This window comes from Nocardioides sp. 1609 (genome assembly GCF_004522105.1).
In the GTDB taxonomy this organism is placed as follows: domain Bacteria; phylum Actinomycetota; class Actinomycetes; order Propionibacteriales; family Nocardioidaceae; genus Nocardioides.
The window spans coordinates 512,847-625,371 of the sequence record NZ_SPUJ01000005.1 but is presented as its reverse complement, the minus strand read 5'-3'; the positions used below and the strand labels follow the sequence as shown (position 1 = coordinate 625,371).

Here is a 112,525-nt window from a genome sequence, read left to right as displayed (position 1 = left end):
TGCGCAGCGCGGACGTCGTGGTGAACCTCGCCGGGAGCCCGACGCTGGGCAACCCGCACTCGAAGCGGTGGGCACGCGAGCTGCGCGCGAGCCGGGTGACGACGACCCGGCTGCTCGCCGAGACGATCGGGCAGGCGGCCAGTCCCCCGGCGTACCTGGCCGGCAACGGGATCTCCTACTACGGCGACCACGGCGACCAGGTGCTGACCGAGGTCTCCGACACCCGCGGTCACGCGCTGCTCACCTCCGTGACGCGCGAGTGGCAGGCGGCGACCGAGCCCGCGGTGGCGGGAGGCTCGCGGGTCTGCGTGCTCCGGACGTCGCCGGTGATGGACCGCCGCGCCGCGCCGCTGCAGCCGCTGCGCCTGCTGACCATGGCCGGACTCGGCGGACGGCTGGGCAACGGCCGGCAGTACATGCCGATGTCGACGCTGCGTGACTGGGTCGGCGCCGTCGTCCACCTCGCCGAGCACCCGGACGCGTCCGGACCCTTCAACATCTGCCTGCCGCAGGCGCCGACGAACGCCGAGTTCACCAAGGCCCTGGGCCGGGCGCTGCACCGTCCGACCTTCGTGCCCGTGCCGGCCCCGGCCGTCAAGCTCGCCGGTCCGATGGCTCCCGAGCTCCTCGGCTCGCTGAACGTGCGGCCGGCCGCCCTCCTCGCCTCCGGGTTCGTCTTCGCCGACGCCGACGTCGAGGCCTGCCTCGCCACGGCGCTCACCGCGTCGGACGACTGACGACCGAGGCCACCCGCCACCCGGCGTCGCCGCCGGCGCGCAGGACGAGGCACCGCGTGCTGACCCGGTCGGCCGGGAGCTCGGTGCCGCCCGCCGCGACCCGGGCGAGCCGGTCGGTCACCTCGAGCACGAGGCGGCCCCGGTCCGAGGAGACCACCTCCAGCGCCAGCACCTGCGTGCTCATCTCGGTCACCCGGCGCCCGCGGTCGTTCCAAGCCTCGAGCATCGCGACGTCGCGCCGACCGGCCACCGACCGCGCCGTGTAGAGCCTGCCCAGCGCCGCGGTGTCGCCCGAGGTCCAGGCGACGGCCCGTGCCTCGTCCCAGGCGCGCAGCACCTCCCGGGGCGCGCTCCCCCCGGGCGGGCCGGTGGTTGCCGGCGGCGACTGGGCGACCGGCGGCGTCGGTGGCGGCTCTGACGGCCTCGGATCGTCGGCGAGGAGCGCGGCGCCGCACGCGACGCCCACGCCGCACAGCGCACCGAGCAGCACGGCGGTGAGCAGCGGCACCAGGACCCGGGTCGACATGCGCCCAGCCAACACCGAGGCGCCCTCGACCTGCCGAGGTTCTCCACAGCCTCGGGCCGAGACCGTGTCATCCTGTCGCGGTGCTGAGCCGTCGACGTCTGCTGACCGGAGGGGCCGCGGCCGGTCTGGCCGTCGCCGCCGGCGGTGCGCTCGGGGTCTACGAGGGCTGGCTCCCCGGCCGGGTCCTCGCCCAGGAGGCCCTCGGGCTCAACGGTGAGGACGGCGTCGTCCCCGACATCGACACCGGGCCGGTCGAGTCCGGGTCCTTCGTCTCGGACGCCCGGCTCGGGGCCACGGTCCGCTGGCACCTGCTGCGCCCACCGGGCAGCCAGACCTCCGACCTCCCCCTCGTCGTGGCCCTGCACGGCCTGGGCTGGAGCATCGACAGCTTCCTGCCCGGCGACCTCGGCGTCCCCGAGCTCCTGGCAGCCGCGGTCGCCGCCGGCGTGCCGCCGTTCGCGGTCGTCGTCCCCGACGGCGGCGACACCTACTGGCACGAGCGGCCCGACGGCGAGGACGCCGGTGCGATGGTCGTCGACGAGCTGCTGCCCCTGATGGCCGAGCGCGGGCTGCGCGCCACCGCGACGGACCGGATCGGTCTCCTGGGCTGGTCGATGGGCGGGTACGGCGCGCTGCGGCTCGGCGGGCTGCTGGGCGCCGAGCGGGTGGCGGCCGTCGCCGTCGCGGGGCCGGCGTTGTGGTCCGACGCCGACGAGGCGAGCACGTCCGGGTTCGAGGACGCCGCGGAGTACCGCGAGTTCACGGTCTTCGGCCGCCAGGGTGACCTGGACGGGATCAGGGTCAGCATCGACTGCGGGACCGGCGACCCGTTCTACCGCTCCGTCGAGGACTACGTCGACGGCTTCCCCGACGGCGCCGACGTGCGCAGCTCCTTCGAGCCCGGCGCGCACGACCGCGGGTACTGGCGCCGGGTGATGCCGGCCCAGCTGGAGCTCCTGGGCCGGGCGTAGGCTCGAGCGCGTGACCGACCTGACCTTCCGTGTCGCCGGGCTGGGCCCCGACGCTCTCGACTACCTCGCGGCGTGGGACCTCCAGCGCGAGGTGCACGCCGACGTCGTCGCCGGCGCGGCCGGCACGGTCCTGCTGCTCGAGCACCCGCCCGTCTACACCGCCGGCAAGCGCACCGAGCCGCACGAGCGGCCCGCCGATCCCGGCGGTGCCGCCGTCGTCGACGTCGACCGCGGCGGCAAGATCACCTTCCACGGCCCCGGGCAGCTCGTCGGCTACCCGATCGTCCGGCTGCCCGACCACGTGAAGGTCGTCGACTACGTCCGCCGCGTCGAGGAGGCCCTGATCGCGGTCTGCCGCGACCTGGGCGTCGAGACCGCCCGCGTGCCCGGTCGCAGCGGCGTCTGGCTGCGTGCCGGGCAGGGCCGTCCGGAGCGCAAGGTCGCCGCGATCGGGATCCGGGTCAGCCGCGGCGTCACGATGCACGGATTCTCGCTGAACTGCGACGTGGACCTCGGCTGGTACGACCGCTTCGTGCCGTGCGGCATCGCCGACGCCGGGGTCACCACGCTGTCGATCGAGACCGGCCGACGGGTCACCGTCGCCGACGTCCTCCCCGGTGTCGAGGCGCACCTGCGCCACTACCTCGCCTGGGAGCCGTACGCCGCGACGCCCGACTACGACCCGCGTCCCGAGCCGGGGCGGACGCCACGCATCGAGCTGGTCCGCCCGGGCGTCTGACGCCGCGGCCCCGGTCAGTCCTGGGGGAACCCGCGGAACGCGAGGTGCTCGCGCACCCGGTCGACGTCGGCGGCCGAGGGCAGCCCGTCGGTGACCTTGGAGATCGACACCGCGATGTCGGCGTGGTCGTGCGGCGCGAGGCCGGCCTCCTCGAGCTCACGGGCGATCTCGGCGACCTCCTCGTCGCTCAGCCGGCGCCGCAGCAGGGCGAGCAGCGGGACGTAGTCCTGGGCCGGCACCCCGGCCGGGTAGCCCTCGCGCAGCCAGGCCACGACCCTGCTCAGCGGGCCCGTCACTTGTCGACCAACGACGGGACGACGTGGTCGAAGCTGACTTCCTTGCCGAAGCCGGACGCCACGACGATCGTGATGCCGAGCGCGACGCCGGCGAGCACGACCGCGAAGCAGACCGCCGCCCCGAGGCGCCCGACGGGGTGGGGCGGCGCGTGACCGGCGTCGACGGTCTCGGCGGCTCCCCCGGCGCCGTACGCGAGCGAGCGGATGCCGAGGGCGAAGACGGCCGGCAGCCCGGCTCCGAGGAGGAGGCCGATCAGCAGGACCTGCCAGGCGCCCTCGAGGGCGAATCCGATGTTCTCCATGTCGGTGCTCCTTCTCAGACCTTCGCCTGGGTGGGCATGCCGTCCCAGTCGGCGTTGACGTTGTCGTGGTCGACCGGCTCGCGCCGTGACCGGACGTACATGGCGCCGGACGCGGCGACCAGGACCACGAAGACGACGACCGCCCCCGGGAGACCGCCCACGAGGTCGGCGGCGTACCAGGCGATCGCGCCGACGACGGCGGCCATCGGCAGCGTGACGAGCCAGGCCAGCGCCATCCGGCCCGCCACGCCCCACCGGACCTCGGCGCCCTTCTTGCCGACGCCGGTGCCGAGGATCGACCCGGTGGCGACGTGGGTGGTCGACAGGGCGAACCCCAGGTGGCTCGAGGTCAGGATGACGGCGGCCGAGGAGCTCTCGGCCGCCATGCCCTGGGGCGAGGAGATCTCGACCAGGCCCTTGCCCAGCGTCCGGATGATCCGCCAGCCGCCGAGGTAGGTGCCGAGCGCGATCGCGACCGCGCACGAGACCTTCACCCACAGCGGGATGCTGGTGGTGTCGCTCCACTCGCCGCTGGCGAGCAGGGCGAGGGTGATCACGCCCATCGTCTTCTGGGCGTCGTTCGTGCCGTGGGCCAGCGACACGAGGGACGCCGAGCCGATCTGGCCCCAGCGGAAACCGCTCTCCCGGTAGCGCTCGGCCACCCCCTCGGTGATCCGGTGGATCAGCCAGGTGCCGACGGCGGCGACCGCGATCGCGATGACGGGCGAGAGCAGCGCGGGCAGGATCACCTTGCCGACGACGCCGTCCAGCTTGGTGCCGTCGCCGGCCCAGTTCACGCCGTTGAACCCGAGCCCGGCGATCGTGGCGCCGACCAGACCGCCGAACAGCGCGTGCGAGGAGCTCGACGGCAGTCCGAGCAGCCACGTCGCGAGGTTCCACAGGATCCCGCCGACGAGCCCGGCCAGCACGATGACCAGCAGCGCCTCGCCGCCGTCGGCGAGGAACTCCGGGCGCGGGGCCCCGTCGCTGTCCTGGATCTTGATGACGGCGTTGGTGACGGTGAGGGCGACCTCGACCGACAGGAAGGCGCCGACGAGGTTGAGCGACGCCGACAGGGCGACGGCCACCTTCGGGCGCAGGGCACCGGTCGCGATGGAGGTCGCCATCGCGTTGCCGGTGTCGTGGAAGCCGTTGGTGAAGTCGAAGGCCAGGGCCGTGACGACGACCAGGCCGAGGATCACGAGTTCCGGGGTCACCTCGCCAATGTGCTCCTCCGCACGAGCAACCGGAAGACCACCGGCGCGGTGTTCAACCGTCGTTCACCTCGCGTGGTCTGATGGCGCGCCACGCCATGCCATGCCATGCCACGCCACGACCGGAGGAGGCACCGTGACCGACCTGGTCATCGAAGCAGCGGGACTGCGCAAGGAGTTTCGCGGACGACGCGGCCTCCGCGTCGCGGTGGAGAACCTGGACCTCGCGGTGCCCGGAGGCGGCGTCCACGGTTTCCTCGGACCCAACGGGTCCGGCAAGACCACGACGATCCGGATGCTGCTCGGGCTGGCCCGCGCCACGCGCGGGGAGATGCGGCTCTTCGGCCAGCCGGTCCCCGAGAGCCTGCCGGCCGTCATCGACCGGGTCGGCGCCGTGGTCGAGTCGCCCAAGTTCTCCCCCCACTTCACCGGCCGGCAGAACCTGCTGCTGCTCTCACGCAGCATCGGCGCTCCCGACACGCGCGTCGACGCCGCGATCGAGACCGTCGGCCTGACCGGGCGCGACGGCGACCGGTTCAAGTCCTACTCCCTCGGCATGAAGCAGCGCCTCGCGATCGCCGCGACCCTCCTGAAGGACCCGCAGCTGCTCATCCTCGACGAGCCGACGAACGGCCTCGACCCGGCGGGCATCCGCGAGATCCGCGACACCATCCGCGACCTCGGCGAGCGCGGCGTCACCGTGCTGCTGAGCTCCCACATCCTCGCCGAGGTCCAGCAGGTCTGCACGTCGGCCACGATCATCGGCAACGGCCGGCTCCTCGCCTCGGGGCGCGTCGAGGACCTCCTCGACACCGGCGCCGCGGCGTACGCCGTCGAGGTCGCCGACCCCGACGCCGCCACCCGGCTGCTCACCGGCGCCGGTCTCACCGTCGCCGCGACCACCACCGGCCTGCGCGTCGAGTCCGACGACCCCGCCGCGATCACCCGGACCCTCGGCGAGGCCGGCGTCTGGTTGTCCGCGCTGACCCCGCTGCGCCGCGACCTCGAGTCGGTGTTCCTCGAGCTCACCGCCGCCGACACGCTCGGCCACGAGCACCACGCCGGCGCCGACGACCTCGGCCGGAAGGGCGGTGCCGCATGACGGGCCTGCTGCGGGTCGAGCTGACCCGCCTGCGGTGGCGGCGCGCCGTCCTCGTGCTCGTCGGTGCCGCCGTCCTCATCCCGCTCGTGATCCTCGGCGTCCGCACCTACGACACCCGCCCCGTCGGCGACGACGACCGGGCTGCTGCGCAGCAGCAGGTCGACGCCGAGCTGGCCTACATCGAGCAGGGCATCGCCGACTGCGAGCAGGACCCGCGCGCGTACGGCGTCGACCCCGCCCGCGCCGAGCGGCAGTGCGCGCGCCAGTTCGGCTACGAGCCGCGGGTCGAGGACTTCCTGTACCGCGAGCAGCTCGTCGTCGCTCGCGAGCGGTCGAACAGCGCCCTGGCGGTGGTGGCGATCGTGGCCGCGCTGATGCTGCTCGCCGGGACGACGTACGTCGGGCACGACTGGAACTCCGGCTCCATGAGCAACCAGCTGCTGTTCGAGCCGCGGCGGCTGCGGGTGTGGCTGGCCAAGGCCGTCGCGGTCGCGCTGCTGGCGGCGTCGGTCGCGGTGGTGGGCCTCGTCGTCTTCTGGGGCGGGCTGATCCTGGTCGCGCAGAGCCGCGACCTCGATCCGTCCGGGCAGGTGGTCACCGACGTGGTGCAGCACGCCCTGCGGAGCACCCTGGTCATCACCGCGGCGTCGGTGTTCGGGTACGCGCTGACCACCCTGTCGCGCAGCACGGTGTTCACGATCGGCGTCCTGTTCGCGGTCTCGGTCGCCGGCGGCCTGGTCTTCGCCCTCCTGCCGGAGTCGGCGTTGAGGTACGAGCCGTCGACCAACGCCGTCGCCGTCGTCAACGGGCGCGCCGAGTACTGGGTCCAGCCGCCCGAGGCCTGCTACGGGCAGCGGGTGCCCGACGACCTCGACTGCGACGAGACCAAGGAGGTCAGCGTCCAGCACGGCACCGCGTACTACGCCGTCCTGATGCTGCTCGTCGGCGGCGCCTCCGCCGCGTCGTTCCGCCGCCGCGACATCACCTAGGGGGCTGCCCTCGCCGCCCGGGCCGGCCCCCGGGGGTGACCCACGGCGACGTAGGATCGACGGAGTGACGACCACTCCCACACCCCCCAGCACCGCCCCGAACGGCCGCAAGCTCCTGCGGCTCGAGGTCCGCAACGCCGAGACGCCGATCGAGCGCAAGCCGGAGTGGATCAAGACCCGGGCGAAGATGGGTCCGGAGTACAAGGCGCTGCAGTCGCTGGTCAAGGCCGAGGGCCTGCACACCGTGTGCCAGGAGGCCGGCTGCCCCAACATCTTCGAGTGCTGGGAGGACCGCGAGGCGACGTTCCTCATCGGCGGCGAGCAGTGCACCCGCCGCTGCGACTTCTGCCAGATCGACACCGGCAAGCCCGAGCCGCTCGACCGCGACGAGCCCCGTCGGGTCGCCGAGTCGGTGCAGAAGATGGAGCTGCGCTACGCCACCATCACCGGCGTCGCCCGTGACGACCTGCCCGACGGCGGCGCCTGGCTGTACGCCGAGACGGTGCGGATGATCCACGAGCTGAACCCCGGCATCGGTGTCGAGAACCTGATCCCCGACTTCAACGGCGACCCCGACCAGCTCCGCGAGGTGTTCGAGTCGCGCCCCGAGGTGCTGGCCCACAACGTCGAGACGGTCCCGCGCATCTTCAAGCGGATCCGCCCGGCGTTCCGCTACGAGCGCTCGCTCGACGTCATCACCGCCGCCCGCGACTTCGGCCTGGTCACCAAGTCCAACCTGATCCTCGGCATGGGCGAGACCCGCGACGAGGTCTCGCAGGCGCTGCGCGACCTGCACGCCGCCGGCTGCGAGATCATCACGATCACCCAGTACCTGCGCCCCTCGGTGCGGCACCACCCGGTCGAGCGGTGGGTCAAGCCCGAGGAGTTCGTCGAGCTCAAGGACGAGGCCGACGAGATCGGTTTCTCCGGCGCCCTGTCCGGCCCGCTCGTCCGTTCGTCCTACCGCGCCGGTCGCCTGTACCGTCAGGCGATGGACGCGCGGGCGTCCGTCTGACCACTGACCCTTCGGGACGAGCGAGGCACGGCAACACATGGCACGGACGAAGAAGCCCCGGGAGACCGACCCCACCAAGATGAGCCGCCGCGGGCAGCTCGTCGAGACCTACAAGATGACCCGTGAGGTCGACACCAGGATCGGCCTCTGGATGGCCGGGGCGTTCCTCCTCTTCGGCGCCGCCGGGTTCGGACTGTTCTGGATCCTCCCCCCGAGCAACGGCACCTTCAGCCTCGTCATGGCGATCATCGGCGGCCTGCTGTTCGGCCTGCTCGGCATGATGGTCGTCTTCAGCCGCCGTGCCCAGCGCGCGGCGTTCAACCGGCTCGAGGGTCAGCTCGGCGCCGCCGCCCGGGCGCTCACGCTGCTGCGCCGCGGCTGGAAGACCGACGAGATGGTCGGCTTCACCAAGCAGCAGGACATGGTCCACCGCGTCGTCGGCCCTCCCGGCATCGTCCTGGTCGGCGAGGGCAACCCCCACCGGCTCAAGACCCTGCTCGCCAGCGAGCGGCGCAAGCACGAGCGGGTCGCGTCGGAGACGCCGATCCACGAGGTCGTCGTCGGCAGCGGCGAAGGTCAGGTGCCGCTGTCCAAGCTGGTGCGCCACGTCCAGAAGCTCGGCCGCAAGGTGAAGCCCGCCGAGATCACCGACATCCTCAACCGGCTCAAGGCCCTCGACGCCCAGCGTCCCAAGATCCCGCTCCCCCGCGGTCCGATGCCGACGTCCATGAAGGGCATGCGCGGCAACATGCGCGGACGCTGAGCAACATCGCGAGCCTTCGAGCGCGCACCTCGCCCGAAGGTGGTCGAGCACGGCGCGTCGAGACCTCGGGGCCGACCTCGGGCAACCCGTCGGTCTAGCGGCGTGCGGCGGCGACGAGCGACCGGAACACGTCGGTCCGGACCGTCGCGGTGCCGGCGGCGAGGTCGTGCAGCCCGCGGCCGTCGGGCTTGAAGACCAGCGGCGGGACGACCAGCGCGACCAGCACCTGCCGCAGCAGCACGCGCAGCGGGTTGATCGGGCGCAGCCGGCCGTCGGCCGGGACCACGCGCAGGCCGGTCACGATCTTGCCGAAGGAGCCGGCGATCAGCCAGGTGAAGAGGGCCGACTGCACGACGTACACGGCGAGGGTGACGAACTGTGCGGGGCTGCCCGGCTCGAAGTAGGCGTCGCCGCCGATGAAGGCGATGACGACGAGCATGCAGACGAACCAGTCGACGAGCAGGGCGAGCGCCCGCCGCCCCCACGACGCGGTCTCGAACGTCGCGCCTGCGGTCCTCTCCACGGCGCCAGCGTAGGCGGCGCCCGGGCGACCGCGCGGACCACCCACCCCTCGGCCACCTGTTACACGGGCGAAATAGAACGGATACGGTCTGGAAACGACCGGTTCGGTACGGTCGGTCAGTGCCCGTGGCAACGTCGCGGCGGGGCTCTCCAACCAGAGATTCGCGCTGCGCCCGAGGGCTCGCAGCCAAGGAGGACGAATGTTCAGCAATGCCGAGGAGCTGCTCGCCTACGTCAGGAACGAGGGCGTCGCGATGGTCGACGTCCGGTTCTGTGACCTGCCGGGTGTCATGCAGCACTTCACCGTCCCGGTCTCGTCGTTCGACGAGAGCGTCTTCGAGGACGGCCTCAACTTCGACGGTTCCTCGATCCGTGGCTTCCAGGCCATCCACGAGTCCGACATGTCGCTGTTCCCGGACCCGACGACGGCCTACATCGACCCGTTCCGCACCGCCAAGACCCTGGTCGTGAACTTCTTCATCCACGACCCGCTGACCGGCGAGCCGTACTCGCGCGACCCGCGCAACATCGCCAAGAAGGCGATGGCCTACCTGTCGACCACCGGCGTCGGCGACACCGCGTACTTCGCCCCCGAGGCCGAGTTCTACGTGTTCGACAACGTGCGCTTCGAGACCAAGGCCAACGCCGGCTACTACGAGATCAACTCCTCGGCCGGCGCCTGGAACACCGGCGACGCGTTCGAGAACGACAACCGCGGCTACAAGGTCAAGTACAAGGGCGGCTACTTCCCCGTCGCCCCGACCGACCACTTCGGTGAGCTCCGCGACGAGATGACCATCGAGCTCGAGAACGCCGGCCTCCAGGTCGAGCGCGCCCACCACGAGGTCGGCACCGCCGGCCAGGCGGAGATCAACTACCGCTTCGACGAGCTGCTCAAGGCCGCCGACGACGTGATGAAGTTCAAGTACATCATCAAGAACGTCGCCTGGCGCAACGGCAAGACCGCGACCTTCATGCCCAAGCCGATCTTCGGCGACAACGGCTCCGGCATGCACGTGCACCAGTCGATCTGGAACAACGGCGACCCGCTGTTCTACGACGAGACCGGCTACGGCGGCCTGTCCGACATGGCCCGCTACTACATCGGCGGCATCCTCAAGCACGCCCCGTCGCTGCTGGCCTTCACCAACCCGACGGTGAACTCCTACCACCGCCTGGTGCCCGGCTTCGAGGCCCCGATCTCGCTGGTCTACTCGCAGCGCAACCGCTCGGCCTGCGTCCGGATCCCGATCACCGGGTCCAACCCCAAGGCCAAGCGCATCGAGTTCCGCTGCCCCGACCCGTCGGCGAACCCGTACCTCGCCTTCTCGGCGCTGCTGCTCGCCGGCCTCGACGGCATCAAGAACAAGATCGAGCCGGCCGCGCCGATCGATAAGGACATCTACGAGCTCCCGCCGGACGAGATGGCCGACATCGACCAGGTCCCGACCTCGCTGAACGCCGTCCTCGACTCGCTCGAGGCCGACCACGAGTTCCTGACGGCCGGCAACGTCTTCACGCCCGACCTGATCGAGACCTGGATCGACTTCAAGCGCACCCAGGAGATCCTCCCGGTCCAGATGCGCCCGCACCCGCACGAGTTCGAGCTGTACTACGACATCTGACCCGGCCCTCGGGCACGGTCGGTCAGCTGCTCGGACGAGCACCAAGATTCTCCGCTGACCTGCGCAGACGCCGCCGGGCGACCTTCGGGTCGCTCGGCGGCGTTTGCCGTTTGTCGTTGTGAGGGGTCGGCCCGTGCCGAGTCTGGTGCGACCAGCACGTCATCCTCCACGGCACCAGTCGGGTCCGTCGACCACGCTGTGTCGAGGGCGCCGCCCAACACGTCCCGGCCCGGTTCGTCGTGCTGACGCCGTGCCCAGGAGGCGATCGCCGGAGACGAGTCGCGTCGATGCAGGGCCGCCCGCCACATCCCTCCCAGCCGCGGCCTTCGCCTACCGCCATCCATCCCGCTGAGCCCGGCGGGACCGACCGGAGAGATCCGGCGTGTCTGGCCACCTTCAGTCGGTGGAGGTGGTGCGTGTCGCCGACCTCTTCCGCGCGGCGGTCTTGGCCGGCGCCCGCTTCGCCGCGGTGGCCGCCGCCTTCTTGGTGGTCCGGGTGGCAGAGGACGTCGAGCTCGCTGTGCCTGTCTTCGTGCGGCCCGAGCGCCGGGCCGTGGGCGTGCCCGATCCCGCCTTCGTCGCGGATCCCCGGGGAGACGGCGCGGAACGGGCAGCGACGTCGGCGCTGGCTCGCAGGGCGGCGAGGGAGGCCTCGGCCTTCGCGACCTTGCGCTCGCGCTTGCGCTGCTCGTCGACGTGCTCGCCGAGCTCGTGCTCGACCTCGGCCAGGTCGTGCCGAGCTGCCCGCGCCAGCTTCTCGGCCTTCCTCGCCTGCTTGCGCAGTCGCTGCGCACGCTCGTCGGCGCGTTCCAGCTGCGCGGCGAGGCGACGGTGCTCGCGACTGGCCTCGTCGTGAGCGCCTGAGGCGCTCTCGAGTCGCGCCCGGGTCATCTCGACCACCGTGGTGGTCTGCTGCAGCTTCTCCGAGCGGCGCTTCGCCCGGTGCTCGAGGAGTTCAAGGTCGTCGGACACGATGCGTACCTCCGGCTGGTGGTGGACCTCTGAGTCTCCCGTCACGCTCTGGCCCGTGCCACGCCCCTGGGTGTGACCCGGACTCGCCGCCGAGGTGGGTCAGTGTCGCGTCACGGCGGACGTCGACAGGTGGTTGCACCGAAGCCGCAACGGCTCACCAGAAGCGGCTGACCACCTCGGCAGGCTTGCGCTGTCCGGCCTTCTGGAAGTTGACGATGATCGCTCGACCGCCGGTGCACTTGGGGTAGCGGCGGGTCATGCTCTCGGAGGCGCTGGTGACGACGCGCCCCTTGGCGCCGACGACGCGCTGGACAGCGGCAGGCCGCAGACCCTTCGTGACCTTCTTGAGCTCCTTCTTCGTCACGCATGCCTTGCGTCCATCTGCCTGCGGTTCGACCGACACCCGGCGCGCTCGGGGCCGGTCGGTCCCGCACGACGCCAGTGACGTCACCGGGACGACGACCTCGCGGGTGATGCCGACCCCTGAGCCGACCAGGATGTAGACGTAGGCGGCCTCTGCCATGGTGAGTCGAGCTACCGGACCGACCCGGCCGGGCTTGCCGGTGCTGTAGGTGTAGTCGCTGAGCTCGAACGACCTGCTGACCCTGGCCAGCCCGGCGCTGCCCGTGTGCTTGAGCTCGCCGTCACGGTAGTTGCGACCGTTCCAGTAGACCCGCACCGAGGCCTGTCCCCCCGCGAGCGGCTCGCGACAGGCCATCGACACACCCCCCTCCCAGGCGACGACCGCGTCGTACCCCGCGCGCGTCGAGCCGGACGGGGCCGCGCCTGCGGGCGACGACGTAGCAAGAGGGGACGCACAGAGAGCGGCGCTGAGCAGGACGGGCAGCACGAGTCGGAACAGACGCATGCTCGATTCCTACCATGCGCGTTCGGTCGGGAACCGCTGCGGTAGAGAGGCCACACGGGAACTGGGACTCGGCCGTTGGAGGCCCGAGGGTCAGCCAGCACCGACCACGAACTCCGGAGCGGTCTGTGGAGGGTGCCGAGCTCGGGCACCTAGACCGCCCTCTGTACCCGTGCACCAGCACGAACCGCCCGAGGGATCTCGGCCACGACGTCGACCACGGACGCGAGGCGGGCGAGGTCCTCGGCCGGCGCCGGCGAGTCGAGGGTGACTGCGTACCTGATGCCGGTCGAACGCCACTCGGAGTCGAACTCGCCGTCGGCCTCGACCACGATCCCGTCCACCTCGACACCGAGGCGCTCGGCCTCGCGATAGGTGTCGTTGAGGACGCAGAGGGCCACGGACAGGTGGAGCAGCTGGGCGCCGGTGCTCGCGGGACCGGCGACGACACCCTCCGCGGTCCAGGCGTGGTGCAGCACGATCCCTTCGCCAGCCCGCAGGGAACCGGCGGTCGCACACACGCCCAGGGGTGACAGGTCCATCCGCCGATTGTGCCAACGACAGAGCCGGTCAGGCTCGATCGACGACGAGGGAGGCGAACCCGTCGTCGCCGAGCGCACCGCACGGTGGCGAAAGGGGGGATCGCCAGGCCCTGAATATCGCCGTGGATCTGCGCGACCGTTGACCACGCACCACCCGACGCAGGCGCCTCGCCCGACGCGCGGCCATCCTCGACACCCCAGACCACCAGGAGTCAGCCATGCCCCGCCCCAGCATCGACATCACCATTCCCAGTCTTGTAGGCAAGCGCGCTGTGCTGACCGGCGGCAGCGACGGGATCGGCCTCGAGATCGCCAAGCGCCTCGCCGTCGCGGGAGCCGAGCTGGTCCTTCCCGTGCGCAACCACGGCAAGGGCCAGGCGGCCGCCGCCCAGATCCGGGCCGTCGCCCCCGGCGCCACCGTCGTCCTGCAGTCCTTGGACCTCTCGTCGCTGGACTCCGTCGCGACGCTCGGCGAGGTACTGCGTGCCGAGGGCGCGCCGATCCACGTCCTGGTCAACAACGCCGGCGTGATGACACCGCCGAGCCGTCAGACCACCGCCGACGGGATCGAGCTGCAGCTGGGGACCAACCACGTCGGTCACGTCGCCCTCGTGGCTCACCTGCTGCCGTTGCTGCGAGCGGGGCGGGCCCGGGTGACCTCCCAGGTCAGCGTCGCCGCCGCCGGCGGCTCGATCAACTGGGACGACCTCAACTGGGAGCGCTCCTACGACGGCATGAAGGCCTACCGGCAGTCGAAGATCGCGTTCGGTCTCTTCGGTCTCGAGCTCGACCGCCGCAGCAGTGCTCTCTGCTGGGGCATCACCAGCAATCTCTCCCACCCCGGCGTCGCCCCCACCAGCCTCCTGTCCGCGCGACCCGAGCTCGGCCGCGGGCGCGACACGGGTGGGGTCCGGCTGATCCGCGCGCTCTCCAAGCGAGGCATCCTCGCTGGTACTGCTCGCACGGCCTCGCTCCCGGCGCTGCTCGCCGCCACCTCGACCGATGCCCGCGGCGGGGCGCTGTACGGTCCTCGGGGGTTCCAGCACCTGGGCGGAGCGCCCGCGGAGCAGCAGCTGTACAAGCCGTTGCGCGCAGAGGAGGAAGCCGCGCGAGCCTGGATCGCCTCGGCGCAGCTGGCCGGTGTCACCTTCCCCGCCGGGCCCGCCGACTCCGCAGCCGACCGGCCGCACGTCCGCCCGACGCGCCAGCACCCGGCCACCTGACAGCCGCACTCCCCAGTGCACCCTGGTTGCTCGAGCGACCGGCGCGCACACCGGAAAGGGAATGACCGTGATGATCGACCGGACCCAGCTGGCCGAGTTCCTGCGGCAGCGCCGCGAAGCCCTGCAACCCGAGGACGTCGGTCTGCCCCGCGGACAGCGACGCCGCACCCAGGGCCTGCGGCGAGAAGAGGTCGCCGTCCTGTGCCACATGTCCACCGACTACTACTCGCGCCTGGAGCAGGTGCGCGGTCCTCAGCCGTCGGAGCAGATGGTCGCCTCCATCGCCCAGGGACTGCACCTGACCGTCGCCGAGCGCGACCACCTCTTCCGCCTCGCCGGGCACCAGCCACCGGACCGAGGGCCCAGCAGCGAGCACGTCAGTCCCGGCATGCTGCGCATCTTCGACCGGCTGGCCGACACCCCGGCTGAGATCGTCACCGAGCTCGGCGAGACCCTGCGGCAGACCCCGCCCCGGATCGCGCTCGTCGGTGACTGGACCCAGTACACCGGCCCCGCACGCAGCAACGGCTACCGGTGGTTCACCGACGCCACCTCGCGGGAGATCTACGTCCGCGAGGACCACGCGTTCCTCTCCCGCATGTACGCCGCCGGGCTACGCGGCATCGCCGCCGTCCGCGGACCCAGGTCGCGGGCAGCCGAGCTGACCGAGCTGCTGCTCGAGAAGAGCGAGGAGTTCAGGACCCTGTGGGCCGACCACGAGATCGGCGTGGAGCCCGACGAGGTCAAGCGGTTCCAGCACCCCGAGGTCGGGCGACTCGACCTCAACTGCCAGGTCCTGCTGGACCCCCACCAGTCGCACCGCCTCCTCGTCTACACCGCAGACCCCGGCACCGAGAGCTACGAGAAGCTGCAGATGCTCACCGTCATCGGCGCTCAGCGCATGTCCCCCCTCTGACCTGCGCTTCTTCTGCGTCCACGACGAGTCAGGCTCAGGCCACGGCCGGTGAGGCTGCACGTCGCGACCGGGTGACGATCAGCCAGCACCCCGACAGCGACGCCGGCACCGACAGCACCGCGACCGCCGCGACGGCGCCGGTGCGCCGGCCGTCGCACGCCGCCTCGGCCTCGGCGTAGTCAGCCGTGCCGACGTCGTCGACGCCACGACTGACCGTGCTGCTGTCGCCACGGGGCCGACCCACCGAGACGACCGAGGAGCACACGGTGCCCGACACGGCGTCCTCGTCGCTGTCCTCGAAGTTGACGTGCGGCGGGTACAGGAGCAGGAAGCCCGTCACGCAGGCGATCAGGAACAGCCCGGTCCAGACGAGGGTGGGTGCCAGGCCACTCCAGATGCCAGGGCGGACGGGCTGATCGGCGTCGGTCACGGTCCGCACCCTGTCACGTCCGAACGACCACACCCCGGGGTCGTCCGGAACGCCGGCCGGGGGGCACAGCGACCTGGGCGCTCGTCGCAAAGCGGTCGCTGCGCGTCCGGCGGCGAGGTAGTTTCGCTCCGATGGACGAGAGGCGTGGACCCGAGCTGTCCGATGTCGGTCGAGTGAGCCGGATGCTGGTCGATCGGTGGGTGCGGCAGGCGCGTGCCATCGATCGTCCGAGCGTGCGCTCCCTCGTGGTCGAGCACCTCGACCGTCCACCGGACGGCCTGCCGGTGGTCGAGGACGCGTGGCCGGCGTACGAGCACGTGAACGTCCAGCGCGCCCTGGATGCCTGGTTGGCCGAGCCCGGGCGCGAGCACACGATGGTGGGGCTGACCGGGTACCGGCATCGGGGAGACTTCGGCCTGGCCGACCTGGTGGGCGACGACCCCGAGATGGCGATGCACGGTCCGCGTCCGGGCAACCTGACGAGGGTGAGCCGCGCGACCGGCCCCGGTGACGCGAGCATCGACTGCCTGCGCGCCGCGCTGGTGCTCGTGAGCGAGGGACCGCGCCGGCTCGCGGTGTTGTTCCGTGGCCCGGACCGCGACGGCGACAACGAGGGCGTCCGTGTCGAGGTCATCTCGGCGGACGCCCGCGATGGTCGTCTGCTGACCGAACAGCTCCGCGCCAAGGCGCTCGAGCTCAACGTCTACCGCGGACAGGTCCTCTCCTTCAGCCACTCGATGTTCGGCGAGCGATCCTCGCTCCTGAGCTTCCGAGAGCGTCCGAAGGTCTCAGCCGCGGACGTCGTCCTACCGGTCGACACCTTCGGCGACATCCGTCGCCAGGTAGTCGGCGTGGCCCGCAACCGCGAGCGGTTGCGTGCCTCTGGTCAGCACCTCAAGCGTGGTCTGCTCCTGTACGGGCCACCGGGTGCGGGCAAGACCCACACCGTCCGCTACCTCGTCAGCGAGCTGACCGACACGACCATCGTGGAGCTGACCGGTGAGTCGCTCGGGCTGCTGGGTGAAGCGTGCTCCATCGCCCGCGCCCTGCAGCCCGCGCTCATCGTGGTGGAGGACGTCGACCTCATCGCCGAGCAACGCGACCGCTACGGCGGTGAGACGCCGATGCTGTTCACGCTCCTGAACGAGATGGACGGACTGGCCGAGGACGCGGACGTGGTCTTCCTGCTCACCACCAACCGTGCCGATCTCCTCGAGCCCGCACTCGCCGCTCGGCCCGGTCGCGTCGACCAGGCTGTCGAGGTGCGCCTGCCGGACGCGGAGGGCCGGCGCCGGCTGCTCGAGCTCTACCGCGGTGGGCTCGACCTCGACACCAGCCGCACCGAGGAGGTGGTCGCCGCCACCGACGGCGTGACCGCCAGCTTCCTCAAGGAGCTGCTGCGCCGCGCCGCTGTCGTCGCAGCCGACCGCACCCCGGACGGAGACCCCGACGCCGCGCTGCACGTCACCGCCGACGACCTCGACCGCGCGCTCGCCGAGCTGTTGGACACCCGCAACGCCATGACCCGAGTAGTCCTGGGAGCAGGCAGGGACCAGACGACCTGATCGCGCTCCGCAGTGGAGCAGCCCGACATGCCGAGAGCCGGGTGCTCGCACCTAGCCGCTGATGAGAGCCACCTCGCTGGCTCCGAGCGCACCCATGCACTCCTCGATCGCATCTCCTGCGGTCGCGCTGTAGCTGGCGACGACCGACGTAGGCACCAGGCCGCCGCCCAGGGTCACAGTGGTACCCACAGACAGGCGACGTCCGTCCGGCAGCACCACCGCCCGTGCCTGCCCGTCCCACCGGGTCCCGGCGGGCCAGAGTGTCGGCGCACCGTCGAGGGCCAGGCATCCGTCCCGCACTGTCAATCGGCCGGGGAGCTGGGCCGATGGGTAGCCGACTTCCGCACGGGGGTCTGCGGTCAGGACCGGCCCTGTCGCGGACGGCTCGGGGCTGGGCGAACCGGCCGCCTCCGGTGACGGCTTCTCGCCGCACGCGACCAGGAGCAGGGCAACGAACAGCATGCTCGGTCGGAGGAAGATGCGAGCGGACGGCACCACCACACCGTCCCAGAGCGCTGCCCGCTCAGCCAGGGCACAGCCGAAGCCCGCCCAAGCCGCACAGCGGCTCGTCCGAGCTTGCGTGCCGCAGGTCGTCTCCGATGCAGAGGGCACCGACCCGGATGATGTCCCCATGTCAGTAGGCAAGCTTCCGGCACCGGTGGTTGCGGTGCTCCAGGCGGCACCGTTCACGTACGCGGAGGTGGGGGCGAGCGCCACCGGACCCCAGGCGGGCTACCACTGGTTGGAGCGCACTGCGTCGCTGGCGCGGCGAGACTTCGAGGAAGCATCAAGAGACCTCTTCGAGTGGAGACTCCACGAGCGGTCGGGGCTCCGAGTGCAGGCCTCGGACTCACCGTTGCGACAGGGCACCGTCGTGCTGATGCACCTCGGCCTCGGCCCTGCTTCCATCCGGATCCCGTGCCGAGTCGCATCCGTGATCGCCGAACCGACGAGACGCGGATTCGCCTACGGCACGCTGCCCGGCCACCCCGAGTCCGGCGAGGAGAGCTTCGTCCTGGACCAGGACGACAGCGGGACCATCACCCTCGCCATCACCGCGTTCTCGAAGCCTGCCTCGCGCCTCGCCAGGCTCGGCGGACCCCTGGGTCGTCGGGTGCAGCACACGATGACCACGCGCTACCTACGCGCCCTGGACCGGCGGTCCTGAGCCTCCGGGCTCCGGGCGGGTCTCTCGCGGCCAGGCGGGGCCAGCGCAGTCGGCGAACGAGAGCGCCCACGGACGCAGGCACTCCGTCCTTCACCGACAGGAGCCGCCAGACCGGTCAGAGGGGCCTGCGGACCTTACGCCACGGGGACGCAACTCGCGCCCCCGGCTGGCCGCCGAACCAGACCGCCCTGGCCCGCACCGTGGTGCCGGGCTTCGCGGCCACGACTGCAGTCGCCATCCCGCTCCGGTCCGTCCGGCGGCACCTGGAGAGCGCGCGGGGCACCCAGCGTCCGTCGACACGGCGCTGTACCTGCAGTCGCAGGCACTGGCCGGTCGCTCGGGGGCGCAGGCGCAGCTCGGCCACCGAGCGCACGCTCCCCCGGTGATCGGACGCGCCGTCCTTCTGCGCGCCGCGAATGGTCAGCGACACTGTGCGCGCGACCGGCGGTGCGCCCGGGTCGGCGTCCGGCACAGCGGGACCGTCGACGGCCACGATGAAGGGCTCGCTGGTCACGACGACACCGTCGCCGGTCGTCGCCTCCGCGACGAGTTTCGTATCCTCCTGCACAGAGGCCCGGAGACCGACCCTGCTGTCGTCGTGGGTCGGGGCCAAGTCCACCAGGACGCGGCCCTGCGGCGTCACGGCATACAGGCCGACCGCCGCGATGCCGTGGCCGATGGGGAAGGTCGCCGTGAGCTCGACGCCGCCGGGCCGGGTGAGCACTGGAGGCCCGCTCAGCTCGAGGAAGGGCGCGTAGGGTGTCGCGTCCTGGGTGGCTTGCCAGGCGACCGTGGTGGTGGTTCGCAACGGCCCCTCCACGCCGTTCAGGTGGGCTCGGACCCGAAGACGGGCGAGTGTGCCGTCGGGCCGGAGCTCGAACTCGTCCAGGATGAAGCTGCCAGTCGCTGCGGAGTGGCAGGCACCAGGGAGCGTGAGCATGGCGCCCGCCGCCTCGACGCACGTTCCTGCGTAGGTGCGGCCGGCCTCCAGCCGCTCCCCCGGCGCAGCCGTGAACGACACGTAGTCGTAGAGCACCCGGCCGTTGGGACGCTCGTCCAGGTAGTTCGGGTCCGCAAAGCCGATCACGACGCGCCGCGGGTTGGCCCAGGCTCGAAACTCCTCGACGTCCGAGCTCATCGCAGTGTCGAACGTGCGTCCGTCCGGCGCGACGGTCCGCGAGTAGACGTGGGTGACGCCGACGTTGCCGACGCCGGTGAGGGGAACCTCGACCAGGGGCACGGCCGCCGCCGAGGTCGTGACCCGGAGCAAACCTTCCTCGGTCCCGCGCGTGAGTGGGTCGAAGGCGACCTCGATCGCGCATGAGTTGCCGGGCTGGAGCACGCCGCACGAGCTGCTGGCGAGCGAGAACGCGTCACCGGTGACCTCGGCTGGTCCCAGGACGATCGGCTCCTCGCCCGTGTTGACGGCGAAGACGGGCTGGGTGCCGTAGGCGCGTCCGGGCGGGCTGGCCTTCCAGTGCAGGGCGTCGGCCGCCACGGTCAGCGGCGCTGTCGGCGGCGAGTCGATCCGGACCTCCCCGCGGACCGTGGCGACCGCGTCCTTGCAGGTGAACTCGAAGGTCAACCACAGCCGGCTCAGGTCGGGCGCGATGTCGTGCACGGTGAAAGCGCCATCGCCCTGGGTGCAGCCTCGTTGCTGACCAGACATGGCCAGGCCTGCGCGCCCGACCTCCCCGTGCAGGCCGCCGGCAACCGGGTAGTCGCCGACGGTCAGCGTCTTCCCCGTGGGCGGGCTGAGGAGGAACTTGTAGCTGTCCCAGCGGTCCCCGCCGACCCTCACTACGACGGTGCTGTCCGTGCTTCCACCAACCTCGATCGTCTGGTCGGACCGCCACAACCGCTGCGTGCCGCCGGTGATGAACTCGTCGTGGTCTCCGATGATCGTCACGAACGAAGTCGGGTCGGACGTCGTGCGTTCAACATCGTCCCAGGAACGCTCCCGGGCCGCGCCCTGCGCGGGGACCGCGCCGAGCATCGGCGCGACGGCCAGGCTGACGAGGACCGGGGCGAGCACCCGTCGAGGCGACCTTCGGTGAGGCATGGGGCGGCTCCTGGGATTGTGCGCCGGCAGCGGGCGTCGCATGATGACATGCGTGCGCAGTCATCCGCCACCGTCGCGGCCAGTGGTCGCCGTCGACGACAAGAGACGTGCTGGCCGCGCCCCGACGGACTCGCCACGGCAAGGCACCGGTGAAGTGTTGAGTCCGTCCCACCCGAGATGACTTCGCCGCCCGACGATGCCGCGCCCCGGGCGCCAGGCTCCGTCGATCATGCCGCGTCGAGGGCGCCGCCGACCATGCCGCGCCCGGCGGGCGCGTCACTCTCGAGGCGGTTCGCAGCCACTATGTCGAATCTCGGCCCGACAGGGTGCGGGCAGTGCTGCCGCGGCCGGCCGGCTCACGGTGCTGCGCAGACTTGGACCAGCGGAACCTGTCGATCAAGCGAGCAACAACCGGGGCTGTCGACAGTGCGGCGAGCACGAGCAGCCCGAGTGCGGCCCCGACCATGTTGAAGGTCAGGTCGTTGACGTCGGTGACGTGACCTCCCGCAAGAAGGTGCGCGGTCGCGTACTGGCCCACCTCGATGGACAGGCTGAGGACGGTTGCCACCGCCAGCACTCGCCACCAGGGCCAGTGGGGCACGACCAGCGGCACCAGCGCCCCGATGGGGACGAAGACGCAGACGTTCATCGCGGCGTCCCCGAGCTCATAGCCGGTCATCGGTGTGACGTTGACGAACTGGGTCCATCGGGCACTGCTCGCGGGCTTGTCCAGGAAGATCGGGAAGACCGTGTTCGCGACGATCCCCGCGGCGTACACGCCCAGGGCGAGGGCCACGGCGGCTCGCGGCGCCGTGAGCAGACCGCGTCGACGCAGGTGCCACGCGGAGCCGACAAGGACCGCCCCGCCAAGGGGCACCACCACCGGAAGCACCGGCACCTCACCGAACAAGACTCGCTCCACCCTTGTCCCCGCACAGCTGTCGGAGCCGACCGACGAGGTGTCGGTCATGAAGATCGTGCCCGGAGTCGGGCCTCAGCCCCTCCTCCTGAGGTGCCCGATCGCTGGCCGCAGGTACCACGGCCACGACCGGCACGTCGACCACCGGACGCCGCGCAGCAGCGGTGCCCGGGGTGCGCGATGAGGATGGCGGGTGGCTCGGGTCGACATCAGCATGAGCGAAGAGACTGACCTGTCGAGCCGCGTCGTGACCGCGCTGTACTCCGCGACCGTGGTGGTGTCCGACCAGGACCGGGCGGTCGCCTTCTACCGTGACGTGCTGGGGTGCGAGGTGAGGGCGGACTTCGAGGCGTGGCCCGGGGCTCGCGTCGTCGAGGTGATCCCGCCGGGCTCCGCCGTAGCCATAGCGCTGCTGACGACGGACAGCGAGCTGCCGCTGGGGGTGCGCTGGCGCACGGCCGACGCTGACGCCGCCCACCGGTCGTTCGTGGCGCACGGCGTCCGGCCGCACACGGACGTGGTCCGTCTCGACGGCTCACCGCCGATGTTCACCTTCGACGACCCCGACGGCAACACCGTCATCGTGATGCAGGACCAGGACGTGCCGGCCGACGACGGGAGGTTGCCGGTCATCGCGGTCCTGGCTGCGCTACCGGTGAGCGACGCCGACACCGCGCGGGTGTTCTACGAGCAGCTCCTCGGCGCGCCGCCGGACGACGCACCGATGCCCGGCCTGACCCAGTGGAGGCTGGGCGACGGCGTGCTCCAGGTCGTGGTCGACGCCGACCGCGCCGGCGGTGGCTTGGCGACGCTCGTGTTCGACGACCTCGCGGCCGCTGCCGAGGGGTTGCGGGCCCGCGGTGTCGGCCTGGACGTGGCCGAGGGTGAGGTGGTCACGTCGGTTGCCCGGGTGGTCGACCCCGACGGAAACGTGATCACCCTCGTGCAGACCTGACGGCCGTGTCCGGCTGGTCACGCCGTGCGCGGCCCGACCGAGAACCACGCACACCGGCCCCGCTCGGCCGTGCCGCACAGCGGACTCCGCCCGACCTTGGTGAAGGGTCGTCACTCGCAGCCGGTGTTGAACCGCGGCCAGGCCGCCACGGAGTCGGCAGTCCCGACGTAGGCGTAGTCCCCGTCGGCCGAGAGCCAGAGGTGACGGCCCTCGCGCTCCCATCCGGTGTCGGTGGCGTCACTGGGTAGCGGCACGTCCGCGCGGTAGGGGCCGGCCACGTAGTCGCGCAGCCTCTTCTCGGGGTCCTCGACGAAGGTCCGCTCACGTCGCCCGCTGCCGAGGTAGAGGAACGTCATCCGCTGCCAGTCACAGTGCTCGGGGCCCGGCGAGGAGAAGACCTGGGAGACAGGGACCCGGACCCCGTCGACGTCGGTCCACACCGAGTAGCGCGTCAGTCCGGTCGCGGTGAGGGCGTCCGGGAACTCGGCGAAGTCACAGCGGGCGAAGGCCTCGACGTACCACCCGGGTCCGCCTGCTCCTTCGGTCGCCGGTCCGTCGCGCACCAGCAGCGCCATCAGCACCCGGCCGTCGACCTCGTAGGTCAGCAGCTGGCGGTCGTCGTCCTCGGCCGCGAGCGCCAGGTCGACCTCGGGTGCATCGATGAAGAGCCCTTCCGAGTACGCCGTCTCGACCGCCCCCGCCGGGGTGTCGCGTGTCGCGCCACTCTCGTACGGGGTCGAGCTGTCGCGGCTCCCGGTAGGCCGGTAGCGACAGTCGAGGGCCCGGCCGGCCGCGCCGTAGGGGCCGTCGGCGTCGAGCGGCCCGTCGTAGGTGGTGATCGCCGGGGCGAAGTCGGTGGCGGTGCGCGACCCGCTGCCCCCTCCTACGGCGACGCCGACGGCCGCGACCGTCGCTGCGAGGGCGCCGGCCGCCAGCCGCACCCGCCGACGTCGGCGTGAGCGGAGCGACTGCCTGGCGAGGACGGCCACGTCGGGCGGTGGCCCGTCGGCGGGGAGCCGGGCGTACTCGTGGCGCAGGCGGTCGACGAGGTCGTCGGGGTCGGTCACGTCGTCTCCTCGCGGTCGTGGTTGCGGTCTTGCTCGAGCACGGCCCGCAGCGTGCGCAGCCCGTCGTGGGCGGCTCGCTTGACCGTGCCCTCGGTGCAGCCGAGGAGCGTCGCGACCTCGGCGACCGGAAGATCCTCGAGGTAGCGCAGCACCACGGTGTGCCGCTGTCGCTGCGGCAACGCGGCGAGGTGGTCGAGCAACACCAGGCGACCGTCGTGGTCGGCGCCGGTGAGCGTCGTCTCGGGCAGCACCTCGACGCTGATCTCACGCCGCCACCAGGCCCGCCGACGCTCGGTCGCGACCTGACGCACCAGGGCCGCCCGGGCATAGGCAGCCGGGTCGCGGACCCTCAACCGGGGCCAGGCCAGGAAGAGCCGCTCGAGCGTCGCCTGCACGGCGTCCTCGCTCCGGTGTGGATCGCCGGTCAGGGCCAGCGCCAGACGGCGCAACGACGGCGAGACAGCAGCCACGACCTCGGCGAAACCCGCCAGATGTTCGTCGTGCACGTCCGCCTCCACCCGCGGCGCCCCGTGGCGCCCTTACCGACCAGACGCGCCCGGACGGGCCGGAGGTTGAGCCGTCCCCACATCCTTCCTCAAGTGGCCCCGGCAGGGGGCCAGACCGCGTCGAGGGCGCGCTCCATGCCGAGATCCGGCACCGGGCCGATCACTGTGCCTCGGGCGGTGTCTCGTCGGTCACCTCGATCTCGACGGGGACACCGTTCGTCACCGCTCCTGCCCTCTCGACCAGCACCGCCAGCTCGGACCCGCTCAGGTCGGGATCGTCGCCGTTATAGACGGTGACGACGATGCGACGTGGTGCCGAGTCGTAGTGCGCGCCATGGCTGTGCCCATCTCCCAAGGTGTCGAGGACGGCCAGCTCGAGTGAGACCCGTGCGTCTTGGTCGAGCTCCTCGGCCGCGGACCTCGTGGTACGACCTGGCCCGGTCCCTGGAGCGTCGGCGTCGGTCACGTCAGATCCGCAGGACGACGCCGTCGCAGCGAGCAGAACAGTCACCATCCACGTCCCCGCTGCGGCCCTCATCGTCATCGGAGTCCTTCCCAAGGATGCGACACGGCCAGCCCAGCGGAGGCGTACGCCATGAGGACGTGAGCCATGAGGATGCGCAACCCGCCGTGACCTTCGAGCCCGCCGAGAGCCCAGGACGCCACGTCGGAGGCACACAGCACGATCGACGCAACGAACGCCCATCGCGCCGGCGTAGGAATTCTGGTGGCCACGTCGGCGACCCTGGGCGCGAACGGTCCGGAATCTTCCGGGCGCAGCGATTCAGTGGCCAGCACGCCGACCCGTACCGTGACCGCTGTCTCGCGCTCGGGCGTGACCAATTGGGGGGAATGCCCGGGCGTGAGTCTCGCGGGCTACCCGGCCCCGGATCGCATCACCACGGCGGCCCACGGCACAAGACCGACGCAGCCCAGCCAGATCAGCAGGAGTCCCGGTCCCACCGTGACGAGGAGCGGCCTTTCGCTGGCCATCGGCCGGGGGGACGATCGGCTCCAGGCAGCTGGCGAGCGCGTCGGTCCTGCGGAGGCGAGGTCGTCGCTACGGCGCCTGGTATGCCCACACGTAGCGCACGGTCATGCTGCCCGCCGCCGCGCTGCTCGCGGCCAGGTAGAAGCCGCTGCTCTCGGCTGCGTCGCTCACCCCGTTCGACCCGGCGTAGAGCTCGCCGGACGCGGCGAAGACGTTGCTGGCCTGCTGGACGTAGACGCACATGGTGCCGGCCGTCGGGTTGGGTGCGGTCGTCGTGCCGGGGCAGCGGGCTGCGTCGACGTCAGGAGCGGACAGGCTCGGCGTGTTCTCCGAGCCGAAGTAGAGGTTGGTGCCGGTGCCGGTCCCGTTGTCGATGAGCGGCGTCGCGGTGGTGAACGGAAGCGGGGCGTAGCTGCGGATCGGCACTCCGGCGGCGTTGACGTGGGCGCTGAGGATCCCGCCGCCCTTGATCACCGTGCCCGGCGGGGGTGGTGTGAACGCGCTCGCCCCTGCGGCACCGGTGGAGCCCGGGGCCCCGGGTGCTCCGGCGGGGCCGCGTAGCTTGGCGGCCTCGGAGGCCTTGAAGTCCGCCACCTTGAGGGAGCCGTTCTTGATGTCCTTCGTGGAGACGCTGTTGTCCTTGATCTGCTTCCCGGTGATCACCAGGGCGGCGGTGGCGCTGCCGCTCGTGGCAAGTCCGAGCAGGCAGGCGAGCACGACGACGGCGGAGATCGGGTGTCTCCGTGCTGGTTGGGTGGGTGAGGACATCGGGTCTCCTTGAGGTGGCGCCGCTCCACGCGGAGCAGCACCACGACGATCCCGCCTCGGTGCCGGGCCGAGCATCGGGCGCCGGACCCGACCTGGAGCGGTACCCCGGACCCGCGTCACGTCGGCGGCGTCATCCTCCAGACCGAGGTCGCCGGTGGGCGGCGGACCTGGGTGGCCCGTGCGGCGCCGGTCACCGTCGCGGTGGTCTCCACGTCGAGCAGGTGTGGTGCCCCTGGCGAGGCACCCACCTCGATCAGCCGCCGAGACCCGCTCGGTGCGCGAGCATCACGAGCTGGGAACGGTCGCGGGCCTCGAGCTTGGTGAGCAGGTGACTCACGTGGGTCTTCACGGTCGAGTAGCTCACGACCAGCCGGTCTGCGATCTCGAGGTTCGACAGACCCAGGGCGAGCGCCACGAGCACCTCGTGCTCGCGCTGGGTGAGCGGCGGGAGGATGAGTGCTTCGCGGTCTGCTCGGGCGAAGCGGTCGAGCATCCGCCGGGTCACCTCGGGCGCCAGCAGGGCGTGACCTCCGGCGACGACCGTCACGGCCCGGACGAGCTCGGCGGGCTCGGTGTCCTTCAGGACGAACCCGCTGGCGCCGGCCCGCAGGGCGGCGACGACGTAGTCGTCTGCGGCGAAGGTCGTGAGCACCAGCACGTGGACGCCGGCGGTCACGGGGCTCGAGGTGATGTGCCGGGTCGCCTCGATGCCGTCCATGCCGGGCATCCGGATGTCCATGAGCACGACGTCGGGTCGGTGCAGTCGCGCGGCGGCCAGCGCCTGGGTGCCGTCAGCCGCCTCGGCGACGACCTCGATCCCGGGCTCCGCCCCCAGGATCATCGAGAAGCCGGAACGCACGAGGGCCTGGTCGTCAGCCACCACGACCCGGATCACGCCGTGGCCTCTCGCGGGAACGTCGCCTGGACGCCGAAGCCCCCGGTCGGCCGGCCGCCGACCACCAGGTTGCCGCCGTACATGGCCACCCGCTCGCGCATCCCGGCCACGCCGTGCCCGGTGACCGCCTCGGCCTGGGGGGCGATCGCACCCCGTCCGTCGTCGACCACCTCGACCTCGACCTCGCGCGGTCGGTAGTGCACCAGCACCGAGGCGCGCCTGGCGCCCGAGTGCTTGAGGCAGTTGGTGAGGGCCTCCTGCACGATCCGGTACGCCGCGAGGTCGACGCCGGCGGCCACGCTGCCCCGGCTCCCCCGCACCGTCACCGTGGCGTCGAGCCCCGCCTCGCCGACGCGCGCCACCAGGGCGTCGACGTCCTCGAGGCCAGGGGAGGGGGTGCGCGGCGACGCGGCGGCCTCGGAGTCGCCGTCGCGCAGGATCCCGAGCAGGTGGCGCATCTCGGTCATCGACTGCCGTCCGGTTCGTTCGATCTCGGCCACCGCCTCGCGTGCCCGCGCCGGGTCGTCGGTGTCCAGCAGGCGGCCGGCCGCCCCTGCCTGGACGACCATCACGCTCAGGGCGTGACCCAGCACGTCGTGCAACTCGCGGGTGATCCGCAGGCGCTCCTGGGTCGCGCTCTGCAGGGCTCGGTGGCGCTCCACGTCGGCCCGCTCCCGTTCCAGCGAGGCCAGGTGCCCAGCAGCCAGGACGTCGGCCGCGGCGCGCTCGCGGCGCTCGCGTGTTCCGGTTCCGAAGAGGAGCACGGCAGCGAAGGCGCCAGAGGTGAGCACCGCTCCCCCACGGCTGAGGTCGACGGGGTCCAGGAGCGCCGTCAGCACCAAGGCGAGGACCACCGCGAGGATGGCCCGGTGGGCGGTGCGGGCGGTGCTGTGGGCCGCCGCGGTGTACGCCGCGACGAGGGGGCCGATGGTCGCCGCCCCCACCGTGCCCTTCACCGTGACCAGCGCGAGGACGGCGGCGAGCGTGACCAGCAGGACCCCCAGCGGCCAGCGGCGCCGGAGCGCGATGCTGCCGACCGTCAGGACGGTCAGTCCCACGGTCAGGGCGTCGCTGTCGCGGTTCTCGGGTACGGACTCGGAGCCGCTGAGGTTGACCATCAGCGTGATGCCCAGGCACACCGCGGCCAGCAGCACGTCGAACGTGACCCGGCCGCTCCGACTCGCCGCGACGCGGCGGGCCCGGCCGAGCGTGAGCGCAGCGTTCGACGTCATCGGGTCCTCCCTCCTGGAGTGCGACCAGACTAGGGCGGCGGCTCGGGGGCGACATCGGTCTGGAGGATGACACCGCCGACGCGACGCGGGTCCCGGGTATCGCTCGAGGTCGAGTCCGGCGCCCGATGCCCGACTCGCCGCTGACGCGGGAGCGTGGTGGTGCTGCTCCGCCCGGGGTGGCGCTTCGTCAAAGGACACCCCATGTCATCGCTGATCCACCTCGTACGGAGATTCCCGATCTCCGCCTTCGCCCTGCTCGCCTGCCTGTTCGGATGGATGGTCTACGGCCTCGCTGCCGTCGGTCTCGGGAGCAACCCCGAGAACATGCCGCTCGGGCCGGCTCTCGCCGCCCTGGTCGTCACGTCCTGCCAGGGACGCGCGGCCCTCCGCGCCTGGGGGCGGTCCCTGCGACGCTGGGCGGCCTCGCCGTGGCTGTACCTGCTGGCCGTGGGTGCGCCCCTCCTCCTGCACGTCGCCATCGTGGGGGTGAACCACCTCCTGGGTGCACCCCTGCCGACCGGCGCCCAGCTCGGCGCCTGGCCGGAGGTGCCCGTGACGTTCCTGGTCATGTTGGTCATGGTCGGCCTGGGCGAGGAGGCGGGTTGGACCGCCTTCGCTGCACCGGTCCTGCTCCGCCGCTTCGGACTGCTCGGAGCGTTCGCGGTCCTGGCGCCACTGCGCATCCTGTGGCACCTGCCGCTCGTGATCACGGGTGACATGCCGCTCGTGGTCGCCATCCTCGGCAACGCCGGGTTCCAGCTCATCGTCCTGCTGCTGATGCTGCGCCGCGGCGGCTCCTGGACCGTGGCGGCTGTCTGGCACACGACGCTCAACGCCTTCGGCGGTGCGTTCTTCTTCTCCATGGTCACCGGTCCCGACCGCGACCGCCTCGACCTCCTCCTCGGACTCGTCTACGCATCGGCCGCTGCCCTCGCGTTGCTCGCCCACCTCGTCACGGGTCGCAGGCACGACGAGGATGCCGAGCCGACGACCGACCGGCCCGACGGTGCCCCGGCGCCTGCACTCGCGACCACCACGAGTCCGAGATGAAGCTGGACGGCGTGGGCGGCGGGATCCCGGACGACGTCCGGCACCCCCGTCGCGTCCGCGCGCCGAGGGGGCTCCGGCGTCCCGCGATGCGCAGCACCCGGCGCGCGCCCAGGTCCGCCACCGCACACCCGGCCCGCCTCGCCGGTCATCACATCGACAACCACGAACGTCGGCGCCCACCACGGCGACCGGTCCACGAAGGAGCGCACGAGATGTCCACGACGCACGAGAACAGACGCACGACGAGCACGGCAGCCCAGGGGGTCACGACAACGGTCGTGGATCGCTGCTGCGACCACTCCCACCCCTGCCCCGACTGCGAGGCGAAGACGTTCGAGGTCCGTGCCGCCCGTCGCGATGCGCTCGTCCACCTCGTCGCGTCCTCGAAGCCGCGCCGTGCCAGGTCGATCCGGTGACGACCGACCGCTACACCCTCCAGCGCCTGGCCGAGCTCGAGGCCAAGGTCGACCACGTCTACCGGCACCTCACGGGTCAGACGCCCGGCTCGAGCGCATCCATCCCGCCGATGGCCCGTGCGGGTACCGGGGTCTCGGAAGCGGTTCGTGAGGCCGCGCGCTCCGGCAACTTGGTCGAGGCGATCAGGCTCCAGCGGGCCGAGACCGGCCAGAGCCTCGCCGAGGCCAGGGACGCCCTGGCAGGAACGGCCTGACCTGCCTCGAGGAGCCGTCCGCGACGGCGGCCGGCGAGACGACCGCGCGTCCCGTGCCGACCAGGGGTCAGCGTCCGCCGGCGACGTCGAGGATGCTCCCGGTGCAGTAGCTGGCCTCGTCGCTGAGCAGCCAGAGGACGGCGGCTGCGACCTCCTCAGCAGTCCCGGCACGACCGAGCGGCAGTCCGGGCCCGAGTCGCTGCACGCGGTCGGGTTGTCCGCCACTGGCGTGGAACTCGGTGTCGATGATGCCCGGTCGGACGACGTTCACCCGGACTCGTTCGTCCGCGACCTCCTTGGCCAGGCCCAGTCCGAGGGTGTCGACCGCGCCCTTGGTGGCGGCGTAGTCGACGTACTCACCGGGGGAACCGATCCGGCTGGCTGCCGAGGACACCAGGACGATCGAACCGCCCTGCCCACCGTGGCGGGTCGACAGTCGCCGCACGGCCTCTCGGCAGCACAGGATCGGGGCCGCCACGTTCACCGTCAGCAGCCGCCGCACCCGGTCGGCGTCGAACTCGTCGAGCCTGCGCTTCTCCGCGCCGGTGCCTGCGTTCGCGACCAGGCCCACCAACGGACCGAGGTCGGCGGCCGCCTCGAAGAGTCGGACGATGTCCTGCTCGACCGCCATGTCAGCCCGGACCGGGTGAGCCCGTCCCCCGGCCTGCTCGACCGCGTCCGCGACGGCGCGCGCAGCGCTCTCCTCGGTCCGGTAGCTGAAGCACACCGACCAGCCCGCGGCTGCCGCACCGCGGACGACGGCCGCGCCGATCCCCCGGCTCCCACCTGTCACCACGACGACACCGCTCACAGCACGACTGTCCCACGACGTCGTCCCCCGCGACTCCGCCCGACCACTCCACGGAGGCAGCGCCCGCCGTCGCACCCCACGGTCCCGACCGGCGAGCCCGAGCAGGGCGGCCGCGACCCCGTGACGCCCACCCCGCACCAGGCCCGGATGACCCGATCGGGCCATGTCGCGATCCCCGGGGTCGGAGGAGGATGACCGACGCGGCGCCTTGCGATCCGCCCGGGGGGACGGAACGCGAGGCGCCGGACCACCCGCGCTGTCCCACCCGTGCGAGCGCGCACCACCGGTGCAGCCTGCGGGCGTCCACGGTCCCGTGCTGCGGGTCCGACGACCCGGGTCAGCCGGACGCGTACTCGAGCACCATCTGCGTGGTGGAGCGTTGGCGGCGAGCCAGCTCGAGGAGTGCCCCCGGCGCCTCGCGCTCGGGGACGACGTCGGTGACGAGGTGGGAGCGCAGGTCACGGCCGCGCTCCCGCAGGAGGCGCGCCGTCTCCCCGGAGAGTCGGAGGCGGTCCCAGTCGGGCGCGAGACCCCGGGGCACGCGCCCGATCTGGGCGCACCTGATCGTCAGTCCGTTGTGGTGGAACTCCTCACCGAGGCGCAGCTCCTGGGCTCCACCCTGGTAGAACGCCAGGTCGATGACGGTGCCCTGGGGGCGCAGGCACCGCAGCGCCTCGTGCAGCACCGCGCTCCGGGCACGGCACTGCAGCACGAGGTCGGCACCACGGTCGCCGCCGGGCCCGTGACGCCAGCGGTCCTTGCACCAACGCCAGAGCTCGGCCGAGGCCGGGTCGACGGTCTCCAGCCCGAGGTTCTCGGCCACCGCCAGGCGGTGCGGATCGGGGTCGGCGACGACGACGTCGGCGGCTCCGTGCAGCTGGGCCAGCAGGGCGCAGAGCAGGCCCACGACCCCGGCGCCGGTGACCAGGACCCGGCGCCCCCTGACCCCGTCACCGAGCCCGACGGCCGGACCAGGCGCGAGCTCGGCGGCGGCGTGGAGCAGGGCGTTGGCGCAGATCGGGCCCATCTGGGCGAGGTAGATGCCGAGCACCGGGTCGACGTCGTCCGGCACCGGCACGACGACGTCCGCCGCGGAGAGGACGTGCTGGGACCGGTGGCCGTAGGCCGCACCGACCAGCATGCCCGGGGTCAGGTCGCTGCGGCGACTCTCGACCACCTCGCCGACCTCCATGTAACCCATGGCCCGCACCGGGAAGCTGCGCGATGCCCGACCCGGTACGAAGACACCCAGGTCGGGATCGCGGAACGAGGTGAAGCCGGGGTCGGTCCCCTTGACGTAGGCCAGCTCGGTGCCCGCCGAGACGCCGCTCCACCGGGTGGCGACCCGGACGCCGCCCTCCTCGAGGCCGGGAACGTCGAGGTCGAAGAAGGCGGGCTGCATCGGACCGCTCGCGCCGAGGGACCGGCAGGTGCCGGGGTCAGGCACCGGTCGCTCCCCGGCTCGCGCCCGACCGCTCGGCGGCCCAGGCGACGGCGTGGGTGCGCAGTGCCTCGGCGTAGGAGCAGCGCACGCCGTCGCTCCTGCCGGCGACGGCGTCGAGGAAGGCACGGTCCTCGGCCGCGATCGGGTCCTGGTGACTCCGTTCGGACACCGTGCCCGTCTCGCTGGTGACGGTCAGCTCGTGGTCGCCGATCGCGCGTTCGACGAGGTCGACCACGTACCCCTCGCCCACCAGCTGGACCCCCACGCGGTGGCGGGCGGGCAGCACCCGAGCCGACACCACGCTGCCGACCGCACCGGAGTCGAAGCGCAACGACACGGCCGAGGCGAGTGGGACCCGGTCCTCCGGTCCGTCACCGGCGACTGCGGGCACGTGCACGGTCGACAGGTCGCTCACCTCGCCCACCAGCAGGCGGGCGAGGTCGAACAGGTGGGTGGTCTGCTCGACCTGCTGACCACCGGATCGTCCTCGGTGCGCCCACCACGGCACGGGCGGGGTGCTGTCGAGCCAGGATCCGGTGAGCAGGAGCGGCGGCCGGTCCGAGACGAGCTGCTGGACCCGGTGCACCAGGTCGAGGTGGCGCCAGTGGTAGCCGGCGGCAGTGAGCAGGCCGGCGCCGTCGACCAGGCCGGCGATGCGCTCGGCCGTGGCGTAGTCGTGGGCCAGGGGCTTCTCGACGAGGAAGGGCAGGCCGCGCCGCACGGCAGCCTCCTCGAGGGCCCCGTGCGCGAAGGGAGGCACGCAGAACCAGACGGCGTCGAGGTCCTCGGACTCCACCAGGTCGACGCCGTCGGTGTAGGCACGAGCGTCGTGGGCGGACGCGGCCGCGGCGACGCGCTCCTCGACGTTGTCGGCCACCGCCACGACGTCGACGTCGTCGAAGCCCGCCAGGGCCGACAGGTGCTTGCCGGCGATGAAGCCGGTCCCGACGCACCCGACCCGGGTACGGCGCGTCACCGGGCCACCGTCGCCCGGGCGAGCACGTCGTCGTAGACGGCGGCGGTGGCCGCGGCCATGCGGGCGGCGGTGAACCGCTGCTCGTAGCGATGGCGACCGGCGACCGCCATCCGCCGGCGCAGGACCGGATCATCCAGCAGCTCCTCGAGAGCCTCGGCCAACGGGCCCGGACGGGCTGGGGGGACCAGGCGACCGGTGACGCCGTCCTCGACGACCTCCGAGGTGCCGATGACCCGGGTCCCGACGACGGGCAGGCCCGCGTCCATCGCCTCCATGGCCGCGAGCGGCATGCCCTCGTGACGCGACGGCAGCACGAACACGTCGGCGGCGTCGAGCAGTCCGCGGGCGTCGTGGCGGTGACCCACGAACCGGACGGCGTGCGCCACCCCGAGCTGCTCGGCGCGGTCCACGAGGACCCGGCGCAGGTGGCCCTCGCCGAGCACCACGACGACGAGGTCGGGGAAGCGCTGCAGGAGCTGGGGAACCGCGTCGACCAGGTAGCGATGGCCCTTCATCACCGTGAGCCGGCCGACCGTCATCACCACGGGCCGGCCGGGTGCGAGACCGAGCTCGCGCCGCGCCGCCGCACGACCCGGCGACGAGGCGCGAGCACGCACGCCGTTCGGCACCGTCACCACGCGCTCGGCGGGCACACCGATGTCCTCGTACGTCGCCCGCTGACGCCGTGACACCGTGATGACGCGGTCGACCGTCTCGAGCGCGGTGAGCGCCGAGGCCCGCTTGCGGTGGTCCCGGATCAGCCACGGCAGGTGCAGCGTCTGCACGATGGCCGGCACCCCCGCTGCCGCGGCCGCCCGCGCGCCGTCGAAGTTCTCGCGACCGGTGCCCACGTGGAGGTGGAAGACGTCGCTCGGGTCGCGGCGCAGGTCCTCGACGATGCCGGCGGCGAACTCGGGGTCCCGGGGGTGGCGGGTGCGTGCCAGCCGCACGCCGAGCTCCTCGGCCGGCGCGAACGTCCGCTCCGCGTTGACCGTGGGCCAGTACATCAACGTGACGCGTCGCCCCGCGCGCACGTACTCCTCGGCCAGGCAGCGCATGTGCGCGCCCATCCCCGACGGGTCCGCCGACGGCGTGTACAGGTGCACCGAGGGCGGGGCGCCGGCCGGGTCGCGCTGCGTCCGCTCCACCCGGAGGCGGGTCACGATCCCCGTGGGCGAGGTCGCCGCCGCGCGTCGGTCGGACGTCGTCGTCACGTGAGCCTCCGGACCTGTCGTTGGTGTCGCCCGGTACCCACTTGTCGTCCGGCCAACCGGTTGGTCGGAGCCCGACCCGTCGCCGTTGCAGCGGGCCGCGCAGCATCCGGTGCCAGTAGTGTCGCGGCGTGGACCCGGAACGCCCCGCACGCGCACGGGCTGTCGTGCTGGGCGGTTGGGTCCTCGCTGTCGCCCTCCTGAGTGCCGTGGTGGTCCTCGCCGACGTCGCACCGGCCGAGGTGCCGAGCGGGTCCGAGCTCGGCTGGTGGGCCTGGTCGGTCGGGTTCGTCGGCGTCACCGTCCAGGCGCTGGTGCTGCGGTGGCGGGCCCTGACCCCGGAGCGGGCGCTCGTCCTGGTGTCGGTGGTGGTGCCGTTGGCTGCCGGGGCCGGGCTGGGCGCCGCCACCGGGACGATGACGGTCGCGGTGCTCGTCGCGGTGTACCTCGTGGTGGTCGAGCGCCCGTGGCCGCGTCCGCTCCCCGTCCTCGCGGTCAGCGCGTTCCTCCTCGCGGTCGGCGAAGGGGTCCGCGCGGTCCGGGGCGAGGGCCTCTCCCCCGGCTCCGCGGGGGTCGCCGTCGTGCAGGGCGTGTCCACGGTGGTGCTGGCGGCGGTCGTCGGTGTCGTCGTCGCGACGCGCCGCGAGACCGTCACCGCTCGCGCCGACCGGCTCCGAGCCGTCGCCGGGGAGCAGGCCGCCCTGACCCAGGCTGCGGTGGCACGGCAGCGGACCGCGATGGCCCGCGAGCTGCACGACATCGCCGCCCACCACCTGTCCGGGATCGCGGTGATGACCGCTGCGCTGGACCGCCAGATCGACACCGACCCCGAGGGCGCGAAGGTCGCGGTGCGCCAGGTCCGCCACCAGAGCACCGCGATGCTCAAGGATCTCCGCAACCTCGTGGCGCTGCTCCGCGACGACGAGCCCGGCGCCGACGTCCGCAGCGTCGAGCCGGAGACCCTCGGCAGCATCCCGGGCCTGGTGGAGGGGGCCCGGGACGCCGGTCGCGAGGTCGCCCTGTCCGTCCACGGCACCGACACCGACCGGCTCGGCGACCTCGACGTCGGGCCGCTGGCCCAGCTCGCGGCGTACCGCACCGTCCAGGAGTCGCTGGCCAACGCCGCCCGGCACGCACCGGGCGCACGCTGCGAGGTCGGCGTCGACGCCCACGACCCCGACCAGGTCGTCGTCACCGTGCGCAACGGCGCGCCGCCCTCACCCGACCCGGGGCCGCTGGCGAGCACGGGCGGCGGCTTCGGGATCGTCGGGATGCGGGAGCGGGCCGAGCTCACCGACGCCCGCCTCACCACCGGCCCGACACCGGACGGCGGGTTCCTCGTCTCCCTGGTCGTGCCGACGTCGTCCTCCCAGGAGCAACCGTGAGTGGATCGTCCGGAACGACAGCGGCGGGCGTCCTCCGGGTCGTCATCGCCGACGACCAGCCGCTCGTCCGGGCCGGACTGGCCACGATGATCGGCGCCGAGCCGGACCTCGAGGTGGTCGCCGCCGTGAGTGATGGTCGCGCAGCCGTCGACGCAGCCCGCTCCCTCGGGGCGGACGTCGTGTGCATGGACATCCGGATGCCCGGCACCGACGGCATCACGGCCACCGCCGAGCTGTGCGGCCCCGACGTGGCCGACCCGGTACCGGTGCTCGTCATCACCACGTTCGACATCGACGAGTACCTCTTCGGGGCGCTCGAGGCCGGCGCTTCAGGGTTCCTCCTCAAGGACGCCGAGCCCGAGGTCGTCGTCGACGCGGTCCGCGCCGTCGCGACGGGCCACGGCATGCTCGCCAACTCGCTGACCCGTCGCGTCCTGCAGGAGATGGTCACCCGCCGGCAGACCCAGCCCGTGGTCGCGGCTCGCGCCACCGACCTGTTGACCCCGCGTGAGCTCGACATCCTGCTGCTGCTCGCCGAGGGGATGTCGAACGACGACATCGCCCGGGCGCTCGTGCTCGAGGTGTCGACCATCAAGTCACACCTCGCTCGGATGCTGCCCAAGCTCGGGGTCAAGTCGCGGCTGCAGGCCGTGGTGTGGGCCTACCAGAACGGTCTGGTCAAGACCGACCACTGAGCCGGGACGCGGCCTCCGCGGAGCCCTCGCGGCGGCGTTGCATCGAAAGGTGCAAGCCGCGCAGTTGCATCCTGCGCGGCTCGTGGGGAGGGCTCGACGTTCCTAGCGTTGTCGGTGACCAACCACCCGACCGAGGAGCCCCCGTGACCGTCACGAACCCGGTGCCCACCACACCCCTGACCGGCACCGCAGTCGCCCTGCACGACGTCCACAAGACCTACCGCAACGGGGCCGCGGTGACCGCCGCCCTGCGGGGCGTCTCGCTGAGCCTGCAGGCCGGGTCGCTCACCGCCGTCGTCGGCCAGTCCGGCTCCGGCAAGTCGACGCTGCTGCACTGCGCCGCCGGCCTCGACCGGCCGACCCGCGGAGCCGTCGTGATCGGCGGCCACGACATCAGCGCCCTCTCCGACGACGACCTGACCCGCTTCCGTCGCGACCACATCGGGTTCGTCTTCCAGGCCTACAACCTCGTCGGGCACCTCAGCGTCCGCGACAACATCGAGCTGCCGCTGATCCTCGCCGGGCGCGGAGCCGACCCCGACTGGGCGGCGCACCTGGTCGAGCGGATGGACCTCCGCGCCTTGCTCGACCGGCTGCCCGGCGAGCTCTCGGGCGGTCAGGCCCAGCGCGTGGCCATCGCTCGCGCGCTCATCACCCGACCGACCGTGGTGTTCGCCGACGAGCCGACCGGAGCCCTGGACTCCGCCACCGGCGCCGCGGTCCTGGGGCTGCTCCGCGACACCGCCCGCGACCTCGGTCAGACGGTCGTCATCGTCACCCACGACAGCCGGGTCGCGGCGGCGGCCGAGCAGGTGCTCGTCCTGTCCGACGGTCTGCTGGTCGACACCCTCGAGACGCCGAGGGCCGACGAGGTCACCGCCCGCGTGCTCGCGGCCGGCCGATGAGTGCCCTGACGGCGCGCCCCGCGCCCGCGTCGCGCACCCTGGGCCACCTGGCCGTCACCGGCGCACGAGCCAGCTGGTCCGGAGCGGTCGGGACCGGCCTCGTCCTGGCCCTGGCGTCGATGCTGACCACCCTGACCGGCGCGCTGCTGGAGTCCGGGCTCCGTGAGCCCGCCGGCGGCGGCAGCATGCTGGTGGCGCTCGCGTCGTCGTTCGCCGGGACCGCACTGGTCCTGGTGGTCATCGTGGTCGCCGCCACCACCACCCTGGCGCTGCGCCGCCGCCGCCGCGAGTTCGCCCTGCTGCGGGCCGTCGGGGCGACCCGGCGTCAGGTACGACGTCTGGTCGCGACCGAGCTGCTGCTCCTGAGTGTGGTCGCCGTACCGGTGGGGGCGGTCCCGGGACTGCTCGTGACCCGCCTCTTCGACCCGGTGCTGCGGGACGCCGGGGTGGTCGGCGCCGACTTCACCTCGACCCTGTCTCCGTTCCCGTTCCTCGGCGCGGCCGTGCTGGTGGTGCCGACGGCGATGCTGGCCGGCCTGCTCGCCGCCCGCGAGACCGTCCGGGCCGCCCCCACCGCTGCGATCGCGGAGAGCGCGGCCGAGTCCGCCCCGATCGGCGCCGTGCGCCGTGCCGCCGCGGTCCTCACCGCCGTCGCCGGCCTGGTCGCGGCGGGCACCCCGCTGGTCGTGCCCGGCACCGTCGGTGGCGCCCTCGCCGCCACGTCGGCGTTCCTGCTCATCGGCGCCGCGGCCCTGGCCGGACCGGTCCTGGTCGAGTGGACCTTCGGACGCGCCGCCCGGGTCGCCTCGGCCCGGTCCGGCGCCCCCACCCGCCTGGCGCTCGGCAACCTGCGTGGCTTCTCGCGACGCCTCACCACGGTGGTGATCCCGCTGGCCCTGGTGATCGCGGTCGGTACCACCCAGAGCACGGTCGACCGGACCGTGCAGCAGGCCGCGACCGAGCAGCTCGCTGCAGCCCTGGGCACCGACCTCGTCGCGACGTCCGCCGCCGGCCTGACCCCGGCCGACCTCGCCGTCCTGTCCGCGGCACCCGGCGTCACCGGCGTGGTCCCCCTGGCCGACGCACCGGCCCAGGTGCGCACCGACGACGCGACCGACCTCCCCGACAGCCTGGTCTGGGAGACCACCACCGTGCGAGCCGTCGAGCCCGACGTCGACCCCGCCGTGTTCGACCCCGACGTCACCGACGGCGCCCTGGGTGCGCTGCGCGCCGCCGACACGGTCGCCGTCAGCTCCGACACCGCCTTCGAGACCGGCCGCGGCGTCGGCGACACGCTCCACGTCCGCCTCGTCGGCACCGAGGTCGCGCTGGAGGTGGTGGCTGTCTACGACCGCGGCCTCGGGGTCGGTGGCCAGCTGGTCTCCCCGCAGACCCTCCGCGAGCACGGCGTGACCCCCGCCGTCCACCTCGCCCTCGTCGACACCGAGGCCGACGTCGACGCCTCGGGTCTCGTCGCGCCGAACGCCTCGAGCACGTGGGGCGACGCCGCCTCGGTGGGCGGGGTCGACACGATGCGCACCGACGACTACGTCGCCTCGGTGAGCAGTGCGGAGGCCTCGGCCCAGCACCTCTCGACGCTGCTCACGCTCGCCCTGCTGGTGTTCGTCGGTCTCGGCGCCCTCAACGCCCTGGTCCTCCTCACCGCCGGCCGGCGCGTCGAGCTGCGCCTGCTGAACCGCAGCGGAGCGACAGCACGCCAGCTCCTGGCCATGACCGGGGTCGAGGCGGTGATCACGGGCCTGGTGGCCTGGGCCATCGGCACCGCCGCCGTCCTGCCCGCCGTCGTCGGCGTCAGCGCCGGACTCCTGGGAGCCGGTGTCCCCGTCGTCGACCTCCCGACCTACGCCGTTCTCAGCGCCCTGGTCGTCGGCCTCACCGTCGCCGCCACCGTCCTCACCGCCACCCGCACCGTGCGCGCCGCGACCAGCGTCGCCCGTTGACCACCCGCACCCACCAGGAGACCGACCATGCGCCACGTCCGTACCGCCCTCACCAGCCTGGCCCTCACCGCCACGGCCCTCACCACGGTGTCGGCCACCCCGGCACCACCAGCCCGGGCGACACCCGCCCAGGCAGCGGCCACCGTCGTTGCTGCCGCCGACCCTGCACCGCCCCAGGCGTCGGGTCGTGTCCGCGACCCGGTCCAGCGGGCCCTCGACCAGCTGGTGGAGAAGGACGGCTTCCCGGGCGCCACGGCCGCGGTGCGCGACCGCAGCGGTGAGGTCCGCACCTACACCGCCGGCGTCGGCAACCTCGCCACCGGCGCACCCGTCCCCCGTGGTGGCCGCGTGCGCATCGCCAGCAACACCAAGATGTTCACCGCCACCGTCGTCCTCCAGCTCGTCGGCAAGGGGCTCGTCGACCTCGACGCACCCGTCGAGACCTACCTCCCGGGCTTGATCCGCGGCCACGGCAACGACGGACGCAGGATCACCGTCCGCATGCTGCTCCAGCAGACCAGCGGGCTCCCGGACTACGACACCATCGTCCTGGACGCCGGCGGCTCCCTCGCCGACGTCGCCCACACCCACTTCGAGCCCCACGAGCTCCTCGACGCCGCCCTGGCCGAACGCCGCCACTCCCGGCCGGGAGTCACGTGGGAGTACAGCAACACCAACTACGTCGCTCTCGGTCTCCTCGCCCAGCGCGTCACCGGTCGCCCGATCGGCGAGCTCATCACCCGGCGTGTCGTCGAGCCGCTCGGGCTGCACGACACCTACTGGCCGCGGCTCGGGGAACAGGGCATCCGCGGCCGCCACCCCCACGGCTACCTCGCCGATGCCCCCGGCGCCCCCTGGCAGGACCTCACCCGCCTCGACCCCTCCCTGGGCTGGGCCGCCGGTCAGCTCGTCTCCACCCCGAGGGACCTCGGGAGGTTCATGGCGGGCCTCCTCGGTGGGAGGCTGCTGGCTCCCGCCGAGCTCACCGAGATGCGTGACACCGTCGCCGCACCTCGCTTCGACGCCGACCCCGGCTGGCGCTACGGCCTCGGGCTGGCCCGCCACCGCACCGGGTGCGGAGCCGTCGGTTGGGGCCACGGCGGCGACATCCAGGGATTCGAGACCCGCAACCTCGTCACCGACGACGGCAGGTGGGCCGTCGTCACCGTCACCGGCCTGCCCACCTCCCTCGAGCAGGTCAGCCACGTCAGCGGCGCCGTCGACACCGCGATCTGCGCCACCGGGTGACCTGACGACGGCCCGCCCGTCGGTCCGGGCCGCGCGACCGGTCCGGCGATCTCCACCACCGGGTGAGCCGCGGGTCCACGGGTCCGACCACACTCGTCCCAACCGCGTCCCGTGTTCACTCGTCCCCCCAAGCGAACACGGGGCGCGGTTTCCCGACGGGCCAGCCTGGCGTCAGCTCGCGTGGCGGGACTGCGTCGCGTCGTGCTTCTGGACGACCTCGTACCCCTCGAGCAGGCCCTGGTGCACGCCCCACAGGACGGCCTGGACCCGGGTCGTGACCCCGATCTTGCGGTAGGCGGTCCTGATGTAGGTCTTGATCGTGTTGATGCCGAGGTACAGCTCGGCGCCGATCTCCTGGTTCGACCTACCGTTCGTGACGAGACGGATCACGTCGAGCTCACGAAGCGTGAGGTCCTCGACGGTGGTGGTGCGGTGGGTGATCAAGAGGTGATGGGCTCCTTAGCCTGGTGGTCTCCCAGAGTGACCCCCGCCGGTCCCGGCCACCAACTCGAACCGGCGGATCTACCCCAGGGGGTGACCGGTGCGGTCAGCGACGTCGGGCCCGTGCGGCTCGGCGGAGCACGACGAAGGTGGCGGCGCCGCCGAGCGCCCAGGACCCGCCGACCACGAGCGGGTCCAGGGCATGGTGCCCGGCGTCCGCCCGACCGCGCCCGATCCGAGAGCGCCACCCGTGGTGCTCGAGCTCGGCGACGATGCCGGTCTCGGTGACGGGGTCGTCGGGGCGCAGGGTGGCGAGGGAGCGCAGCACCGCGCCTCGGGCCTCGACCCGGTCGGCGGCCATCAGCAGCAGCCAGTGAGCGGCCCGCGCCTCGCTGTAGCGGCGGTAGGCCAGGCGCCGGATCGTCCCGGAGAGCCCGTGGAGTGGCTGGGCGGTGCCGTAGACCGGCGGCAGGGTGCCGTGCTCGATGGAGCGCTCACGGGGCTGCAGCTCGGGCTGGCGCTCCGGGAACCGCCACCTCACGCCGGGCAGGTCGAGGTCGCGCCGCTCGCGGGGCACCTGGGGTCGGTCGGCGGGGTCGAGGTCGACGCCCCAGCCGGGGATGCGAGCGCGCAGCTGCTCGCTCGTCTCCGCGGGCGGAGCCTTGTCGGGGGTGTAGGTGTACTCGGGGACGCCCTCGACCTGGTGGTCGCTCATGCCGCACCGTCCACGACGATGATGGGCTTGATGATGCCGTCGAGCTTGGCCGAGAACGCGTGGTACGCCTCGCCGATCTCCTCGAGGGGGAAGCGGTGCGTGACGACGTCGTTGGGCTTGAGGTGGCCGGCGCGGACGTGCTCGAGCAGTCGTGGCCACTGCCGTTTCGCGGGCGTCTGGTTCATGTTGATGGTCAGTCCCTTGTTGAGGGCGTCGCCGAACTTCACCGCGCTGAACAACGGTCCGTAGGCCCCGACGACCGAGACGGTGCCGCCCTTGCGGACACCGTCGATGGCCCAGTTGAGCGCGACCGGCGACCCGCCCTGCAGCTTCAGCTTCGCCGAGGTGACGTGCATCAGCAGGTTGCCGTCGGCCTCGGCGCCCACGGCGTCGATCACGACGTCGGCGCCCAGGTGGTCGGTGATCCGCTTGAGCAGCACGACGATGTCGCGGTGCTCGACGAAGTTGTAGGTCTCGGCGTGGGCGAAGGTGCGTGCCTTCTCGAGTCGGTCGTCGAGGTGGTCGATCACGATGACGCGCCCCGCCCCCATCAGCCAGGCCGACTTGGCCGCGAAGAGCCCGACGGGGCCGGCGCCGAGCACGACGACCGTGTCGAGCTCACGGATGTCGCCCAGCTGGGCCCCGAAGTAGCCGGTGGCGAGCGCGTCGGTCATGAGCACGGCGTCCTCGTCGTCGAGCCAGTCCGGGACGAGCGACGGGCCGACGTCGGCGAACGGCACGCGGACGTACTCCGCCTGGCCGCCGTCGTAGCCGCCGGCGGTGTGGGAGTAGCCGTAGATGCCCCCGACGGCGGTGGCGTTGGGGTTGACGTTGTGGCAGTTCGAGTAGAGGCCGCGGGTGCAGAAGTAGCAGGACCCGCAGAACACGTTGAACGGCACCATCACCTTGTCGCCGACCGTCAGCTCCTGCACCGACGGACCGACCTCGTCGACGATGCCCACGAACTCGTGCCCGAACGTGTGACCGACCCGGGTGTCAGGCATCATCCCGTGGTACAGGTGCAGGTCGGACCCGCAGATCGCGGCCCGGGTGACCCGCACGATCGCGTCGTTCGGGTGCTCGATCCGGGGACGAGCCTTCTCCTCGACCCGGACCCGGTAGGGCCCCCGGTAGACCATCGCCTTCATCGTGGTGCCTCCTGGGGCTGGGGTGTGGGGTCGGTGCTGCTCCGAGGTCGTCGACGCCAGGTGGTGCGAGTCGTGGCGCCGGACGGTCGTCGGGTCGCCCGCCGTCTCGTCCCCAGTGCCCATCGAGGTCGAGGATCCCGTCCTCCCTGTGGGTGACTCGCGAGCTCGGACGCGGGGAGCAGGTCGGGAACGAGGCCTCCCGCGACCCGGCAGGCGGACGCCCGGACGACGGATCCGGGGCGCGGGCCGCTGCACGGCGAACCGCACCTCGAGCATCGAGGGACGGTCAGTCGCCCCAGCGCAGGTGGTAGGCCACCAGCGGCTGCATCGCGGTCAGCAGGTCGCGACCGCGCGGGGTGAGCCGGTAGCGCACCGACACCGGCGTCGTCGGGATCACCTCGCGCTCGACGACGCCGTGCTCCTCGAGCTCGCGCAGGCGGGCGGTGAGCAGGCGCGCGGAGAGCCCCTCGACCGCCGCCTCGACCTCCTTGAACCGCGTCGCCCCACGGCCGAGCGCCAGCATGATCGCGCCGGTCCACCGGCGGCCGACGAGCTCCAGGCCCGCCGTGGCCTCACGGCAGGTGGCGTCGTCGATCAGGCCCTGGCGGTGGTGGGTCGAGCCAGTGGTGGTCACTTACTCATCGTAAGTCGGTTATCCACGGTTGGCAACGCGTCGTCGAGCGACGCATCCTGGAGACATGCCCGACTACGGTCACCCCCTCCGCTTCGGATCCTTCATCACCCCGACGGCCGCCGCACCGCGACGACCGGTCGACCTCGCGGTGCTCAGCGAGGAGCTCGGCTACGACCTCGCGACCTTCCAGGACCACCCCTACCAGCCGTCGTTCCTCGACACCTGGACGCTCATGTCGTACGCCGCCGCACGCACCGAGCGGATCCAGCTCGCCGGCAACGTGCTGAACCTGCCGCTGCGCCCGCCGGCCGTGCTCGCGAAGTCGGTGGCCAGCCTCGACCTGCTCTCCGGCGGCCGCGTCGCGCTCGGGCTGGGCGCGGGCGGGTTCTGGGACGCGATCGAGGCGTACGGCGGGACCCGTCTGAGCCCGGGTGAGGCGGTGGACGCCCTGGACGAGGCGATCACGATCATCCGCGGCATCTGGGACACCTCCGACCGGTCGGTCCTCGCCGTCGACGGCGCCCACCACCGGGTCCGCGGCGCCAAGCGCGGCCCGGCACCCGCCCACCCGGCACCGATCTGGCTCGGGGCGCTCAAGCCGCGGATGCTCCGCCTGATCGGCCGCGCGGCCGACGGCTGGCTGCCGTCGATGCCGTGCCTGCAGCCCGGCGACCTCCAGCGCGGCATGGGCGTGATCGACGAGGCGGCCAGGGAGGCCGGCCGGGACCCCGCCGAGGTCGTGCGGCTGCTCAACATCACCCCCGACACCGGCGCCGACGACCTGGTCCGGCTCGCCGTCGAGGACGGCGTCAGCACCTTCGTCGTGATGGGCGACGACGAGGGCGGGTTGCGACGCTTCGCCGCACTGACCGGCGAGGTCCGCGACCGGGTCGCCGAGGCCCGCGACCGCTCCGGGGTGCGCGAGCGCGGCCGGGTCCGTGGTCCCGCGTCCCTGGCCGGGCGGCTCCCCGGCATCCGGTACGACGACCTGCCGCCCGAGCTGGCCGAGCGCGCGGTCGAGCCGGGCGACCCGGCGTACGCGCGCTACCGGTCGAGCTACCTCCGCGGCGGCGCGCCCGGCCTGGTCCTCCGCCCGCAGGACGTCGCCGAGGTGCAGGCGGCCGTCGCCGTCGCCCGCGAGCACCGCCGGCTGCCGCTCGGCGTCCTGTCCGCGGGGCACGGCATCTCCGGCCGCTCCCTCAACCACGGCGGCCTCGTCATCGACGTCGGCGCGCTCGACACCGTCGAGGTGCTCGACCCCGACACGGGCCGGGTGCGGCTCGGACCCGGCGCCCGGTGGGCCGACGTGGCCCGCACGCTCGCACCGCACGGGCTCGCGATCAGCAGCGGCGACTACGGCGGCGTGGGCGTCGGCGGGCTCGCGACCGCCGGCGGGATCGGCTGGTTCGCGCGCAGCCACGGTCTGACCATCGACCACCTGACCGCGGTCGAGATGGTCCTGGCCGACGGCCGGGCGGTGCGCGCCAGCGCCGACGAGGAGCCCCACCTGTTCTGGGCCGTGCGCGGCGCCGGGGCCAACTTCGGCATCGCCACCTCCTTCGAGCTCACCGCCCACCGGGTCGGCACGATCGCCTTCGCCCAACTCGCCTTCGACGCCGGCGACACCGCGACCTTCCTGGAGCGCTGGGGACGCAAGATCGAGGCCGCCGACCGCAGCGTCACCGGCCAGGTGATCCTCGGGGCGCGCCACGGCGGACAGCGGATCGCCCAGGCGATGCTGGTCGTCGACGCGGACGACCCCGACACCGTCGTCGAGCGCCTGCAGCCGATCGCCCGGATCGCCCCGCTGCTGCAGCAGCAGGTCGCGCTCACGACCTACGACCAGGTGATGGGCCTGTACAGCAGCGACGGGCCCCAGCAGGGCCGCGGCGAGCCGCACACCCACTCCGGCCTGGCCGACCACCTCTCCCCCGCGCTCGCAGCCGAGGTCGCGGACCTCCTCGACGCGGGCACGTCGTCCTTCTTCTCGATCCGCGCGGTCGGCGGCGCGGTCGCCGACGTGCCGAGCGGTGCCACGGCGTACGCCGGCCGCAGCGCGGCGTTCTCGCTCTCCGGCTTCGGCACGGGCTCGGGGTTCGACACCGCCTGGGAGCGGCTGGTCCCCCACCTGTCCGGCAGCTACCTGAGCTTCGAGACCGGTACCGGACCGCGGTGGCTCGAACGCGCCTTCCCACCCGCCCACCTCGCCCGCCTGCGCGACCTCAAGCGCCGCTACGACCCCACCGGCCTGTTCCGCGACAACTTCTTCATCGAGCCGGCGAGCGACGCAGTCGAGGGTCCCGCCGCCTGAGGCGGGCCGATCGGCACCCGGCTCCAGGTCGTCAGGCGCGGGTGGCGAAGAACCAGCGGACACCGTCGTGCGTGTCGAGCCGACGGGTCTCGGAGGCCTGGACCTCGGTCGCCACGTGCGCATCGGGTCCCAGGAAGGCCCTCAGGTCCTCGGCGATGTCGACGACGTCCTGGTCGCGATCGGCCGGGGACCCGTGCGGTGCCTGGACCACCAGGGTGACGTCGAAGCCGTCCACGCGCACGCCGAGGGCGTGGACGTAGCTCGGCACCAGCCCGAGTGCGGCCTGGGAGGCCTGCGCCACGACGTGGTTCGTCCAGGTCGGTGCCTGCCGTGGGTCGTCTGGGGTCGGGTACGCCACGACACACAGTGTGCCGCGGAACCGGCGGGCCGAGACACCCGGCGACCGTCGCCGGGGCGCTGGCCGTCACCGACGGGATCGGGTCCGCGACGCAGCCGGGTCACGGGCGGGCGGGCTCGGTGCCGCCCGCCCGGACCGGTCACGGACCTCCGGGTCCGTGACCGGTCGCGGGTCGGTGGTCAGCGGCGACGCACCACCTTGGTGGTCGGGTCGCTCGTCACCGTCCGGCTCGCGTAGCCGTCCTTGGTGCCGGTCACCCGCACGGTGATCCGCTGGCCGCGGAACGCGGGGCGCACGGTGAGCCTCGTCGCTGCCACACCGCGGACCAGCCGGCCCGCGACGTACCACCGCACGCGCAGGTCGACCGGGGCCGGGCCCCACCGTCCCGTCCGCACCGTGAGGACGCGACCGACGACCGGCCGGCCGCGCAGGACCGGTCGGCGGGAGACCAGCCGGCCGGGGACGACGGTCCGCGCGGCGGAGACGGCCGTGCTGGACGACGACCCGCTCCCCCGGCCGGTGACCTCGACCGTGAGCCGCGTGCCGACCAGCTGCGGACCGAGCCGGAGGGTGCGACCGGTGGCGCCGGCGACCGGCCGGCCGGAGGCGAGCCACCGGTAGGTCAGCGACCTGCCGGCTGGCCAGCGTCCCGGCTCGGCGGTGACGAGCTGGCCGACGCGTGCGGTGCCGCGGATGCGGGGCGTGCCCGGCGTCGGCGCGCCGGGTGCCTCGACGGTGACGGTGCGGACCTCGGAGACGTCGGTGCCGCCGAAGGGTCCGGTGGTCTCGACGTACCAGCCGTGCTCCCCGGGCTCGACGTCCCAGGTGACGGTGCGGGTCGCGCCCGACGGGACGTCGCGCAGGACCTCGATGTCGGTGGTGGTCAGGACGTCGGCGCGGAAGGAGTCCGTGGCCAGGGTCTTCGTGACCGGCGCGATCCCGGCGGCGGCGTACGGGATCTCGAACTCCTGGTGCTCCGGCGCCAGCGACGGGTCGTCGGAGTCGAAGTCGTCGAGGGACGGGGAGTAGGTCCGCACGACGATCCGCCCGCCCTCGTTGTCGAAGTGGAGCAGGCGCAGGTACCCGAGACCGCCCTCGGGCAGCCCCTGGTAGTCGAAGAGCATCGAGTAGACGGTGCGGTCGGCGGTGCCGTCCCCGTCGTCGTCGAACTCGTCGGTGCGGGTGAACGCGTCGTGGTAGTGACCCGAGGAGACGGCGAAGACGTTCGGGTTGGTCGCGACCACCTCGTCCTGGATCCGCTGCGGGATCGGGCCGAGCCCGCCCGTGGTCAGCATGAACTCGTGCAGGTTGATCCAGACCTTGCGCTCGGGGTAGCGCGCGATGACCTCGTTCATCCAGTCGATCTGCTCGTCGCCGGGGCCCCAGCCCATGTAGAGCATCAGGAAGTCGACGCCGTGGGCGCTGACGAGGTCGTAGTGGCCGCGGTTGTCCTGCAGCGACCCGCCGTACCAGGGGTTGGCGGCGTAGCGGTCCTCGCCGAACCACCGGGAGTACTCGGTGTAGTCCTCCTCGGCGCCACTGACGTCGTGGTTGCCGGCGAGGACGCCGTAGGGCAGCCCGGCCGCGTCGAGCGGGCGGTACGCCGAGTCGGCGTTCTCCCACTGGCGCTGCTCGCGTGCGACGTTGACGATGTCGCCGGTGTGGATGACGTACTGCAGGTTGAGCTCCTCGCGCTGGTCGAGGAGGAACCGGTTGATCGCCAGCTGGTGCTTGTAGAAGTCCTGGGTCTCGTTGTAGTACTGCGTGTCGGACTGCCAGCCGATGGTGAAGTCGTACTCCGAGCGCGGCGTCGCGGCGTCGGCGTACGGCGTGGGGTTGCTCTCACGGCTCGAGCCGGGCGTCCCGGCGAAACCCTCCGAGTGCTGCACCAGAACGGTGACCTCCCCGTCGACGACGTGACCGGCGGTCGGGACGGTCGCCTCGAGCACGAAGGGCTCGGCGTCGGTGGTGACCGTGCGGGCCACCTCCTCCCAGGCCCCCGACGCGCTGTCGCGGACGTACAGCAGGACCTTGGCGCCGGCGTTGGCCGCGCCGTCCCAGCGCAGCCGGACGGAGGCGTCGGCCCCCGCGTCGGCCGGGACGGCGACGGTGAAGAGCTGGTAGGGCAGCTCGGTCTCCGAGGACACCTCGTGCGAGATGCCGTCGGTCCCGGCGACCTCGGCCAGCTCGGCGTCGCTCAGCACCACCCGGTCGTCACGGTCGAGGCTCGCGGCGTCGTCGGTGGAGCCGGCGTAGGCGCCGACCTCCGCGTCGGTCGGCACGAACGTGTGGCCCTCGCGGAAGGCCATGGTCAGCTCGTCGCCCTCCGGCGAGCCGGCGGTGGCGCGCAGCTCCACGCCACCGGCGTCCACCACCGCGCCGTCCTCCGGCGCCTGCAGGGTGGTGTCGGGTCGCTCGTCGGCGGTGGTGAAGTCGATCGTCCGGGTGACCTCGTTGCCGACCCGGTCGCGGGCGGTGATCACGACACGGTGCGGACCGGGGGCCAGCTCCAGCGAGCTGGTCGTGGACGGCAGCGTCACGGGCTCGCCGTCGAGGGTGGCCGTGACCGCGTCGGGCCCGAGGCCGGCGCCCGCGTCGGTCGCGGTCGCGTCGACGACGACCTCGCCGCGGTAGCGCCGTCCGTCGGTGAGCGAGGAGGAGACCGACGGCGCCGTGTTGTCGACGCGCACGGTGCGGGTCACCGACTCCGCACCCGACGTGGCGGTCACGGCGTGCGCGCCGTCGGCGACCGCCGTGGTGTCCCAGGCATGGGCCACGGAGTCGAAGGCGTCGTCGGGCAGGGCGAAGGTGGCGGTGAAGTAGACCTGGCTGGCGTCGGAGAAGCCGATCCGCGTCGCCGGGTCGGCGGGGCAGGCCCGCACCGTCTCGGCCTGACCCTCGCCGGCGCCGCCGCACCGCACCGGGCGCAGCACCCGGCCGTCGGGCAGGGCCAGGCGAAGGTTGAGGGCGGAGAAGTCGTCGTTGTTCTCGTTCGGGTCGGGCTGCGGGAAGGCCTTGGTGCCGGCGTAGATGCCGACGGTGAGCTCCTCGCCGCGCACGGCGCGCTCGATCGGCACCGGCGCCGTGATGGTCTCGATCCGCTCGTAGAGGCCCTCGTCGAACACGGCGAGGACGTCGTCGCCCATCCGGACGCCGTTGCGGAAGAACGCGTCGGTGTTGGTGGCCTCGAAGGCGAACACCGGAGCGTCCTCGAGGGCGGGCACCAGGGGGGCCACCGGCGCGCCGTCGACGGTCAGCGCGAGCCCGGCCGGGTCGGCGTCGGTCGTCGCGGAGAGCCGCGTGGTGCCGCCGACGTACTGGTCGTCGGCGACGTTGAGCCGGACGGGAGCGGGCGCGCCCTCGTCGAGGACGACGCGGACCGGCCCGAACGTCGTCGTGGTGACGCCGTCGGTGGTGCGGAGCGTGTACTCGACCCAGCGCTTGCCGTACAGGTCGACCGCGGGGATCTCGTAGGCGTAGCGGTCGGGCGCGCCGAAGCGCAGGAACCGGCTCGAGGGCTCGTCGACGTCGGTGTCGGTGGTCAGCTCGACGGTGCGGACCAGGTGGTCGTCGGTGACACGGAAGTCGAGCGCGAGGCCGTCGGTATCGGGGGCGTCGGTGCTGCCCGTCAGGTCGGCGACGACCGGACCGGTCGTGTCGACCGGCGTGGGCACGAGGCCGGCCGGCACCTGCGTCGGTGCGGCGTACCCGGGGGTGGCGGTGGCGGTGCCGATCTTGGTCTGCCTGGTGCCGCTCTCCCAGCGGTACTGCAGGGGCTGGTCGGCGACCGTGTCGGCGTCGTCGAGGTAGTAGGCGCGGCTGATGTCGTGACCGGAGTTGGTGAGCACCTGGATGCCGCGCAGGCCGGCGTTGGCCATGCCACCCGACACCATCTCGACCAGGTCGACGCCGGCGGTGAGGTGCGCACCGAAGTGGGCGTTGAAGTCGGCGGCACCGAGCGCGGCGTTCTGGGCGTTCTTGACCCACAGCACGAGCGTGCGGCCGGGCTCGATGACCGGGTCGGCGGGGACCGCCGGCCAGAGCGCGCTGCTGGTCGTGACCTCGTTGGCGTCGGTGTAGAGGTAGTTGATCGTGTAGTCGGCGAAGTCGACCGGCTCGTCGGAGGCGTTGTAGACCTCGACGAACTCGTAGCCGTCGCCGGTGCCGACGTTCGTGGTGTCCGGCGCGACCTCGGTGACCTGCAGCAGGGGGGCGCTCAGGGTGGGGTCGGTCGGCGGCGGCGGTCCCTGGTCGGGGACATCGGGGCCACCGGGCTCCTCGGGCGGCTCCGTGGCCGGCGGCACGAGCTGGGCGGGGTCGACCACGCCGGCGGTGAACGGCGCGAGGTCGGCGGTGACCCGGGTCAGGCCACCACCCGCGGCCGGGACGCCGAAGTGGGTCGAGGCCATCGCGGTGGCGGTCCGGGCCGGGAGGAACGACCAGGTCAGCGGCGTCCCACCCGCGTCGACCCGGATGCCGCGGTTGCCGCCGTTGGCCATGCCGGGCTGCCCGGTGGCGTGGAGGACGAGCGCGTCGGCCGGTGCGCCGACCGCGGCGCGGAACTCGGCGTCGGTGCGGGCGAAGCTGTCGACGTTGCCGCTGGCGTACTGCAGCCAGACGAGGGCGACCCCGCGGGCCGGGATCGTCACGGCCGCGTCGGAGATCGTGAGCACCTTGTCGTTCGCGCTGGTGCCGGTGTCGCTGAAGATGTAGGAGAACCCGTAGCCCTGGCTGACGTCGATCGGCGCGGACGTGGTGTTCGCGACCTCGAAGAACTCGTAGGTGTCGTCGCCGGTCAGGTCGGGGGCGATCTCGGTCACGACCAGGCTCGGGGCGACGCCCGGCTCGGCGGGCGGGTCGGTCGGCGGGTCGGCGACCGCGCCCACCTGCGCCGGGTCGACGGTGCCGGGGGTGGGCACCTGGCGCTGGGCGAAGACCGCGAGCTGGGTGGAGCCCGCGGCGGCCGGGACGCCGTAGGTCACCGTCTGGTCGGACCCGACGTCGGCGGCGGCCCAGGTGATCCGCGAGACCTCGACCCCACCCTGCGTGAGGTACATCGAGGTGCCGGTGTTGTTCAGCCCGTCCTGCCCGGTGAGGTGGGCGAGGGCGTAGTCGGTGCCGGCGCCGAGACCCGCGTAGAAGGCACGGAACTGCTCGTCGGTCAGCCGGGCGTCGGTGCCGCCTTCCGAGGTGGCGTCGCGGTACCGGCTGTTCTTGGCCCAGAGGACGACGGTCCCGTGCGCCGGCACGACCGTGCCGGGCTCGTAGGCCAGGGTCCGCGGCGTCGACCCGCTCAGGTAGACCACGGCGACGTCGGCCGCGGTCAGGTCGATGGCCGCGTTGGTCGTGTTGTGGACCTCGACGAACTCCCACGCGTCCAGGGAGGCGCCGTCGGAGCCCGGCTGGTTGCCGGAGTTGACGTTGACCTCGGTGATCATCAGGGACGGCGGTGGCACGGCAGCCGTCGCGGCAGGGGGTGCGACGACGGCCAGCACCCCGGCGGTGAGGGCGGCGCCGACGGCGGCGGCGACGAGGGGGCGGGCGAACGAGCGGTGTGACACGGGCATGCGGAGGATCCACCTTCTTCTCGGGACCCGCGGACTGTCGCAGCACCCAGGTGCGGTCAGCGGAACGCGAGATGACCCACCGGTGTCTCCCGGACGTCGAACCGACGCCGCGGACGGCGCGTGCCCCGGGTGCGTCACCCGGTGGCGTAGAACTGGGGCGCGGCACCGAGCCGCCCCCGCACCGCACCCGCCCCCGACGAGAGGCCCCCATGACTCCCCACGCCCGCTCCGTCCGCGGCACCGTCGTCCTGGTCACCGGAGCCGGCCACGGCATGGGCCGCGCCACCGCCGAGGTGTTCGCGGCGGAGGGGGCCCGGGTCGCCGTCACCGACGTCGACGGTGCCGCCGCGGACGACGTCGCCGCCTCCGTCCGGGTGGCCGGTGGCGACGCCACCGCCTGGACCCTCGACGTCGGCGACCCCGCGAGCGTCGCCGAGGTGGTGCCGGCCGTCGCCGCACACCTCGGCGCGCTCGACGTCGTCGTCAACAACGCCGGCATCGCCGGCTCCTCCCCGCTCGACGGCGACGACTACGAGCAGGTGTGGGAACGGATGCTGCGGGTCAACCTGACCGCGCACCAGCGGGTCGTGCGGGCCGCGCTGCCCTTCCTGCGGGCCTCGGACGCCGCCCGGATCGTCAACATCGCCTCGACCGAGGCCCTCGGCGCCACCGTCGACGACAGCGCCTACGCCGCGAGCAAGGCCGGCGTGGTCGGCCTGACCCGCGCCCTCGCCCTCGACCTCGGCAAGGCGGGGATCACCGTCAACTGCATCTGCCCGGGACCGATCGAGACCCCGATGACGGCGTTCGCCCCACCCGAGGACAAGGCCCTCTACGCCCACCGCCGCACCGCGCTGCGCCGTTACGGCCTGCCCGAGGAGGTCGCGCACACGACCCTCAGCCTCTGCCTGCCCGCGGCGTCCTACATCACCGGCGCCGTCATCCCGGTCGACGGCGGGCTGACGGCCCGCAACGCCTGACGGACCCCGACGCCCGGCTCAGGCGTCGGCGGACTCGGTGCCGGCCCGACGCGGCATCAGCAGCCCCGACAGCAGCAGGGCGAGGGCGACGACCGCGGAGCAGACGAAGACCGCGTGGATCGCCGGGGCCAGGACGCCGGCGGAGAGGTTCTCGAGGTCGAGCGTCCCGCCCGCGGGGGCCGACCCGGCGACCCGGGCGTTGACGATCGCCCCGAACACCGCGACTCCGACCGCGCTGCCCATCGACCGGGCGAACATGTTGGTGCCGGTCGCGACGCCGCGGTGCTGCCAGCCGACCGACGACTGGGCCACGACCACGCCGGGGCTGGCGACGTACCCGAAGCCGATGCCCATCACGAAGCACGGCAGCGCCAGCTGCCACAGGGCGCTGTCGGCGTCCACCGGCAGCAGCAGGGCCGCCCCGACGACCACGATCAGCGCCCCCATCAGCACCGTCCGGCGGAAACCGATGGTGAGGTAGAAGCGGCCGCTCGTCGTGGCCGCGATCGGCCAGCCGATGGTCATCGCCGCCAGGGCGAGCCCGGCGACCAGGGCGCCGTGGCCGAGCACGCCCTGGGCGTAGAGCGGCACGTACGACGTCAGGCCGAGCATCAGGACGCCGACGACGAACGCGCCCGAGTTCGACGCGTTCAGCACCCGCCGCTGGAAGATCCACAGCGGCAGCACCGGCTCGGGGGCTCGCGACTCGACCACCACGAAGGCCGCGAGCAGCGCGGCGGCGGCGAGGAAGATCCCGACGCCGGGGAGCGAGCCCCAGTCCCACCGCACCCCGCCCTCGAGCAGACCGAGCAGGAGCAACGACCCGCCGGCCGCCAGCAGGCCCGCCCCCAGGTAGTCGATGGAGTGCCGTCGGCGCTCGACCTCCTCCTCGAAGCGGCGCCACAGCATCCAGCCGGCCGCGATGCCCAGCGGGAGGTTCACGAAGAAGATCCAGCGCCAGGACAGGTAGTCGGCGAAGACACCGCCGAGCGTCGGCCCGACGACCGAGGCGATCGCCCAGACGCTGGCCAGGTAGCCCTGCACCTTGGCGCGCTCGGCCAGGGAGTAGATGTCGCCGACGATGGTCATCCCCATCGGCTGCACGGCGCCGGCCCCGAGGCCCTGCACGAGCCGGAAGACGATGAGCGCCGGCATGCTCCAGGCGATGCCGCACAGCAGCGACCCGAGGACGAAGAGCCCGATCCCGAGCAGCATCACCGGCTTGCGCCCGTAGAGGTCCGCCACCTTGCCGTAGATCGGCACCGAGACCGCCTGCGCCAGCAGGTAGATCGAGAACAGCCACGGGAACGAGGTGAACCCGCCGAGGTCGTCGACGACCGCCGGCACCGCCGTGGCCAGGATCGTCGCGTCGATCGCCACCAGGCCGGTGCCGAGCATCACCGCCAGGAGGACCGGCCCGCGCTCGCTGCGGAGTCCGACGCTGGCGCGGGTGATCTCGGGAGCTGGCACAGGGTGCCCAACCGAGGTGGGCCGGTCGGTGTTCCCGCGACGTCCTCCCGGCCGGGCGGCGCTGCGGTTGCTAGGGTCCAGCGGTGCGGCAGCGCCCTCTCGAGACGGTGACCTGGCGCGAGTCGCCAGTCCACCTCCCCGGGGCTACCCCGGGGGCCACCGGTACGTCCGGGCACTGCACCGCGCGCGCGTCGCTGCGCTCCGCTGCAGGTGAGCGCGCGCACGACAGGACAGGTCGAGCAGCGCTGCCGCACACCCCTCGCCGCCCCGGACGACGAGGAGCCCGGTGAGACCGGACCTGGCCCGCGCCCTGGCCGCCGGCTTCCTCGCCGGGGAGTGGACGCCGGCGGGGCTGGTCGAGAGCGGCGGGGCGGTCCTGGCCCGCCGCCGCCGGTGGCTGACCGCGCTCGCGCGCCAGACCCTCGAGCTCTACCCGCGCCCGCCGCACGACCGGCCGCGCGAGCTGGCCGCGGTGCTCGCCAGGCTGCCGGCGGCCCAGCGGGCGGCGGCCGACCGGCCGGTCTCCCAGCCCCTGTCCGACACCCGGATGCTCGCGAACCCGTGGCGGCTCCCGACCTACGACGGTCTCGACGACCTGGCGCGCCACCTCGACCTCACGCCGGGCGAGCTCGACTGGTTCGCCGACACGCGGCGCCTGGCCCGTCGCACGAGCGAGCCCCGGCTCCAGCACTACCGGGTCAGCCACCGGGTCGCGCCGAGCGGCGCCGTCCGCGTGCTCGAGGCACCCAAGCGGCGGACGAAGGTCCTCCAACGACTCCTGCTCGACGACGTCGTGTCCCGCGTCCCGCCGCACGACGCGGCCCGTGGCTTCCGGCGCGGCGGCTCGGTGCGCTCGTACGCCGCCCCGCACGCCGGCCGACCGGTGGTGCTCCGGCTCGACCTGGAGTCGTTCTTCGCCAGCGTCACCGTCGCGCGGGTGTACGGGATCTGGCGGACGGCCGGCTACCCCGAGCCCGTCGCCCACGCCCTGGCGGGACTGACGACCACCGTGCTGCCCCACGCCGCCTGGCGCTCGATCCCCGCGCCGGCGTCCCCGCGGCTCCTCGACGCCCACTGGCGCCTCGGTCGCCGGCTCGCCGCACCCCACCTGCCGCAGGGTGCGCCCACCTCGCCCGCCCTCGCCAACCTCGCGGCGTACCGGCTCGACGTCCGGCTGGCCGCCCTCGCCCGGTCGTGGGGTGGCCGCTACACCCGCTACGCCGACGACCTCGCCTTCTCGGGCGACCGCGGGTGGGGCACCGGCACCTCGCGGCTGCTCGACGCGATCGAGACGGTGGTGCGTGACGAGGGCTTCCACCTGAACCCCCGGAAGACCGGCGTGATGCCGCGCGGCGGTCGGCAGACCCTCGGCGGGCTCGTGGTCAACGAGCAGCCCCGGGTGTCGCGCGCCGAGGTCGACACGCTGCGGGCCGTCGTGCACAACTGCCGACGGCACGGACCCAGCACCCAGAACCGCGAGGAGCGGCCGGCCTTCGCCGAGCACCTGCGCGGCCGGATCGCCTGGATCGCCCAGCACGACCCCGGCCGCGGGGCGCGCCTGCTGGCCGACTACGACGCGATCGACTGGTCGCGCTGAGCCACCCGCCGGGCTACCGGGCCTCGTCGGCCTCCTCGACCCAGGCGCCGTGCTCGACCTCGGCCCACGTGCGCCGGACCCGGCCGGTGCGCATGCCGCGGCGCGCCTCCGGGTCGCGGTAGGCGTACACCACGTGGCCGACCACGAGCAGCCCGAGGCCGAGCGCGAACCAGTCGTGCACGAACGTCGCGCCCGCGCGCCAGGACAGCCGGACCAGGCCGGTCCACTCCAGGAGGATCCCGGTGCCCAGCAGGACGCCGGTCGAGCCGGCCACCAACCACGCGTTGAGCTTCTGGCCGGCGTTGAACTTGCCGACCGGGATGATGCCGTCGCGCCGGGTGCGGCTCCGCAGCCACCGCCGGTCGTCGCGGCTGAACCGGTTGAGCCGCCGCAGGTCGGCCCGGTACGCCGCCGACGCGGCGCCGAGCAGCATCGGGACCGGGAGCGCGAGGCCGCACCAGAGGTGGATCGTCTCGACGGCGTCGCGGTGGCCCACGGCCAGCATGAGGGAGCCGTTGTAGAGGATCGCCGCGGTCACGATGCAGACCCCCATGAGGAGCGCCACGGACCGGTGCACCCACCGCTCCGCGCGGGCGAAGCGGTGCAGGTCGCGCGCCTCACTCACCGATGTACCCGTCGAGCGGGTAGCCGCGGTCCTCCCAGTAGCCCGGCTCGTTGTCCGAGGTCACCTCGATCTCGGAGAGCCACTTGTTGCTCTTGTAGCCGTACATGGAGCCCGAGTAGATCCGCACCGGTCCCCCGTGGTCGTGCGTCACCGGCTCGCCGTACATCGTCAGCACCACGAGGACGTCGTCGGCGCGGGCCTGCTCGAGCGTCATGTTGACCGTGTAGGTCCCGTCGAAGGAGCGGAACCGCACCCCGAGGGCGTCCCCGGTCGGCGCCGCGCTCTCCAGCAGGTCGGCCACCCGGACGCCGCTCCACGGCACGTCCTCGACCTTCCAGCCGGTGACGCAGTGGAACGTGTCGGAGAACGCCGTCTGCGGCAGCCCCTCGAGGTCGGCCAGCGAGTAGGTCGCCGGGCGGTCGACCAGCCCGGACACGTCGAGGGCGTACGTCGAGGCGTCGCGCGGCTCGACCGGGCCCGTGACCGAGTAGTAGCGCCAGGTGTCGCCGACCGGGATCGCCGAGGTGAGCCCGGTCGGGTCGCGCAGCTGGATCGGGGCCAGGGCCCGGCTCAGACCCTCCTGGACCCTGCTGCCGGTGACGACGCCGACCGCGCCGAGGCCGAGGAGGCCGAGCACGACGCGGCGTCCGACCGGGGCGCCGTCCAGAGGGGCTGTCACGTCTCGACTCAACCACGGGGGTGGTGGCGCGGGCCCGCGTCTCGCACAGGGAACACCCCCTCTTACCGTAGTAACTCAGTATGCTTTAGTTCTCCGCATGACTCAGACCCTGGCGCCGGCAGGAGCCGGTACGCCGACGGACCCGACCGGTCCGGTCCGCACCGCCGGGACCGGCCGGTCCCGGCGCTCGCTGCGCCTGCTGGCGCTGCACGCGACGACGTTCGTCGTCCTGGTGCTGGCCTGGTGGCTGGTCACCCGGGCCGGGTGGGTGCGACCGCTCTACCTGCCGTCCCCGGGCGCGGTGTGGGACGCCTTCGTCCGCGCCAACACCGACCACCCGATCAGCGCCGGGTCCGATCGCGTCGTGCGCGGCGAGCAGGGCTACTACCTGTGGGAGCACCTCCTCGCGAGCCTGCAGCGGATCGGGATCGGGGTGGGCGCGGGGATCCTGCTCGGCGTCCCGCTCGGCCTGGTGATGGCCACCACCTGGCTCGGCACGGTGCTGGAGCCGTACCTGAGCTTCCTGCGCTCCCTGCCGCCGCTGGCCTACATCGGGCTGCTGATCGTGTGGTTCGGCATCGGTGACACCTCGAAGGTGTGGCTGCTGTTCCTGGCCGCGTTCCCGCCGATCGCGATGGCGACGATCAGCGGCGTGCGCGGCGTCCGCGAGGACCAGGTCAACGCCGGCCGCTCGCTCGGCGCCTCGCGCCGCCAGCTGCTCACCTCCGTCGTCCTGCCCGCCACCCTGCCCGAGGTGCTCACCGGTATCCGGGTGGCGACCGGCTTCGCATGGACCACGGTGGTCGCCGCCGAGATCGCCAACGGCATCCCCGGCATCGGTGGCCTGGCCTACCTGGCCGGCGAGCAGCTCCAGAGCGCGCTCGTGATCGCCTGCATGCTCGTGATCGGGCTGGCCGCGATCCTCCTCGATCTCGGGTTGAAGTCGCTGGAAAAGACCCTCGTCCCCTGGCGGGGCAAGGCATGACGCGTCGAAGGACGCACGAAGGAGCAACCCACCCGTGAAGACCACCATCACCGCGCTCGCGGCCGCCGCCCTGGCACTCTCGCTGTCCGGATGCGTCGAGTCGGGGCGCAGCAACGCCGCGACGTCGCCCGACACCGCCTGCCCCTGGGAGCCGGACGAGTCGATCACCACCGAGGCGCGCATCGCCTGGCAGGCCATCCCCAACGGCGACGTCGTCGTGAAGGACCTCGGGCTGCTCGAGGCGTGCATGCCGAACGCGAAGATCAGCTGGGTCCAGGCAGCCTCCGGTGGCGACGTCGTGAAGTACTACGGCTCCGGCGACGTCGACCTCGGCCTGATGGGGTCCTCCCCGGCCACCATCGCCTCCTCCGAGCCGGTCGTGCAGGACGTCGACCTCGCGGTCGTCTGGATCCACGACGTCATCGGCGACGCCGAGTCGCTGATCGTCAAGGACCCCGCGATCACCGACATCGGCGGCCTGCGGGGCAAGACCGTGGCCGTGCCGTTCAGCAGCACCGCGCACTACTCGCTGCTCCAGGCCCTCGCCGAGGCCGGGCTCGTGCCCGACGAGGACGTCACGGTGATCAACCTCGACCCCGAGAAGATGCCCGCGGCCTGGCAGGGCGACCAGATCGACGCCGCCTGGGTGTGGGACCCGACGCAGAGCCAGCTCCTCGAGGACGGCGGCGAACGGATCCTGTCGAGCGCCGACACCGCCGAGGCCGGCCGGCCGACGTACGACGTGGGCACGGCGAGCCGCGCGTTCATCGACGCCAACCCCGACTTCCTCACCCAGTGGGCCAAGGCGCAGGACCACGCCGTCCAGCTGATCGAGGACGACCCGGCCGCGGCCGCGGAGTCCGTCGCCGCCGTCCTCGGCATCGACCCGGCCGACGCCGAGAAGCAGTTCGCCGGGCTCACCTACCTCACCGCCGAGGAGCAGGCCGGCCCCGACTACCTGGGCGGCAAGTTCGCCACCGACCTCTTCAGCACCGCCGGGTTCCTGCTCGAGCAGGGCGGCATCGAGGGCGTCGGCACCGAGGAGGACTACGCCGACCACGTGGACGCCGGGCCGGCCGCGAGCGTCTCCGGTGGCTGAGGCACGCAGCGTCCGGGACCCCCGGGACCCCCGGGACCTCCGGCACGACCGGCACGACCGGCGGGTCGAGATCGCGGGCGTGCGGCACCACTTCACCGTGGGTGGTGCCGCCGTCCCGGCGCTCGACCGGATCGACCTCACCGTCGAGCCCGGCGAGTTCGTGACCCTCGCCGGGCCGTCGGGGTGCGGGAAGACGACGCTGCTCCGGCTGGTCGCCGGCTTCACTGCCCCGAGCGAGGGCACGGTGAGCATCGACGGCGCACCGGTGCGCGGACCCGGCCCCGAGCGGGGCGTGGTGTTCCAGCAGGCGACGCTCTACCCCTGGCTGTCGGTGCGGCGCAACGTCGAGCTCGGACCGCGGCTGCGGGGCGTGCCGAAGCGGGAGCGCGCCCGCATCTCGGAGGAGTACCTCCAGCTCGTGGGGCTCTCCGACTTCGCCGACCACCGGCCCTACGAGCTGTCGGGGGGCATGCAGCAGCGGTGCCAGATCGCGCGGGTCCTGGCCAACGAGCCCGACATCGTGCTCATGGACGAGCCGTTCGGCGCCCTCGACGCCCTGACGCGCGAACGGCTCCAGGCCGAGCTGCTCGAGATCTGGCGCGCGACCGGCCGGACCATCCTGTTCATCACGCACAGCGTCGACGAGGCCGTGTTCCTCAGCTCGCGGGTCATGGTGATGAGCACCCGCCCGGGACGGATCGTGCTCGACGAGCCCGCCGTCTTCGCCGACGGCGGCACCCGGGTCCCGCCCGGCGAGATCCGCGCCCTGCCCGAGTACGTCGCCCTGTGCGAACGCGTCCGCTCCGCGATCCAGGCGCCCGTCGGGGTCTGACCGCGGCGCTCGTCGGTGCGGCACCGGACGGAACGCCGCCGGGCGTACCGAGCGCGCTTCGAGCCGAGGGCCCGACCTGCTCGACCCAGCCCCACCGGCAGCTCCCCAATCATCCTGACCGCTTGTCCACAGATTGTTCGAACACAGTATCGATTGTCCGTGGGTTGGCGTAGAATCGAGGCATGAGCGAGCACCACGACGACCACCGCGACGGGCACCCCGTCGCCCGGTTCGTCGCGGTCCTCGAGGCCGAGCTCGCTGATCTCGTGGATGCTCCGACGTGGTCGCTGGACGCCGGTGCGACCGCCGACCTGGTGCCGCGGCTGGCGCGTGTGGTGGCCGGGGTGCAGGAGCTCGAGGCGCGGATGGTCGGGCAGGCCGGGGACCTCGACCTACCGGGGACCATCGGGGCCAGGTCGCTGGCAGCGTGGCTCGCGCGGGTCACCCGAGTCACCGGTGGCGAGGCCGCCCGGAAGGTCCGGCTGGCCGGCGACCTCGCCGCCCACGAACCGACCCGGCTCGCGATGGCGTCCGGTCGGGTCCACGCCGAGCAGGCGAGGGTCATCGCCGCCGCCGTCGGCGACCTCGACGGCGACCACGCCCAGTGGCGTGAGAAGGCCGAGGCACACCTGCTCGGTGAGGCGGCCCACCACGACGCCCACGACCTGAAGACCCTGGGGCGGCGGATCCTGGAGAGCATCGACCCCGACCGGGCCGACGAGCACGAAGCCAAGCTCTTGGAGGCCGAGGAGGCTCGGGCTCGCAAGCGCACGGCGTTCACGGTGTGGGACGACGGCGAGGGCCTCGCCCACGGTCGGTTCACGATGCCGTCCGCGCAGGCCTCGATGCTGAGGAAGGCGTTGGCCGCGATCGCGGCACCCAAGCACGTCCGCGCCACCGAGGGCGCCGGGACCTACGAGTTCGAGAGGCCGACCCCGGAGAAGCTGGGGCAGGCGTTTTGCGAGTACGTCGAGCGCTACCCCACCGACCGGCTTCCGAGCATGGGCGGGACCAGCGCGACCGTCGTGGTCACGATGACCCTCGAGACCCTCCTCGGCGGACTCGCTGCCGCGCACCTCGACACCGGCGTCGCGCTCTCGCCCGACCAGGCCCGCCGGATGGCCTGCGAGGCGGGGATCATCCCCGCCGTCCTCGACGGACAGGGCCACGTCCTCGACCTCGGACGACGCCGGCGCTTCCACACCCCCGCCCAACGACTCTCGATCGGGTTGGAGCAACAGCACTGCCAGCACCCCACCTGCACCACCCCCGCCGCCTACTGCCACACCCACCACACGACCCCCTGGAGCGAGGGCGGCCGGACCGACACCCACGACGCCGCCCTGCTCTGCCCCTTCCACCACCACCAGACCCACCGAGCGGCCCACGCCACCGGAGCCACCCACCCGCTCCGCACCTAGGGCCGGTTCCGGGGTCAGGTCGGGCGGAACGAGATCGGGAACGACAGCGCGCCGGTGTTGCCGGAGACGGGCAGCCACTCCCCCGGGCCGTCCGGGACGGCGTCCGGCATGCGCTGCGCCAGCATCGGCAGGGCCACCGCCATGTCGGTGCGCGCCACGAAGTGCCCCAGGCAGTGGTGCGCGCCGCCCCCGAAGCCCAGGTGGGGCGGGCGGTCGCCCGCGCGGGCGATGTCGAACACCGGGTCCGGCACGGCCGTCGGATCGGTGCCCGCCGCGTGGGAGAGCACCTGGACGATCGTGCCCGCCGGCAGGTGCAGCCCGTGGAGGTCGACGTCGGCGATGGCCTCCCGGGTCACCCACGTCACCGTCGGGTTCACCCGCATCACCTCCTCGACGGCCGCGCGCCCGAGCTCGGGCTGCTCGGCCAGGAGCCGCCACTGGTCGGGGTGACGCAGCAGGGTCTGGACGGCGAGGCCGATCTGGTTCCGGGTGGTCTCCATGCCGGCGAAGGCGAGGAAGACCAGCGACACCACCAGCTCGTCGCGGCTCAGCCGGCCGTCGGTCTCCTGCGCCTGCAGCAGGGTGGTGACCAGGTCGTCGCGGGGCCGGGCCGCCCGGTCGTCGACGACCGTCTCGACGTACGCCGTGAGCCCGGCCAGGGCCGCCTCGATCCGGGGCAGGTCCTCCTTGACGCGGATCCCGAAGGACTTGCCGAGGTCGTCGGCCCACCGGGCGACCTGGTGCCACTCGTCGTCCGGGAGGCCGAGCAGCAGGCAGAGCACCCGTGCGGCGTACGGCTCGGCGAACTCGGCGATCAGCTCGACGTCGCCGCGCGACCCGAAGGCCTCGACGAGCTCGGCGGCGATCCGACGGAAGTCGGGCTGCAGGTCCTCGATCACCCGACGCCGGAAGGCCGGCATCAGCAGCCGGCGCAGCCGCGCGTGGTCGTCGCCCTCCAGGCTGAGCAGCACCTCCTGCCACCACCGCAGGAAGGGACCCTCCTCGATCCCGTTCTGGGCCGGCCAGCGCGCGTTCCCCTGCTGGAACCGGCGGTCGGTGAGCAGCGCGCTGGCCTCGGCGTAGCGCAGCACGGCGTACCCGTACGGCGTCTCGGCGTACCAGTCGCGCTCCCGCGCGTCGTGGACGGCCGGCGAGGTCACGTCGAAAGCGGGGTCGGCCAGGTCGAGGTGGCGGGGGTCGGGTGCACCGGCGGTCACGGCACCGAGCGTAGGGGCAGAGCCGAGTGACGTCCGTCTCACGACCGGCTAGGGTGATCGTGATCACGAATCTGAATTGCGTTCGACATGCTGACCGACCCTCCGAAAGGCCGCCTCCCCATGGCCCGTCCCACGACTCGACTCAAGCGGCGTGCCCGCCGTCTGTCCCGCTGGTCCGCCCTGCGCGTGCGGATCCTCGTCGCGCTGGTGGTCGCTGCCGGCCTGTCCAGCGCCGTGATGTCGCAGGCGGCTGCGACCCCGGCGCACGCGCCCGCAGCGCTCCCGCAGACGTCCAGCGCCACGACCCCTCCGTCGATCGCACCGCGGACCTGGATCATCGACGCACGCGAGGACGCCCCGATGCCGGACGGCGGTACGCCGATGCAGGGCTGGGTCATCCGCGAGACCGGACTCAACAACGCCCACCACCCGCTGACGATCACCGTCGGCGACACCGTCGAGTGGCACTTCGAGAGCGTGAACCAGTACCACGACCTCCTCAACCAGAACACGCTCGCGACCTGGATGCCGCCGCTGACCGGCGGAGGGGGCGTCGGGGACCCCGCGGTCAGCTACACCTTCACCGCCCCGGGCACCTACAACTACATCTGCAACAACCACCAGCCGCTGATGTCGGGCCAGATCATCGTCCAGGACGCCGGTCCGGGCGACACCAACCAGCCGCCGACCGCCGACCCGATGGCCTCGCCGACGTCCGGAGCAGCGCCGCTGCTGGTCTCCTTCATGGCGCACGGCCACGACGCCGACGGCGACGTCCTCACCTACCTCTGGGACTTCGGCACGGACGCCGGCGCTGCCGACCAGTCCACGCTGCCGGAGCCGCAGCACACCTACACCGCCGCCGGCACCTACACCGCGACGGTCACGGTCACCGACGCGCAGGGCGCCAGCGCCGAGGAGAGCCTCCAGATCGCCGTGACCGGGGACGGTGGTGGCGGCGACGGACCCGTGCTGGAGGTCGTGGCCTCGGCCACCCCCGCCGCAGGGACCGCGCCCGTCGCCGTGACCTTCGGAGCCGCCGTCGCCCTCGACCCCGACGCGACCGACGCCGGACTCACCACGACCGGTCAGATCCGCTCCTTCGCCGACGGCCTCGCCACCTACCCCGACATCACCGGCTCCGCCGAGATGGTCCGCACCAGCACCCAGACCACCACGACGATCGCCCTCACCGGGCTCGAGCCCGGCGCACCGCACAACGTCCACGTGCACGAGCAGACCTGCGCCAGCGCCAACGCCGGCGCCCACTACCGCTTCGACACCACGCTCCCCTTCGCGGAGACCAACGAGATCTGGCTCCCCTTCACCAGCAACGCCAGCGGCGCCAGCGGGCCCAGCGGCACCGTCGCGGTGACGTCGACGCGGCGAGCCGGCACGAAGGCCGTCTCCATCGTGATCCACGACCCCGACAACCCGACGCTCCGCATCGCCTGCGTCGACCTCGCCCCCGCCCTGACGTGGGACTTCGGCGACGGGTCGACGGGGTCGGGACCACGACCGACCCACACCTACCGCGCTGCCGGCACCTACACCGCCACCGTCACCGCGCGGGCCTCCGCGACCGTCAGCGCCACCGCGTCCGTCGGGGTCGTCGTCCGTGCCGGTGCCGCCCCGCAGACGACCATCGTGAGCGGTCCGCAGGGTCACGTCCGGGCGAAGGAGCTCCTCTTCCGGTTCGGGAGCAACGAGCCCGGCAGCACCTTCGAGTGCCGCCTCGACGCGGGGGCGTGGAAGCTCTGCGGAGCCACGACCTCCTACACCGGGTTGAAGGAGGGCCGCCGCACCTTGCGGGTGCGCGCCACCGACAGCGCCGGCAGCACCGACGCCAGCCCGGCGGTCCGCCAGTGGGTGGTCGACCGCACCGGCCCGACCGTGCGCGCCGCGAAGCCGACCGGCGCGACGCGCGACCGCACCCCGACGATCCGGGCCCGGGTCGGCGACCGGCTCTCCCCCGCCGCCGACCTCGACGTCGTCCTGCGCGTCGACGGCCTGAGGGCGCCGGCGCGGCTCGCCGGAGGCGCGGTGACCTACACGCCGCGACGCGCCCTCGCCCCGGGGCGTCACGTCGTGCGGCTCGTCGCCGTCGACCTGGCCGGCAACCGGACGGTGCGGGTCTGGCGGTTCACGGTCCGCCGCTGACCTCGGCCCCGGCGCTCACCTGCAAGGGCGTACCCACGACGCACCCGGGTGCGGTGACCTGGGGGGTCCCCGACCCGAAGGAGCTGGATCACATGAGCAGCGGAACCGTCATCGCGCTCGTCGTCGTGGGCGTCCTCGTCCTGGTGGCCGCGGTCGTCGTAGCCCTGGTGCTGCGACGACGCAAGCAGGCCGCGCAGCTCGAGCAGCGCCGCGCGCAGTCCGACGAGCTCCGCCACCAGGCCGCCGGCCAGACGCAGGACGTCGTCCGCGCCGAGCAGCGCGCCACCGAGGCCGAGCGGGCCGCCGAGGAGGCCCGGCAGGAGGCCCGGCGCGCCGAGGAGGAGTCCGCCGTCGCGGAGCGGGCAGCGATGCAGGCCCGCGCCCGGCAGGAGGACGTCGTCCGCGAGGCCGACCGGATCGACCCCGTCGTCGACCACCAGGCCGACGACTACCAGCCCGTCACCGACACCCGGGCGATCAAGGACCCGCTCGACGAGCCGGCGACGGACGCGACGGACCCGACGCCCCGGCCGACGCACCGGCAGGAGGGCTGACCGGCCCCGCCACTACCCTGGGCCGACACCATGCCCAGCCTCCCGGACGACCGCGACCCGCGCCTGCTCCTCGTCGTCGACGCGCCGTCGTTGCTGCACCGCAACCACCACGCACGACTCGAGACCGGGCTCCGCGACCGCGGCGGCCGCCCGGCGTGGGCCCTGCACGGCATGCTGCGCCAGATCCTGGAGGCCATCGACCGGTTCGCCCCGGACGCCGTGGTCTTCGGCCTCGACGACCGGACGGCGTCCGTGCGGGCCGAGGGCTACCCCGCCTACAAGGCCGGACGGGCCGAGAAGCACCCCCTGCTGGTCGAGCAGCTCGAGCGGGCCGCGGCGATGCTCGACGCCCTCGGTCTCCGCACCGTCACGCCCGCCGGTCTCGAGGCCGACGACGTCAGCGCGTCGGCCGCGACGTGGGCCGAGCGGCACGGCTGGCACTGCGTGATCATCACCTCCGACCGCGACTCGTTCGCGCACATCAGCCCGAGCACCCGCGTGCTCCGGCTCATCAACGGCGGCATCGGCGGCTCGCCGCTGCTCGACCCCGTGCGGCTGCACACGATGTACGGCGTCGCGGCCGAGCACTACCTCGAGTACGCCGCGCTGCGCGGCGACGCCAGCGACAACCTGCCCGGCGTCCCCGGGATCGGGCCGAAGACCGCGGCGCTGCTGCTCAACGAGATGGGCTCGATGCGTGCGGTGTGGGCCGACGTCGAGCACTGCGCCGGCGTGAACCTGGTCGCGACCCTCGACTCGCTCGGCGAGGAGAACGGGACGCCGCGGATGGGCGCGACGATGCTGAAGCGGCTCACCGCCGACGGCGCCCGCGAGCGCTTCGAGTTCAACGTCGAGATCATGACCGGGCGCGACGACGTCGACCTCGGCCTGACCCCCGACCTACCGGGCACGCCGGGCCTGCTCCCGCTGCACCCGGACGTCGTGAGCCGGGTGGTCGGCTACCTCGGCGTCCCCTCGACCACCGACCTCGCGCTGCGGGTGCTCACCGAGCCGCCCGGCAGTCAGAACCACCCGTAGGCGCGCAGCTGCCCCTCGGTCAGGCCCAGGGCGTGCCCGACCTCGTGGCCGAGCACCTTCAGCACGCGCGGAGCCACGTCCTCGCGGGTCGCGCACACCGCCAGGATCGGTCGGCGGTAGAGGGTGATCACGTCGGGCAGGCTGCCGGGCACCCGGCCGCCCACCCGGGTGTGGGCGACGCCGCGGAAGGTGCCGAGCAGAAGGCTGCCCGGCGCGACGTCGTCGGGGTCGGGCTCCTCGCGCACGACGACCGCCATCTCGGCGACCAGGGCGATGGCCTCCTCCGGCAGCTGGTCGAGGGCGTCGCGCACCAGGTCGTCGAAGGCCTCCGGTCCGAGCTCGTCCGCATCCACTCCCCGAGTCTGTCGCGCCGTGCCAACCGGCACGGCGCGACAGACCGGTCGGCAGCGGTCAGAGGATGTAGAGCATCTCCTGGTAGGTCGGGAGCGGCCACAGGTCGTCGGCGACGAGGCCCTCGAGCTCGTCGGCCGCCTCGCGGACGGCGGCCATGGCCGGCAGCACCTGGTCCCGCGCGGTCCGCGCCGTCTCGAGCGGGTCGGCGGCGTGCTCGTGGGCGATGGCGGTCCGCAGGGTCGCCAGGCCGGCGGTGAGGGCCGCGATCCGCTCGCTCACCGTCTCCAGCCCGGTCCGGTCGGGCGTGACCCCGGCGTCGGCGAGCGCCTTGACGTTGATCGCGAGCTCGGTCTGGTAGCGCAGCGCGGCCGGGAGCACCGTCGTGGTGCCGATCTCGAGGGTGAGGTTGGCCTCGACGGCCACCGCGAGGACGTACTGCTCGCAGCCGATCTCGAAGCGGCTGTGCGCCTCGCCGGCGTTGAAGACGCCGTACCTGCCGAACAGCTCGATCGCCTCGGGGCTGATCAGCTCGGGGAGCGCGTCGACGGTGGTGCGCAGGTTCTTCAGCCCACGCTGCTCGGCCTCGACGGGCCACTCGTCGGAGTAGCCGTTGCCGTTGAAGATGACCGCGCCGTGGTCGGCGACGATGTCGCTGAGCAGCGCCTGGACGGCCTCGTTGAAGTCGGTGCCGCCGGCGACGGCGTCCTCGAGGTAGGTCGCGCAGTGGTCGAGCGCCTCGGCCATGATCGTGTTGATCATGACCATCGGTCCGGCGACGGTCTGGTTGGAGCCCGGCGCACGGAACTCGAACCGGTTCCCGGTGAAGGCGAACGGCGAGGTGCGGTTGCGGTCGCCAGGGTCCTTGGTGAGGTTCGGCAGCGTGTCGACGCCGACCATCAGGGTGCCCCTCTCCTTCGAGTGGGTCGCGCCACCCTTGGCGATCTGGTCGAAGACGTCGGCCAGCTGGTCGCCGAGGAAGATCGAGATGATCGCGGGCGGCGCCTCGTTGGCCCCGAGGCGGTGGTCGTTGGACGCCGAGGCGACCGAGACGCGGAGCAGCCCGCTGTACTTGTGCACCGCACGGATGACCGCGGCGCAGAACACCAGGAACTGCGCGTTGTCGTGCGGGTTGTCGCCCGGCACGAGCAGGGAGCCGAGCTCGGAGTTCCCGAGGGAGAAGTTGACGTGCTTGCCCGAGCCGTTGACGCCGGCGAACGGCTTCTCGTGGAACAGGCACTCCATGCCGTGCTTCTTGGCGACCGACTTGAACGTCGTCATCAGCAGCTGCTGGTGGTCCGAGGCCTCGTTGGCCCGCTCGAACATCGGCGCGACCTCGAACTGGCCCGGTGCGACCTCGTTGTGGCGGGTCTTGGCGGGGATGCCGAGCTTGAAGAGCTCCCGCTCGGTGTCCATCATGAAGCCCAGGACCCGCTCGGGGATGGCACCGAAGTAGTGGTCGTCGAACTCCTGGCCCTTGGGCGGCTTCGCGCCGAACAGCGTGCGCCCGGCGTTCAGCAGGTCGGGGCGGGCCAGGAAGAAGTGGCTGTCGACCAGGAAGTACTCCTGCTCGGGGCCGCAGTAGGCCACCACGTTGTCGGGGTCGGTGTGGCCGAACAACTCGAGCACCCGACGCGCGTGCACCGACATCGCCTGCTGCGAGCGCAGGACCGGGGTCTTGTGGTCGAGCGCCTCTCCGGTCATCGAGATGAAGATGGTCGGGATGCACAGCGTGTTGCCGTTGGGGTTCTCGAGCACGTACGCCGGGCTCATCACGTCCCACCCGGTGTAGCCGCGCGCCTCGAAGGTGTTGCGCAGGCCGCCGTTGGGGAACGACGACGCGTCGGGCTCGCCCTGCACCAGGGTCTTGCCGGAGAACGACGCGAACGCGGTGCCGTCGCCGACCGGGTCGAGGAAGCTGTCGTGCTTCTCGGCGGTCAGGCCGGTCAGCGGGTAGAACACGTGGGCGTAGTGGGTGGCGCCCTTCTCCAGCGCCCAGTCCTTCATCGCCGAGGCGACGGCGTCCGCGACCTCGGGGTCGAGGCGGGTCGACTTCTCGATCGTGGCGACCACCGACTTGTAGACCGACTTCGGCAGCCGCTTCTGCATGGCGGTGAGGCTGAAGACGTTGCTGCCGAAGATCTCCCCGGGCTCCTCGCCGGGATCGAAGCTGATCGGCGGCGGCGTGGACGCCTCGACGGCGGCGATGGCCTGGAGGCGGACGGGGTTGGCGGTCATGACGACTCCTCGAGCGGGCTGCGCCGGGCTCGGGCACCGGGCGACGCCTCGAGGCTAGGAGCGCCGCGTGACGGTCTTGTTACGTCGACGTGACGGGCCGCGGCGCGGGCGTGTGACGCCCGTCACGGTCGTGGGGTCGGCGGGTCCGCGTCGGGGTCGGGGGCCGGGTGGGTCTGCGGGTCGGCCATCGGCTGGTCCGGGTCGAGGCTCGGGACGACGTCCGGGCTGCCGTCGGGGTCGGCCGGGAGCACGGGCTGGTCGGGGGTCGTGGTCATGGCTCCATCCCACCCGGTCCTCGCCGCGACGCGCCACACCCCGGACGGCCGTTCTCGCGGGCCGGGTCGGCGCCGGGAGACCGGGCTGTGGCGCGTCGCACGTCCGCCGCGCCGCGTCCCGGCGTCGCAGCGCACCCACCGTCCCACCCGGAAGTGGCAGGATTCGTCGAATGGTGGGGGATGAAGGTCATGCGGAGCGTCGCGCCGTCGTCGTCGAGGACGACGAGGACATCCGGGTCCTGATCGAGTTCACCCTCGGCACGCAGGGCTTCGACGTCCGGGCTGCGGCGAACGGGCTGGACGGCGTCGCCCTGGTGCGCAGCTTCGACCCCGACCTGGTGACCCTCGACCTCGGCCTGCCGGGCATCGACGGCATCGAGACGTGCCGCCGCATCCGCGAGGTCACCGACGCCTACGTCGTGATGATCACCGCGCGCGACGACGAGATCGACCGGCTGCTCGGCCTGGAGACCGGGGCCGACGACTTCCTCTCCAAGCCGTTCAGCATCCGCGAGCTCAAGGCCCGGGTGAACGCGCTCTTCCGGCGGCCCCGGCGCAGTCCCGGGGCCCGCCAGGCCGACCCGGTCGCGTCGCCGGCCCCGGCCGCGGCGCACGGGCACGAGATCCTCCAGCACGGCCTGCTGCGCGTCGACGTCGACGGACGCCGAGCGTTCCGCGCCGACGACGAGCTGGCGCTGACCCGCACGGAGTTCGACCTGCTCGCCGAGCTGATGCGCAACCCCGCCCGGGTCTGGACCCGCGAGGCGCTGCTGCGCTCGGTGTGGGGCACGGAGTGGGTCTCCGACACCCACCTGGTCGAGGTCCACATCGGCAACCTGCGCCGCAAGCTCGGCGAGAGCGCCGGGGCACCGCCGTTCATCAAGACGGTCCGTGGCGTCGGCTACCGGATGGACTCGGCGGCGACCTGAGCCGGATGCGCCGCACCGGGCCCCCGCTCGCTCACGACGTAGCGGGTGATCGCCGCCTCGGCGCGGGCCGCCGCGGCGGGCAGCAGGAGCGCCTCGGTCCGGGCGGCCGGCAGGTCGTCGCGGCGCAGGTGGCCCTCGACGGAGCCGGCGATCTCGGCGAGCTGGTGGGCCCCGGTCATCGTCGAGGACACCTTGAGGCTGAGGACGGCGTCCATCGAGCCGGCGCGGTCGGCGGCGAGGACGCCGTCCACCACCCGCGTCACGCGAGCGTGCAGCATGGCCCGGAAGGTGCCGACGAGGTCGAGCACGAACGACCGCCCCCGGGCGTCGTCGGCCAGCAGGTGCAGCGTGGCCGGGTCGAAAGCTGTGGTCGTCCTGTCCCGAGAGATCATCACGCCCAGGCTCGCGGGCCCGGCTCAGCGCCAGATCACGGCAGGCTCAAGAAATCCTCAGGCTTCGTCGAAAAGCAAGCGCACGGACCGCGACCTCTGGGGGGATCGGCCGCGATCCGTGCAGGCACATCATGGCACATCGGCGCCCCGACCACGACGCGGGTCACCAGAAAACCCGGTCGACCACTCCTCGGGCCAGTCGCGTGACGCGCAGGTGGTCGTTGACCATCTCGTCGGTCCGGCCGGCCGGGTAGCCCAGGATCGAGGCGACCGCGGCCCGCTCACGGGTGTCGCGCGGCAGCTGCTCGGCGGCCTTGCCCCGGGCCAGCGTGACGGCGTTGCGCACCCGGCTGACCGCGCGCCACGCCTCCGTCAGCACGGCGGCGTCGGCGTCGGTGACCAGGCCCGCCTCCCGTGCCGCCTCGAGCGCGGTCAGGGTCCGGGGGGTGCGCAGGGCCGCCACCTCGCCGGCGAAGCGCATCTGGAGCAGCTGGACGGTCCACTCGATGTCGGCCAGTCCCCCGCGCCCGAGCTTGAGGTGCAGCTGCGGGTCGGCGCCGCGCGGCATCCGCTCGTTGTCGACGCGCGCCTTGATCCGGCGCACCTCGAGGACGTCGTCGTCGGAGAGCCCGCCGGCCGGGTAGCGCAGCGGGTCGATGAGCCGCTCGAACGCCGCCCGCAGCGCCGGGTCGCCGACGACGGCGTCGGCACGCAGCAGCGCCTGGGCCTCCCAGACCTTCGACCACTTGGCGTAGTAGGCGGCGTAGGAGTCGAGGGTGCGCACGAGCGCGCCCTGCTTGCCCTCGGGTCGCAGGTCCGCGTCGACGGTGAGGGCCGGGTCGGCACCGGGCAGCGCGAGCTGGTTGCGGACCTCGTTGGCCACGGCGGTGGCGTACTGCGTCGCGCGGTGCGGGTCGGCGCCCTCGACCGGCTGGTGGACGAAGAGGACGTCGGCGTCGCTGCCGTAGGACAGCTCGAAGCCGCCGTAGCGGCCCATGGCGACGACCGCCATGGCGGTGGGCGGCTCGTCGAACCCGCGCTGGCGGCACACCTCGCGCCCCACGACCTCCAGGGTCGTCTCCAGGGTGGCGTCGGTGATCCGCGACAGGGCCGCGCCCACGTCGGCGACGTCGGTCAGGTCGAGGACGTCGCCGGCAGCGACCCGGAACAGCTCGCGGCGCCGGACCGCGCGGGCCGCCCGGACCGCCTTGTCGACGTCGTCCTGACGCGCTGCCGTCGAGCGCATCTCCTCGACCATCGCCTCGGCGCTGAGCGGTGAGAGGTCGCCGCCGAGCATCCGGACGCCCTGCGGCTCGCGCTCGAGCAGGCCGGTGACGTAGCGCGAGGTCGACAGCAGGTGGGCCAGGCGCTCGGCGACCTCGCCCTCGTCGCGCAGCGTGCGCAGGTACCAGGGAGTGCGTCCCAGCGCCTCGCTGAGCCGCCGGAAGCCGAACAGCCCGGCGTCGGGGTCGGCGCCCTCCGCGAACCAGCTGAGCATCGCCGGCAGCAGCGCGCGCTGCAGCGTGGCCGTGCGGGACACGCCGCTCGTGAGCGCCTCCAGGTTGCGCAGCGCGGCCTGCGGGTCGGCGTACCCGAGGGCTGCGAGCCGGGCGCCGGCCGCCTCGGAGGAGAGCCGGACCTCGCCGCTGTGCACCCGCGCCACCGCGGTCAGCAGCGGACGGTAGAAGAGCTTCTCGTTGAGCCGCCTGACCTCGCGGCGGTGGTGCTCCCACGCCGAGGCCAGGGTGGCCTCGGGCTCCCGGACGAACCCGATGCTGCGGCCCAGGCGGCGCAGCGCTGCGGTGTCGTCGGGGACGATGTGGGTGCGGCGCAGCTGCACGAGCTGGATGCGGTGCTCGAGGGTGCGCAGGAACGCGTAGGCGTCGTGCAGCGCCTCGCCGTCCTCGCGGCCGACGTAGCCGTGCTCGGTGAGCTGGGCGAGCGCGCTCAGGGTCGTGGACGCCCGGATCCGGTCGTCGGCCAGGCCGTGCACGAGCTGCAGCAGCTGGACGGCGAACTCGACGTCGCGCAGGCCGCCCCAGCCGAGCTTGAGCTGGCGGTCGGCCTCCTTGGCCGGGATGTGGTCGAGCACCCGGCGGCGCATCGCCTGGACGTCGCCCACGAAGCCGTCCCGCTCCGCGACGCTCCACACCATCGGCTCGACCATCGCGATGAACTCGCGGCCCAGCGCGAGGTCACCGGCCACCGGGCGGGCCTTGAGCAGCGCCTGGAACTCCCACGCCTTGGCCCAGCGCTCGTAGTAGCCGCGGTGGCTGGCCAGGGTGCGGGTCAGCGGGCCGGCCTTGCCCTCGGGCCGAAGCGCCGCGTCGACCGGCCAGATGGTGCCCTCGCCGGTGTGCTCGGAGCAGATCTGGATCAGGTGGCTGGCCAGCCGGGTCGCGGTCCTGAGGGTCCGTGCGTCCGGGTTGCCCTCGTCGTCGTCCGACCCGGCCGGGCCGTGCACGAAGATCACGTCGACGTCGGAGACGTAGTTCAGCTCGTGGCCGCCGCACTTGCCCATCGCGACGACCGCCAGGCGCGCGCACCCGGCGTCCTCCCCCACCCGCTGACGGGCCACCGCGAGGGCGGCCTCGAGGGTGCCGGCGGCGAGGTCGGACAGCTCGGCGGCGGCGTCGTCGACGCCGAGGTCGTGGGCGAGGTCGCGAGCGGCCAGCCGGAGCAGCACGCGTCGGTACTCCACCCGCAGCGCGTCGACCGCCTCGGCGTCCGGCAGCGTCGCGGTGGGCAGGTCGGAGTCGGGGTCGGCGCCGACGGCGGCGAGGAGGCCGGCGCGCACGACGTACGCCGGCGGGCGGGTCGACCCGAGCGTGGGGTCGGTGAGCTCGCGCCAGTGCTCGGGGTGGCGGGCCAGGTGGTGGGCCAGCGCCTCGCTGGCCCCGAGGACGCACAGCAGCCGCATCGCCGTGCCCTCGTCGTCGGCCAGCTCGGCGAGCATCGTGGCGCGCTCGTCGCCGGCGGCGTCGGCCAGCCGGACCAGTCCGGTCAGCGCCAGGTCGGGGTCGGCGGTGCGCGCGAGCAGCGCGACGAGCGGCTCGCTGGCCTCGCCGAGCAGCTCGAGGTCGGCGAGCGCCTCGTCGGTGCGCTGGAAGCCGAGCCGCAGCAGCATCCCCTTGGTGGTGACGACGCGGCTCACGACGAGGCCACCTGGGCGCCGGAGACGACCCGCGCGAACGACGTCGCCAGCGGCCGCCACGCCGCCTCGAGCTCGTCGGCGGCGGCACCCACCTCGGCGGCCAGGGCGTCGGCGGCGGCGTCCGGCTCGGTGCGGGCCCAGGACTCGAGGACGGCCTGGTCCACCTCAGGGTGCGGCTGGACGCCCCAGGCACGCGGCGCGTACCGGACGACCTGGACCTCCCCTCCGGGCGCGACGGCGAGCACCTCGGCGCCGGGCGGCAGCGCGGTGACGACGTCGTCGTTCCAGTGCAGGCAGCGCTGCGTGGCGTGCTGCAGGGCCCCGACGAGCGCGTCGTCGAGCGCGGCCGCGGTCCACCCGACCGGCAGCAGACCACGCTGCTGCCCGGCGGGGTTCCGGGCGGCCGTGCCGCCGAGGGCCGCGCCCAGCAGCTGGTGGCCCAGGCAGATGCCGAGGGTCGGGACGCCGGCCTCGACCGCCCCGCGCAGCAGCGACCTCGTCGGGGCGAGCCAGGCGTGGTCGGCGTCGTCGGTGGCGCCCATCGGCCCGCCGAGCACCAGCAGCCCGGCGTGGCCGGTCAGGTCGTCGGGCAGGGCGTCGCCGGCGTACGGGCGGCGGACGTCGAGCCCGACGCCGGCCTCCTCCAGCCACCGGCCCACGAGGGCCGGCGGGCAGTCGTCCTCGTGCTGGACCACCAGGACCGGGCTCACCGGCGGGTCATCCCCCTGACCGTCATCGCGAGCCGTCAGATCACCGGCAGCATCTGGTCGCGCTCGAAGGCGGAGACCTGACCGCGGTACTCGTCCCACTCGGCGCGCTTGTTGCGCAGGAAGTACTCGAAGACGTTCTCCCCGAGCGTCTCGGCCAGCAGCTCGCTGGTCTCGGCGACCTCGATGGCCTCGTTGAGGGTCTTGGGCAGCGGGTCGATCCCGAGGCTCTTGCGCTCGCGCTCGGTGAGCGCCCACACGTCGTCCTCGGCCTCGCGCGGGAGCTCGTAGCCCTCGTCGATGCCCTTCATGCCGGCCGCCAGGACCGCCGCGAAGGCGAGGTAGGGGTTGCACGCGGGGTCGAGCGTGCGGACCTCGACGCGGGTCGAGGCGCCCTTGAGCGGCTTGTACATCGGCACCCGGACCATCGCGGAACGGTTGTTGTGGCCCCAGCAGACGTACGACGGCGCCTCGCCGCCGGTCATCATCCGCTTGTAGGAGTTGACCCACTGGTTGGTCACGACGCTGATCTCGGGCGCGTGCTTCAGGATGCCGGCGATGAAGCGGCGGCCGGTCTGGCTCAGCTGGTACTCGGCGCCGGCCTCGTAGAAGGCGTTCTGGTCGCCCTCGAAGAGCGAGACGTGGGTGTGCATGCCCGAGCCCGGGTGGGTCGTGAACGGCTTCGGCATGAAGCTGGCCCAGATGCCCTGGCTCAGCGCGACCTCGCGGATGACGGTGCGGAAGGTGAGGATGTTGTCGGCCGTCGAGAGCGCGTCGGCGTAGCGCAGGTCGATCTCCTGCTGGCCCGGGCCACCCTCGTGGTGGCTGAACTCCACCGAGATCCCCATCGCCTCGAGCATGGTGATGGCCTCACGGCGGAAGTCGGAGCCGTGCGACTGCGCGGTGTGGTCGAAGAAGCCGCTGCGGTCGACCGGCACCGGGTCGACCCCGGCCCGGGGGGTGTCCTTGAACAGGTAGAACTCGATCTCGGGGTGGGTGTAGAAGGTGAAGCCGCGCTCGGCGGCCTTCGCGAGCGTCCGCTTGAGGACGTAGCGCGGGTCGGAGTACGACGGGCTGCCGTCGGGCATCACGACGTCGCAGAACATCCGCGCCGTCGCCGGGCCGTCACCGCCGCGCCAGGGCAGGATCTGGAACGTCGACGGGTCGGGCATGAGCAGCATGTCCGCCTCGTAGACCCGGGCGAAGCCCTCGATCGCCGAGCCGTCGAACCCGATGCCCTCCTCGAAGGCGCCCTCGAGCTCGGCCGGCGCCACGGCGACCGACTTGAGGAAACCGAGCACGTCGGTGAACCACAGTCGCACGAACCGGACGTCGCGCTCCTCGAGAGCGCGGAGAACGAACTCTTCCTGCTTGCCCATGGCGCCACCCTAGGGCGTGCCTCAGTCGTCGTCGCTGAGGGTCTGGTCCTCGAAGTCGGAGACGGTCGGGCGCCCGCCGTCGCAGTAGAACTCGATCTCGATCGAGCGCGGCCCGCTGGAGAAGACCGCCTCGATGTCGTCGTCGGCCTCGGTGTCGAGCAGGACGGTCGTCCACCCGGCGGCCGGGTCGGCGCGGATCCCGAACGCCAGCGCGCCCTGGCACGCGACGGTCACGCTGCCGTAGTCGCCGTCGAACACGTCCTCGCGTCGCTCGGCCGCGGGGTCGGGGGTCGCGCTCGTCTCGAGCGTGGGGTCGGACGCCGCCGTCAGCGGGCCCCGGTCCCGCACGCTCGCGCCGACGCTGCTCACCGCGACCAGGCCCACCGTGACCGCCACGGCGGCCGCCCCCAGCCACGCAGCGACGTAGCCGAGGGCACGTGCGGACGGTCGGGCCATGGGTCCCATCCTCCCGGACAGTAGGTTCAGGCCTGTGGTGCAGGTGCTGATCATCGAGGACGACGCGCGGATCCGTCCGCTGCTGATGCGCTCGCTGGGCGAGCGCGGGTACGCCGTCGAGTCCGCCTCGACCGGCATGCAGGGCCTGCAGATGGCCGTCGACTCCCGCCCCGACCTGGTGATCCTCGACCTCGGCCTGCCCGACGTCGACGGCACCCAGGTGCTCTCGATGCTGCGCGCGGTGAGCACCGTGCCGGTCATCGTGGCGAGCGCCCGCGACGACGACCCGTCGCTGGTCGGCTGCCTCGACGCCGGCGCCGACGACTACGTGGTCAAGCCGTACACGACCGCGCAGCTCGAGGCCCGGATCCGCGCGGTGATGCGCCGCTCCGGCGCCGGCGGCTCCCCCGCCCGGCGCACCGTCGTCGTCGGCGCCCTCGAGATCGACGTCGCCGCCCGGCAGGCCCGCGTCGCCGGCACCGCGCTCGACCTGAGCCCCAAGGAGTTCGACCTCCTGCGCCACCTGGCCGAGCGCCCGGGCGAGGTCGTCACCAAGCGCGAGCTCCTCGTCGAGGTGTGGCAGCAGCCGTGGGGCGGGTCGGACAAGACCGTCGACGTCCACCTGTCGTGGCTGCGCCGCAAGCTCGGCGAGTCGGCGTCCGAGCCGCGCTACCTGCACACCGTGCGCGGCGTCGGCGTCCGGCTCAGCGACCCGGAGGACTGAGGTGCGCCGGAGGCTGACCGTCACGGTGGCCGCCGCCGTGAGCATGGTCCTGCTGGCCATGCTGGTGCCGATGGCCGTGCTGCTGCGCAGCTACGCGCTCGAGGACCGGCTGGCCCAGGCCGCGCTCGAGGTCCAGGCCACCGAGACCGTCGTGGCGCGCGCCGACACCGGCCGGATCGCGTCGTACCTCGACCAGGTCAACGCCGACAGCACCAGCGTCACCACGGTGATCCTGCCGGCCGGTGCCGTCATCGGCCCGCCCCCGGGCGCCGAGGAGGAGGCACGGATCGCCGAGGCCCGGCTCACCGGCACCGCCCGCGTCGACGACGTCGACGGCGGTACGGCGATCCTGGTGCCGGTGTCGCTGGGCGGCAGCTCGGCCGGCCCGGAGGCGCAGCCGATCATCCGGGTGTTCGTGCCCACGCCCGGCTTCGAGGCCGACCTGGTGCGCAGCTGGCTGATCCTGCTCGCCCTCGGCGTGCTGCTGCTCGCCGGCGCCCTGGCGCTCTCCGACCGGCTGGCGGCGTCGTTCGTGCGGCCCATCCAGAGCCTGGCCGGGTACGCCGCCGGCCTCGGCGCCGGGCGCCGGACCGAGCAGCCGCCGGTCGAGGGCCCCTCCGAGGTCCGCGACCTCGGGGTGGCGCTGCACCGGCTGGTCGACCGGGTCGAGGTGCTGCTGGAGCGCGAGCGCGCGGGCATCGCCGACGTCTCGCACCGGCTGCGCACCCCGATGACCGCGCTCCGCCTGCGCGTCGAGGGCATCCGCGACGACGCCGACCGGGAGCGGTTGATGGCCGACCTCGACGACCTGCAGGCCACCGTCGACCACGTCGTGCGCGAGGCGCGGCGCTCCGAGCGCGAGGGGCTGGTGCCGGTGACCGACGGCGTCGCCGTCCTCGCCGACCGGGCGCGGTTCTGGGAGCCGCTGGCCGAGGACCAGGGACGCCGGTTCGACCTGGTGGTCGCGGCCACCGGGCCGGTGCCGGTGCGGGCCGGGCCGGAGGACCTGGCCGCCCTGGTCGACGTCCTGCTCGACAACGTCTTCACCCACACGCCCGAGCCGGCCGGGGTCCGGGTCACCGTGGCCCCCGGCACCGGCGGCGGGCTCCGGCTGGTCGTCGAGGACGGCGGCCCCGGGCTGCCCGACGACGACGCGGCGCGTCTCGTCGACCGGGGCGTCTCCGGCGGCGGCTCGACCGGGCTCGGCCTCTCCATCGTCGACACGACCGCCACCGAGTCCGGCGGCGGCCTGTCGATCGGGCGGTCCGAGCTGGGCGGTGCCGAGGTCGTCGTCGACCTCGGCGGCGCCTGACCCGCCTCGCCCCCCACCACCTCGACTCCCCCACCACCTCGACTCCTCCAACCAGATCGACCCGTCACCTATAGGTGACGGGTCGACGAGAAATCGGCAGTGACCCGTCACCTATAGGTGACGGGTCACAGCGAGGACGGGCGGGTCAGACGGTGACCGAGGCGCCGCAGCGGGTGCTGGCGCCGACCCGCTTGGCGGTGAACCTGAACGTGTCGGTGCCGGCGGTGTCGGGGCGGTAGCGCTCCAGGTCGAGGTCGCCGTCGCGCTCGGCCGTGCGGACGACGTTCGCGACCCGCTTGCCGTCCTGCCAGACCTTGACGCGCCACGTGCTGCCGGCCCGCAGGTTGTCGAGGTCGACGTTCACCTCGTGGCCGCGGCCCTCACGGTCGACCGACAGCTCGTAGGTGCCGCTGCCGCAGGCGCCGCGCCGCTCGACGTCGGCGTGGGCCGGCGCCGCGGTCAGCGCGACGGCGGCCGGGGCGGCCAACAGGGCGGTGGCGGACAGGGTGGCGATGCTCTTCTTCATGGTGGTTCCTCCGGGGTGGTGGGGTGTGCCGACGGTCGAGTCGGTGGACGGATCAGCGGGTCAGCGGGTCAGGGTGGCGACGCACGGGTCGCCCTCGGCCGGGGTGACGGTGACGCGGAACTCCTGCGTGCCGTCCTCGTCGACGGGGGTGTCGAGGTCGAGCTCGCCGTCCTCGTCCGTGGTGCGCTCGCCGGTGAGCACGGACTCGCCGTCCTGCTCGACGAGCACCTCCCAGACCTCGGCCGGGGCGCTCGACTGCAGCTCGAACTCGAGCTCGAGACCGCCGTCGTCGTCGCCGACGACCAGCTCGTAGGCGGTGCCGTGGCAGGTCCCGCGCTCCTGGGTCTCGTCGTCGGCGCCGAACGCCGTCACGGCCCCGGCCCCGAGCCCGGCCACGACGACCGCACCGACCGCACCCGCGGCCACGATCTTCTTCCTCATCCCGCTCCTCCTCGTCCCTGCGTCCCAGATGTCGTTCTGGTGACGAGGACGACGATGCCGCCGGCGGCGCTAAGCGCGATCCAGCGGCGGGCTAAGGCGCGGTTAAGGCTCCGCGGGGGGGCCGGACTACGTCCGGGGGACGTTCTCCAGCTCGGCGAGCCAGGCGGTCGGGGCGGCGTCCGAGGGCATCCGCCAGTCACCGCGGGGCGACATGGTGCCGCCGGGAGTGACCTTGGGGCCGTTGGGCAGGGCCGAGCGCTTGAACTGGCTGGCGAAGAAGCGGCGGCAGAAGACCTCCATCCACCGGCGGATCGTGGCGAGGTCGAACTCGCCGCGGCGGTCGGCGGGGAACCCGGCCGGCCACTCCCCCGCCTCGACGTCGTGCCAGGCGTGCCAGGCGAGGAAGGCGATCTTGCTGGGCCGGTAGCCGCGACGCAGCACGTGGTAGAGCGTGAAGTCCTGCAGCGCGTAGGGCCCCACGGAGTCCTCGGTGCGCTGCTCGGGCTGCTCGGCGGTGGCCGGGATCAGCTCGGGGGTGATCTCCTGCTCGAGGATCTCGCGGAGCACCTCGTCGGTGTCGGCCTCGAACTGGCTCGACTCGATGACGTAGCGGATCAGGTGCTGGATCAGGGTCTTCGGGACGCCGCCGTTGACGTTGTAGTGCGACATCTGGTCACCGACGCCGTAGGTGCACCAGCCCAGCGCGAGCTCGGAGAGGTCGCCGGTGCCCAGCACGATCCCGCCGCGGTGGTTGGCCAGGCGGAACAGGTAGTCGGTGCGCAACCCGGCCTGCACGTTCTCGAAGGTGATGTCGTAGACCTCCTGCCCCTCGGAGAACGGGTGGTCGAGGTCGTCGAGCATCTGCCGCGCCGCGGCAGTGATGTCGAGGGTCGCGAAGGTGACGCCGAGGCTCTCCGAGAGCCGGGTGGCGTAGGTCCTGGTCGTCTCGCCGGTCGCGAACCCCGGCATCGTGAACGCGAGGATTTCGGTGCGCGGCCGGGCCAGGCGGTCCATCGCCTTGGCCGCCACGATGAGCGCGTGGGTCGAGTCCAGGCCGCCACTGACGCCGATCACGATCTTCGGCTGCCACGTGTCGGTCGACATGGCACGCAGCCGCTGCTCGAGCCCGGAGACCTGGATGTTGTAGGCCTCGTAGCAGTCCTGCGCCAGGCGGGCCGGGTCGTCGGGCACGAACGGGAACCGGCGCTGCGGGCGGCGCAGCCCGACGTCGCCGACGGGCGGGTCGAGCCGGAACCCGACCGGGGTGGCGTGCACGTCCTGGCTGCGGCGGTTGTCGTCGAAGGTGCCCTGGCGCTGCCGCTCCTGGCGGATCCGGTCGAGGTCGACGTCGGCGACGGTGCGACGGGCTCCCTCGGGGAACCGCTCACCCTCGGCGAGCAGGTCGCCGCACTCGTAGACCATCGTCTGGCCGTCCCAGCTCAGGTCGGTCGTCGACTCGCCCTGACCGGCGGCGGCGTACACGTACGCCGCCTGGCAGCGCGCGCTGGCGCTCTTGACCAGCATCCGGCGGTCCTCGGCGCGGGCGATGGTGATCGGGCTGCCGGACAGGTTGAGCAGCACGTGCGCCCCGGCCAGCGCGGCCGTCGCGCTCGGCGGCACCGGCACCCACATGTCCTCGCAGATCTCGACGTGGAAGGTGAGGTCGGGCAGGTCGGTCGCCGTGAAGACCAGGTCGGTCCCGAACGGCGCCTCGTGGGAGCCCACCGTGATCTGGTCGGTCTGCTGCTCGTCGCCCGCGGCGAACCAGCGGCGCTCGTAGAACTCGCGGTAGTTCGGCAGGTGCGCCTTCGGGGCGACGCCGAGGAGCTCGCCGTCCTTGATGACCAGGGCGCAGTTGTAGACCCGGCCGGCGTGGCGCAACGGCGCGCCCACCACGATCACCGGCAGCAGCCCCACGGACGCCGCCACGATGTCGGCGACCGCGACCACCACGGCGTCCAGCAGGGTGTCCTGCAGGAAGAGGTCGTCGACGGCGTAGCCCGTCAGCCCGAGCTCGGGGAAGAGGGCGATGGCCACGCCCTCGGCGTCACACTCCCGCGCCTGCTCGATGGTCCGGGCCGCGTTGGCCGCCGGGTCGGCGATCGCGACCGGCAGCGTGCAGGCCGCCACGCGGGCGAACCCGTGGGCGTAGGCCGAGTAGAAGTCCACGCGCCGAGTCTAGGGAGGCCGATGAGTTCTCGACGGGACGGCGGTCTGCCCGGCCATGACCAGCATCAGCCCGTGCCTCTGGTTCGACGACCAGCTCGAGGAGGCCGCGACGTTCTACACCTCGATCTTCCCGCGCTCCTCGGTCGGCCGGCTCTCCCGCTACCCCGCCACGACGCCCGGCGAGCCCGGCGCGGTGATGGCCGGTGAGTTCACGATCGACGGCACGCGGTTCCAGGGCATCAACGGTGGCCCGGAGCACGCGCACTTCACCGAGGCGGTCTCCTTCAGCATCACCTGTCGTGACCAGTCCGAGGTCGACTACTACTGGCACTCGCTCGCCGACGGCGGCCGGGAGTCGGTCTGCGGCTGGCTCAAGGACCGGTTCGGGCTGTCGTGGCAGGTCGTGCCCGCCCGGCTCTACGAGCTGGTCTCCGACCCCGACGCGGCTCGCGCGAGCGCCGCGACGCAGGCAATGCTCACGATGACCCGCATCGTCGTGGCCGAGCTCGAGGCGGCGGCCGACGCCGCCGGTCCCCCGACGGCCTGAGGGCGCCGTCCCCGACCACCCACCCCCACCGACGCGCCACCAGCGAACCAGCCACCAGCCACCAGCCACCAGCCACCAGGAGAACCGATGAGCACCCGACTGAACCCGTACCTGATGTTCCGCGGCCAGGCCGAGGAGGCGATGACGTTCTACCAGTCCGTCCTCGGCGGCGCCCTCGACGTCAACACCTTCGCCGAGTTCGGCGGCGGGGGCGTGCCCGAGGACGAGCAGGGCCAGGTCATGCACTCCCAGCTCACCACCAACGACACCGTCGTGCTGATGGGTTCCGACGCCCCCAGCACCATGCCGGGCCAGCTCACCAACGGCACGATGTGCATCAGCGGCGACGACCTCGAGACCATCCGGGGCTGGTTCGCGGCGCTCGCCGAGGGCGGCTCGGTCGACCTGCCGTTCGAGGAGGCGCCGTGGGGCGACCACTTCGGTCAGGTCACCGACAGGTTCGGCATCGCCTGGATGTTCAACTCCGCCTCCGGCGGGTGAGCGCACCGCCGACCCGTCAGTGATCTGCGACGGGTCGGCGGTGATGACCGCCACAGGCGGGCACGGTGGGCGGGAGAGGGCGTGCGGCCTAGCCTGGGACCGGTCCGTGGACTCCACCCGAGGAGCCGCGAGACGACGATCGGAGACACCATGAGCACGCCCTCCCAGCCCGAGGAGACCGCCCCGTACGGCACCGGCCCCGCGAGGCCGACCGCGGCCGCCCCCGCCAAGCGGGTGCGCACCCACCACCTGCGCGAGATGAAGGAGCGCGGCGAGCGGTTCTCGATGCTCACCGCCTACGAGCAGTACGCCGCCGCGACGTTCGACGAGGCCGGCATCGAGGTGCTGCTCGTCGGCGACAGCGCGAGCAACAACGTCTACGGCAACGAGACCTCGCTCCCCGTGACCGTCGAGGAGCTGCTGCCGCTCACCCGCGCCGTCTCCCGCTCGGTACGCCGGGCCCTCGTGGTCGGCGACCTGCCGTTCGGCAGCTACCAGGCCTCGGCCGAGCAGGCCTACCTGACCGCCGTCCGGTTCATGAAGGAGGCCGGAGCGCACGCCGTCAAGCTCGAGGGCGGCGTGGAGATGGCCCCGCAGATCCGGAGGCTGACGCAGGGCGGCATCCCCGTGATGGCCCACATCGGCTTCACCCCCCAGTCCGAGCACACGCTCGGTGGCTACCGCGTCCAGGGCCGCGGCGAAGCCGGCTCACGCGTCATCGAGGACGCGCTCGCGGTCCAGGAGGCCGGTGCCTTCGCCGTCGTGATGGAGATGGTCCCCGGCGACACCGCCGCCGAGATCACCCGGCAGCTGCTCATCCCCACCATCGGGATCGGGGCCGGCCCCGAGTGCGACGGGCAGGTGCTGGTCTGGCAGGACGCCTTCGGGCTGCGCCAGGGCCGGATGGCCCGGTTCGTCAAGCAGTACGCCGACGTCCACGCCGTGCTGCTGCAGGCTGCGCGCGACTACGACGCCGACGTCAAGGCCGGCACCTTCCCCGGCCCCGAGCACACCTTCTGACCGCCCTGCCGACCCCGTCGGAGGATCGTGCGACGGGGTCGGCAGGGGTCAGCTGGTGGAGACGATCGTCGCGGAGAGCGACAGGCCCTTGCGCGGGGCGTAGGACACGGTGCTGCCGACGGCCGCTCCGAGGATCGCCAGCCCCAGCGGGCTGCTGGGCGTGACCGTCTCGATGCCCGCGACCGCCTGCTCGACGGAGCCCACGACGAACGACTCGGGGCCGTCGCCGAGGTCGATCACGACGGTGTCGCCGAGCGAGACGACGCCGTCGACGTGCTCGGCGGCCTCCACCTCGGCGATGTCGAGCTCGAGCGCGGCGATCCGCTCGTCGAGCAGCGACAGGCGGATGCTCGCCTCGACGTTGGTGGCGCGGTCGACGATGTCGCCGACGGCCTCGGCGCGGGTCTCGGCCTGGGCCTGGTCGCGCTCGGCCTGCAGGGCGGTGAGCCGCTCGTGCAGGACGGCGAGCGCGCCGCTCGTCGAGGCGGTGGGGGCGGTGGAAGCGCTCAGCGTCATGGGGGATCGATCCTTCACGGGAGGTGGTCTGAGATGTTATGGCCTGCGGTGTGGTGTTGAACCCACCCGGAGGGCTTCTCATGCCCGTCCTCAGCACTTTCTTACCCGCGATCTCGTCGGGACGCCGCGGACGCGGACGATCGGCGCGGAGGACCCCGCGCCGGGGCGGCACCGAGGGCTACGGTGACGCCATGCGTCCCGTCCTCGTGACCACCGCTCTCCTCGCCCTCGCCGCTCCCCTGCTCGCGGTCGCCCCCGGCGGTGCCGGCGCGGCCACGGCACCGATCCCACCCGCAGCGGTCGCGGCGCCGAGCGTCGCGTCGCCGAGCGTCACGGCGCCGGCCGCGGCCCGTGCGCCGTCGTTGCGCGTGACCACCCGGGTCGGCGGTCTCGACCACCCGTGGGACGTGCGCCGGCTGCCCAGCGGTTCACTGCTGGTGACCGAGCGCGAGCGGGCGCGGCTGACCCTGAGCACCGCGGCCGGCAGGAAGCGCACGGTGCGCTTCCCCTCGCGGCGGATCTGGACGTCGGGCGAGACCGGGCTGATGGGCCTCGAGGTCGACCCGGGGTTCGCGAGGAACCGCCGGTTCTACACGTGCAGCGGCTGGCGCACCGGCGACGGGCACGACATCCGCGTCACCGCCTGGCGGCTCAACCGCAAGGAGACCCGCGCCCGGCTCGTCGGGCCGCTGCTCACCGGCCTGCCCACCACCTCCGGGCGGCACGGCGGCTGCCGGCTCCTCGTCACCTCCGACGGCGCGCTGCTCGTCGGCACCGGCGACGCGGCCGTCGGCACCAACCCGCGCGACCTCGACTCCCTGGGCGGCAAGACGCTGCGGCTGAACCGGTTCACCGGGCGGCCGTGGCCGCAGAACCCGTACGCCGGCTCCGACAACCGCAACCGCCGCTACGTCCTCACCTACGGGCACCGCAACGTCCAGGGTCTCGCGGAGCGACGCGACGGCACCCTCTGGTCGGCCGAGCAGGGCTCCTACCGCGACGACGAGGTCAACCGGCTGGTCCCCGGTGGCGACTACGGGTGGAATCCGGTGCCCGGCTACGACGAGTCGGTGCCGATGACCGACCAGGACCTCCCCGGCACCCAGCAGGACGCCCGCTGGAGCTCGGGTCCCTCGACCGTCGCGACCTCCGGAGCCACCTTCGTCCGTGGCCGGAAGTGGGGCGGCCTCAACGGGGCGCTCGCGGTCGGCGTCCTGAAGGACCAGGAGCTGCTCTTCATCCGCTTCGACGCCGACGGGTTCAACCCCCGGGTCAGCACGCCGGCGGCGCTCGACGGGCGCTGGGGCCGGCTGCGCTCCCCCGTGCTGCTCGCCAACGGCAACCTGCTCGTCACCACCGACAACGGCGACGGCCGCGACCGGGTGCTGCTGGTCCGACCGCGCTGACGGCCGGCCCGGGTCAGGCCGACCAGCCGAGCAGGCTAGCCCCGGCGACCAGGGTCGCGAACCAGACGGCCATCGCGCCCAGCGCGACGACCGTGATCAGGCGCGGGTGGGTCGACCACCACGAGCAGGCGAGCACGAACAGCGCGAGCCAGAGAACCAGCAGCAGCACGACGGCCCACCACGGGGCGACCAGCCCGCTGGCGCCGTACAGGAAGAGCGCGGCGGCCATCAGGATCATGCCGCCGAACGGCCAGAAGTCGGTCGCCCGGGGCGGCGCCGCGACCCGGCGCCGACGCACCGGCGTCAGTCCTCGAGCTCGTCGTCGTTCCAGGCCGGGTCGCGGTCCCAGGCCTCGCTCTTCTCGTGGGCCGTCTCGATCGCCCGCGCCGCCTCGGCCTCGCTGGCGTAGGGACCGAGCCGGTCCTTGTTGGGGCAGCCGTCGCGGCCCTCGACCGTGCTGTGCTTGAGGCAGTACCAGAACTCCGGAGCGTCATCGGCCATGCGCCGAAAGTACACGTCGCGGGGTTCCGCGGGTCACTGCGGCGAGGCCGGACCGGGGTTACCATCGAGCGGCCATGGGACTTCTCGACCGCCGTCACCGCCCCCTCCTCGCGGCGGCCACGACCGTCGTCGTCGCCGCCACCGCGGTGACCGCGCTGGCCGTGTCCGGCTCCGACGACGGGGCCGCGCCCGACCGCGGCTCCACCCGCGACCGCCCGGCGGTCGCGGCCCCCCCGACCTCCGGGCCGCCGACCAGCCAGGTCGAGCCGCTGCCGGTCGACCCCGACGACCCGATGTTCACCTTCGTGTCGTCGCCCGACATGTTCAACGCCGACGTCGGTGACCTCCGCACGGCCGGGATCCGCGTCGAGAACGGCCGGAACTCGTGGAACCCCTCATACGCCCGTGCCGTCGACCGGGTCTTCGGCACCCTCGCCTCCTACGACGCCGACGCCTACCTCGTCGCCGGTGACCTGGTCGAGGGGCACTGGGGCCAGGACGCCGACCGCACCGGCTACTTCGGGAGGACCCGGACCGAGCGGCAGAAGCTCCGGGCTGTCACCCGCGCCGGCGACTTCTACTACGGCCGCTTCAAGCAGTACTTCCGTGACGTCGGCATCTCGCCGTCCACCCTCTACCCGGCCGTCGGCGACCACGAGATCGGCGACAACCCGTGGCGGCACGACAGCTTCAAGTCGCGGGCCGTGGAGACCTACAAGGACGCCTGGTCGCGCAGCTTCACCACGACCGCGCGAGGCGGCCACCGGTTCGCCGACCGTCCGGTGGGGACGCCGTACGAGGACACGTCCTACGCCACCTGGCTCACCCCGGCCGGTCCGGACGGCGTCCTGCTGGTCACCGTCGACGTCTTCCGGCACGGTCCCGGCGGCGACGGCGTCTCGGCCACCGTCGACGGCCGCCACCTCGCCTGGTTCCGCGGCGTGCTCGAGGCCGCCCCGGCCGAGGCGACCGTGATCGTCCAGGCCCACACGCCCGCGCTCGGCCCGGTGCGCTCCTCCGGCTCGTCCCGCCTGATGGTGAAGGACGGCGAGGACAGCCCGTTCTGGCGGGCGATGGACGGCTCCGGCAAGGTCGACCTCTACCTCGCCGGCGAGGTGCACGCCCAGACCGCCCGCCAGGTCCACGGCACCGTCCAGGTCTCCCACGGCGGCCTGTTCGCGTTCCGCGGCACCGCCTACGTCGTGGGCCGCGTGTACCCGGACCGGGTCGAGCTCGAGAGCCACTGGTTCGACAACACCTACAGCGTCCGGACCCGTCTGTGGGCGACCTCGAGCAAGCGGTCACCGGGCTCCATCTCGTACGCACCGGAGGTGCTCACGGGCACGCTCGTGCTGCACGACGACGGCACCGTCACGTCCTCCGGCGACCTCGGACTGAACCCGGACCTGCCCGTCCAGCCGTGACCTGCACGTCACCTGGGGGCCACGCGCGCCTACTAGGGTCGTCGCCATGAACGCGATGTTCGAGGGCTACGGGGGCAACGGGCAGGCCTACGACGAGATGTTCGACGGCGACCAGCTGCGCTCGCCGTACCTGCGCCTGCGGGAGTCGCTCGCGACCCTCACCACGCCCGAGCTGGTCAGCCGGGTCGAGGCGCTGCAGGCCGGCTACCTCGCCCAGGGCGTCACCTTCGACATCGGCGGGGAGGAGCGCGCGTTCCCGCTCGACATCCTGCCGCGCGTCATCGAGCAGGACACCTGGTCGCAGATCGACGCCGGCGTGCAGCAGCGGGTCCGGGCGCTCGAGATGTTCCTCGCCGACGTGTACGACGCGGGCACCGTCTTCGACGACGGCGTGATCCCCCGCCGCGTGATCACGACCTCCAGCCACTACCACCGCGCCTCGGCCGGGGTCCGGCCCCCGAACGGCGTCCGGGTGCACGTGTCGGGCATCGACCTGATCCGCGACAACGCCGGCGAGTTCCGCGTCCTCGAGGACAACGTGCGCGTCCCCTCGGGTGTCTCCTACGTGATGACCAACCGCCGCGCGATCAGCTCGGCGCTGCCCGAGACCATCGCCCAGCACCGGATCCGGCCGGTCGCGGCCTACCCCCAGCGGCTGCTCGCGGCTCTCCGTGCCGCCGCGCCCGCCGGCGTCACCGACCCGAACGTCGTCGTCCTCACCCCCGGCGTCTACAACGGCGCCTACTTCGAGCACGCGCTGCTGGCCCGCACGATGGGCGTCGAGCTCGTCGAGGGCCGCGACCTCGAGTGCCGCCGGGGGCGCGTCATGATGCGCACCACGCAGGGCCTGGCGCCCGTGCACGTCATCTACCGACGCGTCGACGACGAGTTCCTCGACCCGGTGCACTTCCGTGCCGACTCCACGCTCGGCTGCCCGGGCATGATCGACGCCGCCCGGGCCGGCAACGTCACCCTCGCGAACGCCGTCGGCAACGGCGTCGCCGACGACAAGCTCGTCTACACCTACATGCCCGACATCATCCGCTACTACCTGTCGGAGGAACCGGTGCTCAAGAACGTCGACACGTGGCGCGTCGGCGACGCCGAGGCCCGCGAGGAGGTGCTCGACCGGCTCGACGAGCTCGTCCTCAAGCCGGTCGACGGCTCGGGCGGCAAGGGCATCGTCATCGGCCCGCGCGCCACCCGCGCCGAGCTCGACGAGCTGCGCACCAAGATCCTCGCCGCACCGCGCGACTGGATCGCCCAGCCCGTCGTCCAGCTGTCGACGGTGCCGACGTTCGTCGACGGCGAGCTGGGGCCGCGCCACGTCGACCTGCGGCCCTTCGCCGTCAACGACGGCAACCGGGTGTGGGTGCTGCCCGGCGGCCTGACCCGCGTCGCCCTCGCGCGGGGCGAGCTCATCGTGAACTCCTCGCGCGGCGGCGGTTCCAAGGACACCTGGGTGCTCGCCGGCCCCCGGGTCCCGGCCGCCGACCTGACCGACGAGGCCGGGGGCACCGGGGCCGAGGTGCCCGAGGTGCTGGAGGCCGCCGAGCCCCCGCCGCCTCCCCCGCCCGCAGCGACGCAGCCGGAGACACCCGGCCCGGCGCTCACCGCCCTGCACGAGCAGGCCGAGCAGCAGCAGCAGGCCGGCCCGGCCACGAGGAGCCGGCGGGGGCCCCGGTGCTGAGCCGGATCGCGGAGTCGATGTTCTGGATCGGCCGCTACGTCGAGCGCGCGGAGGACACCGCGCGGATCCTCGACGTGCAGACCTCCCTGCTCATCGAGGACGCCACCCTCGACGTCGACGAGACCTGCCACGGGCTGCTGTCGATCATGGGCGTCGAGGACGCCCCCGACCACGTCGACCTGTCCCACGTGCTCACTACGCTGGCCTACGACCTCGCGTCGCCGGTCTCGATCGCGGCCGCCATCGCGGCCGCCCGGGAGAGCGCCCGGCGGGCCCGCGAGACGCTGTCGGTGCCGCTGTGGGAGGCGATCAACACGACCTACCGCGACATCCTCTCGGGCCAGTTCGGGGCCCGCCGGACCCCGCACGTCTTCCAGTGGGTGCGGGAGCGCGCGGCGCTGATCAACGGCACCGCCGACGCGACGATGACCCGCGACGAGGGCTGGCAGTTCCTCATGCTCGGCCGGTGCATCGAGCGGGCCGACATGACCTCGCGGCTGGTCGCCACGGCGTCGGTCACCAGCGGCACCAGCGACCAGTGGACGAGCACGCTGCGCGCGTGCGGCGCCTACGAGGCGTTCCTGCGCACCTACCGCGGGCTCTCGACCGAGCGGGCGGCGGCGGAGTTCCTGCTGCTCGACCGGCTGTTCCCGCGGTCGGTGGTGTTCTCCCTCAACCGCGCCGAGCAGTGCCTGGACAACCTCGAGGCCTCCGGCCCCTCGGGTCAGCGGGCCGGGTTCCAGAACGACGCGCAGCGGCTGCTCGGGCGCACCCGGGCCGAGCTCGAGTACCGCTCGCTCTCCGACGTCGTCGCCGACCTCCCCACCGAGATGGAGCGGCTGCAGCGCACCTGCGCGCTGGCCACCGAGGCGATCACCCGCCGGTTCTTCGCGGGCGCCGAGGCGCTCGCCTGGCACGGGATGGAAGGTGCCTGACCCATGTCGATGCAGCTGCGGATCACCCACGCCACGACGTTCGAGTACGACGGCCGCTCGGTCGCGTCCTACAACCAGGCCCGGCTGACGCCGGTCACCACGCCCGGGCAGATCGTCGTCCACCACCGGCTCGAGATCTCGCCGAAGCCGTGGACCTACGAGTACCGCGACTACTTCGGCGCGGCCGTGACGGCGTTCGAGGTCGTCGACCCGCACGAGGCGATGACGGTGCGGGCCACCTCGACGGTGCAGACCAACCGGCCGGCCGCGCCGCCGCCCACGACCACCTGGGAGGCGCTCGGCACCCGCGAGGTCGCCGACCGGTGGACCGAGTTCCTGACGCTGCCCGACCTCGTCGTCCCGCCGGCCGACTTCGCGCAGCGCGCCAAGCAGGTCGCCGCCGACCACGAGCTCCCCGGCGAGGCCGCGCGCGACCTGTGCGCGCTCGTGCACGACGAGGTCGAGTTCGCGGCCGGCTCGACCGACGTCCGGGCCCCCGCGGCGGCCGCGTGGCAGCAGCGGGCCGGCGTCTGCCAGGACATGGTGCACCTCGTCGTCGGCGGGCTGCGGTCGGTGGGGATCCCCGCGCGCTACGTCTCCGGCTACGTCCACCCCGACGCCGCCCCGGCCGTCGGGACGACCGTGTCGGGGTCCTCCCACGCCTGGGTCGAGTGGTGGGACGACGGCTGGCGCGCCTTCGACCCGTGCCACGACACCGAGCCCGACGACCGCTACGTCTCCCTGGCCCACGGGCGCGACTACGCCGACGTCCGGCCCATCAGCGGGATCTACTCCGGCGCCGCGACCTCCCAGATGACGGTGGCCGTCGACGTCACCCGTCTCGCCTGACGTGGGCGGTTCGCACTCGCACCGGGCGGGCGACGACGACGCCGTCGAGGTCCAGCGCGGCCCCAAGGCGGTGCTGCTCGGCGCGCTCGCCCTCGCGTTCCTGGTGACCGTGGTCGGCGTGGTGTGGCTCTGGCCCGACGGCGACCAGGTCGACGACCTCGCGCAGGACGTCCAGTTCGCCGCGCCCGGCGTCACCTTCCCCGCGGCGGAGGTGCTCGAGGTCGAGGAGCCGTGCCCCGACAACCAGCAGGCCGAGGGGTGCGGCACGATCCGGGTCCGCGTCAGCGAGGGCGAGGACGCCGGCACCGAGACCACCGCCGGCGGCGTGCCGCCCGACGTCCTCGAGAGCGAGCTGCAGGTGGGTGACTCGGTCAAGCTGATCCGGACGCCGCCGCGCGCGGACGCCCCGGGCGGCGGGGCCACCCTCAACTACTTCGGCACCGTCCGGACCCAGCCGGTCGCGCTGCTGCTGCTCGTCTTCGTGGTCGTCGTCCTCGCGGTCGCCCGGCTGCGCGGGCTGATGGCGCTGTTCGGGCTGGCCTTCAGCGCGGGCGTGATCGGGGTGTTCCTGCTGCCCGCGCTGCTGTCGGGCGAGTCGCCGGTGCTGGTCGGCATGGTCGGGTCGGCAGCCATCATGTTCGTGGTCCTCTACACCACCCACGGGTGGTCGCTACGCACGAGCGCGGCGCTCGGCGGCACCCTGGCCGGCATCGGCCTCACGGCGCTGCTCGGCTCGTTCGCGGTCAGCAGCACCCGGCTGACCGGCGTCGCCGACGACGGGTCGAGGGTCCTGAGCACCTTCGCCGGCGACGTGACCTTCCCCGGCCTGTTCGCCTGCGCCATCATCATCGCCGGCCTCGGTGTCCTCAACGACGTGACGATCACCCAGGCCTCCGCGGTGTGGGAGATCCGTGCCGCGGCGCCGGCGATGTCGCGGGCGCAGGTCTTCGCCAGCGGCATGCGGATCGGCCGCGACCACATCGCCTCGACGATCTACACGATCGTCTTCGCCTACGCCGGCACCGCCCTGACGGTGCTGCTCGTGCTCCGCCTCTACCAGCAACCGTTCCTCGACCTGCTCGCCACCGAGGAGATCGGCCAGGAGGTCGTCCGCACCCTCGCCACCAGCATCGCGCTGGTGCTCGCGGTGCCGCTCACCACCGCCATCGCGGTGGCCACGCTGCCACCGGGCCGGGAACCCGCCGAGTGAGCGGACCGTCCCACGGTCGGAGGAGGGACGATGACGAGGACGTCGCGGCTGGTCACCCTGCCGGCACTCGTGCTGACGCTGGTCGTGGCCGGCACGGCCTGGTTCCTCCGCGGCAGCGAGTGGACCGGGACCGCACCCGCGCCGTTCCGTGAGCGGCACGGAGCGGTCGGCGCGTGGACCGGCGAGGGCGCGGCGTCGTCCGGGCTGGTCCGGACTCCCCCGTCCTGAGGATGGACGGCCTCGCACCGCCCGGGCCGCGACCGGTCGGCGTAGCCTCCGGGAATGACGCCGGACCCGGTCGAGTCGCTCCCGCAGCACTACCGCGTCGTGCTCGAGAACGAGCGGGTCCGCGTCCTCGAGTACACCGACCACCCGGGTGACCGGACGACGACCCACCGGCACCCCGACAGCGTGATGATCACCCTGTCGTCGTTCCGCCGGACGCTGCGGGCCGGCGGGACCGAGGTGGACGTCGAGCTCCCGGCCGGCACGGCCCGGTGGCTCGACGCCCAGGAGCACAGCGGGCACAACATCGGCGACACCGACACCCACGTGGTGTTCGTGGAGCTCAAGGAGCCCCCCGGTCCCGGACCCCGGCGGCCCCCGCGGCTCGGGCCGACCGACTGACGACCAGTCCCGGGCGGCGACGTACCGCTATCCTGCTGGAGCGAACGGGCCGGCCGGGCGACCGCGTGGACCAGGAGAGATCCGGGTCCCCGAGGAAGGTCCGGGCTCCGCAGAGCAGGGCGGTGGGTAACACCCACCCGGGGCAACCCGCGGGACAGTGCCACAGAGAACAGACCGCCTCCCGACGGCAACCGAGGGAGGTAAGGGTGAAACGGTGGAGCAAGAGACCACCAGCACGCCGGGCGACCGGCGTGGCTCGGCAAACCCCGCCCGGAGCAAGATCAGACAGCGCACGTCCGAGGGCTGCTCGCCCGAGTGCGCGGGTAGATCGCTGGAGGCCGTCGGCAACGACGGTCGTAGATGGATGGTCGCCCCTCGGCTCGCCGAGGACAGAACCCGGCCTACAGGCCGGCCCGTTCGCACTGGGCCCCTGACCTGCGACACCATCGATCCAGCGAATGGGTCGGACTCAGGTCGGACTCAGCTCCAGACTCGACGACGGACCCAGCGACGCTGTCGATGGCGTCGCGCGGGGAGAGAAGCCGTTGATGCGGGTATCGACTCCCAACGCCAGTGCGGGTGGGCACACAGCAATCTGTGTGCCCACCCGGCAGAGGATGGTCAGGGCCGATAGGTGACGCCTTCGGCGATCTGGATGACCTGATCACGGGTGAGACTGGCAGGGGCCTGGACCGAGAACGTCTGTCCGCTTGTCGTCTGGGCCACCAGGATCCAGGTGGGGTCGCCGCCGTGATCTGAGTCTTGTCGACCGATGGCCGCCGGCGTCGCGTTGACGGTGAGGTTCCCGACTTCACGGGCACCGTACCCGGAGAGGTCGGAGCTGGCCCGAGGTGTGAGTGCCACCGTCAGGCCATCACGGGCGTCGCCGTCGGGTGCCACGAACACGAGGATCCGGTCTGCCTGGTAGGTGGCGAGGGTCCAGCCCTCGGGGGCGACGGCGAGAGACAGGTCAACGGGCTGCGGCTTGTCCTGCAGCGACTCGGCGAAGGCTTCGACGCGGGCGGGGTCGGCGTAGTCGCCCGAACCCGTGACCGCAGTCCAGTCGCCGTCATCGCCCTCCCAGATCATGCTCACTGCCGCAGCACCCTGCGGAGTTCCGCCGTAGACGGTGCGGTTGACGATGCGGGCCTCGTGCCCGTCGATGTCGGTGGTGGGCGAGTCGTCGGGGATGTCCCAGTAGCCGTCGTCCTCGACGTCGGTGACGATGCTGAGTCCGTTCGTGATCGGCCCGTAGCGGGCTGCCACAAACCTGTCTGCTTCGCGTTCGAAGACGGGGTCACCCAGTGCGTCGGGCAGCGCCGTAGGGGTCAAGGGAAAGGTCAGCGGGTCGACCGATGCGACCGCAACCGAACCGTCAGAGCCGACGAGGGCTGGGGTGGTGGTCACCCCGACGGCAGCGACTGCTGCGGCGGCAGCAACGGCGACCAGAGGCAGGCGGCGACGCGGTAGACGGGTGGGTCCAGGCGCTTCTGCCATGGCGTCGTCGAGGCGCTGACGGGCTGCACTCATCGCGGCATCGGAAGGGCTGGTCGGCGGTCGGGGACCGAAACGGTCGAGGAGGTCGAGGTCGTTCATCGCAGTGCTCCCTGCAGGTCGTCGAGGACGGGCCGTAGCTGTTGACGGGCCCGGTGGAGACGGGACCGCACGGTCCCAAGGGGGATGGCAAGGGCAGAAGCGACCTCGGTCTGGTCGAGCTGCCCCCAGGCCATCAACAGGAGGACATCGCGGTCGGCTGGCTTCAGCGCCGCCAGTGCCTCTGCGAGACGGGGCCGCAACGCTGCCGCGTCCGCCGACGAAACGGCCTCATGGGAGGAATCCGCTGCGACAACCGTCAGAGGCACCCGTGCAGAGGCGCGGTACCGGGTGGCCTCGGCTCGGTGGTGTTGGCGAACGAGGTTGGTAGCGATCCCGTACAGCCACGGGCGTGCGTCAGCCAGCTCCGCCCGGTACTTCGCCCGCGACTCGAAGGCGATCACGAAGAGGTCGCCGAGCAGGTCATCGGCCCGGTCACCCAACCTTCGGCTGAGGAACCGGTGCATCTGCGCGGCATGACGCTCGAACACCTCGCCGAACACCTCGGGCTGCTCCAGCGAGTCAGCGATGAGTGAATGGTCGTCGACAAGCGGGGGCGGTGGGCACTCCGGCGGTCTCAGCGACTGGTTAGCAGCTCTCATACTCACTTCATCGCGCTCCACGCCGAAACTGTTCACGAACTGCCCGACCAGCCGAGATTGGGGCTGCTGACCATGCGGCAGGCATGCCCGCGTAGCGCCCGATCATGCCGCGACGGGGGCGTTCTCGCCGAGAGTCTGGCGCTCGACCACGTGGCACGCTTCGGCCATGACGGCCAGTAGGCGCGGCAGGCGGATACGGCCCGGGCTTCGGTCGACGAAGAACGAAGGCCCGCTCACGGGGGCGACTCAGTGCACCAGAACAGCGAGGACGTCGCCGACAGGGCAGGTAGTGTTCGTGACCGTGCTGTCCCTCACCTACCTGAGCTCCGCGACCAAGCTGCTCACGGGTGACCAGCTGGCCGAGCTGCTGGTCGCGTGGCGCGTCAGCAACGCTCAGGAGGGTCTGACCGGCATGTTGTTCTACAGCGGCGGCAACATCATCCAGACCCTCGAGGGACCGGACGAGGCCGTCGTCGCCACCTTCGAGACGATCGAGGCGGACCCCCGGCACACCGGGATCATCGAGGTGTTGCGCGACCCGCTCGATCAGCGCTCGTTCCCGGACTGGTCGATGGGCTTCAACGACATCACCGGGATCGCCGTCGACCACCTCGACGGATTCAACGACTTCCTGCAGCTGCCCCCCGGCGACGACGCGCCCGGCACCCAGCACGTGAGCACGATGTTGAGCGTGTTCAAGCGCTACAACCGCATCTGAGGTCGCCCCTCCGCCAGGTCGGTGTTTCTCGTCCGCGTCGCGTGACTGCTCGGTGACTGAAAACGCCGTGCGACGGGCGCGCGCAGCGGGTGCAGCCCACGATGCCCATCGAGACAACGACGACGATCGGCACGGCGACTTAGCCGACGCTCGACGCTTCGGGTTCTCGGTGGCGATGCCTGCGTCCCGGCCGACCCGGAGCTCGACCGCCTTCTCGATGCGGCGACGGCTGCCCCCAGCTCGGAGTCATCCACAGATGTCCGAACACAGCGTCGATTGTCCGTCGCGCGGCGTAGAATCGGACCATGAGCAAGCACCACGACGACCACCACGACGGACACCCCGTCGCCCGGTTCGTCGCGGTCCTCGAGGCCGAGCTCGCGGCCCTGGTGGATGCTCCGACGTGGTCGCTGGACCCCGCTGCGACCGCCGACCTGGTGCCGCGGCTGGCACAGGTGGTGGCCGGGGTCCAGGAGCTCGAGGCCCGGGTCCTCGGGCACGCCGGGGTCCTCGACCTGCCGGCCACGATCGGGGCCAGGTCGCTCGCCGCGTGGCTCGCGCGGGTCACCCGGGTCACCGGCGGAGAAGCGTCCCGCAAGGTCCGGCTGGCCGGGGACCTCGCCGCCCACGAACCCACCCGGGTCGCGATGGCTGCGGGTCGGGTGCACGCCGAGCAGGCGAGGGTCATCGCCGCCGCCGTCGGCGACCTCGACGGCGACCACGCCCAGTGGCGTGAGAAGGCCGAGGCGCACCTGCTCGGCGAGGCCGCCCACCACGACGCCCACGACCTGAAGACCCTCGGCCGGCGGATCCTGGAGACCATCGACCCCGACCGGGCCGACGACCACGAAGCGAAGCTCTTGGAGGCCGAGGAGGCTCGGGCCCGCAAGCGCACCACGTTCACGCTGTGGGACGACGGCGAGGGCCTCGCCCACGGCCGGTTCACCATGCCATCCGTCCAGGCCTCCATGCTGAGGAAGGCACTGGCCGCGATCGCCGCGCCCAAGCACGTCCGCGCCGAGCACGGCGCCGGGACGTACGACCACGAGAGGCCGACCCCGGAGAGGCTGGGGCAGGCGTTCTGCGAGTACGTCGAGCGCTACCCCACCGACCAGCTCCCGAGCCTCGGCGGGACCAGTGCGACCGTCGTGGTCACGATGACCCTCGAGACCCTCCTCGGCGGCCTCGCCGCGCACCTCGACACCGGCGTCGCCCTCTCACCCGCTCAGGCCCGCCGGATGGCCTGCGACGCCGGGATCATCCCCGCCGTCCTCGACGGACAGGGCCAGGTCCTCGACCTCGGCAGGAAGCGCCGCTTCCACACCCCCGCCCAACGCCTTGCGATCGCCCTCGAGCAGCGTCACTGCCAACACCCCACCTGCACCACCCCCGCCGCCTACTGCCACACCCACCACGGCACCCCCTGGTCCAAAGGCGGCCGGACCGACACCCACGACGCCGCACTCCTCTGCCCCTTCCACCACCACCAGGCCCACCGCGCGGCCCACGCCAGCGGAGTCACCCACCCACTCCGCACCTAGGACCGACAGCGACGTCGTGCGGCGAGCGAGGTCCCAGCTGCCAGCAGCGGGTGCCGTCGGGGTGCTTTCCGGTCAATTGACCGATGCCGTCACATTTCTGGCGAGCCAGAGGTAATGTCCGTCAAACACCACGCTCTGTCGTGTCCGGATCGTCGGCGCCGACTTGGCGGTCCTCGTCCGATCTCGTGACCGGAGCACCCATGTCGCTCGCTCTCCCCTCGTCCCGACGTCATCTCGGCGCCACGCTGGCTCTCGGAGTCGCCGCCTGGCTCGTCCTGGCCCCCGGGGCAGGCATCGCCCACGCCGACCCGACCGTCGTCCCCCTCGGCGTCGCGCGCGAGTTCTCGGTCCTCGCCGGCTCCACCATCACCAACACCGGGCCCTCGACGGTCAACCGCAGCATCGGCCTGCACCCGGGCACCGACATCACCGGGGCCGGCTCGCTCGTCGTCGGCGGCACGACCCACGCCGGCGACCAGCGCGCCCAGACCGCCAAGGCCGACCTGACCACGGCGTACAACAACGCCGCCGGACAGTCCCCGCGGACCGCCGCCGACAGCGAGCTCGGTGGCGAGACCCTCGTCGGCGGCATCTACCGGCGCCCGGCCGCGATGGCCCTGAACGGCGTCCTCACCCTCGACGGCCAGAACGACCCCGACTCGGTGTGGGTCTTCCAGGCCGGCTCGACGCTGACCACCGGCTCGGGCAGCTCGGTCGTGCTCGTGCGGGGCGCCGACCCGTGCAACGTGTTCTGGCAGGTCGGGAGCTCGGCCACCATCGGCACCACGACGCGGTTCGTCGGCACGATCATGGCGGACCAGAGCATCACGATGCAGACCGGCGCCCGGCTCCGAGGACGCGCGCTGGCGCGCATCGGCGCGGTGACCCTCGACACCAACGTGATCACCTCGCCGCTGTGCAACGACGACGACACCGACGGTGGGGACGACGACGGCAGTGACGGCGGCGGTGGCGGTGGAGACAACGGCGGAGACAACGGCGGAGACAACGGCGGCGACAACGGCGGCGGTGGCGGCGGAGACAACGGCGGAGACAACGGCGGCGGCGGAAGTGACGGCGGCGGCGGAGACAACGGCGACGGCGACGGCGACGACGACAGCGGCGGTGGCGGCGGCGACAGCAGCGGTGGCGGCGGCCAGATCGACAGCCCGCCGTCCGGCGGTGTCCCGACCGGCGAGGCCGCCGGCGAGACCGGCGAGCACCTGGACACCCTCGTGCTCACCGCGGCCCTCGCGGGCGCACTCGCCCTGGCCGGGACGACCGCGCTGCGGCGTCGCCGGTCCCGGTGACCCAGCACCGACGGACACGCCGTCGGTCGGGGTGGGTCGCGGCAGCACTGGCCGCGGGAGCCACCGCCGCGGTCGTGACGGCGACCACGTTCCTTCTCGCCACGGGGTCGACGCCGGCCGCGGGACCCGACGTCCCCACGTCGCGCCCAGCGCCGTCGGACCCGACGCCGTCGGACGTCACGTCGACGACGGCAGCCGAGAGATCGCGTCCCTCCGCGACGCCACCGGCCGCCGCGGCGGCGGGTCGCGTCGAGGCCGGCGACCGGCCGGGGCCTCCCGGGCTCCTGCCGCAGTCCCACCCCGAGCGCCTGCTCATCCCGACGATCGGCGTCGACGTCGACGTCATGGACCTCGGCCTGATGCCGGACGGGACGCTCGAGGTGCCCCCCGGCGCGTTCCCCGCCGGCTGGTACGACGGCTCGCCCACCCCCGGTGAGCTCGGACCGGCCATCCTGGCCGGCCACGTCCACTACGACGAGTCGCCCGGGGTCTTCAAACGCCTCGGCGAGCTCGGGCCCGGCGACGAGGTGGACGTGCTCCGCGCGGACGGCAGCACGGCGGTCTTCACCGTCACCCGCACCGCGGACTTCGCCAAGAGCTCGTTCCCCACCGAGACCGTCTACGGCGACATCGACCACGCCGGGCTCCGCCTCATCACCTGTGGTGGCCTCGACGCGGCGACCGGCACCTACGAGGACAACGTGGTCGTCTTCGCCGAGCTCTCGGGCACCCGCTCGCCCTGAGGGCCGTCGGCTCGGCGCCGCGCCGCCGCCCTGGCCCGCCGCGACCCGCCGATGAGTTCGGCGCGCTCGGACGGTCAACGCTGTGCCGACCACCGCACGGACGAGGAGCACCGATGACACAGCTGGTCCGGGTCCACAACTTCGCCGTGTCCAGCGACGGGTACGCCGCCGGCGAGGGACAGAGCCTCGCGCGTCCCTTCGGCCATGCCGACCCGATGCGGATGATGAGCTGGGCGGGCGCGACGGCGAGCTGGCCCAACCGGACCGACCCCGGCGGCAGTCGCGGGCTGGACGACTACCTGGTCCGCGACTTCCACCGCAACATCGGCGCCGAGATCATGGGGCGCAACAAGTTCAGCCCCCACCGCGGCCCCTGGACCGACCACGCGTGGCAGGGCTGGTGGGGCGACGAGCCGCCGTTCCACACCCCGGTCCTCGTGATGACCCACCACGAGCGAGCGTCGTTCACGCTCTCGGACACGACCTTCCACTTCGTCAGCGGTAGCCCCGGCGAGGTGCTGGAGCGCGCGCTCGAGGCCGCCGACGGCCGGGACGTCCGCCTCGGCGGCGGGGCCGACACCGTGCGGCAGTTCCTGGACGCCGGCCTCGTCGACACCCTGCACGTCGCCGTCGCACCCCTGGAGCTCGGCGCCGGGTCCCGGCTGTGGGAGTCCCCCGACGAGCTGGACGACCGCTACCAGCACGACGTCGTCCCGCGTCCCGACGGCACGGTGCACCACCTCTACTGGCGCGACTGACGGCCCGCAGGGCACCAGGGTGTGCGGTCGGGTGCCGTCAGGTCCGGGCGACGGCGCTCACGCGGTCCCGGACCGTCGGTGCCTGCGAGGACGTGGCGTACACGTCGAAGCTGCGACGCGTGCCCGCCCGGGCCGCAGGACGCCTGCTCACCACGGCGACCAGCACCACGGACTGACCCGGTGCGAGGCGGTCGGTCAGGTAGCGACCCCCGACGACGGCCCCGGTCACGTCGCGACGACCCACCCGGTAGGTGACCGCGAGGTGCTTGTTCCCCGCCGACGCGCGGACCGACAGACGGTCGGCCGCGTCGCCCCGGTTGGTCAGGCGCACCTGGAACGTCGCCGCCCGCCGGCGCGGCACGGTCTGGCTCACCTGCTGGACGGTGGGGTGGTAGGCGCCGGACCCGACGAAGCTCCCCGACGAGCCGCGAACGGCGGCGTCCGGTCGGAACCGGGGCGGCGTGACCACGGGCGGGACCACCGGCGGCACGACGGGGGGTGTGCCGACCGTCAGGGTCTGCGTCGCGGTGCTGGTGTTGCCGGCCGCATCGGTCACCGATGCCACCACGGGGTAGGTCCCGGCGGGCATCGCCGTCGCGCTCACGCTCCAGGCTCCGCCGGTGCGGACGACGGCGACGAGCTCCTGCGAGCCCACCGCGAGCCGCACCTGCGTGCCGGCCTTCTCCCCCGAGGTCCCGTAGGTCCACGGGGACGTGTCGGACGTCGTCCGCGCCGTGCCGCCGTCGATGGTCACGACCGGGAGCGTGACGTCCACGTCGAGGACCTGGAGCGCGCTGCCCCAGTTCCCGGCCGCGTCGCGCACCGATGCCTCGACGAGGTGGGAGGACTCGGTCAACGGACCGGCCACGACGCTCCACGTGCCGTCGGCGCCGACGGTCGAGGCGAGCTCCTGGCCCGCGACCGCGACCCGGACCGCCGTCCCGGCACGCTCGTCGGTCGTGCCCGAGATGGTGGGGGTGGTGTCGTCGGTGGCCCGCGGCGCGGGTCCGTCGAGACCGACCGCCGGCGCGGTGACGTCGACGGTGAGCACCTGGCTCGCCGTCCCGACGTTCTGCGAGGCGTCGGCGACGGAGACCACCACGACGTGGTCGCCCTCGACCAGCGCGGCCGTGCTGACGCTCCAGGTCCCGCCGGCCGTCGTCCTGGTGAGCAGCTCCTGACCGGCGACGGCGACCGACACCTGGCTGCCGGCCGGCTCGTCGACCAGCCCGGTGATCGGCGGCGTCGTGTCGTTGCTCGACCGGGCCGCGCCTCCGTCGATCGTGAGGACCGGCGCCGTCAGGTCGTCCTTGGGCTCGATGAGGGGGTTGTCGGTGAGGGCGACCGTCCCGGGGGTCAGCACCCTTCCCTTGAGCGAGACGCCGGCCCCCAGGGTCACCGCGCCGGCGCCGAGGAAGGTGCCGACGAAGGTGGCACCGGCGCCGAGCGAGACCGCTCCCACGACCTGCCAGACCACGTTGTTGGCCAGGGCGCCGTTCTTGAGCACCACCTTCGTGGCGGCCGCCGAGCTGAACGCTGCCCCGACCTGGAACACGAACACCGCGCTCGCGTCACCACCGGCGTCCAGCGTGATCGTGCCCGTGTTGGTGAACGCCGCGATCGTGGTGTGCACGCCCGGGCCGAAGGTCTTGCCGGCCTGGTCCCCGGTGAACGTCGTGGTGCTCGTCTGGCCCACGGCCGCGTCGTAGGCGGTCGCCCGGTCCTCCTGGGCGGTGGCGGCGCCGGCGTCCTTGTCGTGGGTGGCGCCCTCGACCTTGCCGGGCGGGAAACCCGCGATGACGCCGGCCGGGCTCAGGCCCAGGTCCTTGGCCAGCACGGTGCCGGGGCCGGTGTTCGCGACCCCGGCGCCCGCGAGGACGGAGAAGTCGGCGGCGGCGCCGAGGTCGACCCACGCGGCCGAGACGGCGGGTGCGGCGGGCGGTGCGGGTGCGGCGGAGGCCGGAGCGAGCGACCCTGCGACGAGCAGCCCGCAGAGACCCACCCCCACTCGCACGGTCCGGGTGGCGCGCTCACGGGGGAATCGAGACGGACTCGTCATGGAGTGCCTTCGGTCGAGGTACCGCGAAGCTCAGCCGGGAGACCCAGGCTGGTGGGGGACGTCGGTTACCTGCACTCGTGACGGTAGCCCCGACTTCGACCCGCGTCCGGCGAACACCGATAGCGGACGCCGCCCGGTCAGCGCAGCCGGTTGAGGGCCTCGGTCATCTGGTCCTCGGTGTCGTTGCCGACCTTCTCGAAGACGAGCTTGACGACGGGGGTCGCGAGCTTCGCGGCGCCGTGCATCTCGATGGTCGCCTCGTAGGTGATCTCGCTGCCGGTGCCGCCCGGTCCCGGCACGACCGTGATCGTGTCGGTGGAGGTGGCGGTGTCGTTCGTGCCGACGAGGACGAGGGTGTCGTGGGTGAGCGTCTTCAGCTCGTAGTCGAGCTCGGTCGACATCCCGGCGATCTTCGAGACGTTGTGGAACCTCGCGCCGACGCCGACCGGTCCGGTCCCGTCGGTGCGGACGCAGGACTCGGTGCCGGGGTCCCACTCCGTGGCGTTGGTGAAGTCCTTGAGGTAGTCGAGGACCACCGCCGGGGCGGGGTCGACGGTGAAGGTGCGGGTCACGGTCGTCATGCCGCCAGGCTACGGAGGGCCGCCGTCCGCCGGGCTCACCCGCCGGGCTCACCCGCCGGCACGGGACGCCCACCGGCGCACGATCACCCGCACGGGTGGTTAGCGGTGCCCGGGGCGCGGGGAAGCGCTGGCGAACCACCGCACGACACAGGAGACATTCCCATGACGTCCCAGCCCGAAACCGTCGCGTCCGTCCCCGAGGCCCACGTCTCCCGCCTCGCCGCCGCCGTCAGCGCCGACGAGCTCTCCCCCCGCGAGCGCGACATGGTGCGCCTCATCGTGGCCGGGATGAGCAACCAGGAGATCGCCGACACCCTGTACCTCAGCATCAACTCGGTGAAGACCTACATCCGTTCGGCCTACCGCCGCATGGGCGTCGAGACGCGCACCCAGGCCGTCGTCTGGGGAGTGCGGCACGGGTTCCTGGACGACCTCGACGACTCCGCCGAGCTCATCGCCTGACCCCGTCATCCGCAGGGGTGTCTGTCACCAGGCACCCCTGCGGAGGGGTGCCTTGCGGCGCTCCGACGAGCAGAGTGCTCGGATGGACATCATCGAGCGGCACTCGCTGCGCTTCGCCGGCCTCACGATCGAGCACGACCGCCGCGTCCTGGAGCCGCGACCGTGGACCGAGCTCCAGTCCCGCTGGGCCGCCGAGCTGCTGGACGGCGGCCCCGACGGTCCGCTCCTCGAGCTGTGCAGCGGCGCCGGGCACATCGGCCTGGCCGCCGCCTCGCTGTCGGGCCGCGCGATCGTCTGCGTCGACCTCGACCCGGCCGCCTGCTACTTCACCCGCCTGAACGCCGACGGCGCCGGCCTCGGGCACCGGGTCGAGGTCCGCGAGGGCTCCCTGGACGCCGCCCTCGCGGACGGCGAGACGTTCGCGCTGGCGATCGCCGACCCGCCGTGGGTCGTCACCACCGAGGTGACGCGGTTCCCCGACGACCCGGTGCTCGCCATCGACGGCGGCCCGGGCGGCCTGGACGTGGCCCACGCGTGCGTCCGAGCGTGCCGCGGCCACCTCGAGCCCGGCGGGAGCCTGCTGCTCCAGCTCGGGGACGACGACCAGGCCGACCAGGTCGTCGCGACCGCGGCCGAGGCGGGGTGGCGGGAGGAGGGACGACGTCGCGCCGGCGCCGGCGCCGGCACGAACGGTGGCGTCGTGGTCCGCCTCCTGCACCCCTGACACCGCCCGGCCCTCCTGAGGGTCGCCCGGACGGCGCCGGGCCCGACCTCAGGACGGCGTCAGGGCCGCGACTTCTCCGGCAGCAGCCGGTGCGTGCCGTCGCACCACGGCGCCCGGCTCGTCGCCCCGCAGCGGCACACGGCGCTCACCGGGCGGGTGCTCTCGTGGACGACGCCGTCCTCGCTCTCGATGCTGATCGGGCCGTGCACGAGCATCGGCCCGCCGGCGCACATCCGCACCCGCGGGGCGGGGCGGTCGCGGGCCGTCACGCGACGTCCCAGTCGTCGAACAGCGCGTCGGCCGTGCGGCCCTCCAGGTCGAGACAGGTCCACGCGCCGAACAGCACCTCGTCGTGCTGGTCGGGCTCGGCGGCGACCAGGGCCGCGCAGACGTCGTGCAGCACCAGCTGCTCGTGGACGGCGTCCGCCTCGACGTGCTCGTCGTAGTACTCGACCATCGCGTCGGGGAACTCCAGCCGGGCCAGGCCCTGGGCCAGCTGGCGCGACGGCACCGAGCTGGTCGCCTCGAACACCGCGAGGTGCCCGAGGGCCGCGCCCCGCAGCCGGCGGTGCAGGCCGAACATGCTGAGCGCGTTGTTCTGCTCCAGGACCGGCAGCAGGGTCTCGTCGATGTAGGCGCCGTAGTCGCGGTCGAGCCCCGAGGCGGCCATGCCCCGGGCGAACAGCTCGTGGTGCAGGCGCGCCGGGTCGCCGACGCCGTACTCGTCGTACTGCACCTGCACGAGCGCGGCCTTGGTCGTCGCCTCGAGCCGCGGCACCACCCAGGTCGTCGGGTCCGCCTCCTTGAGGTGGTAGATCGAGCGCTGCCGCAGCAGGTGCAGGGTCTCCTCGCGCGAGGCGTGCCGCTGGACGTGCCGGGCCAGCGACCGGCCATCGGAGGCCGTGATGACGGCCTCGATGTCAGCCACGACATCGCGGTCGGGGCTGCCGGGACGACCCGGGCGGCCGTCGGCGAACCGCCGCCGCAGGGAACGCTCGAGGTTGCGCTCGAGGCGGTGCCGCAACGGCATCAGCGCGGGGGCCCACTCCCACGCCTCGTCGACGTCCTCGAAGCCCCGGTAGTGCAGCTCGTGCAGCATCCACAGGGTGATCGCCTCGTCGTCGGGGCGGGTCTCGTCCCGGACGGGGAAGATGACCGCGTCCGTCGCGACCGGGCGGCTCAGGAGGCCGACCACGAGGTCGCTGAGCGGGCCACGGGGGGTCGGAAGTCGCATGTCCACCAGTGTCCTCGCCGGGGCGCCGCGCGACCGCCCCCCGTCGGGTGACGGCCTCCGGCCCGACGGCACGAGGCCGCCGGGCCGGAGGCCGTCAGGCCGCCGTGGCGTCGTGGATCTCCCCGACGAGCACCTCGACGGCGTCCTCGAGGAACAGCAGCCCGCGGGTGACCCCGGCGGCGTCGACCGACCGGGCCACGTGCGAGCCGTGCTGCCGCATCCGGGCCAGCGCGTCCTCCAGCTCGGCGTCGCGGGAGATCGAGATCAGTCGGCGCAGCCGCTTGGCCGGCACCGGCAGGTCGAACTCGGCGGCGCCGATCTCCATGACGTCCTTCATGTGCACGTAGCCGACCGGCTCGCCGGCCTCGTCGGCGACGACGTAGCGCGAGTAGCCGTGCTCGACGACGGCCCGCTGGACGTCGGCGGGGGTCGCCGACGGGGGCAGCAGGACGAGGTCGACCAGGGGCACCTCGATGTCACCGGCCGACTTGTCGGTGAACTCGAACGCCCCCGCGAGCGGCCCCTCGGCCGCGAGGGTGCCCTCGCGGTGCGACTGCTCGACGATGCCGGCGACCTCCTCGAGCGTGAAGCTGCTGGTGGCCTCGTCCCTGGGCTGGACGCCGCAGGTGCGCAGCACCAGGTTGGCGATGCCGTTGAGCACGGAGATCACCGGCCGCACGACCCGCGAGACGAGGACGAGCGCGGGCGCGAGCAGCAGCGCGGCGCGGTCGGGCACCGAGAACGCCAGGTTCTTCGGGACCATCTCGCCGAGCACGACGTGCAGGTAGGTCACCAGGAGCAGCGCGACGACGAACGCGATCACGCTCACGGCGTCCGCGGACAGCGACGAGAGCCCCAGCGGGTACTCGAGCAGGTGGTGGATCGCCGGCTCGGAGACGTTGAGGATGAGCAGCGAGCAGACCGTGATGCCGAGCTGGCTGGTGGCCAGCATCAGCGTGGCGTGCTCCATCGCCCACAGGGTCGTCCTGGCGGCCTTGCTGCCGTCGGCGGCGCGGGGCTCGATCTGGGAGCGGCGCGCGGAGATGACGGCGAACTCGGCGCCGACGAAGAACGCGTTGCCGGCCAGCAGGACGACGAGCCAGGCCAGGCCGGGCAGGTACTCGCTCATCGGGCCTCCCCCGTGGCGGGGACGGCCACCGGGACGGCACCGCCGGGGCGGCCGGCGAGGTCGACGTCGGGATCGGCGGGGACGAACAGGATGCGGGTCACGCGCTGGTCGTCGGCGCGCTCGACGCGGAGCAGCCCGCCGTCGATCTCGACCTCGTCGCCGGGCTCGGGGATCCGCTCCAGGCGGGCGGCCAGGAAGCCGCCGACGGTGTCCCAGTCGTCGTCCTCGGGCACGTGGACGCCGGCACGGGCGGCGAGCTCGTCGGGTCGCCAGGTCGCGTCGAAGGTCACCGACCGGCCCCGACGGGTCAGCACCGAGCGGTAGCGGTCGTGCTCGTCCTCCAGCTCGCCGATCAGCTCCTCCACCAGGTCCTCGACGGTGACGACGCCGGCCGTGCCGCCGTACTCGTCGGTGACCACGGCCAGCTGGAGTCCCTCGCCGCGCAGCCGCTCGAGGAGGGCGAGGGCGCCGAGGCTCTCGGGCACCCGGACCGGCTCGACCATGAGGTCGGCGGCCGGGGTGGTGTCGCGGGCCTCGAGCGCTACGGCGAAGGCCTGCTTGACGTGCACGACGCCGACGATGTCGTCGGGGCCGCCGTGCGTCACCGGCAGGCGGGAGTGTCCGCTCGCGGCCGCGGCGGCGATGACCTGCGCGGCGGTCGCGCCGAGGCCGACCGAGGTCATCTGCGTGCGCGGCGTCATCACGTCGGAGGCGTCGCGCTCGGCGATCCGCAGGCTCCGGTCGAGCAGCGTGGCGTCGTCCTTCTCGAGCAGTCCCTGGGACGCCGAGTGCCGGATCAGGTAGGTGAGCTCGTCGGCGGTCCGGGCGCCGGTCAGCTCCTCCTTGGGCTCGATGCCCATCGCCCGGATGAGCGCGTTGGCGGTGTTGTTGAGCAGCAGGATGACGGGCTTGAGCACGGTGGTGAACCCCACCTGCAGCGGCACGACCAGCTTGGCCGTCGCCAGCGGCACGGCCAGCGCGAAGTTCTTGGGGACGAGCTCGCCGACGACCATCGAGAACAGCGTCGCGAGCAGGACGCCGACCACGGCACCCACCCCCGGCACGGCCCCCTCGGGGACGCCGGCGGTGACCAGCGGCTCGCGCAGCAGCGAGGACACGGCCGGCTCGAAGGTGTAGCCGGTGAGCAGCGTCGTCAGCGTGATGCCGAGCTGCGCGCTCGAGAGGTGCGTCGAGGTGATCCGCAGCGCGCCGATCGTCGGACCGAGCCGCTTCTCACCGGCGTCGCGGCGCTTCTCGAGGTCGTGCCGGTCGAGGTTGACCAGCGCGAACTCCGAGGCGACGAAGATCCCGGTCCCGACGGTGAGCAGGAGACCGATGCCCAGCATGACCCACTCGTTCACGCCCACCACCTCCTGACGTCCTCGGTGCCGCCCCACGGGCTGGGGGCGCGGTCGTCAGGAGGGCTCGGACTTCGAGGCGTGTCATCCATGGTCGGGACAGGATAACGAGGCCCTCGAAGCGCCCGGTCAGCCGAGTCCGGACCCCAGGCCCAGCGCCGGGAGCACGTGGTCGCGCAGCAGCGGCGCGAGCCGGACGTCGCCGACGTCGGCGGGGTCGACCCACCGCAGCTCGGCGATCTCGCCGGCCGCGGCCGGGACGCCGGGCAGGTCGGCGGTGAAGACGGTCGAGTCGACCAGGTGGCCGGGCTCGTTGGCGGCGTCCGCGACGAAGTGGCCGAGCAGGACGACGCCCGTGAGGTCGAGACCGACCTCCTCGCGGACCTCGCGGACCCCGGCCTCGGACGGCGTCTCGCCGGGCTCGATCTTGCCGCCGGGCAGCATGAAGGAGCGCGTGCCGCGCTTGCGGACGGTCAGCACCCGCCCGGCGTCGTCCCTCAGGCAGACCGCGGCGACGACGAAGGTGGGCCGGCTCATGGCCCGAACCCTAGATCCGGTCCCTAGGCTGAGCGGCGTGACCTCCCCCTACGAGCCCGACGGCCGGACGATGCACGAGCGGATGCTGGCCGGCGACCAGTACCTCGCCGACGACCCGGAGCTGGCCGAGCTGAGCCTCGTCGCGCGCGACCTCGCCGACGCCTACAACGCCACCACCTCACGACAGGGACCCCTGCGCCGCGAGCTCCTCGAGCGGCTGCTCGGGTCGATCGGCGAGGACACCGAGATCCGGCCGCCCCTCTTCGTCGACTACGGCACCCACCTCAGCATCGGCGCGCGGTGCTTCGCCAACTACGGCCTGGTCGCCCTCGACGTCGCCGCGATCACCATCGGCGACGACGTCCAGATCGGGCCGAACGTGCAGCTGCTGACGCCCACGCACCCGGTCGAGCCCGAGCCCCGCCGCGCCAAGTGGGAGGGCGCGAAGCCGATCACGATCGGCGACAACGTCTGGCTCGGCGGCGGCGTCGTCGTCTGCCCGGGGGTGACGATCGGCGCCGACACCGTCGTCGGCGCCGGTTCGGTCGTCACCCGCGACCTGCCGGCCGGTGTCGTCGCGGTGGGCAACCCGGCGCGCGTCGTCCGCGAGGTCTGAGCTACACCAGTGAGAAGCGGACCGTCCGGGTGTCGATGTCGGCCCGCTCGAGCCGCACCCGGACGTCCTTGCCCAGGGGGATCGGACCCTCACCGTCGACGGGCGCCTCGACGCCGATGGCGCTGACGACGACCTTGCCGCGGCGCTCGTCCTTCTCCTCGACCGCGACCACGACGCCGTCGAACTCCTCGCCGACCCGCGCCACGAGCAGCCCGGCCTCCACGAGGTCGATGACGGCGCGCTCGTAGCTGCTGGCGCGGCGGCCCGACGTCTGCATCTCCTGCGGGAGCGCGGGCAGCGCGGCGAGCACCCAGGCGGGCACCGGGTCGCCGGCGCACAGGGCGACGCACACCTCGGCGGCGTACCGGTCGGCGAGGCGGCGCAGCGGCGCGGTCACGTGGGCGTACTCCGAGACCAGGGCGGCGTGCTGCGGCTCGGCCGGCACCTCGCCGTCGAAGGCGACGTAGCCGCTGCCGCGCAGCAGCCGCGCGCTCGCCAGGACGACGGCCGCGTGGTCGGGGCGGCTCGGGTCGAGGGAGCGGATGAAGTCGGGGTAGAGCATCTCGGCCGGCCAGTCGACGCCGAGGGCCCGGGCGGTGCGGTGCAGCCGCTGCACGTCGCGAGGGTCCGGCAGCGGCAGCGTGCGGAGCAGCCCGACGCGGGCGTAGACCATCAGCGAGGCCGCGCCGAAGCCGGTGAGCAGGGAGATCTGGGCGTTCCAGTCCTCGATCGGCAGCAAGGTGCGGAACTCCAGGCGCCAGGCACCGCCCGCGCCGCCCTCGCCGCCGGCGATGTCGATCTCCTGCTCGGGCAGCGGGAGGGAGACGCCGCCGCGGGCGGCGTCGCGCGCCAGCCGCTTCTCGCCGATCTCCTTGACCAGCTGCAGCGTCTCCACCGCGGTGCCGTCGTCGATCGCGGCCTGGGCCTCGGTGTAGGAGAGCTTGGCCGTCGAGCGGACCCGGGCCCGGACGACGTCGATGTCGGTGCCCTCGCCGGTGTCGTCGACCCGGATGGTCCACAGCAGCGCGGGCCGCACCTGGTCGGGCAGCAGCGACGCGGCGTCCTCGCTCAGCACCGTCGGGTGCAGGGGCACCTTCGAGTCGGCGCCGTAGAGGGTCTGGCCGCGGCGGTGCGCCTCGAGGTCGACCGGGTCGCCGGGGGTGATGAACGCCGCGAGGTCGGCGATCGCGTAGTGGACGACGTAGCCACCCTGGCCGTCGCGCTCGACGTGGACCGCCTGGTCGAGGTCCTGCGAGGACGCCGGGTCGATGGTGACGAACGGCAGGTCCGTGCGGTCGAGGTCGGGCAGTCGCGGCGCGGCGGCCGCACGGGCCGCGGCCTCCTCGACCTCCGGTGGGAACTCCGCCGTCACCTCGAGCTCCGTGCGGATCCTCTCGATCCCCTGGCGGAGCGTGGCGACGACGGCACTGTCGTCGGTCCGGACGTGGACCACGCGGCTGCTCGGCATGGTCCGAACCCTAGTCACTGCTCCCAGGTTCGTGGGTCCTAGCCTGGGCGACGTGCTGATCCTGCTGCCGCCCAGCGAGGGCAAGGCCGCTCCGCGCCGGGGCAAGCCGCTCGACCTCGCGACGCTGTCGGCGCCGTCGTTGACGCCGGCCCGGGAGCGGGTGCTCGCGGCGCTCGTCGAGCTGTGCGCCGGCGACCCCGACGTCGCGGCCAGGACGCTCGACGTCCCGCGCTCGCGCCCGGACCTCGTGGAGCTCAACGCGGCCCTGGCGTCCGCCCCGACCGCCCGCGCCGACGCCGTCTACACCGGCGTCCTCTACGACGCCCTCGACTTCGCGACCCTGTCGACGGCGGCCCGGCGGCGCGCGACCTCGCGGGTGGCGGTGACCTCGTCGCTGTTCGGGATGGTGCGCCCGGGCGACCGGATCCCGTCGTACCGCCTCTCCGGGGACGCCTCGCTCCCCCACCTGGGCGGCGTCGCGGCCGTGTGGCGCGACGCGCTCGGCCCGGCCGTGCTGGACGGCGTCGGGACCGGTCTGCTCGTCGACCTGCGCTCGGGCACGTACGCCGCCTTCTGGCGCCCGCCCGCCGAGCTCGCCCGCCGCGTCGCCACCGTCCGCGTCCTGCACGAGGTCGACGGCGTCCGCTCGGTCGTCAGCCACTTCAACAAGGCCACCAAGGGCCGCATCGTCCGCGCCCTCCTCGAGGACGGCCGCGACCCCCGCACCCCGGCGAGGCTCGCCGCCGTCCTCACCGACCTGGGCTGGGCCGTCGAGGTCGGCGACCCGACCCCGCGGGGCACCCAGCTCGACGTGGTGGTCCGCCAGGTCTGACCCGCCCTCGGCCCGCCGCCGGTCCCGAGCTCAGCCCGTCGGTCCCCAGGCCATGCGGAGGTCGGGGGCGCGCTCCTCGTTCTCGCTGCCGTCGGTGTGCTCGCGCTCGACGAGGCCGTGGCGGCGGTAGAACGCACGGGCCGGGGTGTTGGTCTCGAAGACCCACAGCGAGAACCCCGCGGGGCGGCGCGCCTTGGCGAGGTCGAGGAGCATCGAGCCGAGGCCCTGCCCGGCGTGGGAGGGGGCGACGTACAGGTCGTCGAGCCAGGTCGGGGTCATCCGGAGGTAGGCGACGACGTCGCCGGCGTCCTCGACGACCCAGACCTCGTCGTCGCTCGCGAGCCGGTCGGCGAGCCAGGCACGGACCTCGTCGGGCGGGTGGGTGCCGGGCGGCATCGGGGCCGCGGCGCGGGAGGCCAGGTGGACCGCGGCCAGCGCGGTGGCGTCGCCCGGGACGGCCGGGCGGATCAGCAGGTCCGACTCAGTCGGCGGCACGGATCGTCTCGAGGGACGCCGCGAGGTCGTCGGGGTACGGCGACTCGAACTCGACGTAGGACCCCGTCTCCGGGTGCTCGAAGCCCAGCTTGACCGCATGCAGCCACTGCCGGGTCACCTTGAACCGCTTCGCGAGCGTCGGGTCGGCGCCGTAGGTCAGGTCGCCGACGCACGGGTGCTTGAGGGCCGCCATGTGCACCCGGATCTGGTGGGTGCGGCCGGTCTCGAGGTGCACCTCGAGCAGGCTCGCGAACCGGTGCGCCTCGAGGGTCGCGTAGTGCGTGACGCTCGCCCGCCCGCCGTCGAGGACGGCGAACTTGTAGTCGGCGCCGGGGTGCCGGGCGATGGGGGCGTCGATGGTGCCCTCGAGCGGGTCCGGGTGTCCCTGGACCACGGCGTGGTAGGTCTTGTCGACGGTGCGGTGCCGGAACGCGTTCTTCAGCACCGAGTAGGCGTACTCCGACTTGCAGATCACCATCACGCCGGACGTGCCGACGTCGAGGCGCTGCACGATGCCCTGGCGCTCCGAGGCACCGGACGTCGCGATCCGGAACCCGGCCCCGGCGAGGTGGCCCACGACGGTCGGGCCCGACCAGCCCGGCGAGGGGTGCACGGCGACGCCGACGGGCTTGTCGATCACCACGATCGCGTCGTCGTCGTAGATGATCCCGATGCCCTCGACGACCTCGGCCCGGACGGCGAGCGGGTCGACCTCGACCGGGATGGTCACCTCCAGCAGCGCGCCCGGCATGACCCGGTCGCTCTTGGCCGTCCCGGTGCCGTCGACCTGCACCAGGTTGCGGGCGATCAGGTCCGCGGCGCGGGTGCGCGACAGCCCGAACATCTGGGCCATCGCGGAGTCGACCCGCTCCCCCGCGAGGCTGTCGGGGACCGGGAGGCTCCGGTAGTCGGACTGGCTCACTCGGATCTCTCCTCGGCGGCGACCGTCTCGTCGTCGTCGATGTCTGTGTCGGGTTCGGGTTCGGCGGCCGCGGCGTCGGGCTCGTCGCTGTCGCGGGTGCCGTCGAGGTGGACGCCTCGGAAGGCCAGGATGATGATGAGGCCGGCGGCGACGTTGATGCAGATGTCGGCCACGTTGAAGACCGGCCAGTTCGGCAGCCGCAGGAAGTCGATGACGTGACCGTGCAGCGGACCCGGCTCCCGCAGCAGGCGGTCGGTCAGGTTGCCGGTGATGCCGGCCAGCAGGAAGCCCAGGGCGACGGCCCACGTCGTGGTGCCCACCCGCCGCGCGTAGTACAGGACGGCGATCGTCGCGATGATCGCCACGACGCTGATGACCGGCGTGAGGCCGGTGCCGGTGCTGAACGCGGCGCCCGGGTTGCGCACCAGGTGCAGCTGGAGGACCTCACCGACGACCTCGACGTCCCGGCGGCCCTCGAGCCTCTCGACCGCGAGGACCTT

At 73.1% G+C, this 112,525-nt stretch carries 111 protein-coding genes and 1 other RNA gene (2 of these 112 only partly in view); 54 read left to right on the top strand and 58 right to left on the bottom strand.

The window, feature by feature from the left end; translation table 11 throughout:
• On the top strand, nucleotides 1–737 hold the 3' portion of the coding sequence (locus E4623_RS16805) for a TIGR01777 family oxidoreductase (protein ID WP_134767670.1). Its footprint begins 169 nt before the window's first position; 737 of the gene's 906 nt are visible here — the last part of the coding sequence; its start codon lies beyond the left edge, outside the window; its stop codon occupies nucleotides 735–737.
• Here E4623_RS16805 and E4623_RS16800 read toward each other — a convergent pair.
• Nucleotides 718–1,263, bottom strand: coding sequence for a hypothetical protein (locus E4623_RS16800; protein WP_134767669.1), 546 nt, complete (start codon nucleotides 1,261–1,263; stop codon nucleotides 718–720). The two genes, E4623_RS16805 and E4623_RS16800, sit on opposite strands and share 20 nt — an antisense overlap.
• Before the next feature lie 80 nt (nucleotides 1,264–1,343).
• Between E4623_RS16800 and E4623_RS16795 the strand changes: the two genes are divergently transcribed.
• Together E4623_RS16795 and lipB are read left to right on the top strand one after the other, a co-directional pair.
• Nucleotides 1,344–2,234 (top strand): alpha/beta hydrolase-fold protein, encoded by an 891-nt coding sequence (locus tag E4623_RS16795; protein WP_134767668.1) that lies wholly within the window; start codon nucleotides 1,344–1,346, stop codon nucleotides 2,232–2,234.
• Nucleotides 2,235–2,244: 10 nt separating this feature from the next.
• Nucleotides 2,245–2,973: a lipoyl(octanoyl) transferase LipB gene (lipB, locus tag E4623_RS16790; RefSeq protein WP_167736697.1), complete on the top strand. Its 729-nt coding sequence runs from the start codon at nucleotides 2,245–2,247 to the stop codon at nucleotides 2,971–2,973.
• A 14-nt stretch (nucleotides 2,974–2,987) separates the two neighbouring features.
• Here the strand turns inward: lipB and E4623_RS16785 are convergent, their stop codons facing one another.
• Genes E4623_RS16785 through E4623_RS16775 form a run of 3 tightly spaced genes read right to left on the bottom strand, consistent with a single transcriptional unit; the run spans nucleotide 2,988 to nucleotide 4,788 of the window.
• On the bottom strand, nucleotides 2,988–3,269 hold the full coding sequence (locus E4623_RS16785) for a DUF3349 domain-containing protein (RefSeq protein ID WP_134767667.1): 282 nt from the start codon (nucleotides 3,267–3,269) through the stop codon (nucleotides 2,988–2,990).
• On the bottom strand, nucleotides 3,266–3,571 hold the full coding sequence (locus tag E4623_RS16780; protein WP_134767666.1) for a hypothetical protein: 306 nt from the start codon (nucleotides 3,569–3,571) through the stop codon (nucleotides 3,266–3,268). The genes E4623_RS16785 and E4623_RS16780 overlap by 4 nt, the downstream gene beginning before the upstream one ends.
• A gap of 14 nt (nucleotides 3,572–3,585) precedes the next feature.
• Complete coding sequence (locus E4623_RS16775; protein ID WP_134767665.1) at nucleotides 3,586–4,788, bottom strand: inorganic phosphate transporter; 1,203 nt, start codon at nucleotides 4,786–4,788, stop codon at nucleotides 3,586–3,588.
• 133 nt (nucleotides 4,789–4,921) lie between these two features.
• Between E4623_RS16775 and E4623_RS16770 the strand changes: the two genes are divergently transcribed.
• From E4623_RS16770 to E4623_RS16755, 4 genes are all read left to right on the top strand, one after another.
• The gene (locus tag E4623_RS16770; RefSeq protein WP_245155126.1) at nucleotides 4,922–5,887 is read left to right on the top strand and encodes an ABC transporter ATP-binding protein; all 966 of its coding nucleotides are present in this window, start codon (nucleotides 4,922–4,924) and stop codon (nucleotides 5,885–5,887) included.
• The gene (locus E4623_RS16765) at nucleotides 5,884–6,876 is read left to right on the top strand and encodes an ABC transporter permease subunit (RefSeq protein ID WP_134767663.1); all 993 of its coding nucleotides are present in this window, start codon (nucleotides 5,884–5,886) and stop codon (nucleotides 6,874–6,876) included. Before E4623_RS16770 ends, E4623_RS16765 begins: the two co-directional genes overlap by 4 nt.
• A gap of 64 nt (nucleotides 6,877–6,940) precedes the next feature.
• Nucleotides 6,941–7,891, top strand: a complete 951-nt coding sequence (gene lipA, locus E4623_RS16760; protein ID WP_134767662.1) for a lipoyl synthase — start codon at nucleotides 6,941–6,943, stop codon at nucleotides 7,889–7,891.
• Between the two features lie 37 nt (nucleotides 7,892–7,928).
• Entirely contained in the window at nucleotides 7,929–8,654 is a 726-nt protein-coding gene (locus E4623_RS16755; protein WP_209020716.1) for a DUF4191 domain-containing protein, read from the top strand.
• Between the two features lie 94 nt (nucleotides 8,655–8,748).
• On the opposite strand, the gene E4623_RS16750 is transcribed toward E4623_RS16755, so the two are convergent.
• Entirely contained in the window at nucleotides 8,749–9,177 is a 429-nt protein-coding gene (locus E4623_RS16750; RefSeq protein WP_134767661.1) for an RDD family protein, read from the bottom strand.
• Nucleotides 9,178–9,376: 199 nt separating this feature from the next.
• Between E4623_RS16750 and glnA the strand changes: the two genes are divergently transcribed.
• The gene (gene glnA, locus E4623_RS16745) at nucleotides 9,377–10,801 is read left to right on the top strand and encodes a type I glutamate--ammonia ligase (RefSeq protein WP_134767660.1); all 1,425 of its coding nucleotides are present in this window, start codon (nucleotides 9,377–9,379) and stop codon (nucleotides 10,799–10,801) included.
• Nucleotides 10,802–11,197: 396 nt separating this feature from the next.
• Here the strand turns inward: glnA and E4623_RS16740 are convergent, their stop codons facing one another.
• The 3 genes from E4623_RS16740 to E4623_RS16730 form a co-directional block, all read right to left on the bottom strand.
• Nucleotides 11,198–11,773, bottom strand: coding sequence for a hypothetical protein (locus tag E4623_RS16740; RefSeq protein WP_134767659.1), 576 nt, complete (start codon nucleotides 11,771–11,773; stop codon nucleotides 11,198–11,200).
• 154 nt (nucleotides 11,774–11,927) lie between these two features.
• Entirely contained in the window at nucleotides 11,928–12,641 is a 714-nt protein-coding gene (locus E4623_RS16735) for a hypothetical protein (RefSeq protein ID WP_134767658.1), read from the bottom strand.
• Between the two features lie 149 nt (nucleotides 12,642–12,790).
• On the bottom strand, nucleotides 12,791–13,180 hold the full coding sequence (locus E4623_RS16730; RefSeq protein WP_134767657.1) for an OsmC family protein: 390 nt from the start codon (nucleotides 13,178–13,180) through the stop codon (nucleotides 12,791–12,793).
• Between the two features lie 218 nt (nucleotides 13,181–13,398).
• Between E4623_RS16730 and E4623_RS16725 the strand changes: the two genes are divergently transcribed.
• Together E4623_RS16725 and E4623_RS16720 are read left to right on the top strand one after the other, a co-directional pair.
• Nucleotides 13,399–14,403: an SDR family oxidoreductase gene (locus E4623_RS16725; RefSeq protein WP_134767656.1), complete on the top strand. Its 1,005-nt coding sequence runs from the start codon at nucleotides 13,399–13,401 to the stop codon at nucleotides 14,401–14,403.
• Nucleotides 14,404–14,473: 70 nt separating this feature from the next.
• Nucleotides 14,474–15,319: a helix-turn-helix transcriptional regulator gene (locus tag E4623_RS16720; RefSeq protein WP_134767751.1), complete on the top strand. Its 846-nt coding sequence runs from the start codon at nucleotides 14,474–14,476 to the stop codon at nucleotides 15,317–15,319.
• A 34-nt stretch (nucleotides 15,320–15,353) separates the two neighbouring features.
• Here E4623_RS16720 and E4623_RS16715 read toward each other — a convergent pair whose 3' ends face one another.
• The gene (locus E4623_RS16715; RefSeq protein WP_134767655.1) at nucleotides 15,354–15,749 is read right to left on the bottom strand and encodes a hypothetical protein; all 396 of its coding nucleotides are present in this window, start codon (nucleotides 15,747–15,749) and stop codon (nucleotides 15,354–15,356) included.
• Between the two features lie 233 nt (nucleotides 15,750–15,982).
• Between E4623_RS16715 and E4623_RS16710 the strand changes: the two genes are divergently transcribed.
• Both E4623_RS16710 and E4623_RS16705 read left to right on the top strand, forming a co-directional pair.
• Nucleotides 15,983–17,314 carry an ATP-binding protein gene (locus tag E4623_RS16710; protein ID WP_134767654.1) on the top strand — a complete coding sequence of 444 codons (1,332 nt, stop codon included), beginning with the start codon at nucleotides 15,983–15,985 and terminating at the stop codon, nucleotides 17,312–17,314.
• Between the two features lie 631 nt (nucleotides 17,315–17,945).
• Nucleotides 17,946–18,482 carry a DUF1990 domain-containing protein gene (locus E4623_RS16705; protein WP_134767653.1) on the top strand — a complete coding sequence of 179 codons (537 nt, stop codon included), beginning with the start codon at nucleotides 17,946–17,948 and terminating at the stop codon, nucleotides 18,480–18,482.
• Nucleotides 18,483–18,597: 115 nt separating this feature from the next.
• Here E4623_RS16705 and E4623_RS16700 read toward each other — a convergent pair whose 3' ends face one another.
• Together E4623_RS16700 and E4623_RS16695 are read right to left on the bottom strand one after the other, a co-directional pair.
• Nucleotides 18,598–20,586, bottom strand: coding sequence for a hypothetical protein (locus tag E4623_RS16700; protein WP_167736695.1), 1,989 nt, complete (start codon nucleotides 20,584–20,586; stop codon nucleotides 18,598–18,600).
• A gap of 259 nt (nucleotides 20,587–20,845) precedes the next feature.
• The gene (locus E4623_RS16695; RefSeq protein ID WP_134767651.1) at nucleotides 20,846–21,514 is read right to left on the bottom strand and encodes a VanZ family protein; all 669 of its coding nucleotides are present in this window, start codon (nucleotides 21,512–21,514) and stop codon (nucleotides 20,846–20,848) included.
• A gap of 163 nt (nucleotides 21,515–21,677) precedes the next feature.
• Here E4623_RS16695 and E4623_RS23030 point away from each other — a divergent pair, with 163 nt between their 5' ends.
• Nucleotides 21,678–22,418, top strand: a complete 741-nt coding sequence (locus E4623_RS23030; RefSeq protein WP_209020715.1) for a VOC family protein — start codon at nucleotides 21,678–21,680, stop codon at nucleotides 22,416–22,418.
• Between the two features lie 110 nt (nucleotides 22,419–22,528).
• Here E4623_RS23030 and E4623_RS16680 read toward each other — a convergent pair whose 3' ends face one another.
• The 6 genes from E4623_RS16680 to E4623_RS16655 form a co-directional block, all read right to left on the bottom strand.
• The gene (locus E4623_RS16680; protein ID WP_134767650.1) at nucleotides 22,529–23,485 is read right to left on the bottom strand and encodes a hypothetical protein; all 957 of its coding nucleotides are present in this window, start codon (nucleotides 23,483–23,485) and stop codon (nucleotides 22,529–22,531) included.
• Nucleotides 23,482–23,991, bottom strand: a complete 510-nt coding sequence (locus E4623_RS16675; protein WP_209020714.1) for a sigma-70 family RNA polymerase sigma factor — start codon at nucleotides 23,989–23,991, stop codon at nucleotides 23,482–23,484. Before E4623_RS16675 ends, E4623_RS16680 begins: the two co-directional genes overlap by 4 nt.
• A 160-nt stretch (nucleotides 23,992–24,151) precedes the next feature.
• Nucleotides 24,152–24,457 (bottom strand): hypothetical protein, encoded by a 306-nt coding sequence (locus tag E4623_RS16670; protein WP_134767649.1) that lies wholly within the window; start codon nucleotides 24,455–24,457, stop codon nucleotides 24,152–24,154.
• Between the two features lie 594 nt (nucleotides 24,458–25,051).
• Nucleotides 25,052–25,750, bottom strand: coding sequence for a hypothetical protein (locus E4623_RS16665; protein ID WP_134767648.1), 699 nt, complete (start codon nucleotides 25,748–25,750; stop codon nucleotides 25,052–25,054).
• A gap of 253 nt (nucleotides 25,751–26,003) precedes the next feature.
• Entirely contained in the window at nucleotides 26,004–26,645 is a 642-nt protein-coding gene (locus tag E4623_RS16660; RefSeq protein ID WP_134767647.1) for a response regulator transcription factor, read from the bottom strand.
• A complete protein-coding gene (locus E4623_RS16655; RefSeq protein WP_134767646.1) occupies nucleotides 26,642–27,877 on the bottom strand; it encodes a sensor histidine kinase in 1,236 nt (411 codons plus the stop codon). The genes E4623_RS16660 and E4623_RS16655 overlap by 4 nt, the downstream gene beginning before the upstream one ends.
• A gap of 201 nt (nucleotides 27,878–28,078) precedes the next feature.
• Between E4623_RS16655 and E4623_RS16650 the strand changes: the two genes are divergently transcribed.
• The gene (locus tag E4623_RS16650; RefSeq protein ID WP_134767645.1) at nucleotides 28,079–28,927 is read left to right on the top strand and encodes a CPBP family intramembrane glutamic endopeptidase; all 849 of its coding nucleotides are present in this window, start codon (nucleotides 28,079–28,081) and stop codon (nucleotides 28,925–28,927) included.
• 412 nt (nucleotides 28,928–29,339) lie between these two features.
• Nucleotides 29,340–29,597, top strand: a complete 258-nt coding sequence (locus E4623_RS16645; protein WP_134767644.1) for a hypothetical protein — start codon at nucleotides 29,340–29,342, stop codon at nucleotides 29,595–29,597.
• Between the two features lie 67 nt (nucleotides 29,598–29,664).
• Here E4623_RS16645 and E4623_RS16640 read toward each other — a convergent pair whose 3' ends face one another.
• The 4 genes from E4623_RS16640 to E4623_RS16625 all read right to left on the bottom strand — a co-directional run bounded on the left by E4623_RS16640 (nucleotide 29,665) and on the right by E4623_RS16625 (nucleotide 34,042).
• The gene (locus E4623_RS16640; RefSeq protein ID WP_245155125.1) at nucleotides 29,665–30,408 is read right to left on the bottom strand and encodes an SDR family oxidoreductase; all 744 of its coding nucleotides are present in this window, start codon (nucleotides 30,406–30,408) and stop codon (nucleotides 29,665–29,667) included.
• 337 nt (nucleotides 30,409–30,745) lie between these two features.
• On the bottom strand, nucleotides 30,746–31,855 hold the full coding sequence (locus E4623_RS16635; RefSeq protein WP_209020713.1) for a zinc-binding alcohol dehydrogenase: 1,110 nt from the start codon (nucleotides 31,853–31,855) through the stop codon (nucleotides 30,746–30,748).
• On the bottom strand, nucleotides 31,848–32,828 hold the full coding sequence (locus E4623_RS16630) for a Gfo/Idh/MocA family oxidoreductase (protein ID WP_134767642.1): 981 nt from the start codon (nucleotides 32,826–32,828) through the stop codon (nucleotides 31,848–31,850). Before E4623_RS16630 ends, E4623_RS16635 begins: the two co-directional genes overlap by 8 nt.
• Nucleotides 32,825–34,042 carry a glycosyltransferase family 4 protein gene (locus tag E4623_RS16625; RefSeq protein ID WP_134767641.1) on the bottom strand — a complete coding sequence of 406 codons (1,218 nt, stop codon included), beginning with the start codon at nucleotides 34,040–34,042 and terminating at the stop codon, nucleotides 32,825–32,827. Before E4623_RS16625 ends, E4623_RS16630 begins: the two co-directional genes overlap by 4 nt.
• 128 nt (nucleotides 34,043–34,170) lie before the next feature.
• On the opposite strand from E4623_RS16625, the gene E4623_RS16620 reads away from it, so the two are divergent.
• From E4623_RS16620 to E4623_RS16600, 5 genes are all read left to right on the top strand, one after another.
• Nucleotides 34,171–35,424: a histidine kinase gene (locus E4623_RS16620; RefSeq protein WP_134767640.1), complete on the top strand. Its 1,254-nt coding sequence runs from the start codon at nucleotides 34,171–34,173 to the stop codon at nucleotides 35,422–35,424.
• Nucleotides 35,421–36,119, top strand: a complete 699-nt coding sequence (locus tag E4623_RS16615) for a response regulator transcription factor (RefSeq protein ID WP_280633667.1) — start codon at nucleotides 35,421–35,423, stop codon at nucleotides 36,117–36,119. Before E4623_RS16620 ends, E4623_RS16615 begins: the two co-directional genes overlap by 4 nt.
• A 143-nt stretch (nucleotides 36,120–36,262) precedes the next feature.
• Entirely contained in the window at nucleotides 36,263–37,024 is a 762-nt protein-coding gene (locus E4623_RS16610; RefSeq protein WP_245155124.1) for an ABC transporter ATP-binding protein, read from the top strand.
• Complete coding sequence (locus E4623_RS16605; protein WP_134767639.1) at nucleotides 37,021–38,985, top strand: FtsX-like permease family protein; 1,965 nt, start codon at nucleotides 37,021–37,023, stop codon at nucleotides 38,983–38,985. The genes E4623_RS16610 and E4623_RS16605 overlap by 4 nt, the downstream gene beginning before the upstream one ends.
• A gap of 27 nt (nucleotides 38,986–39,012) precedes the next feature.
• A complete protein-coding gene (locus E4623_RS16600) occupies nucleotides 39,013–40,233 on the top strand; it encodes a serine hydrolase domain-containing protein (protein ID WP_134767638.1) in 1,221 nt (406 codons plus the stop codon).
• 171 nt (nucleotides 40,234–40,404) lie between these two features.
• Here the strand turns inward: E4623_RS16600 and E4623_RS16595 are convergent, their stop codons facing one another.
• From E4623_RS16595 to E4623_RS16580, 4 genes are all read right to left on the bottom strand, one after another.
• The gene (locus E4623_RS16595; RefSeq protein WP_134767637.1) at nucleotides 40,405–40,677 is read right to left on the bottom strand and encodes a LuxR C-terminal-related transcriptional regulator; all 273 of its coding nucleotides are present in this window, start codon (nucleotides 40,675–40,677) and stop codon (nucleotides 40,405–40,407) included.
• 103 nt (nucleotides 40,678–40,780) lie between these two features.
• Complete coding sequence (locus tag E4623_RS16590) at nucleotides 40,781–41,389, bottom strand: hypothetical protein (protein ID WP_134767636.1); 609 nt, start codon at nucleotides 41,387–41,389, stop codon at nucleotides 40,781–40,783.
• Complete coding sequence (locus tag E4623_RS16585) at nucleotides 41,386–42,537, bottom strand: zinc-dependent alcohol dehydrogenase (protein ID WP_134767635.1); 1,152 nt, start codon at nucleotides 42,535–42,537, stop codon at nucleotides 41,386–41,388. The genes E4623_RS16590 and E4623_RS16585 overlap by 4 nt, the downstream gene beginning before the upstream one ends.
• 286 nt (nucleotides 42,538–42,823) lie before the next feature.
• Nucleotides 42,824–43,171: a helix-turn-helix domain-containing protein gene (locus E4623_RS16580; protein WP_209020712.1), complete on the bottom strand. Its 348-nt coding sequence runs from the start codon at nucleotides 43,169–43,171 to the stop codon at nucleotides 42,824–42,826.
• Nucleotides 43,172–43,235: 64 nt separating this feature from the next.
• Here E4623_RS16580 and E4623_RS16575 point away from each other — a divergent pair, with 64 nt between their 5' ends.
• On the top strand, nucleotides 43,236–45,482 hold the full coding sequence (locus E4623_RS16575) for an LLM class flavin-dependent oxidoreductase (protein ID WP_134767634.1): 2,247 nt from the start codon (nucleotides 43,236–43,238) through the stop codon (nucleotides 45,480–45,482).
• Between the two features lie 31 nt (nucleotides 45,483–45,513).
• On the opposite strand, the gene E4623_RS16570 is transcribed toward E4623_RS16575, so the two are convergent.
• On the bottom strand, nucleotides 45,514–45,840 hold the full coding sequence (locus E4623_RS16570) for a hypothetical protein (RefSeq protein WP_134767633.1): 327 nt from the start codon (nucleotides 45,838–45,840) through the stop codon (nucleotides 45,514–45,516).
• Between the two features lie 179 nt (nucleotides 45,841–46,019).
• Complete coding sequence (locus E4623_RS16565) at nucleotides 46,020–51,407, bottom strand: lamin tail domain-containing protein (RefSeq protein ID WP_134767632.1); 5,388 nt, start codon at nucleotides 51,405–51,407, stop codon at nucleotides 46,020–46,022.
• A 209-nt stretch (nucleotides 51,408–51,616) separates the two neighbouring features.
• Between E4623_RS16565 and E4623_RS16560 the strand changes: the two genes are divergently transcribed.
• On the top strand, nucleotides 51,617–52,387 hold the full coding sequence (locus E4623_RS16560) for an SDR family NAD(P)-dependent oxidoreductase (protein ID WP_134767631.1): 771 nt from the start codon (nucleotides 51,617–51,619) through the stop codon (nucleotides 52,385–52,387).
• Between the two features lie 18 nt (nucleotides 52,388–52,405).
• On the opposite strand, the gene E4623_RS16555 is transcribed toward E4623_RS16560, so the two are convergent.
• Complete coding sequence (locus tag E4623_RS16555) at nucleotides 52,406–53,857, bottom strand: MDR family MFS transporter (protein WP_245155123.1); 1,452 nt, start codon at nucleotides 53,855–53,857, stop codon at nucleotides 52,406–52,408.
• 286 nt (nucleotides 53,858–54,143) lie between these two features.
• On the opposite strand from E4623_RS16555, the gene E4623_RS16550 reads away from it, so the two are divergent.
• On the top strand, nucleotides 54,144–55,454 hold the full coding sequence (locus tag E4623_RS16550) for a reverse transcriptase family protein (RefSeq protein ID WP_134767630.1): 1,311 nt from the start codon (nucleotides 54,144–54,146) through the stop codon (nucleotides 55,452–55,454).
• Nucleotides 55,455–55,467: 13 nt separating this feature from the next.
• Here E4623_RS16550 and E4623_RS16545 read toward each other — a convergent pair whose 3' ends face one another.
• Nucleotides 55,468–56,079 carry a cytochrome b/b6 domain-containing protein gene (locus E4623_RS16545; RefSeq protein ID WP_134767629.1) on the bottom strand — a complete coding sequence of 204 codons (612 nt, stop codon included), beginning with the start codon at nucleotides 56,077–56,079 and terminating at the stop codon, nucleotides 55,468–55,470.
• Nucleotides 56,072–56,758 carry a molybdopterin-dependent oxidoreductase gene (locus E4623_RS16540; RefSeq protein ID WP_134767628.1) on the bottom strand — a complete coding sequence of 229 codons (687 nt, stop codon included), beginning with the start codon at nucleotides 56,756–56,758 and terminating at the stop codon, nucleotides 56,072–56,074. Before E4623_RS16540 ends, E4623_RS16545 begins: the two co-directional genes overlap by 8 nt.
• 97 nt (nucleotides 56,759–56,855) lie before the next feature.
• On the opposite strand from E4623_RS16540, the gene E4623_RS16535 reads away from it, so the two are divergent.
• The 4 genes from E4623_RS16535 (at nucleotide 56,856) to E4623_RS16520 (ending at nucleotide 61,095) form a co-directional block, all read left to right on the top strand.
• Nucleotides 56,856–57,743 (top strand): ABC transporter permease subunit, encoded by an 888-nt coding sequence (locus E4623_RS16535; RefSeq protein ID WP_134767627.1) that lies wholly within the window; start codon nucleotides 56,856–56,858, stop codon nucleotides 57,741–57,743.
• A gap of 34 nt (nucleotides 57,744–57,777) precedes the next feature.
• Nucleotides 57,778–58,842: an ABC transporter substrate-binding protein gene (locus E4623_RS16530; RefSeq protein WP_134767626.1), complete on the top strand. Its 1,065-nt coding sequence runs from the start codon at nucleotides 57,778–57,780 to the stop codon at nucleotides 58,840–58,842.
• Nucleotides 58,835–59,674, top strand: coding sequence for an ABC transporter ATP-binding protein (locus E4623_RS16525; protein WP_134767625.1), 840 nt, complete (start codon nucleotides 58,835–58,837; stop codon nucleotides 59,672–59,674). Before E4623_RS16530 ends, E4623_RS16525 begins: the two co-directional genes overlap by 8 nt.
• Before the next feature lie 182 nt (nucleotides 59,675–59,856).
• Entirely contained in the window at nucleotides 59,857–61,095 is a 1,239-nt protein-coding gene (locus tag E4623_RS16520; RefSeq protein WP_134767624.1) for an HNH endonuclease signature motif containing protein, read from the top strand.
• Nucleotides 61,096–61,109: 14 nt separating this feature from the next.
• Here E4623_RS16520 and E4623_RS16515 read toward each other — a convergent pair whose 3' ends face one another.
• Nucleotides 61,110–62,312: a cytochrome P450 gene (locus tag E4623_RS16515; protein WP_134767623.1), complete on the bottom strand. Its 1,203-nt coding sequence runs from the start codon at nucleotides 62,310–62,312 to the stop codon at nucleotides 61,110–61,112.
• Between the two features lie 120 nt (nucleotides 62,313–62,432).
• On the opposite strand from E4623_RS16515, the gene E4623_RS23365 reads away from it, so the two are divergent.
• From E4623_RS23365 to E4623_RS16500, 3 genes are all read left to right on the top strand, one after another.
• Nucleotides 62,433–64,472, top strand: a complete 2,040-nt coding sequence (locus tag E4623_RS23365) for a PKD domain-containing protein (protein WP_167736693.1) — start codon at nucleotides 62,433–62,435, stop codon at nucleotides 64,470–64,472.
• Between the two features lie 92 nt (nucleotides 64,473–64,564).
• A complete protein-coding gene (locus tag E4623_RS16505) occupies nucleotides 64,565–65,026 on the top strand; it encodes a hypothetical protein (RefSeq protein ID WP_134767621.1) in 462 nt (153 codons plus the stop codon).
• A gap of 30 nt (nucleotides 65,027–65,056) precedes the next feature.
• On the top strand, nucleotides 65,057–66,064 hold the full coding sequence (locus E4623_RS16500) for a 5'-3' exonuclease H3TH domain-containing protein (protein WP_134767620.1): 1,008 nt from the start codon (nucleotides 65,057–65,059) through the stop codon (nucleotides 66,062–66,064).
• Here E4623_RS16500 and E4623_RS16495 read toward each other — a convergent pair.
• From E4623_RS16495 to E4623_RS22725, 3 genes are all read right to left on the bottom strand, one after another.
• Nucleotides 66,049–66,417 carry a metallopeptidase family protein gene (locus E4623_RS16495; protein ID WP_134767619.1) on the bottom strand — a complete coding sequence of 123 codons (369 nt, stop codon included), beginning with the start codon at nucleotides 66,415–66,417 and terminating at the stop codon, nucleotides 66,049–66,051. The genes E4623_RS16500 and E4623_RS16495 overlap by 16 nt on opposite strands.
• 58 nt (nucleotides 66,418–66,475) lie before the next feature.
• Nucleotides 66,476–68,653, bottom strand: coding sequence for a glutamine synthetase III (locus E4623_RS16490; protein ID WP_134767618.1), 2,178 nt, complete (start codon nucleotides 68,651–68,653; stop codon nucleotides 66,476–66,478).
• A gap of 122 nt (nucleotides 68,654–68,775) precedes the next feature.
• The gene (locus E4623_RS22725) at nucleotides 68,776–68,928 is read right to left on the bottom strand and encodes a hypothetical protein (RefSeq protein WP_167736691.1); all 153 of its coding nucleotides are present in this window, start codon (nucleotides 68,926–68,928) and stop codon (nucleotides 68,776–68,778) included.
• Between the two features lie 170 nt (nucleotides 68,929–69,098).
• Here E4623_RS22725 and E4623_RS16485 point away from each other — a divergent pair, with 170 nt between their 5' ends.
• Nucleotides 69,099–69,857: a response regulator transcription factor gene (locus tag E4623_RS16485; protein WP_134767617.1), complete on the top strand. Its 759-nt coding sequence runs from the start codon at nucleotides 69,099–69,101 to the stop codon at nucleotides 69,855–69,857.
• Here E4623_RS16485 and E4623_RS16480 read toward each other — a convergent pair.
• The 5 genes from E4623_RS16480 to E4623_RS16460 form a co-directional block, all read right to left on the bottom strand.
• Nucleotides 69,830–70,249: a hypothetical protein gene (locus E4623_RS16480; RefSeq protein ID WP_134767616.1), complete on the bottom strand. Its 420-nt coding sequence runs from the start codon at nucleotides 70,247–70,249 to the stop codon at nucleotides 69,830–69,832. The genes E4623_RS16485 and E4623_RS16480 overlap by 28 nt on opposite strands.
• Before the next feature lie 163 nt (nucleotides 70,250–70,412).
• The gene (locus tag E4623_RS16475) at nucleotides 70,413–73,403 is read right to left on the bottom strand and encodes a bifunctional [glutamine synthetase] adenylyltransferase/[glutamine synthetase]-adenylyl-L-tyrosine phosphorylase (protein WP_245155122.1); all 2,991 of its coding nucleotides are present in this window, start codon (nucleotides 73,401–73,403) and stop codon (nucleotides 70,413–70,415) included.
• Nucleotides 73,400–74,113: a type 1 glutamine amidotransferase gene (locus E4623_RS16470; protein WP_167736689.1), complete on the bottom strand. Its 714-nt coding sequence runs from the start codon at nucleotides 74,111–74,113 to the stop codon at nucleotides 73,400–73,402. Before E4623_RS16470 ends, E4623_RS16475 begins: the two co-directional genes overlap by 4 nt.
• A 35-nt stretch (nucleotides 74,114–74,148) precedes the next feature.
• Nucleotides 74,149–75,489: a glutamine synthetase family protein gene (locus E4623_RS16465; protein WP_134767614.1), complete on the bottom strand. Its 1,341-nt coding sequence runs from the start codon at nucleotides 75,487–75,489 to the stop codon at nucleotides 74,149–74,151.
• 21 nt (nucleotides 75,490–75,510) lie between these two features.
• Entirely contained in the window at nucleotides 75,511–75,945 is a 435-nt protein-coding gene (locus tag E4623_RS16460; RefSeq protein ID WP_134767613.1) for a hypothetical protein, read from the bottom strand.
• Nucleotides 75,946–75,979: 34 nt separating this feature from the next.
• Between E4623_RS16460 and E4623_RS16455 the strand changes: the two genes are divergently transcribed.
• Together E4623_RS16455 and E4623_RS16450 are read left to right on the top strand one after the other, a co-directional pair.
• Nucleotides 75,980–76,669, top strand: a complete 690-nt coding sequence (locus E4623_RS16455) for a response regulator transcription factor (protein WP_134767612.1) — start codon at nucleotides 75,980–75,982, stop codon at nucleotides 76,667–76,669.
• Nucleotides 76,670–76,712: 43 nt separating this feature from the next.
• The gene (locus tag E4623_RS16450; protein WP_245155139.1) at nucleotides 76,713–77,981 is read left to right on the top strand and encodes a HAMP domain-containing sensor histidine kinase; all 1,269 of its coding nucleotides are present in this window, start codon (nucleotides 76,713–76,715) and stop codon (nucleotides 77,979–77,981) included.
• 145 nt (nucleotides 77,982–78,126) lie between these two features.
• Here E4623_RS16450 and E4623_RS16445 read toward each other — a convergent pair whose 3' ends face one another.
• From E4623_RS16445 to E4623_RS16435, 3 genes are all read right to left on the bottom strand, one after another.
• Entirely contained in the window at nucleotides 78,127–78,507 is a 381-nt protein-coding gene (locus tag E4623_RS16445) for a hypothetical protein (RefSeq protein WP_134767610.1), read from the bottom strand.
• A 60-nt stretch (nucleotides 78,508–78,567) separates the two neighbouring features.
• Entirely contained in the window at nucleotides 78,568–78,948 is a 381-nt protein-coding gene (locus E4623_RS22720) for a hypothetical protein (RefSeq protein WP_167736685.1), read from the bottom strand.
• Nucleotides 78,949–79,074: 126 nt separating this feature from the next.
• Complete coding sequence (locus E4623_RS16435; protein ID WP_134767609.1) at nucleotides 79,075–81,117, bottom strand: NAD(+) synthase; 2,043 nt, start codon at nucleotides 81,115–81,117, stop codon at nucleotides 79,075–79,077.
• A gap of 55 nt (nucleotides 81,118–81,172) precedes the next feature.
• On the opposite strand from E4623_RS16435, the gene E4623_RS16430 reads away from it, so the two are divergent.
• The 3 genes from E4623_RS16430 (at nucleotide 81,173) to panB (ending at nucleotide 83,185) form a co-directional block, all read left to right on the top strand.
• Nucleotides 81,173–81,664, top strand: a complete 492-nt coding sequence (locus E4623_RS16430) for a VOC family protein (RefSeq protein WP_134767608.1) — start codon at nucleotides 81,173–81,175, stop codon at nucleotides 81,662–81,664.
• Between the two features lie 87 nt (nucleotides 81,665–81,751).
• Nucleotides 81,752–82,165: a VOC family protein gene (locus E4623_RS16425; protein ID WP_134767607.1), complete on the top strand. Its 414-nt coding sequence runs from the start codon at nucleotides 81,752–81,754 to the stop codon at nucleotides 82,163–82,165.
• A 150-nt stretch (nucleotides 82,166–82,315) separates the two neighbouring features.
• Entirely contained in the window at nucleotides 82,316–83,185 is an 870-nt protein-coding gene (gene panB / locus E4623_RS16420) for a 3-methyl-2-oxobutanoate hydroxymethyltransferase (protein WP_134767606.1), read from the top strand.
• A 48-nt stretch (nucleotides 83,186–83,233) separates the two neighbouring features.
• On the opposite strand, the gene E4623_RS16415 is transcribed toward panB, so the two are convergent.
• Complete coding sequence (locus E4623_RS16415) at nucleotides 83,234–83,701, bottom strand: GreA/GreB family elongation factor (RefSeq protein ID WP_134767605.1); 468 nt, start codon at nucleotides 83,699–83,701, stop codon at nucleotides 83,234–83,236.
• A gap of 191 nt (nucleotides 83,702–83,892) precedes the next feature.
• On the opposite strand from E4623_RS16415, the gene E4623_RS16410 reads away from it, so the two are divergent.
• Complete coding sequence (locus tag E4623_RS16410; RefSeq protein WP_134767604.1) at nucleotides 83,893–85,107, top strand: PQQ-dependent sugar dehydrogenase; 1,215 nt, start codon at nucleotides 83,893–83,895, stop codon at nucleotides 85,105–85,107.
• Between the two features lie 13 nt (nucleotides 85,108–85,120).
• Here the strand turns inward: E4623_RS16410 and E4623_RS16405 are convergent, their stop codons facing one another.
• Nucleotides 85,121–85,405: a hypothetical protein gene (locus tag E4623_RS16405; protein ID WP_134767603.1), complete on the bottom strand. Its 285-nt coding sequence runs from the start codon at nucleotides 85,403–85,405 to the stop codon at nucleotides 85,121–85,123.
• 5 nt (nucleotides 85,406–85,410) lie between these two features.
• Nucleotides 85,411–85,608, bottom strand: a complete 198-nt coding sequence (locus tag E4623_RS16400) for a hypothetical protein (RefSeq protein WP_134767602.1) — start codon at nucleotides 85,606–85,608, stop codon at nucleotides 85,411–85,413.
• A 74-nt stretch (nucleotides 85,609–85,682) separates the two neighbouring features.
• Between E4623_RS16400 and E4623_RS16395 the strand changes: the two genes are divergently transcribed.
• The 8 genes from E4623_RS16395 to rnpB all read left to right on the top strand — a co-directional run bounded on the left by E4623_RS16395 (nucleotide 85,683) and on the right by rnpB (nucleotide 92,763).
• On the top strand, nucleotides 85,683–87,032 hold the full coding sequence (locus E4623_RS16395; RefSeq protein ID WP_134767601.1) for a metallophosphoesterase: 1,350 nt from the start codon (nucleotides 85,683–85,685) through the stop codon (nucleotides 87,030–87,032).
• A gap of 46 nt (nucleotides 87,033–87,078) precedes the next feature.
• On the top strand, nucleotides 87,079–88,722 hold the full coding sequence (locus E4623_RS16390) for a circularly permuted type 2 ATP-grasp protein (RefSeq protein ID WP_134767600.1): 1,644 nt from the start codon (nucleotides 87,079–87,081) through the stop codon (nucleotides 88,720–88,722).
• Complete coding sequence (locus tag E4623_RS16385) at nucleotides 88,716–89,657, top strand: alpha-E domain-containing protein (RefSeq protein ID WP_134767599.1); 942 nt, start codon at nucleotides 88,716–88,718, stop codon at nucleotides 89,655–89,657. Before E4623_RS16390 ends, E4623_RS16385 begins: the two co-directional genes overlap by 7 nt.
• Nucleotides 89,658–89,660: 3 nt before the next feature.
• Nucleotides 89,661–90,506 carry a transglutaminase family protein gene (locus E4623_RS16380; protein WP_134767598.1) on the top strand — a complete coding sequence of 282 codons (846 nt, stop codon included), beginning with the start codon at nucleotides 89,661–89,663 and terminating at the stop codon, nucleotides 90,504–90,506.
• Between the two features lies 1 nt (nucleotide 90,507).
• A complete protein-coding gene (locus tag E4623_RS16375; RefSeq protein ID WP_134767597.1) occupies nucleotides 90,508–91,716 on the top strand; it encodes a YibE/F family protein in 1,209 nt (402 codons plus the stop codon).
• Between the two features lie 30 nt (nucleotides 91,717–91,746).
• Complete coding sequence (locus E4623_RS16370) at nucleotides 91,747–91,944, top strand: hypothetical protein (protein ID WP_134767596.1); 198 nt, start codon at nucleotides 91,747–91,749, stop codon at nucleotides 91,942–91,944.
• Nucleotides 91,945–91,998: 54 nt separating this feature from the next.
• Complete coding sequence (locus tag E4623_RS16365) at nucleotides 91,999–92,343, top strand: cytoplasmic protein (protein WP_134767595.1); 345 nt, start codon at nucleotides 91,999–92,001, stop codon at nucleotides 92,341–92,343.
• Between the two features lie 45 nt (nucleotides 92,344–92,388).
• Nucleotides 92,389–92,763, top strand: an RNA gene (rnpB, locus tag E4623_RS16360) — RNase P RNA component class A.
• Nucleotides 92,764–92,964: 201 nt separating this feature from the next.
• Here the strand turns inward: rnpB and E4623_RS16355 are convergent.
• Both E4623_RS16355 and E4623_RS16350 read right to left on the bottom strand, forming a co-directional pair.
• Nucleotides 92,965–93,939, bottom strand: coding sequence for a hypothetical protein (locus E4623_RS16355; protein ID WP_134767594.1), 975 nt, complete (start codon nucleotides 93,937–93,939; stop codon nucleotides 92,965–92,967).
• Nucleotides 93,936–94,559 (bottom strand): RNA polymerase sigma factor, encoded by a 624-nt coding sequence (locus E4623_RS16350; RefSeq protein ID WP_245155121.1) that lies wholly within the window; start codon nucleotides 94,557–94,559, stop codon nucleotides 93,936–93,938. Before E4623_RS16350 ends, E4623_RS16355 begins: the two co-directional genes overlap by 4 nt.
• A 274-nt stretch (nucleotides 94,560–94,833) precedes the next feature.
• Between E4623_RS16350 and E4623_RS16345 the strand changes: the two genes are divergently transcribed.
• The 5 genes from E4623_RS16345 (at nucleotide 94,834) to E4623_RS16325 (ending at nucleotide 99,608) form a co-directional block, all read left to right on the top strand.
• On the top strand, nucleotides 94,834–95,256 hold the full coding sequence (locus tag E4623_RS16345) for a BLUF domain-containing protein (protein WP_167736683.1): 423 nt from the start codon (nucleotides 94,834–94,836) through the stop codon (nucleotides 95,254–95,256).
• Between the two features lie 305 nt (nucleotides 95,257–95,561).
• The gene (locus tag E4623_RS16340; RefSeq protein WP_134767592.1) at nucleotides 95,562–96,797 is read left to right on the top strand and encodes an HNH endonuclease signature motif containing protein; all 1,236 of its coding nucleotides are present in this window, start codon (nucleotides 95,562–95,564) and stop codon (nucleotides 96,795–96,797) included.
• Nucleotides 96,798–96,997: 200 nt separating this feature from the next.
• Nucleotides 96,998–98,107, top strand: coding sequence for an ice-binding family protein (locus E4623_RS16335; protein WP_134767591.1), 1,110 nt, complete (start codon nucleotides 96,998–97,000; stop codon nucleotides 98,105–98,107).
• Between the two features lie 74 nt (nucleotides 98,108–98,181).
• Nucleotides 98,182–98,850 (top strand): class F sortase, encoded by a 669-nt coding sequence (locus E4623_RS16330; RefSeq protein ID WP_209020711.1) that lies wholly within the window; start codon nucleotides 98,182–98,184, stop codon nucleotides 98,848–98,850.
• Nucleotides 98,851–98,963: 113 nt separating this feature from the next.
• Nucleotides 98,964–99,608, top strand: coding sequence for a dihydrofolate reductase family protein (locus E4623_RS16325; protein ID WP_134767590.1), 645 nt, complete (start codon nucleotides 98,964–98,966; stop codon nucleotides 99,606–99,608).
• Between the two features lie 37 nt (nucleotides 99,609–99,645).
• Here E4623_RS16325 and E4623_RS16320 read toward each other — a convergent pair whose 3' ends face one another.
• Complete coding sequence (locus tag E4623_RS16320) at nucleotides 99,646–101,610, bottom strand: ice-binding family protein (RefSeq protein WP_167736682.1); 1,965 nt, start codon at nucleotides 101,608–101,610, stop codon at nucleotides 99,646–99,648.
• A 194-nt stretch (nucleotides 101,611–101,804) separates the two neighbouring features.
• On the bottom strand, nucleotides 101,805–102,248 hold the full coding sequence (locus E4623_RS16315) for an SRPBCC family protein (RefSeq protein WP_134767588.1): 444 nt from the start codon (nucleotides 102,246–102,248) through the stop codon (nucleotides 101,805–101,807).
• A gap of 162 nt (nucleotides 102,249–102,410) precedes the next feature.
• Between E4623_RS16315 and E4623_RS16310 the strand changes: the two genes are divergently transcribed.
• Together E4623_RS16310 and E4623_RS16305 are read left to right on the top strand one after the other, a co-directional pair.
• Nucleotides 102,411–102,710: a LuxR C-terminal-related transcriptional regulator gene (locus tag E4623_RS16310; protein WP_134767587.1), complete on the top strand. Its 300-nt coding sequence runs from the start codon at nucleotides 102,411–102,413 to the stop codon at nucleotides 102,708–102,710.
• A gap of 82 nt (nucleotides 102,711–102,792) precedes the next feature.
• Nucleotides 102,793–103,434, top strand: a complete 642-nt coding sequence (locus E4623_RS16305) for a methyltransferase (RefSeq protein WP_134767586.1) — start codon at nucleotides 102,793–102,795, stop codon at nucleotides 103,432–103,434.
• 59 nt (nucleotides 103,435–103,493) lie between these two features.
• Here E4623_RS16305 and E4623_RS16300 read toward each other — a convergent pair whose 3' ends face one another.
• From E4623_RS16300 to E4623_RS16280, 5 genes are all read right to left on the bottom strand, one after another.
• Complete coding sequence (locus E4623_RS16300; protein ID WP_245155120.1) at nucleotides 103,494–103,703, bottom strand: CDGSH iron-sulfur domain-containing protein; 210 nt, start codon at nucleotides 103,701–103,703, stop codon at nucleotides 103,494–103,496.
• Nucleotides 103,700–104,668 (bottom strand): iron-containing redox enzyme family protein, encoded by a 969-nt coding sequence (locus E4623_RS16295; protein WP_134767585.1) that lies wholly within the window; start codon nucleotides 104,666–104,668, stop codon nucleotides 103,700–103,702. The genes E4623_RS16300 and E4623_RS16295 overlap by 4 nt, the downstream gene beginning before the upstream one ends.
• 94 nt (nucleotides 104,669–104,762) lie before the next feature.
• The gene (locus E4623_RS16290) at nucleotides 104,763–105,797 is read right to left on the bottom strand and encodes a hemolysin family protein (RefSeq protein ID WP_134767584.1); all 1,035 of its coding nucleotides are present in this window, start codon (nucleotides 105,795–105,797) and stop codon (nucleotides 104,763–104,765) included.
• Nucleotides 105,794–107,158, bottom strand: a complete 1,365-nt coding sequence (locus E4623_RS16285; protein ID WP_134767583.1) for a hemolysin family protein — start codon at nucleotides 107,156–107,158, stop codon at nucleotides 105,794–105,796. The genes E4623_RS16290 and E4623_RS16285 overlap by 4 nt, the downstream gene beginning before the upstream one ends.
• A gap of 126 nt (nucleotides 107,159–107,284) precedes the next feature.
• A complete protein-coding gene (locus tag E4623_RS16280; RefSeq protein ID WP_134767582.1) occupies nucleotides 107,285–107,692 on the bottom strand; it encodes an NUDIX domain-containing protein in 408 nt (135 codons plus the stop codon).
• 37 nt (nucleotides 107,693–107,729) lie between these two features.
• On the opposite strand from E4623_RS16280, the gene E4623_RS16275 reads away from it, so the two are divergent.
• Complete coding sequence (locus E4623_RS16275) at nucleotides 107,730–108,308, top strand: sugar O-acetyltransferase (RefSeq protein WP_245155119.1); 579 nt, start codon at nucleotides 107,730–107,732, stop codon at nucleotides 108,306–108,308.
• Between the two features lies 1 nt (nucleotide 108,309).
• Here E4623_RS16275 and E4623_RS16270 read toward each other — a convergent pair whose 3' ends face one another.
• On the bottom strand, nucleotides 108,310–109,776 hold the full coding sequence (locus E4623_RS16270; RefSeq protein WP_134767581.1) for an RNB domain-containing ribonuclease: 1,467 nt from the start codon (nucleotides 109,774–109,776) through the stop codon (nucleotides 108,310–108,312).
• 52 nt (nucleotides 109,777–109,828) lie between these two features.
• On the opposite strand from E4623_RS16270, the gene yaaA reads away from it, so the two are divergent.
• On the top strand, nucleotides 109,829–110,608 hold the full coding sequence (yaaA, locus tag E4623_RS16265; RefSeq protein WP_134767580.1) for a peroxide stress protein YaaA: 780 nt from the start codon (nucleotides 109,829–109,831) through the stop codon (nucleotides 110,606–110,608).
• A 30-nt stretch (nucleotides 110,609–110,638) separates the two neighbouring features.
• Here yaaA and E4623_RS16260 read toward each other — a convergent pair whose 3' ends face one another.
• The 3 genes in view from E4623_RS16260 to lspA are tightly spaced (each overlapping or abutting the next) and all read right to left on the bottom strand, a layout consistent with a single transcriptional unit that may run on beyond the window.
• Nucleotides 110,639–111,103, bottom strand: a complete 465-nt coding sequence (locus E4623_RS16260; protein WP_245155118.1) for a GNAT family N-acetyltransferase — start codon at nucleotides 111,101–111,103, stop codon at nucleotides 110,639–110,641.
• Nucleotides 111,090–112,025, bottom strand: coding sequence for an RluA family pseudouridine synthase (locus E4623_RS16255; protein WP_280633666.1), 936 nt, complete (start codon nucleotides 112,023–112,025; stop codon nucleotides 111,090–111,092). Before E4623_RS16255 ends, E4623_RS16260 begins: the two co-directional genes overlap by 14 nt.
• A protein-coding gene (gene lspA, locus E4623_RS16250) for a signal peptidase II (RefSeq protein ID WP_134767578.1) crosses the window boundary here: on the bottom strand, nucleotides 112,022–112,525 show its 3' portion. Its footprint extends 123 nt past the window's final position; only the last 504 of its 627 coding nucleotides appear in the window; the start codon falls outside the window, past its right edge — the gene reads right to left on this strand; it ends in the stop codon at nucleotides 112,022–112,024. The genes E4623_RS16255 and lspA overlap by 4 nt, the downstream gene beginning before the upstream one ends.

Coding starts and splice junctions, on each gene's coding strand:
- E4623_RS16800 (WP_134767669.1), bottom strand. CDS start 1,263: ATGTCGACCCGGGTCCTGGTGCCGCTGCTCACCGCCGTGCTGCTCGGT.
- E4623_RS16780 (WP_134767666.1), bottom strand. CDS start 3,571: ATGGAGAACATCGGATTCGCCCTCGAGGGCGCCTGGCAGGTCCTGCTG.
- E4623_RS16765 (WP_134767663.1), top strand. CDS start 5,884: ATGACGGGCCTGCTGCGGGTCGAGCTGACCCGCCTGCGGTGGCGGCGC.
- E4623_RS16755 (WP_209020716.1), top strand. CDS start 7,929: ATGGCACGGACGAAGAAGCCCCGGGAGACCGACCCCACCAAGATGAGC.
- glnA (WP_134767660.1), top strand. CDS start 9,377: ATGTTCAGCAATGCCGAGGAGCTGCTCGCCTACGTCAGGAACGAGGGC.
- E4623_RS16735 (WP_134767658.1), bottom strand. CDS start 12,641: ATGCGTCTGTTCCGACTCGTGCTGCCCGTCCTGCTCAGCGCCGCTCTC.
- E4623_RS16730 (WP_134767657.1), bottom strand. CDS start 13,180: ATGGACCTGTCACCCCTGGGCGTGTGTGCGACCGCCGGTTCCCTGCGG.
- E4623_RS16725 (WP_134767656.1), top strand. CDS start 13,399: ATGCCCCGCCCCAGCATCGACATCACCATTCCCAGTCTTGTAGGCAAG.
- E4623_RS16720 (WP_134767751.1), top strand. CDS start 14,474: ATGATCGACCGGACCCAGCTGGCCGAGTTCCTGCGGCAGCGCCGCGAA.
- E4623_RS16705 (WP_134767653.1), top strand. CDS start 17,946: ATGTCAGTAGGCAAGCTTCCGGCACCGGTGGTTGCGGTGCTCCAGGCG.
- E4623_RS16700 (WP_167736695.1), bottom strand. CDS start 20,586: ATGCGACGCCCGCTGCCGGCGCACAATCCCAGGAGCCGCCCCATGCCT.
- E4623_RS16695 (WP_134767651.1), bottom strand. CDS start 21,514: ATGACCGACACCTCGTCGGTCGGCTCCGACAGCTGTGCGGGGACAAGG.
- E4623_RS23030 (WP_209020715.1), top strand. CDS start 21,678: ATGAGCGAAGAGACTGACCTGTCGAGCCGCGTCGTGACCGCGCTGTAC.
- E4623_RS16665 (WP_134767648.1), bottom strand. CDS start 25,750: ATGTCCTCACCCACCCAACCAGCACGGAGACACCCGATCTCCGCCGTC.
- E4623_RS16655 (WP_134767646.1), bottom strand. CDS start 27,877: ATGACGTCGAACGCTGCGCTCACGCTCGGCCGGGCCCGCCGCGTCGCG.
- E4623_RS16650 (WP_134767645.1), top strand. CDS start 28,079: ATGTCATCGCTGATCCACCTCGTACGGAGATTCCCGATCTCCGCCTTC.
- E4623_RS16605 (WP_134767639.1), top strand. CDS start 37,021: ATGAGTGCCCTGACGGCGCGCCCCGCGCCCGCGTCGCGCACCCTGGGC.
- E4623_RS16600 (WP_134767638.1), top strand. CDS start 39,013: ATGCGCCACGTCCGTACCGCCCTCACCAGCCTGGCCCTCACCGCCACG.
- E4623_RS16590 (WP_134767636.1), bottom strand. CDS start 41,389: ATGAGCGACCACCAGGTCGAGGGCGTCCCCGAGTACACCTACACCCCC.
- E4623_RS16585 (WP_134767635.1), bottom strand. CDS start 42,537: ATGAAGGCGATGGTCTACCGGGGGCCCTACCGGGTCCGGGTCGAGGAG.
- E4623_RS16575 (WP_134767634.1), top strand. CDS start 43,236: ATGCCCGACTACGGTCACCCCCTCCGCTTCGGATCCTTCATCACCCCG.
- E4623_RS16565 (WP_134767632.1), bottom strand. CDS start 51,407: ATGCCCGTGTCACACCGCTCGTTCGCCCGCCCCCTCGTCGCCGCCGCC.
- E4623_RS16560 (WP_134767631.1), top strand. CDS start 51,617: ATGACTCCCCACGCCCGCTCCGTCCGCGGCACCGTCGTCCTGGTCACC.
- E4623_RS16535 (WP_134767627.1), top strand. CDS start 56,856: ATGACTCAGACCCTGGCGCCGGCAGGAGCCGGTACGCCGACGGACCCG.
- E4623_RS16520 (WP_134767624.1), top strand. CDS start 59,857: ATGAGCGAGCACCACGACGACCACCGCGACGGGCACCCCGTCGCCCGG.
- E4623_RS23365 (WP_167736693.1), top strand. CDS start 62,433: ATGGCCCGTCCCACGACTCGACTCAAGCGGCGTGCCCGCCGTCTGTCC.
- E4623_RS16505 (WP_134767621.1), top strand. CDS start 64,565: ATGAGCAGCGGAACCGTCATCGCGCTCGTCGTCGTGGGCGTCCTCGTC.
- E4623_RS16500 (WP_134767620.1), top strand. CDS start 65,057: ATGCCCAGCCTCCCGGACGACCGCGACCCGCGCCTGCTCCTCGTCGTC.
- E4623_RS16490 (WP_134767618.1), bottom strand. CDS start 68,653: ATGACCGCCAACCCCGTCCGCCTCCAGGCCATCGCCGCCGTCGAGGCG.
- E4623_RS22725 (WP_167736691.1), bottom strand. CDS start 68,928: ATGACCACGACCCCCGACCAGCCCGTGCTCCCGGCCGACCCCGACGGC.
- E4623_RS16485 (WP_134767617.1), top strand. CDS start 69,099: ATGGTGGGGGATGAAGGTCATGCGGAGCGTCGCGCCGTCGTCGTCGAG.
- E4623_RS16480 (WP_134767616.1), bottom strand. CDS start 70,249: ATGATCTCTCGGGACAGGACGACCACAGCTTTCGACCCGGCCACGCTG.
- E4623_RS16465 (WP_134767614.1), bottom strand. CDS start 75,489: ATGGGCAAGCAGGAAGAGTTCGTTCTCCGCGCTCTCGAGGAGCGCGAC.
- E4623_RS16460 (WP_134767613.1), bottom strand. CDS start 75,945: ATGGCCCGACCGTCCGCACGTGCCCTCGGCTACGTCGCTGCGTGGCTG.
- E4623_RS16450 (WP_245155139.1), top strand. CDS start 76,713: ATGGTCCTGCTGGCCATGCTGGTGCCGATGGCCGTGCTGCTGCGCAGC.
- E4623_RS16445 (WP_134767610.1), bottom strand. CDS start 78,507: ATGAAGAAGAGCATCGCCACCCTGTCCGCCACCGCCCTGTTGGCCGCC.
- E4623_RS22720 (WP_167736685.1), bottom strand. CDS start 78,948: ATGAGGAAGAAGATCGTGGCCGCGGGTGCGGTCGGTGCGGTCGTCGTG.
- E4623_RS16430 (WP_134767608.1), top strand. CDS start 81,173: ATGACCAGCATCAGCCCGTGCCTCTGGTTCGACGACCAGCTCGAGGAG.
- E4623_RS16425 (WP_134767607.1), top strand. CDS start 81,752: ATGAGCACCCGACTGAACCCGTACCTGATGTTCCGCGGCCAGGCCGAG.
- panB (WP_134767606.1), top strand. CDS start 82,316: ATGAGCACGCCCTCCCAGCCCGAGGAGACCGCCCCGTACGGCACCGGC.
- E4623_RS16415 (WP_134767605.1), bottom strand. CDS start 83,701: ATGACGCTGAGCGCTTCCACCGCCCCCACCGCCTCGACGAGCGGCGCG.
- E4623_RS16410 (WP_134767604.1), top strand. CDS start 83,893: ATGCGTCCCGTCCTCGTGACCACCGCTCTCCTCGCCCTCGCCGCTCCC.
- E4623_RS16400 (WP_134767602.1), bottom strand. CDS start 85,608: ATGGCCGATGACGCTCCGGAGTTCTGGTACTGCCTCAAGCACAGCACG.
- E4623_RS16395 (WP_134767601.1), top strand. CDS start 85,683: ATGGGACTTCTCGACCGCCGTCACCGCCCCCTCCTCGCGGCGGCCACG.
- E4623_RS16390 (WP_134767600.1), top strand. CDS start 87,079: ATGAACGCGATGTTCGAGGGCTACGGGGGCAACGGGCAGGCCTACGAC.
- E4623_RS16380 (WP_134767598.1), top strand. CDS start 89,661: ATGTCGATGCAGCTGCGGATCACCCACGCCACGACGTTCGAGTACGAC.
- E4623_RS16370 (WP_134767596.1), top strand. CDS start 91,747: ATGACGAGGACGTCGCGGCTGGTCACCCTGCCGGCACTCGTGCTGACG.
- E4623_RS16365 (WP_134767595.1), top strand. CDS start 91,999: ATGACGCCGGACCCGGTCGAGTCGCTCCCGCAGCACTACCGCGTCGTG.
- E4623_RS16355 (WP_134767594.1), bottom strand. CDS start 93,939: ATGAACGACCTCGACCTCCTCGACCGTTTCGGTCCCCGACCGCCGACC.
- E4623_RS16340 (WP_134767592.1), top strand. CDS start 95,562: ATGAGCAAGCACCACGACGACCACCACGACGGACACCCCGTCGCCCGG.
- E4623_RS16335 (WP_134767591.1), top strand. CDS start 96,998: ATGTCGCTCGCTCTCCCCTCGTCCCGACGTCATCTCGGCGCCACGCTG.
- E4623_RS16325 (WP_134767590.1), top strand. CDS start 98,964: ATGACACAGCTGGTCCGGGTCCACAACTTCGCCGTGTCCAGCGACGGG.
- E4623_RS16315 (WP_134767588.1), bottom strand. CDS start 102,248: ATGACGACCGTGACCCGCACCTTCACCGTCGACCCCGCCCCGGCGGTG.
- E4623_RS16310 (WP_134767587.1), top strand. CDS start 102,411: ATGACGTCCCAGCCCGAAACCGTCGCGTCCGTCCCCGAGGCCCACGTC.
- E4623_RS16305 (WP_134767586.1), top strand. CDS start 102,793: ATGGACATCATCGAGCGGCACTCGCTGCGCTTCGCCGGCCTCACGATC.
- E4623_RS16295 (WP_134767585.1), bottom strand. CDS start 104,668: ATGCGACTTCCGACCCCCCGTGGCCCGCTCAGCGACCTCGTGGTCGGC.
- E4623_RS16290 (WP_134767584.1), bottom strand. CDS start 105,797: ATGAGCGAGTACCTGCCCGGCCTGGCCTGGCTCGTCGTCCTGCTGGCC.
- E4623_RS16280 (WP_134767582.1), bottom strand. CDS start 107,692: ATGAGCCGGCCCACCTTCGTCGTCGCCGCGGTCTGCCTGAGGGACGAC.
- E4623_RS16270 (WP_134767581.1), bottom strand. CDS start 109,776: ATGCCGAGCAGCCGCGTGGTCCACGTCCGGACCGACGACAGTGCCGTC.